Below are 109,358 nucleotides of genomic sequence, written 5' to 3' on the forward strand. Positions count from 1 at the left end.
CGCCAAGGTCGAGCCGCGCACCAACGTGGCCACCCCGGTGTTCGACGGCGCCCACGAGGAGGAGACCGTCGGCCTGCTGAACAACACCCTGGTCAACAGGGATGGTTCGCGCATGGTCGGCGAGAACGGCAAGGCGCGGCTGTTCGACGGCCGTTCCGGTGAGCCGTTCCCGCACCCGATCTCGGTCGGCTACATCTACATCCTGAAGCTGCTCCACCTGGTCGACGACAAGATCCACGCGCGTTCGACCGGTCCGTACTCCATGATCACTCAGCAGCCGCTCGGTGGTAAGGCCCAGTTCGGCGGCCAGCGCTTCGGTGAGATGGAGGTGTGGGCCCTTGAGGCCTACGGCGCCGCGTACGCCCTGCAGGAGCTGCTGACGATCAAGTCGGACGACGTTCTCGGCCGCGTGAAGGTCTACGAGGCCATCGTCAAGGGCGAGAACATCCCCGAGCCGGGCATCCCCGAGTCGTTCAAGGTCCTCATCAAGGAAATGCAGTCGCTCTGCCTCAACGTCGAGGTCCTGTCGAGCGACGGCATGTCGATCGAGATGCGGGACACCGACGAGGACGTCTTCCGTGCCGCTGAAGAACTCGGCATCGACCTGTCCCGGCGCGAGCCGAGCAGTGTCGAAGAGGTCTGATCTAGAAGCTGAGGGGATCAAAAGTGCTAGACGTCAACTTCTTCGACGAACTGCGCATCGGCCTTGCGACGGCTGACGATATCCGTCAGTGGTCGCACGGCGAGGTGAAGAAGCCGGAGACGATCAACTACCGGACTCTCAAGCCGGAAAAGGACGGGCTCTTCTGCGAGAAGATCTTCGGCCCGACCCGGGACTGGGAGTGCTACTGCGGTAAGTACAAGCGCGTCCGGTTCAAGGGCATCATCTGTGAGCGCTGTGGCGTCGAGGTGACCCGCGCCAAGGTGCGTCGTGAGCGGATGGGCCACATCGAGCTGGCCGCTCCGGTCACGCACATCTGGTACTTCAAGGGTGTTCCTTCGCGCCTGGGCTACCTGCTCGACCTGGCGCCGAAGGACCTGGAGAAGGTCATCTACTTCGCGGCGTACATGATCACGCATGTCGACGCGGAGACGCGTGACCGCGACCTGCCCTCGCTCGAGGCGAAGATCTCGGTCGAGCGGCAGCACATCGAGCAGCGCCGTGACGCGGACATCGAGGCCAGGCAGAAGAAGCTCGAGGCCGATCTGGCCGAGCTCGAGGCCGCCGGTGCCAAGGGGGACGCGCGGCGCAAGGTCCGTGAGGGCGCCGACCGCGAGATGCGGCAGCTCCGCGACCGGGCCCAGCGCGAGCTGGACCGCCTCGACGAGGTGTGGAGCCGGTTCAAGAACCTCAAGGTCCAGGACCTGGAGGGCGACGAGCTGCTCTACCGCGAGATGCGCGACCGGTTCGGCCGGTACTTCCGCGGCGGCATGGGCGCCCAGGCGATCCAGGAGCGGCTGAACAGCTTCGACCTGGAGGCCGAGGCCGAGAACCTGCGCGAGACCATCCGCAGCGGCAAGGGCCAGAAGAAGGCCCGCGCCCTCAAGCGGCTCAAGGTCGTGGCGGCGTTCCTCAACACGCGGAACTCGCCCAGCGGCATGGTCCTCGACTGCATCCCGGTCATCCCGCCGGACCTGCGCCCCATGGTGCAGCTCGACGGTGGCCGGTTCGCGACCTCGGACCTGAACGACCTGTACCGCCGGGTCATCAACCGGAACAACCGCCTCAAGCGGCTGCTCGACCTCGGCGCGCCCGAGATCATCGTGAACAACGAGAAGCGGATGCTCCAGGAGGCCGTCGACGCGCTGTTCGACAACGGCCGCCGCGGCCGTCCGGTCACGGGTCCGGGCAACCGTCCGCTGAAGTCCCTCAGCGACATGCTGAAGGGTAAGCAGGGACGCTTCCGCCAGAACCTGCTGGGCAAGCGTGTCGACTACTCCGGCCGTTCGGTCATCGTCGTCGGCCCGCAGCTCAAGCTGCACCAGTGCGGCCTGCCCAAGCAGATGGCGCTGGAGCTGTTCAAGCCGTTCGTGATGAAGCGCCTGGTCGACCTGAACCACGCGCAGAACATCAAGTCGGCCAAGCGCATGGTCGAGCGCGCCCGTCCGGTCGTGTGGGACGTCCTCGAAGAGGTCATCACCGAGCACCCGGTGCTGCTCAACCGTGCGCCCACGCTGCACCGCCTGGGCATCCAGGCCTTCGAGCCGCAGCTCGTCGAGGGCAAGGCCATCCAGATCCACCCGCTCGTCTGCACCGCGTTCAACGCGGACTTCGACGGTGACCAGATGGCCGTGCACCTGCCGCTGTCGGCCGAGGCCCAGGCCGAGGCCCGCATCCTGATGTTGTCGACCAACAACATCCTCAAGCCGGCCGACGGCAAGCCGGTGACGATGCCCACCCAGGACATGGTCATCGGTCTGTACTGGCTGACCACCCAGAAGGACGGCGCGCTGGGCGAGGGCCGGGTGTTCGCCTCCGTGGCGGAGGCGCTCATGGCGTTCGACCGCCGCGAGCTGGACATCCAGGCCAAGATCCAGGTGCGGCTGAAGGACGCCCCGCCGCCGCGCGGCTGGGAGGCTCCGGAGGGCTGGGAGGCCGGTGAGGCGTTCCGGCTGGAGACCACCCTGGGCCGGTGCCTGTTCAACCAGACGCTCCCGGGCAACTACTCCTTCGTGAACTACCAGGTCGGCAAGAAGCAGCTCTCCGCGATCGTGAACGAGCTGGCCGAGCGGTACCCGAAGGTCGAGGTCGCCCAGGCGCTGGACGCGCTGAAGGACGCCGGTTTCCACTGGGCCACCCGCGCGGGTGTCACCATCTCGATCGAGGACGTCGTCGCGCCGCCGAACAAGGCCGCGATCATGGAGTCGTACGAGAGGCGCGCGGACAAGGTCCAGCGCGAGTACGACCGCGGTCTGATCACGGACGAGGAGCGCCGCCAGGAGCTCATCGAGATCTGGACCCACGCCACCGCTGAGGTCGAGACCGACATGGTCAACGCCTTCCCGGCGACGAACCCGGTCTGGATGATGGTCAACTCCGGCGCCCGCGGTAACCGGATGCAGGTCCGGCAGATCGCCGGCATCCGCGGTCTGGTGTCCAACACCAAGGGTGAGACCATCCCGCGGCCGATCAAGTCCTCGTTCCGCGAGGGCCTGTCGGTGCTGGAGTACTTCATCTCCACGCACGGCCAGCGGAAGGGTCTGGCGGACACCGCGCTGCGGACCGCCGACTCGGGTTACCTGACCCGTCGTCTGGTCGACGTCGCCCAGGACGTCATCGTCCGCGAGATCGACTGCGGCACCGACCGCGCGGTCCCGCTGCACGTCGGCGAGCGCGACGCCCAGGGCAACCTGGTCAAGGCCGAGAACGCCGAGAGCAACGTGCACGGCCGCATCCTGGCCGAGGACGTCGAGGTGGACGGCAAGCTCGTCGCGTCGGCGGGCGCGGACATCAACGACGCCGTGGTCGCCGCGCTGGTGGCTGCGGGCGTGGAGACGGTCAGGACCCGCAGCACCCTGGTGTGCGAGGCCAAGATCGGTGTCTGCGCCACCTGCTACGGCCGTTCGCTGGCCACCGGCAAGCTGGTCGACGTCGGCGAGGCCGTCGGCATCATCGCCGCGCAGTCGATCGGTGAGCCGGGCACCCAGCTCACGATGCGGACCTTCCACACCGGTGGTGTGGCGGGCGCCGACATCACCCACGGTCTGCCGCGTGTCCAGGAGCTGTTCGAGGCCCGCATCCCCAAGGGTGTGGCCCCAATCAGCGAGGTCACCGGCCGCGTCAGGATCGACGAGACCGACAAGACCCGCAAGATCGTCATCACTCCGGACGACGGCTCCGACGAGGTGGCGTACCCGGTGTCGATGCGGTCCCGTCTGCTGGTCGCGGAGGGGCAGCGCGTCGAGGTCGGCCAGCTCCTGGTCGCGGGTGCGCGCAACCCCAACGAGGTGCTGCGCATCCTCGGCCCGCGCGCGGTCCAGCTCCACCTGGTGGACGAGGTCCAGCAGGTGTACCGCTCGCAGGGTGTGTCGATCCACGACAAGCACATCGAGGTCATCGTCCGCCAGATGCTCAAGCGCGTGAACGTGCTGGAGTCGGGCGACACCGAGCTGCTGCCCGGTGAGCTCGTCGAGCGGCCGCGCTTCGAGCAGATGAACCGCCAGACCGTGGCCGAGGGCGGCCAGCCGGCCTCCGGACGTCCGGTCCTGATGGGCATCACGAAGGCCTCGCTGGCGACCGAGTCCTGGCTGTCGGCGGCGTCCTTCCAGGAGACGACGCGGGTGCTCACCGACGCGGCGATCCACGCCAAGTCGGACTCGCTGCTCGGCCTCAAGGAGAACGTCATCATCGGTAAGCTCATCCCGGCCGGTACGGGCATGCCCCAGTACCGCAACATCCGGGTCGAGCCGACCGAGGAGGCCAAGGCCGCGATGTACACGGTCGGTGGCTACGACGGCTCCGCCGCGGAGTACACCTTCGGTTCCGGCAGCGGCGAGGCCGTGCCGCTGGAGGAATACGACTTCGGCCAGTACGGCCGCTAGTCAGGCGACGGGAGCGCCCGGTGTCCGGAAGTCCGGATGCCGGGCGCTTTCGCGTTCCGGGCCGTACGAGGGCGCTCGGCGGGCCGCGTCCCGGGAAGGGAACCGGCGGCATTGGTGGAAATGACCGGGAGGGCCCGCCGTCCGGGTATAATCGCTGCGAGCTTTCAGTGACCCGTGGCAGAGCGGGTCACGCGGACCATGACACGGATCACGAACCACCCCCCGCTTCCGTTTTGACGTGTTGCGAGGGGCTGGGTAGTCTTTTCCTTCGTGCCCATGGTTCATGGGCTCGCATGCGCGTGCTTGGAGAGCCGCTTCCGATAACGGAAGTGGGCGCGAGCGCCGCAGGACTCCTCCAGATCGACCGGGTCCGACCTGGTGTGGTGCGACAAGTGCGCGACACGCCCGAGCGCGGGGGTCGAAGGAGTTCCAAAACCAGCAGGTCATGACACCGGCAGCACCTGCGAAAGCACAACCTGGAATGGTTGCCGAGCCGGGCAGTGAGGGGTTCGCGTCAGCGGATCGCGATCGTGCCGGAGCGGTGGTCGGATCCGGGGTTCACGTATCACCGGCTAGGCACGAAACGGAGACGCGGTGCCCACGATTCAGCAGTTGGTCCGCAAGGGCCGGCAGGACAAGGTCAGTAAGACCAAGACTCCTGCCCTCAAGGGGAGCCCGCAGCGGCGCGGCGTTTGCACCCGCGTTTACACCACGACCCCCAAGAAGCCGAACTCGGCGCTGCGTAAGGTCGCGCGTGTGCGACTGACCAACGGCATCGAGGTCACGGCCTACATCCCGGGTGTCGGCCACAACCTTCAGGAGCACTCCATCGTGCTCGTGCGTGGCGGTCGTGTGAAGGACCTGCCGGGTGTTCGCTACAAGATCATCCGCGGCTCGCTGGACACGCAGGGTGTCCGCAACCGCAAGCAGGCCCGCAGCCGCTACGGCGCGAAGAAGGAGAAGAGCTGACATGCCGCGCAAGGGTTCCCCTGGTCGCCGCCAGCTGGTCGCAGACCCGGTGCACAACTCGCCGCTGGTGACCGCCTTGATCAACAAGGTTCTCCTGGACGGCAAGCGCTCCATCGCGCAGTCGATCGTCTACGGCGCTCTCGAGGGCTGCAGGGAGAAGACCGGCAACGACCCGGTCGTCACCCTCAAGCGTGCGCTCGACAACGTCAAGCCCACCCTGGAGGTGCGCAGCCGCCGGGTCGGTGGCGCCACCTACCAGGTCCCGGTCGAGGTGCGCGCCGCGCGCAGCACCACCCTGGCTCTCCGTTGGCTCGTCCAGTACTCCCGGGCGCGTCGCGAGAAGACCATGACCGAGCGGCTCATGAACGAGCTCCTCGACGCCAGCAACGGCCTTGGTGCCAGCGTCAAGCGGCGCGAGGACACGCACAAGATGGCCGAGTCCAACAAGGCCTTCGCCCACTACCGCTGGTAGTCGGCACCTACGACGAGTTAAGGACGCAAAGCAGTGGCCACCACGACCGCTCTTGAACTGGCCAAGGTCCGCAACATCGGGATCATGGCCCACATCGATGCGGGCAAGACCACCACGACTGAGCGCATCCTGTTCTACACCGGCATCAACTACAAGATTGGCGAGACCCACGAGGGTGCCGCCACGATGGACTGGATGGAGCAGGAGCAGGAGCGCGGCATCACGATCACGTCTGCCGCGACGACCTGTAGCTGGCTTGATCACACGATCAACATCATTGACACGCCTGGTCACGTGGACTTCACCGTCGAGGTGGAGCGCTCACTGCGCGTCCTCGACGGTGCCGTCGCGGTCTTCGACGCCGTCGCCGGTGTCGAGCCGCAGTCCGAGACCGTTTGGCGTCAGGCCGACCGGTACGGCGTGCCCCGCATCTGCTTCGTCAACAAGATGGACCGCGTCGGAGCCGAGTTCCACCGCTGCGTCGACATGATCGTGTCGCGCCTCGGTGCGACTCCGCTGGTCGTCCAGCTTCCCTGGGGCGTCGAGGCCGACTTCAAGGGCGTCATCGACCTGGTGAAGATGAAGGGCCTGATCTGGAGCGCCGAGACGGCCAAGGGCGAGATGTACGACGTCGTCGACATCCCGGCCGACCACGCCGACGCGGCCCGTGAGTGGCGTGACAAGCTCATCGAGACCGTCGCCGAGAACGACGACGAGCTGATGGAGAAGTTCCTCGAGGGCATCGAGCCCTCCGAGGAGGAGCTCGTCGCCGCGATCCGCCGCGCCACGCTGACCGGCGCCGTCAACCCGGTGCTGTGCGGCACCGCGTTCAAGAACAAGGGCGTCCAGCCCCTGCTCGACGCGATCGTCGCCTACCTGCCGGCTCCGACCGACATCCCGGCCTTCGAGGGCCACGCGGTCGGCAACGAGGACGAGGCCGTCGCCCGCCACGCGGACCCGGCCGAGCCGTTCGCCGCCCTGGCCTTCAAGATCATGAGCGACCAGCACCTGGGCAAGCTCACCTACGTCCGCATCTACTCGGGCAAGATCGAGGCCGGCACCGGGGTCATCAACTCGACCAAGGGCAAGAAGGAGCGGATCGGCAAGATCTACCAGATGCACGCGAACAAGCGCGAGGAGCGCTCGTCCGCGATCGCTGGTCAGATCGTCGCCGTCATGGGCCTCAAGGACACCACCACCGGTGACACCCTCTGCGACCCGGCCAACCCCGTCGTCCTGGAGTCGATGAACTTCCCGGCTCCGGTCATCAACGTGGCCATCGAGCCCAAGACCAAGGGCGACCAGGAGAAGCTGGGCACCGCGATCCAGCGTCTGGCCGAGGAGGACCCGTCCTTCCAGGTCCGGCGTGACGAGGAGACCGGTCAGACGGTCATCTGGGGCATGGGCGAGCTTCACCTCGAGATCCTCGTCGACCGTATGCGTCGCGAGTTCAAGGTCGAGGCGAACGTCGGCCGTCCGCAGGTGGCCTACCGCGAGACCATTCGCCGCAAGGTCGAGAAGGTCGAGTACACGCACAAGAAGCAGACCGGTGGTTCCGGCCAGTTCGGCCGGGTCATCATCGACCTGGAGCCCCTGGGCGACGGCAACGACGGCTACGAGTTCGTCAACAGCGTCACCGGTGGCCGCATCCCGCGCGAGTACATCCCCTCCGTCGACGCCGGGTGCCAGGAGGCCGCCGAGTTCGGCGTGCTCGCCGGCTACCCGATGGTCGGTGTTAAGGTCACGCTGAGGGACGGTGCGTACCACGAGGTCGACTCGTCCGAAATGGCGTTCAAGATCGCCGGTTCGATGGCCTTCAAGGAGGCCGCTCGTAAGGCTGACGCCGTAATCCTCGAGCCGATGATGGCCGTTGAGGTCACCACGCCCGAGGACTACATGGGTGACGTCATCGGCGACCTCAACGGTCGTCGCGGACAGATCCAGGCGATGGAAGACCGGACCGGGGCCAAGGTCATCAAGGCCCTTGTCCCGCTGTCGGAGATGTTCGGTTACGTGGGTGACCTGCGCAGCAAGACCCAGGGCCGGGCCGTGTACAGCATGCAGTTCGACTCCTACGCGGAGGTGCCCCCGGGCATCGCCAAGGAGATCGTCGCGAAGGCTCGGGGCGAATAGTTCCGGACCGCTCCGGTTGGGCGCCGTAAAGAAGATCGTCGCCCGCCTCCGGAGGGCTCGGGGCGAACAACCCCGGTACGGGGGGCGCACTCGTTGCGCCCCGCCGTACAGAGCCTTAGTTAGAAGACGAAAGTCAAGTCAGAATCTCTAAGGAGACAGACCAGTGGCCAAGGCCAAGTTCGAGCGGAACAAGCCGCACGTGAACATCGGCACCATTGGGCACATCGACCACGGCAAGACCACTCTGACCGCGGCGATCACCAAGGTGCTTCACGACCGTTTCCCGCACCTCAACGAGGCGACCCCGTTCGACAAGATCGACAAGGCGCCCGAGGAGAAGGCCCGCGGCATCACCATCTCCATCGCCCACGTCGAGTACCAGACCGAGAAGCGCCACTACGCTCACGTGGACTGCCCCGGTCACGCCGACTACGTGAAGAACATGATCACCGGTGCGGCGCAGATGGACGGCGCGATCCTCGTGGTCGCCGCCACCGACGGCCCGATGCCGCAGACCAAGGAGCACGTCCTCCTGGCCCGCCAGGTCGGCGTACCCTACATCGTCGTCGCCCTGAACAAGGCTGACATGGTCGACGACGAGGAGATCCTGGAGCTCGTCGAGCTCGAGGTCCGCGAGCTGCTCTCCGCCCAGGAGTTCCCGGGCGACGACCTGCCGGTCGTGCGCGTCTCGGCGCTGAAGGCGCTCGAGGGCGACGAGAAGTGGGGCGACTCCATCGTCGAGCTCATGACCGCCGTGGACGACAACGTTCCCGAGCCGACCCGTGACACCGACAAGCCGTTCCTGATGCCGATCGAGGACGTGTTCTCGATCACCGGTCGCGGCACCGTCGTCACCGGCCGTATCGAGCGCGGCATCATCAAGGTCAACGAGACCGTCGACATCATCGGCATCAAGGAGAAGAGCACCACGACGACCGTCACCGGCGTCGAGATGTTCCGCAAGCTCCTTGACGAGGGCCAGGCCGGTGACAACGTCGGTCTGCTCCTGCGCGGCATCAAGCGCGAGGACGTCGAGCGCGGCCAGTGCATCATCAAGCCGGGCACCACGACCCCGCACACCGAGTTCGAGGGCCAGGTCTACATCCTGTCCAAGGACGAGGGCGGCCGCCACACGCCGTTCTTCAACAACTACCGTCCGCAGTTCTACTTCCGGACCACTGACGTGACCGGTGTCGTGAACCTGCCGGAGGGCACCGAGATGGTCATGCCCGGTGACAACACCGAGATGACCGTCCAGCTCATCCAGCCGATCGCGATGGAGGAGGGCCTCAAGTTCGCGATCCGCGAGGGTGGCCGCACCGTCGGCGCCGGCCGCGTGACGAAGATCATCAAGTAGTACGATCGCGGGGCGGCGGTCGGGCCCGCACCAGGGCCTGACCGCCGATCCACGAGAGGAGCCCTACGGCTCCTCACCCCCACGGAAGACCCACCGTGATCTCGCAGCCGTTTCGGCCGGAATGTGACCGAAACGACTGCCGGATCACGGAAGAACGGACCTGTTCCGGACTGTCTGTTACGTGGGACCACCAGCGGCAATAGGCCGCACGAAGCTTAATAGGACGACAGCGAAGGACACCGAGGCCATTATGGCGGGACAGAAGATCCGCATCCGGCTTAAGGCGTATGACCACGAGGTCATCGACAGCTCGGCCAAGAAGATCGTCGAGACGGTGACGCGGACCGGCGCCAAGGTCGCTGGCCCGGTGCCGCTGCCGACCGAGAAGAACGTGTACTGCGTCATCCGGTCGCCGCACAAGTACAAGGACAGCCGCGAGCACTTTGAGATGCGTACGCACAAGCGGCTGATTGACATCATCGACCCGACGCCGAAGACCGTCGACTCGCTCATGCGTCTCGACCTCCCCGCCGGCGTCGACATCTCGATCAAGCTCTGAGGGAACGCACTGACATGGCTAAGCAGATCAAGGGCGTCCTGGGCAAGAAGCTCGGCATGACCCAGGTCTTCGATGAGGCGAACCGGATCGTCCCGGTCACCGTGGTCGAGGCCGGTCCGTGCGTGGTGACCAGGGTCCGCACGCAGGAGAAGGACGGCTACTCGGCGATCCAGCTCGGTTTCGGGCAGATCGACCCGCGCAAGGTCAACAAGCCGCTCGGCGACTACCTGCGCAAGCACGACATCACGCCGCGCCGTTACTTCGCCGAGGTACGCACGGAGGACGCCACCGAGTACACGGTGGGCCAGGAGCTCCTCGCGGACACGTTCGAGGCCGGGCAGCACGTCGACGTGACGGGCAAGAGCAAGGGCAAGGGCTTCACCGGTGTCATGAAGCGCCACGGCTTCGGTGGTCTGGGCGCCTCGCACGGTACCCAGCGCAAGCACCGCTCGCCGGGTTCCATCGGCGGCTGCGCCACCCCGGGCCGCGTCTTCAAGGGCCTGCGCATGGCCGGTCGTTCGGGTAACGCCCGTACCACCGTCCAGAGCCTGAAGGTCCACGCCGTGGACGCCGAGAAGAACCTCATCCTGATCAAGGGTGCGATTCCCGGCGCCAACGGCAGCCTGGTCCTGATTCGCACCGCTGCCAAGAAGGGGGCTGCGAAGTGACGAGCATTGACGTCCTCGACGCCAGCGGTGCCAAGACGGGCACCGTCGTAGACCTGCCGGAGGAGATCTTCGGCGCGAAGGTCAACATTCCGCTGATCCACCAGGTCGTCGTCGCCCAGCTCGCCGCTCGCCGGCAGGGCACCCACGCGACCAAGAGCCGTGGTGACGTCCGCGGTGGCGGCAAGAAGCCGTACCGCCAGAAGGGCACCGGCCGCGCCCGCCAGGGCTCGACCCGTGCGCCGCAGTTCGCCGGCGGTGGCACCGTCCACGGCCCGCAGCCGCGCTCTTACGACCAGCGGACGCCGAAGAAGATGAAGTCCGCCGCGCTCCGCGGCGCCCTCTCCGACCGGGCCGGCGGTGGCCGCCTGCACGTCGTGAGCGCTCTGGTCACGGGTGAGACGCCCAAGACCAAGGTCGCTCTCGAGGCGCTCCGCAAGATCACGCAGGCCCGCAGCGTCCTCGTCGTGGTCGACGAGAACGACGAGCTGACCTGGCTCAGCCTGCGCAACGCGCCCGAGGTCCACCTGCTGGACGCCGGGCAGCTCAACACCTACGACGTTCTGTGCTACGACGACGTGGTCTTCACGCAGGAGGCCTACGATCAGGTCGTGGCGCGGCTCACGAAGAGCGGGAAGGAAGAGGCCTGATGGAGAAGATCGCGGACCCGCGCGACATCATCCTCAAGCCGATCGTCTCTGAGAAGAGCTACGGCCTGATCGACGAGCACAACAAGTACACGTTCCTGGTGCGCAAGGGTGCCAACAAGACGCAGGTGAAGATCGCTGTCGAGCAGATCTTCGGCGTCAAGGTCACCAGTGTGAACACGATCAACCGCCAGGGCAAGCGCAAGCGGACCCGGACTGGCTTCGGTCAGCGCCCCGACACCAAGCGGGCGATCGTGAGCCTGGCCGAGGGCGACCGGATCGACATCTTCGGCCAGATCGGCTGAGGGTCCGCGGCGTGAGGGAAGGGTGCCCTGCCGTACCGGCGAGGTGCGGCACCGGGCACCCGACCCACGTAGTTAGCACCGGGGGGACCGCCGTGAGGCGGACTCCGACCGGTATGAACCGACGAAGGATGAACGAAAAAGATGGGCATCCGTAAGTACAAGCCGACGACGCCGGGTCGGCGCGGCGCGAGCGTCTCGGACTTCGCCGAGATCACGCGCAGCACGCCCGAGAAGTCGCTGCTTGCTCCCCTGCACAGCAAGGGCGGCCGTAACGTCCACGGCCGGGTCACCGCCCGGCACCAGGGCGGCGGGCACAAGCGCGCCTACCGCATCATCGACTTCCGCCGCCACGACAAGGACGGGATCCCGGCCAAGGTCGCTCACATCGAGTACGACCCGAACCGGACCTCCCGCATCGCGCTGCTCCACTACGCCGACGGCGAGAAGCGCTACATTCTCGCGCCGACCGGCCTCAAGCAGGGTGACCGCATCGAGAACGGCCCTGGCGCCGACATCAAGCCGGGCAACTGCCTGCCCCTGCGCAACATCCCGACCGGTACCTTCATCCACGCGGTGGAGCTCCGTCCGGGCGGTGGCGCGAAGCTCGGCCGCAGCGCCGGCGCGCAGATCCAGCTTCTCGCCAAGGAGGGCACCTACGCCACGCTGCGTATGCCGTCCGGAGAAATGCGCCAGGTCGACGTCCGCTGCCGGGCCAGTGTCGGCCAGGTGGGCAACGCCGAGCAGGCCAACATCAATATCGGTAAGGCCGGCCGTAACCGCTGGAAGGGCAAGCGCCCGACGGTCCGCGGTGTCGCCATGAACCCGGTCGACCACCCGCACGGCGGTGGTGAGGGCAAGACCTCCGGTGGTCGCCACCCGGTGAACCCGAAGGGCAAGCCCGAGGGCCGTACCCGACAGGCGAACAAGGCCAGCGACCGGCTGATCATCCGTCGTCGGAGCAAGAGGAAGAAGCGGTAGGAGCAGCCGAAATGCCACGTAGCCTTAAGAAGGGTCCCTTCGTGGACGACCACCTTCAGAAGAAGGTGGACGCCCAGAACGAGAAGGGCACCAAGAACGTCATCAAGACGTGGTCGCGGCGCTCCATGATCGTGCCCGACATGCTGGGTCACACGATCGCCGTGCACGACGGCCGCAAGCACGTCCCGGTGTTCGTCACCGAGTCGATGATCGGTCACAAGCTCGGTGAGTTCGCTCCCACGCGGACGTTCCGCAGCCACGTCAAGGAAGACCGCCGCAGCCGGCGGTAAGCGCCTTCAAGTAAGCATCAGAGGAGACAGCGATGGAAGCCAGGGCACAGGCGCGGTATGCGCGCCACACGCCCCGGAAGGCCCGCCGTGTGGTGGACCTCATTCGCGGGCTGCCCGCTTCGGAGGCGCAGGCCGTGCTGCAGTTCGCTCCCCAGGCGGCGAGCGAGACCGTTTACAAGGTGCTCTCGAGCGCGATCGCGAACGCTGAGCACAACTTCAAGCTCGACCGTGAGACGCTCTTCGTGAGCCGCGCGTGGGTCGACGAGGGACCGACGCTGAAGCGGTTCCGGCCGCGTGCGCAGGGTCGTGCCTATCGGATCAACAAGCGGACCAGCCACATCACCGTGATTGTGGAGTCCCGCGAGCCGAAGGGAAGGACCCGCTAGTGGGCCAGAAGGTTAACCCGCACGGGTTCCGCCTCGGCATCACGACCGACTTCAAGAGCCGGTGGTACGCCGACAAGCTCTACAAGTCGTACGTCGCCGAGGACGTGGCGATCCGTCGCATGCTGCAGAAGGGCATGGAGCGGGCCGGCATCTCCAAGGTCGAGATCGAGCGCACCACGGACCGCGTCCAGGTCGACATCCACACCGCCCGGCCGGGCATCGTCATCGGCCGCCGCGGCGCCGAGGCCGACCGCATCCGCGGCGACCTGGAGAAGCTGACCAAGAAGCAGGTCCAGCTGAACATCCTCGAGGTGAAGAACCCCGAGATCGACGCGCAGCTCGTCGCGCAGGGCGTGGCCGAGCAGCTTTCCAGCCGCGTCTCGTTCCGCCGGGCCATGCGCAAGGCCATGCAGTCCGCCATGAAGAGCGGGGCCAAGGGCATCCGTGTCCAGTGCTCCGGCCGTCTGGGCGGCGCCGAGATGTCCCGCTCGGAGTTCTACCGCGAGGGCCGCGTGCCCCTGCACACGCTCCGCGCCGACATCGACTACGGCTTCTACGAGGCCCGCACCACCTTCGGCCGCATCGGCGTGAAGGTGTGGATCTACAAGGGCGAGGCCCCGACCAGCCGCGCCGAGCGCGAGGCCGCCGCGGCCGGCGCCCGTGCGGGCCAGCGTCGTGAGGACCGTCGTGGCGGCGCCGGCGAGCGTCCGCGCCGTGGCGGCGACCGTCCGCGTCGTGGTGCCGGTGGCCGTTCGGACCGCGCCCCCAGAACCGAGGCCGCCGCACAGGCTGCCCCCGAGACCGGCCCGGCGGAGCAGCCGGGTGCTGAAGGGAGCTGACCATGCTGATCCCGCGCAGGGTCAAGCACCGTAAGCAGCACCGGCCCGACCGCAGCGGCGCCGCCAAGGGCGGCACCAGGGTCGTGTTCGGCGAGTTCGGCATCCAGGCGCTTGAGCACTCTTACGTGACCAACCGCCAGATCGAGTCGGCTCGTATCGCCATGACCCGGCACATCCGCCGTGGCGGCAAGGTGTGGATCAACATCTACCCGGACCGTCCCCTCACCAAGAAGCCGGCCGAGACCCGCATGGGTTCCGGTAAGGGTTCGCCGGAGTGGTGGATCGCCAATGTCAAGCCCGGTCGAGTCATGTTCGAGCTCTCGGGTGTCGCCGAGCCGGTGGCCCGCGAGGCCATGCGGCGTGCGATGCACAAGCTCCCCATGAAGTGCCGGTTCGTTAAGCGTGAAGTGGGTGAGGCGTGATGGCTAAGGGCCTGACCGCCGGTGAGCTGCGTGTGGAGGACCAGGAGGTTCTGGTCCAGAAGCTGAAGGAAGCCAAGGAGGAGCTGTTCAACCTCCGCTTCCAGGCGGCGACCGGACAGTTGGAGAGCCACGGGCGGCTGCGCGCCGTCCGCCGCGAGATCGCCCGTATCTACACCGTGATGCGCGAGCGGGAGCTCGGCATCGTCACGGTCGAGAAGGAGTCGAGCGATGGCTGAGGCAACCGAGAAGACGGTGCGGAACTACCGCAAGACCCGTGAGGGTCTCGTGGTCAGCGACAAGATGGACAAGACCGTCGTCGTCGCCGTCGAGGACCGCGTCAAGCACCCGCTGTACGGCAAGGTCATCCGCCGTACGACGAAGTACAAGGCTCACGACGAGCAGAACACCTGCGGCGTCGGCGACCGCGTCCTCCTGATGGAGACCCGGCCGCTGTCCGCCAGCAAGCGCTGGCGGGTCGTGGAGATCCTCGAGAAGGCCAAGTAAGCCAGGGAGGGCACGGCGGGCTCGTGCCCGGGCGGTCGGCGAGAGCCGTACCGGCCGGGGAGGCCGCCGGACCACCCGCACAGAACGCGCCTCGTGGGGGGTGGGAGACCGCCCCCCATGACGGTGTCCAAGGGGTCAGGCCCGCAGGGGCCCGGTCCGCCTGCGGCGGCGGCACGCGGGAGAGCTTCGCTCGACCGGCCGGTGCTGTCACCGGGGGAACAAGACCACATCAGGTTCCGCCAGGCTCACTATCCAGGTGAGAACCGGCGCGACAAACAGGAGTTGACGTGATCCAGCAGGAGTCGCGACTCAAGGTCGCCGACAACACGGGTGCCAAGGAGATCCTCTGCATCCGGGTGCTCGGCGGCTCGGGCCGGCGCTACGCGGGCATCGGCGACATCATCGTTGCGACGGTGAAGGACGCCATTCCCGGCGGCGGCGTGAAGAAGGGCGACGTTGTCAAGGCTGTCGTGGTGCGCACCGTCAAGGAGCGCCGCCGCCCCGATGGCTCCTACATCCGCTTCGACGAGAACGCCGCGGTCATCATCAAGGACAGCGGTGACCCCCGGGGCACGCGTATCTTCGGCCCCGTCGGCCGCGAGCTGCGCGACAAGAAGTTCATGCGCATCATCTCGCTCGCGCCGGAGGTGTTGTAGATGCCGAAGCTGCATGTGAAGAAGGGTGACCTCGTCCAGGTCATCGCCGGCAAGGACAAGGGTGCCAAGGGCCGCATCATCGCCGCCTTCCCGCGCGACGAGCGCGTGGTGGTCGAGGGTGTCAACCTGATCAAGAAGCACTCGAAGGTGACCCACCAGGGCCCGCGCGGCGCCAAGGAAGGCGGCGTGCAGACCATGGAGGCTCCCATCCACGTGAGCAACGTCAAGAAGCTCAAGGATGACGAGAAGCCCGAGAAGAAGGCCGACGAGAAGGCCGACAAGACGGGTGAGGACAACTGATGACCGCCACGACTGAAGAGCGCACGATCCCGCGTCTCAAGCAGCGCTACCGCGAGGAGATCATCGCGAAGCTGCGCGAGGAGTTCGGCATCGAGAACATCATGCTGGTGCCCACGATCACCAAGATCAAGGTGAACATGGGCGTCGGCGAGGCCGCTCGCGACTCCAAGCTGATCGAGGGCGCCGTCCGCGACCTCACCGCCATCACCGGTCAGAAGCCCGCTGTGGCCCGCGCCCGCAAGTCCATCGCGCAGTTCAAGCTGCGTGAGGGCATGCCGATCGGCGCCCACGTGACGCTGCGCGGCGACCGCATGTGGGAGTTCCTCGACCGGCTGCTGTCGCTGGCCCTCCCGCGTATCCGGGACTTCCGCGGCCTGTCGCCGAAGCAGTTCGACGGCAACGGCAACTACACCTTCGGGCTCACCGAGCAGGTCATGTTCCACGAGGTCGACCAGGACAAGGTCGACCGGCAGCGGGGCATGGACATCACGGTCGTGACCACCGCTACGAACGACGACCAGGGCCGGGCGCTGCTGAAGCTCCTCGGATTCCCGTTCAAGGAGGCCTGATCTCATGGCGAAGACGTCGCTGAAGGTCAAGGCAGCGCGTAAGGCGAAGTTCGAGGTCCGGGCGTACACTCGGTGCTCGCGCTGCGGCCGTCCCCGCGCTGTGTACCGCAAGTTCGGGCTCTGCCGCGTGTGCTTCCGCGAGATGGCGCACCGGGGCGAGCTGCCCGGCATCACCAAGTCGAGCTGGTAGCCCCGTCGCGGGGCCGATAACGTGGCCCCGCGCGGTGCCGCCGCACCCAAGAAGTCATATCAACCGGACGCCCTCAGGCGTCCACGACCGCACCGTAGGTCCACCGTGTGTCGCAGACACGGACGAGAAGGTGGAAACCACGGTGAGGAAGGCCACCGGCCATGACGATGACCGACCCGATCGCAGACATGTTGACGCGTCTGCGGAACGCGAACTCGGCCTATCACGACACCGTGAGCATGCCGTACTCGAAGATCAAGGCACACATCGCCGAGATCCTCCAGCAGGAGGGTTACATCCAGGCCTGGAGCGTCGAGGACGCCAAGGTCGGCAAGAACCTCGTGGTGGAGCTCAAGTTCGGGCCGAGCCGTGAGCGTGCGCTCGCGGGCCTGCGCCGGGTGTCCAAGCCCGGTCTGCGGGTCTATGCAAAGAAGGACAACCTGCCCCGCGTCCTGGGCGGCCTGGGCGTCGCGATCATTTCGACGTCCGGCGGACTCATGACTGACAAGCAGGCCGGCAAGCGTGGAGTGGGCGGGGAAGTCCTCGCCTACGTCTGGTAACGAGGGGAGGAATCCAGCATGTCGAGAATCGGACGGCTGCCCATCCCCGTACCGACTGGTGTTGACATCACCATCAACGGCCGGGATGTCCAGGTCAAGGGCCCGAAGGGCACGCTTTCTCACACGGTCGCCGAGCCCATCGAGGTGACCCGGGCCGAGGACGGCACCATTGCCGTCAGCCGCCCCAACGACGAGAACCGGGTTCGCGCGCTGCACGGCCTGTCGCGCACGCTGATCGCCAACATGGTGTCCGGCGTGACGCAGGGCTACAGCAAGACGCTCGAGATCGTCGGTGTCGGTTACCGCGTCCAGGCCAAGGGCCCGACGCAGCTTGAGTTCTCGCTCGGCTTCAGCCACCCGGTGATCGTGGACGCCCCCGAGGGCGTCACCTTCCGCGTCGAGAAGCCCACGCTGTTCCACGTGGACGGCATCGACAAGCAGAAGGTCGGCGAGGTCGCCGCCAACATCCGTAAGCTGCGCAAGCCCGACCCCTACAAGGGCAAGGGCGTCCGCTACCAGGGCGAAGTTATCCGCCGCAAGGTCGGAAAGGCTGGTAAGTAGCAATGGCCGCGAAGTACGGCAAGCACACCGCCGCTCGCGCCGTTTCGCGCGCCCGCCGGCACGTCCGTGTGCGCAAGAGCATCTTCGGCACCCAGGAGCGTCCGCGCCTGGTCGTCAACCGGTCCGCGCGGCACCTGTTCGTGCAGATCGTCGACGACACCCAGGGGCACACGCTGGTGAGCGCGTCCACCCTGGACGTCTCGCTCCGCACCGCCGAGGGTGACAAGACCGAAAAGGCGAAGAAGGTCGGCGAGCTTCTCGCTCAGCGGGCCAAGACCGCCGGGATCACCGCCGTCGTGTTCGACCGCGGTGGCAACCGTTACGCGGGACGCATCGCGGCCCTCGCGGACAGCGCTCGCGAAAGCGGGCTGGAGTTCTGATGACTCCGTTCCGAGGGTTCGCAACGCATCGAATGGCCCGTCTGATGAGCAATGAGAAGAGGAACCACTGATGGCTGCAGCTCCGCGTCGCGGCGCCGGCGGCGGTGGCGAGCGGCGGGACCGTCGTGACGATCGCCGCGGTGGCGCCGCCGACAAGGGCGTCTCGTACATCGAGCGCGTGGTAAAGATCAACCGAGTGGCCAAGGTCGTCAAGGGTGGTCGGCGCTTCAGCTTCACCGCGCTGGTCATCGTCGGCGACGGCAACGGCCTGGTCGGTGTCGGATACGGCAAGGCCAAGGAGGTGCCCGCGGCGATCGCCAAGGGCGTCGAGGAGGCCAAGAAGCACTTCTTCAAGGTGCCGCGGATCCTGGGCACCATCCCGCACACCTCGCAGGGCGAGGACGCCGCCGGCGTCGTCCTCCTGCGTCCGGCCTCGCCCGGTACCGGTGTCATCGCGGGTGGTCCGGTCCGCGCGGTCCTGGAGTGCGCCGGCATCCACGACGTTCTGTCCAAGTCGCTCGGCTCGGACAACCCGATCAACATCGTGCACGCCACCGTGGCGGCGCTGAAGGGCCTCAGCCGCCCCGAGGAGATCGCCGCCCGCCGTGGCCTGCCGATCGAGGACGTCGCTCCCAAGGCGATGCTGAAGGCGCGGGCCGAGGGCCTCGCCGAGGCCGCCGCCGCCGCGAAGGCGGTGAGCTAGTCCATGGCGCGTCTGAAGATCACCCAGGTCCGCTCCAAGATCGGTGGCAAGCAGAACCAGCGTGACTCGCTGCGCTCGCTGGGCCTGAAGCGAATCGGCGACGTCGTCGTCAAGGAGGACCGCCCGGAGATCCGGGGCATGGTCGCCGTGGTGACGCACCTCGTCGAGGTGGAAGAGGTCGACTAGTCATGCCTGAGAACGCTCCGCTCAAGCTCCACGACCTGCGTCCGGCTCCCGGCGCCAACAAGGCCAAGACCCGCAAGGGTCGCGGCGAGGCGTCCAAGGGGAAGACCGCCGGTCGCGGTACGAAGGGCACCAAAGCGCGTACGACTGTCCCCCTCGGCTTCGAGGGTGGCCAGATCCCGATCCAGATGCGGCTGCCGAAGCTGAAGGGCTTCAGCAACGCGATGTTCAAGACGACCTACCAGATTGTCAACCTGGACAAGCTCGGCGAGCTGTACCCCGAGGGTGGCGAGGTCACCGTCGAGGGTCTGGTCGCGAAGGGCGCGGTCCGCAAGAACCAGCTCGTCAAGGTGCTGGGAACCGGTGAGATCTCCGTGGCGTTGAACGTGAAGGTGCACGCCTTCTCCGCCTCGGCCAAGGAGAAGATCACCGCGGCCGGCGGTTCGGTTTCCGAGCTTTAGGCACGTAATGCGAGGCGCGGAGGTTCGTTATGAGCCTCCGCGCCCGTAGTGCGTTAGAGTTCGCTGAGCGCGGGCGCCGACCCGCTGATCACTCGCAAGTAGACATGCCGATGCACGCCTTCGCGTCATCGCCGACCTTTACCGCGTCACAGGCGCGCAGGAGGTACCGTGCTATCCGCGATTACCCGGGCATTCCGGACGCCTGACCTGCGCAAGAAGCTGCTCTTCACATTGGGCATCATCGCGCTGTTCCGGCTCGGCTCGGTGCTGCCGACTCCGGGTGTCAACTCCGAGAACGTCGCCAAAGCGCTGGAACAGGCGCAGGCCGGCGACAGCGGCAACATCTACGGGATGGTCCAGCTCTTCAGCGGTGGCGCGCTGCTGAAACTTTCCGTGTTCGCCCTGGGCATCATGCCGTACATCACGGCGAGCATCATCCTGCAGCTGCTGACCGTCGTGATCCCGCGCCTTGAGGCCCTGAAGAAGGAGGGCCAGGCCGGCACGGCGAAGATCACGCAGTACACGCGATATCTGACCATCGGTCTCGCCGTCCTCCAGTCGACGGCTTTCGTGGCTTTGGCGCGTTCGGGGCAGCTTTTCCCGAACAACAACCTGCCGATCCTGCTGAACGACGACATCTTCACCTTGGTCACCATGGTGATCACGATGACCGCCGGCACCTCTGTGATCATGTGGCTGGGCGAGCTCGTGACCGACCGCGGCGTCGGCAACGGCATGTCGATCCTGATCTTCACCCAGGTCGTCGCGGTCTTCCCGTCCGAGCTGATGAACATCTTCCGGCAGAGCGCGTTCAAGTTCGTCGTGGTGATGATCGTCGGCATCGTGATGATCGCGGTCGTCGTCTTCATCGAGCAGGCGCAGCGCCGGATCCCGGTGCAGTATGCGAAGCGCATGGTGGGCCGCCGGATGTACGGCGGGACCTCCACCTACATCCCGCTCAAGGTGAACCAGGCCGGCATCATCCCGGTCATCTTCGCCTCCTCGCTGCTGTACCTGCCGCAGCTCCTGGTCACCATCTTCGGCAACAGCGCGAATCCCGGTCCGGTCATCGAGTGGCTGGCCCAGAACCTGGTGACGGGCGACCACCCCGTCTACATGGTGACGTTCTTCGCGCTGATCCTCTTCTTCACGTACTTCTACGTGTCCATTACCTTCAACCCCGTTGAAGTCGCCGACAACATGAAGAAGTACGGTGGGTTCATCCCGGGCATCCGTCCGGGCCGGCCGACCGCTGAGTACCTCAACTACGTGCTCACGCGGCTCACGGCCGCCGGTGCTCCGTATCTGGGTGTCATCTCGCTGATCCCGATCCTCGCACTGGCGGTGGCCGGGGCGAGCCAGAACTTCCCGTTCGGAGGGACCAGCATTCTCATCATGGTTGGTGTCGGCCTGGACACGGTCAAGCAGATCGAAAGCCAGCTTCAGCAGCGCAACTACGAGGGCTTCCTGAGATAGTGCGCGTCGTCTTGGTCGGGCCCCCCGGAGCGGGCAAGGGGACGCAGGCCCAGTTCATCGCAGCACATCTGTCGATCCCGAAAATCTCGACAGGTGACATCTTCCGTGCCAACGTCTCCGGCGGCACGGAACTCGGCAAGCTTGCCAAGGAGTACATGGACCGCGGCGACCTCGTCCCCGACGAGGTGACGGTCGCCATGGTCCGCGACCGTCTCGGCGAGGAGGACGCGCAGCAGGGCTTCCTGCTGGACGGCTTCCCGCGCAACGTGCCGCAGGCGCAGATCTTGCAGAAGATGCTCGCCGAGTTCGGTACCGGGCTGGACATCGTCCTGGAACTGATCGTCGACGACGAGGAGGTCGTACGGCGGCTCGCCGGGCGGCGCACCTGCCGTTCATGCGGCAAGGTGTGGCACGTCGACTTCGACCCCCCTTCGGTGGCGGGTGTCTGCGACGCGTGCGGCGGCGAGCTGTTCCAGCGCGACGACGACCGCGAGGAGACCATCAGGCGGCGCCTGGAGGTCTACCAGGAGCAGACGTCCCCGCTGATCAACTTCTATTCGGACGAGGGCATCCTCGTACGGGTGGACGCGACCGGACCGGTCGACGAGGTCACCCGGCGGGCGCTGGCGGCCTTGCGCACGCCGGGCGCCTGACGCTCTCCCCTTTTCGGACGCCATCCCATACGTGGGATGGCGTCCGGCGCTTTAGGGCAGAATCGGGGGAATTGGCCTGATAGTCCGCCCGTTAGAACACCCCAGGGGGTGCCAGAGTGTTCAAGAAGAACAAGCACGGAATCCAGGTGAAGACGCCTGAGCAACTGGAGAAGATGCGGGCGGCCGGTCTCGTCGTCGGCAGGACGCTCGAACTGCTGCGCTCGTCGGTCGAACCCGGCCTGACGCCGCTCGACCTGGACGCCATCGCGGAGAAGGCGATCAGGGACGCGGGCGCGGTTCCGTCGTTCAAGGGCTATCAGGGCTTTCCTGCGACCATCTGCGCCTCGGTCAACGACGAGGTCGTGCACGGCATCCCCACCGACCGGCGCAAGCTGCGTGAGGGCGACATCATCTCCATCGACTGCGGGGCGATCCTGGACGGGTGGCACGGCGACTCCGCCATCACCGTGCCCGTCGGCGAGGTCGATCCCGCGCTCACCGAGTTGATGCGGGTCACCGAGGAGGCGATGTGGCGCGGCATCGCCGCGCTGCGGGTCGGTGCTCACCTGTCGGACATCGGGTTCCAGGTGGAGAAGTACGTCCGCTCCCAGGGCCGCTACGGCATCCCCCAGGAGTACGGCGGGCACGGCATCGGGACCGAGATGCACATGGACCCGTGGGTCGCCAACCATGGCCGGCCCGGGAGGGGGCCGCGGTTCGAGCCCGGCATGTGCTTCGCGATCGAGCCCATGGTCAACGTCGGCACCGACCGGACGCGGGTCCTGGCCGACGACTGGACGGTCGTGACGGTGGACGGCAAGGCGTCGGCGCACTTCGAGCACAGTGTGGCGGTCACGGAGAACGGGCCCTGGGTGCTCACGGCGATCGACGGCGGCGCTTCCCGCTTCGGCGATGTGGCCGTCGGATCCGGGGAACAGGCCTGATTCACGCAGCCCCGCGAGCCCTCTGGTAACACATAATGGGGCTAATCATGCGGAGCGGCGGGAGTAGATGGTGATGGCGGCAACTCCGGAGATGCGGGCCTCCGACGGCGATCGGGATCGGGTCGCCGCAGCGTTGCGGGAGCACGTCGCCGAGGGCAGGTTGACCGTCGACGAGTTCAACGAGCGGCTGGCCCAGGTCTACGACAGCAAGACGTACGGCGAGCTCGCCACGCTGACCGCGGACCTGCCGGACATCGACCTGCACCGGCTTCCTGCGACCGTCTCCGCGGGCGTACGGCCGCGGCCGCGAAGCAGTGGTGGGCAGAAGACGCTGAAGGCCGCGTGGGCGGCCTGGGCGACCGCCAGCGCCATCAACTGGGCCATCTGGCTGATCGTCTCGGTCACGTCGATGGAGCTGATCTATCCGTGGCCGTTGTGGGTGATGGGCCCGTGGGGTGCCGTGCTGCTCGTCAGCACCGTTTTCGGACGGGAGAACCGCCGCCCCTGACGGGGCGGGCGCGCACCGGTCGCCGGCTCTGATCGCGACGGGGCGCCGCACGCCGACGGTAACGGACGCACTCTTTACCCGCCATGGATGATCACCGCGCCCGCCGCCGGGTAGGGAACCGCCATCGGCCGGCCGGGTCAGGCCCGCCGCGCCCGTCTCTCGCCCGGCACTTCGGCGGCGCCGGTCGCGCGACGGGGCGGATGACCTGCCCCTCTCAGCACCGTGTACGGCAGTACGTGAGCGGATGATGATCTGGGGTAGCCTGGCTGCCGGTGTGGAGACGCCGCAGCCCGTTTCGCATTTCCGCGCGGGTTGTCGTACACTCCTTTGTCGGCTCACTATGACCTTTTGCGCTGTAGGTGGCCTTGCCGGTCGCCGCTCTCTGGAAGCGCCTTGAAGGTCGCGGCTGCGTAGTGATCCGAAGCCTCAGACGACCGATCAGTGAAACGCGAGGGACATGGCCAAGAAGGACGGCGCCATCGAGATCGAGGGCACTGTGGTTGAGTCGCTCCCGAACGCGATGTTCCGGGTGCAGCTCGACAACGGCCATAAGGTCCTGGCCCATATCAGCGGACGGATGCGGATGCACTACATCCGGATCCTGCCGGACGACCGGGTGGTCGTGGAACTGAGCCCGTACGACCTGAGTCGCGGGCGGATCGTCTACCGATACAAGTAAGCCCCCCTCCACAACAGGGCGGGCCGTCTGAGGAACGAACTAAGGACTATGAAGGTCAAGCCGAGCGTCAAGAAGATCTGCGACAAGTGCAAGGTGATTCGCCGGCACGGTCGCGTCATGGTGATCTGCGACAACCTGCGCCACAAGCAGCGCCAGGGCTAGGAAGAGGAAGCCGAGCCGGGCATGGTGCGGTCCGCGTGAGCGGGCCGGAGGCGTGCAAGGCGAGGCGGACTCGACCGGTCTGAGCGTGAGGAAGCCGAGCCGGGCATGGTGCGGTCCGCGTGAGCGGGCCGGAGGCGTGCGAGGCGAGGCGGAATCCGCCGGCGACAGTCGCAGAGAGGTTCCCATGAGAGTCCGCTCCCGTAGCGGGCTCGCGTCATGTGGGACCAATGATCAGTAATCGCGTGTCACACCCGTGAAGGCGGTTCTCCGGTGCGAGAGCCGTACCACACGGGAGACCCCCGGTCGGAGGCCGGGGCCCTCACCCCGGGCATGGGGAGGGGAAGTGAGGCGCAGGACCTCCGCCACCACGAAGGAGAATGCCCGACCATGGCTCGCCTGGTTGGCGTCGACCTCCCCCGCGACAAGCGGCTGGAGATCGCTCTCACCTACATTTTCGGAATCGGTCGCACTCGTGCCCAGGAGATCCTGGAGGCGACGGGCGTCAGCCCGGACCTGCGCGTCCACCAGCTCACCGACGCCGAGCTCGTGCCGATGCGTGACTACATCGAGGCGAACTTCAAGATCGAGGGTGACCTCCGTCGCGAGGTTCAGGCCGACATCCGCCGCAAGATCGAGATCGGCTGCTACCAGGGCATCCGGCACCGCAAGGGCCTGCCTGTCCACGGTCAGCGGACGCAGACGAACGCGCGTACCCGCAAGGGCAAGAAGAAGACCGTGGCCGGCAAGAAGAAGCCGGGCAAGAAGTAGTCCTAGCAGCCACATTCCAGGAGATAGCGCTTAAATGCCGCCGAAGAGCCGCCAGGGCGCACCGAAGAAGGTGCGCCGCAAGGAGAAGAAGAACGTCGCTCACGGGCACGCCCACATCAAGAGCACGTTCAACAACACGATCGTTTCGATCACCGACCCGAACGGGAACGTGATCTCCTGGGCCAGTGCCGGCCACGTGGGGTTCAAGGGCTCCCGCAAGTCCACCCCGTTCGCCGCGCAGATGGCCGCTGAGAACGCCGCCCGCCGGGCCATGGAGCACGGCATGCGCAAGGTCGACGTCTTCGTCAAGGGCCCCGGCTCCGGCCGTGAGACCGCGATCCGCTCGCTGCAGGCGACCGGCCTCGAGGTCGGGTCCATCCAGGACGTGACTCCGGTCCCGCACAACGGTTGCCGCCCGCCCAAGCGCCGCCGCGTCTGAGCTCCAGGAGATAGAGAGAAATGGCTCGTTACACGGGTGCGGACTGCAAGCTCTGCCGTCGCGAGAAGACGAAGCTCTTCCTCAAGGGCAAGAAGTGCGAGTCCGCGAAGTGCCCCATCGAGATCCGTCCTTACCCGCCGGGTGAGCACGGTCGCGGTCGGCCGAAGGAGTCCGAGTACCAGCTCCAGCTTCGTGAGAAGCAGAAGACCCGCCGCATCTACGGCGTCCTCGAGAAGCAGTTCCGCAACTACTACGAGGAAGCCAACCGCAAGGCCGGGAAGACCGGTGAGAACCTCCTCCAGATCCTGGAGAGCCGTCTCGACAACGTGGTCTACCGTGCCGGTTTCGCCGAGTCGCGCGACGCCGCCCGCCAGCAGGTGCGCCACGGGCACATCCTGGTGAACGGCAAGAAGGTCGACATCCCGTCGTACCGCGTTCGCGAGCACGACATCATCGAGGTCCGCGAGAAGTCGCGGAACCTGATGCCGTACGAGGTGGCCCGCGCCACCGCCGGTGACAAGACCGTCCCGGCGTGGCTGGGTGTCGTCCCGGACAGCATGCGCATCCTCGTGCACCAGCTCCCGGTCCGCCAGCAGATCGACACGCTGGTCCAGGAGCAGCTCATCGTCGAGCTCTACTCCAAGTAAGAGCTCCCGAACGCACGATGGCCGTACGGCTCGCCCGCGCGAGCCGTACGGCATCATGGTTGTAGGCGAGCGGCGTCAAATAGCGGGCGTCGCCGTAAAGGGACGGGAAACCGGGTCCGGCACGGCCGGGTCGCGTACAGCGGCCGGGGCAGGTGCGGGGCGCGGTGGACTCGTCCCGGAAACAGGGGAGATCCCACATGCTCATCGCACAGCGCCCGAGCCTCCTGGAGGAGTCGCTCGAGGAGCACCGGTCCAAGTTCGTCATCGAGCCGCTGGAGCCGGGCTTCGGCTACACCATCGGCAACTCGCTGCGGCGCACGCTGCTGTCCTCGATCCCGGGGGCGGCGGTCACCAGCATCCGCATCGAGGGCGTGCTGCACGAGTTCTCGACCGTGCCCGGGGTGAAGGAAGACGTCACCGACATCATCCTGAACCTCAAGTCGCTGGTCGTCTCGTCCGAGCACGACGAGCCGGTCGTGATGTACCTGCGCAAGCAGGGCCCGGGTGAGGTCACCGCCGCCGACATCGCGCCTCCGGCGGGTGTCGAGGTGCACAACCCCGACCTGCACATCGCCACGCTGAACGGCAAGGCGAAGCTGGAGATGGAGCTGACCGTCGAGCGCGGTCGCGGCTACGTCTCCGCGGCCCAGAACAAGCAGCCGGGCCAGGAGATCGGCCGGATTCCGATCGACTCCATCTACTCCCCGGTCCTCAAGGTCACCTACAAGGTCGAGGCCACCCGTGTCGAGCAGCGCACGGACTTCGACCGGCTGATCCTTGATGTTGAGACCAAGCCGTCGATGAAGCCGCGCGACGCGGTCGCCTCGGCGGGCAAGACCCTGGTCGAGCTGTTCGGCCTGGCGCGCGAGCTGAACGTCGAGGCCGAGGGCATCGACATCGGCCCGTCGCCGACGGACGCAGCCCTGGCTGCGGACCTTGCGCTCCCGATCGAGGAGCTGAACCTCACGGTCCGCTCGTACAACTGCCTCAAGCGCGAGGGCATCCACACCGTGGGTGAGCTCGTCGCCCGCAGCGAGCAGGACCTGCTCGACATCCGCAACTTCGGCGCGAAGTCGATCGAAGAGGTCAAGCAGAAGCTGCACGAGATGGGCCTCGCCCTCAAGGACTCCCCGCCCGGATTCGACCCCAGCGCGGTCGCCGGCGGCGGGTACGACGACGAGGACGGCGGCTTCATCGAGACCGAGCAGTACTAGATCTCGTCTCGGCCGTTCCGGCGCCGAGACGGCGGGCACACCGCCGTCGCGGCGCCGGGAGGCAGCCCGGTCAGCCGGGTGAAGCGGCGGAACCACTGATTTGCCGAAGGCGGGCCCTCGCGGGCCCGCCGCCCCGACTCCGGTACCTGATACGGCCGGAGCGGGTTGTCTCTCAAGGAGAAACGACATGCCCAAGCCCACCAAGGGCGCCCGTCTCGGCGGCAGCCCGGCCCACGAGCGGCTGATCCTGGCGAACCTCGCCACCCAGCTGTTCCAGCACGGCCGGATCCGCACCACCGAGGCCAAGGCCAAGCGTCTTCGCCCGCTCGCGGAGAAGCTGATCACCAAGGCCAAGAAGGGCGACATGCACAACCGTCGCCAGGTGCTGACCATCGTCCGCGACAAGGGCGTCGTGCACCACCTCTTCACCGAGATCGCGCCGACGTTCGCCGAGCGTCCCGGTGGCTACACGCGCATCACCAAGCTCGGCCCGCGCAAGGGCGACGCCGCTCCCATGGCGCTCATCGAGCTGGTCGCCGAGCAGCTGAACCCGGTCACCGTCTCGCGTCCGGCCGCCGCCGCCGAGGCTCCCGCCGCTCCGGCTGAGGAGACCGTCGAGGCTCCGGCCGCCGAGGCTCCCGCCGCCGAGGCGGAGGCTCCGGCCGACGAGGCCAAGAAGGACGAGGCCTGATCAAGGGCCTGTGCTGATCAAAGGCCTGTGAGCGGGTCCAGCGTCCCTTCCGGGATCGCTGGGCCCGCTCTTCGTTTGGGTACGGCTGTCGCTTGCCGTACGGGAGGAGAGGCGTGGACCGCGAAGTTCGGCTGAGGCTCGATCTGGGCTATGACGGCACCGACTTCTCCGGCTGGGCACGGCAGCCGAGCCGGCGGACCGTCCAGGGCGAGCTGGAAGGCGCACTGGGCCGCATCCTGCGGATGGATCCTGCCCCTCAGCTGACCGTGGCCGGCCGTACGGACGCGGGGGTGCACGCGCGCGGCCAGGTGGCGCACGTGGATCTCGCGCTTTCGCGACTGGCGGTGGCGGACACGGCGCGGGCCCGGCAGCGTGATCCGGACGCCGATCCCGAGGACGCCTGGCGCGCCGAGGGCGCTCATTGGCTCGCTGCGCTCACCAGACGGCTGGCGGGTGTTCTGCCCCAGGACGTACGTGTATATACCGTCTCGGTGGCTCCTGAGGGGTTTGACGCCCGGTTCTCCGCCCTCTTCCGGCGATACGTCTATCGCGTGTGCGACGCGCCCGGCGGGACGGATCCGCTGCGGCGGCGGGAGGTGCTGTGGCACAACCGGCCGCTGGACGTCGATCTCCTCAACGCCGCCGCGGGGCGGCTGATCGGCGAGCACGACTTCGCCGCGTTCTGCAGGAAGCGCGAGGGCGCGACGACGATCCGCGAGTTGCAGCGGCTCGACTGGACGCGGGGCGAGGACGGCGTCATCCGCGCGACCGTGATCGCGGACGCGTTCTGTCATTCGATGGTGCGGGCGCTGGTGGGCTCGCTGCTCGCGGTGGGCGAGGGCAGGCAGCCCGTCGAATGGCCCGGGCAGGTGCTGGCCAGGGCCGTGCGGGACTCGGGGGTTCACGTGGCTCCGGCGCACGGGCTGACCCTGGAGGAGGTCCGCTATCCGTCGGGCGAGGAGCTGGCCCGGCGCGCCGAGGCGACGCGCCGGGTGCGCACGCTCAGTCCGTGACGCGTTTGCCGATCACCTCGGCGACGTGGTCGCGGAACGCGCCGCTGACCGGGCCGAGGTCCTGCTCCTTGGTGCTCGGGGTGTGCCCGTCGGCGTAGGTCGCGTAGCTGAACACGATGTATCGGCCCCACACCATGCCCGCGGCGTACCCGCCGGAGATCGCCACCCGGTCGGCTCCGCTGCCGGGATCGCCGTTCAGCCCCCGGAACCAGAGGTTGCCGCTCAGGTTCTTGGTCTTGTCGACCGCGAGCGCGGCCTCCTTGGTCGGCAGGACGGCGATGCCGGTGGTCACGGCGTAGCGTTGCTTCGCGTCCACGTACGTCGCCCTGAGGACACGACGGCACTGATTCCGTTTGAGCGCGTCGGCGAAGGCCCCCGCCGCCGCCTGCTCACAGGCGTCGGTCATGTTGACCTTGACCCGTTTGAAGCTCCGCCCGCCGAGGGTGATGCGGGTGTCCGGGAAGGTCTCGGTCAGGGTGAGCTTGCGCGGGTCGGTCTTCTCCGAGTCGAGGGGCGCCGCGTTCAGGTTCGTCTGCGTGCCGCCGCTCGTGGTCGGCTGGGCTCCCGGCGTCGTGGTCACGGGTGCGGCGTTGGTCGCCGGGGCGCCGCCGGCGGCCGGGGCGTCCTCCGGTTGCCCGGTGTACGCGAGGTAGGCGGCCGCGCCGATGGCGACCACAGCGACGCCCGCGCCCGCACCGAGCAGGATCCGCTTGCCGGCGCCGGCGCGCCTCGCGGGCGCGACCGCCGGGACGGCGATCGGGACCGGGGGGCTGTCGGGCAGCCGGCCATGTCCGGGCGCGAGCAGTACCTGGCCGTGCGGTGCGGGGATGTGAGGCTCGATTCCGGCCGGGAGATGCTCCTGACCGACCGCTCCAGCGTGCTGGCCTGCCGCCCTTCCCGGTCCGCCGTCCGGCGGCTCGGGGGAGCCGAGCGGTTCACCGGCTACGGCCGGGCCGCCGGCGGGCAGTGAACGGCCCGCGGGTTCGCCGGGGGCCCCACCGGCCGTGGCCGGGTGAGTCTCAGGGGAGGGCTCCTGAGCCGGAGGATGCCCCTGCGCCGGTCCGGCCGTCGCAGGCGACGGGAACACGGGGAGGGCCTCGTCGGCGTCCGTCCCGCCGGGGACCGTTCCGGCTTGGTCGTCGGCCACCCCGTTCTCTCCGGGGGCGATGGTCGGCGCGTCGGAAGCGTTGGGCGTGGTCACCTCGGCCGGTGGCCATGCCGTACCGGCACCGGCCGACGATGCGTCGGGCGCGGTGGACTCCCCCGGAAGCCGGGGCGGCCACACGGGGACGTCGCCGGGCTCGGCCGGAATCCTCGGGCGGGAGGGTGCTTCCAGGCCCGCGGGCGGCTTGAGCGGGACGGTCGGCCCCTGCTCACCCGTGACGGCCCGTTCCTGCGCCGCCTGTTCCTGCGCGGCGTGGTCCTGCTCTGTGTGGTCCTGCGCTGCCTGCTCCTGCGCGGTGTGGCCGTGTGGAGTGGGGTCCTGCACTGCGTTGGGATCGTGGTCCGGCGCGGACAGTGGACGATCATGCGACGTCGCTTCCGCATCCGAGGCGTCGGAGGCTTGCCCGGCCCCCTCCATGTCAGCGGGCGAGGAGGTCGGCGTCGCCGCCTCGACGTCGGGGGTCGCGGTCGCCGCACGCGGCGTTCCCGCAGCCGTGCCCGGCTGATCGGCTTCCCAGGTGGCGATCCCGTGAGGACTCGCCCCTGTGTCGACGGACGGCGAGACGTACTCCGCGGTGTCCATGTCGGAGGGCGGGGTGCTCGGGCCGCGCGAGTGATCTGCCGGATCGTCGCCGGGCGTGCCGTCGTGTACCGCCGCCGGCCATGTCGCGGTGGCCGCCGCCGAATCGCGCCGGGTGGCGTCTCCGGCCTCCGTGCCCTCAACGGGCCCGCCGAACGGTCCGGAAGGGCCGGGCTCCCTCGTGTCGACGTCGCCGGGTGCGGCGGATGCCGGGTGGCCGGGCTCGGTCGTGCCCGCCGCGGCGGGGTGGCCTGGCTCGTCGGTTGCGGGAGCCGTGCCGCGCCCGCCCGGCAGGTCCAGGTCGCTGGTGGCGGTGCCCTTCGGATCGGAGCCGTCGGGGCGGGAGTCACCCGCCGGCCGGGGCCGGGACGCGGGCGGGATCACGTGCGGGGTCGTCGGCGGTGCGTACGGCGCGGTGGGGGCGGCGGGGGCGGCAGGGGCGGTGGGCCGCCCACCGTCGGAGTCCTGTGTGCCGGGACGTCCTCGGCCACTCGGCGGCACCCACGGCTTGGTGACGTCGATCGCCGGGAAGTCGATGGTCTCGTACTGGTCGCTCTCGGAGATCTCCCTGAACCCCTTGCGCGGCTTGTCGTCCTCCTGCGGCGAAGGGGCGCCGGGCACGGAGGAGGGGACGTCCGGTGTCGAGGAACCCGGGAAGACGGGGCCGGACGCGGGGGAAGGGGCGCCGGGCGTCGGGGAACCGGGGGAGGCGGGGTCGGCGGGCGCGCCGAACGCGGCCGGGGGCCTCCGCTGCGGATCGTCACCGGGGGCGGATGCCCGCTCGGCGGCCGGTTCGCTCGTGCCCGCGTCGGGGCCCGCCGCGTCGTCGGGCGACGGCGGTTCGCCCGGCGCGCCCTGGGGGCGGGCGAACCAGTCGTAGCCCGGCGACCCCTCGCCGGGAACGCCGGGAATGCCGGAAGCGTCGTGCGATGTCTCGTCTGGGTGGCCGAAGCTCGGCGGTGGCACAGCGGGTGCCGTCGAGCCGTCGGCGCCGTGTTCGTGCTCGGAAACGGGATCCTGGCCACGCATATGCGGAAGCGTATCGGCGTGGACGAGATCGTCGTGCCGCTATGGGCGTTTGCGGACAGGCGCTGAGCGGCGTTTGTCCAGAAAGATCGGCGGATAGATGGTTTCGTGGATCAGCCGTGTCCTCCGGTCAGCGAGCGCGTGTCGAGAGCGGGGAAGACGGTCTTTTCCGTGATGTCCAGTGCCGCCTGGTAGAGCCGCTTGAGTTCGGTCTTGCTCGGGTTGTGGCCGTCCTTGAACTGGAACCACAGCAGCACGGTGTAGTGGCCGTGGATCCAGCCGCCCGCGTAGGCGTCGCCGGTACCGAGGAACTTGGTGATGTCGTCGGTGCCCGGAAGCGGCTTGAGGTAGTCCTGCCGCTCCTTGCCGCCGCCCGCGGACGCCACCTTCTTGGCGGCGGTGGTGGTCTTCAGGTTGGCGACGCCGATGGTGCCGATGATCTTGTCCTTGGAGTCCTTGTAGCTGGCGCGGATGAGCTGGGTGCAGCCTCCGGCCTTCAGAGCCTTGGTGATCTTCGTCCCGGAGACGCCGTCGGCGCACTTCTTCTCTTTGTTCACCTTGGTGCGGATATATGACCGGCTACCGGCGGTGACCTTCTTCTTCCCGAAGAGTTCGGTGGCGGTGAGCGGCGTCTTGTCGGTCGTGCGCGAGCCGGCGTAGCCGTACTTGCCGCCGGGCCCGGGAGAGACGGGGGGCGTCGGGGTCGGCGTCGGGGCCGCCTGGGCGATCGGCTGCTCCCGGCTCGCCGCGACCCACAGGCCGGCGAAGAGCGCGCCGATCAGCGCGAGCCCGGCCAGGCCCAGTACGAGAGGCCGCCGCCAGAAGGGGACCGGCCCGTACGGGTCCCACGGCGGCTCGGACGACTCGGCGGCGGGGCGCCGTTCTCCCCGGGCGGGCTCGCCGGAGGCGGAGGCCCGCGGGCTTCCCGGACCTCCGGAGAGGGGGCCTCCGGACTCCGTGCCTCCCGGCCGCGAACCCCCGGATACGGGGTCGCCGGGTCGCGCCCCGGCGGGGAAGCCGTCGGGGACGTCGCCCGGCCGCGGTGCGCCGGACGGGAAGCCGCCGGTAGATGAGCCGGCGGCGGGGCGGTTTTCGGGTTGTCCGGTTCCGCTCGCGCCGAAGTCGTGTGGGCCTGTCGTGTTCCAGGGGGTGGTGCCGGCCGTTGGTGTACTCGGGCGGTTTTCGGGTTGTCCGGTTCCGCCTGCGCCGAAGTCGTGTGGGCCTGTCGTGTTCCAGGGGGTGGTGCCGGCCGTTGGTGAACTCGGGCGGTTTTCGGGTTGTCCGGTTCCGCCTGCGCCGAAGTCGTGCGGGCCTGCCGCGTTCCACGGGGCTGCGCCGCCCGGCGGTGAGCCCGCGGCAGGGTGGGTGTCCGGCTGTCCGGTTCCGCCCGGGGCCGCGTTCCAAGGGGCCGGGCCGCCCAACGGGGAGCCGGCGCCCGCGGGCCCCCGGCCTCCGGACGGAAGGCCGCCGGACTGTGAGGCGGCCTCCGCCCACGTCCCCGCCTGCCTGTTCACCGTCTGGCCGCCCTGATCGGCGCCCGCCTGCTGCGGCCGCCGCCACGGATCGAACGCCGGAGCCGCCTCGCCCGCCTGCCCGTACGCCCCGGGCCGGGCCTGTGCCCCGGAAGAGGCCGGCCCGTACGGCCGGGCACTCTGGCCGCCGCGGTCGGCGGTCGGCGGCTCGCCCTGCGGCGGGTACGGCTGGCGGTGTGGCTGCTGGTCGCCGGGATAACCCATGCGCTGAGATTAGCCGCGGATCACAGCAGATGAGGAAAGTCAGGAATAACCGAAGTCCTGGGTCCACCACGGGCCGCCCGGTCCCAAATCGACCCCCACACCGGTCGCGACCAGGCTGCAGTTGAGGATGTTGCGCCGGTGGCCGCTGCTGGCCATCCAGCCCTCGATCGCTTCGCCCGCGGTCAGGTAACCGCGGGCGATGTTCTCCGCGCCGCCGTCCCGGTACCCCGCCGCCTCCATGCGCTTCCAGGGCGAGCGTCCGTCGGGGGAGTAGTGATCGAAGGTGTTGCTCACTGCCATCTCCCGCGAGTGCAGACGGGCGGACCGGACCAGCCGCGCGTCGACGCGCATGGGCGCGCAGCCCCGCTTGCGCCGCTCGGCGTTCGCCAGCCGGATGACCTCGGACTCCAGGGCACTGAGGGCCGCACCCTGGCCGTCTCCGCCTCCGCCGCCTCCCGGCCGGTCGTACTGGTCGCCGGTTCCGGGACCGAAGGTGTTCCACTGGGAACCGCCGTCCGACGGATCGATCATGTTGGACGGCTTCCTGACGGGCGGCCGGGCCAGGGGAGTCGATCGGGCGAGCGGCGGCTCCTCGGCCCGCGCCACGTGGTCGAGCGGCGGGCGGTATCGCGGCGACGCCCCGGCGGACTCGGAGGGCGACGGGGACGGCTCGGAGTTGCGCAGATAGACCTGGTCGACGCCGCTTCTGCTGGTGATCCTGCCGATGACGACCCCGGCGAGCACGAGGGTGACCGCGCAGGCGAGCAGACCCACGTGAGTCCCGCGCCGGGGCGTCCGTTGGGGGTGCCGGGTGTGAGGGGTCTGCCACATACCGCAGTCAAATATAGGGATGTGCGGCGATGAGGATGAAGAGGACAGTGAGATTGGATTTCCCTGTGTCGCCTGCGTACCTGGCCGTGCGCCGCGCGCGTCCCGCCCGCGGTGCCGCCCCGGAACGCTCCGAAGACCCGCCGGAACGTGCCTCGCGCGTGCGGGCCCGGTCAAGGTCTCCGGTCGCAGCGTCGCTCCCCGTAGCCTTGCCACGGCGCCCGGCCGGAAGGTGGCGCCCGGACGGAAGTCCGCATGGTGTGCCGCGCCCGGTCTCCCGTCCTCGGGCGGTGTGTTTTGACCAGGAGGGTGAGTGCGGGTAATCTGCTGATTCGTTGTGTGCACTGGTCCTTCCGTGACCCGTGCACGGCGCGTCCGGCGTCTTCTCCCATGTATGTGGAGACGGAAGGTTGCCGTCGTGCCTGCGCAACCTACCGTGAGTTCACATTTCCGACAGAAGGCACTGCCGTGCGCACGTTCTCACCCAAGCCCAACGACGTCGAACGTCAGTGGTACGTCATCGACGCCACCGACGTCGTGCTCGGCCGGCTGGCCAGCCACGTCGCGACCCTGCTCCGCGGCAAGCACAAGCCGATCTTCGCCCCGCACGTCGACACCGGTGACTTCGTCATCATCGTCAACGCCGACAAGGTGGCCCTGACCGGCAACAAGCTCGAGCAGAAGAAGGCCTACCGTCACTCGGGTTACCCCGGTGGTCTGCGTTCCGTGTCCTACGGCGAGCTCATGGAGAAGCGCCCGGACCGCGCCGTGGAGAAGGCGGTCAAGGGGATGCTCCCCAAGAACGCCCTCGGCCGGAAGATGGCGAAGAAGCTCAAGGTCTACGCCGGTTCCGAGCACCCGCACCAGGCTCAGAAGCCGGTGCCCTTCCAGATCACCCAGATCGCCCAGTAATCGCCGAGCCAGGAAAGTAAGAGGAGAACCGTGGCCGAGCCCAACGGTATCGAGACGCTCGTCGAGGGCGAGCAGGACGAGTTCTCGTCCGAGGAATTCCCTTCCGAGTACACCACCGAGTCCGCCCCCGCCGGTGAGGGCGTCGTGCGCCGCCCCATCACCACGGGCAACTCGTACGGCACCGGCCGCCGCAAGGAGGCCGTGGCCCGCGTCCGCATCGTGCCGGGCACCGGCAAGTGGACGATCAACGGCCGCTCGCTGGACGCCTACTTCCCGAACAAGGTCCACCAGCAGATCGTCAACGAGCCCTTCGTGACGCTCGGCGCCGAGGACCAGTTCGACATCATCGCCCGCATCGACGGCGGTGGCGTGACCGGCCAGGCCGGCGCCCTGCGCATGGGCCTGTCCCGCGCGCTCGCCGTCCTGGACGCCGAGACCAACCGGCCTCCGCTGAAGAAGGCCGGCTTCCTGACCCGCGACGCCCGGGCCAAGGAGCGGAAGAAGTACGGCCTCAAGAAGGCCCGCAAGGCTCCGCAGTACAGCAAGCGTTAAGTTGGGGCGCCTTTTCGGCACCGACGGGGTCCGTGGGGTCGCGGGTCGCGACCTCACGGCCGAGCTCGCCATGGATCTGTCCGTGGCGGCGGCTCATGTCCTCGGCGATGCCGGGGCGTTCCACGCGAGCGTCGGGCGGCGCGGCCGCCCGATCGCCGTCGTAGGCCGGGACCCGCGAGCCTCAGGAGAGTTCCTTGAGGCCGCGGTCGTCGCCGGCCTTGCGTCGTCTGGCGTGGATGTGCTCCGGCTCGGCGTGTTGCCCACCCCGGCGGTCGCGTACCTGACTTCGGCTCTGGGGGCCGACCTCGGGGTGATGCTCTCCGCGTCGCACAACCCCGCCCCGGACAACGGGATCAAGTTCTTCGCCCGGGGCGGCTTCAAGCTGCCGGACGCGGTGGAGAACGAGATCGAGGAGCGGCTCGGCGAGAAGTGGGACCGGCCGGTCGGCGCGTCCGTCGGCCGGGTCCGTGAGGCGTTCGGTGAAGCCGACCGGTACGTCTCGCACCTGCTCGACACCCTGCCGCACCCCCTCGACGGCCTGCGGGTCGTCGTGGACTGCGCGCACGGCGCGGCCCACATGGTGGCCCCCGAGGCGCTCCTGCGCGCCGGGGCGGCGGTCGAGACCATCGGGGCGGCTCCCGACGGGCTCAACATCAACGACGGCGTCGGCTCCACCCATCTGGGTGAGCTGAAGCGGGCCGTCGTCGAGCGCGGGGCCGACGTCGGCATCGCCTACGACGGGGACGCGGACCGCTGTCTCGCCGTCACCGCCGGCGGCGACGAGGTCGACGGCGACCAGATCATGGCGGTCCTCGCGACCGCCATGCAGGCCGACGGCCGGCTGTCCGGGGACACCGTCGTCGCGACCGTGATGTCCAACCTGGGCTTCAAGATCGCGATGCGCGAGACCGGGCTGACCGTGGTGGAGACCGCCGTCGGCGACCGGTACGTCCTTGAGGCGATGCAGAGCGGCGGTTTCACCCTCGGCGGCGAGCAGTCCGGGCATGTGATCATGCTCGACCACGCCACCACGGGTGACGGCCTGCTCACCTCGCTCCACCTGCTCGCGACGGTCGCGAAGTCGGGCGCGTCACTGGCCGACCTCGCCTCCGTGATGACGAAGCTGCCGCAGGTGCTCGTCAACGTGCGGGACGTCTCCAAGGCGAAGGTGCGCACCTCGGCCGAGCTGGCCGCCGCCGTCGCCGAGGCGGAGGCGGAGCTGGGCGGGAGCGGCCGGGTCCTGATCCGGCCCAGCGGCACCGAGCCGATGGTGCGGGTCATGGTCGAGGCCGGGTCGCACGACCAGGCCGCGGCCGTCGCCGACCGTCTCGCCGAGGTGGTGCGCGCCTGCTGCGCGTGATCTCACGGGAAAAACCTGTGGCCTCCGCCGAACCGGCGGAGGCCACACGCGTTTCCGGGAGGCGTCACTCGTCTCCCGTGAGGGACAGGCTGCGCAGGCGCTGCCCGGCGATCAGCAGGGCCGCGACCGTCACGATGACGATCGCCGGTACGGCGAAGCCGATCGGGACGTCCGCCTTGAAGAACACGGACGACGACACCTGGTCGGCGATCGACTGGGCCCACTGCTGGATGGAGAACTTCCGCGCCCCGGGCACGTAACCGCCGACGAGGCCCTCCCAGACCAGGGCGTAGATGACGCCGATCGTCACCGCGTGCCTGGTCAGCACGCCGAGGAGCAGGAACACGGCCGCGTACGCGATCCCGGCGAGGAGCGCGCCGAGGGCGAAGCCGTACGCGATGCCGGACTCGGTCTGGATCATCAGGAACGCCGCGAGGAACGTGGGCACGGCGGCGAACAGCGCCAGCAGGGACGCGGCGACGACGAACTTGGTGAAAGCGATCACCGGGCGTGAGATCGGCTTGGACAGCAGATGCATGATCGTGCCGTCCTCGATCTCGGGCGCGATCACGCCGGTGCCGGCGACGAGCCCGAGGAGCGGCAGGATCGTGCCGACGGCGAACGACTTCATCAGCGTGACGGCCGTGCCCTCGCTGGGCCCTCCGATGAGCCGGAGCAGCCCGGCCACGCCGATCAGCGCCAGCGGAAGCAGCACGAGCAGCAGGATCCGCTTGCGGCCGAGCATCGCCCGGTACGTGATGTCAGCTACGACGGTGTTCATTGGTCTCGCTCCGCTCGACTGCTCCGGGTGTGCTGCGCGCGGCGACGCTTTCGGCCCGCGCGCGGAGCCCGGTGAGATACGGTTCCGGCTGGTCGTCCGGGTGACCCGGCGTGCGTGCGGTCACGCACGGGGCTGGATGAGGTAGGAGAAGACGCTTTCCAGGTCCTCGTCCGTGGGGGACACCTGCCAGAGGCGGACCCCGGCGTCGCGGGCGACCTTCGGCAGCAGCCGGGTGAAGCGGCGGAAGTCGATCGCCTGCACCTCCAGCCCGTTCTCGGTCAGGGAGACCGCCCCGGACGACGCGTCGGCGATCAGCGCGGACGCCAGCCGCCGGTCGTCGCTGGAACGGACCCGGAACAGGTGCGGGCGGTCGGTCATCCGCCTGCGGATCTCGCGGTAGTCGCCGGAGGCGGCGTGCCGGCCCGCGACCATGACCTCGATCTGCTCGGCGACCCGCTCGACCTCCTCCAGGATGTGCGAGCTGAACAGGATCGTCCGTCCCGCGGCGCCCATCTGCCGTACGAGGTCCATCAGGTGGAGCCGCTGACGCGGGTCCATGCCGTTGAAGGGCTCGTCGAGCAGCAGCACCTGGGGGTCGTGGACCAGCGCGGCGGCCACCTTGACCCGCTGGCGCATGCCCTTGGAGTACGTCTCGACCCTGCGGTCCTTGGCGGGGGTCATCTCGACCAGGTCGAGGGCGCGGGTCGCCGCCTCCGCCGGGTCCGGCAGCCGGTGCAGGCGGGCGGCGGACAGCACGAACTGCCAACCGGTCAGGAAGCCGTAGACGCCCTCCCGCTCCGGCACCAGGCCGATCTGCCGGTAGATGTCGTGGTTGCGCCAGATCTGCTGCCCGCCCAGGGTGGCGGTGCCGTTCGACGGGGCGAGGAAGCCGGCCATGATGTGCAGCAGCGTCGACTTGCCCGCGCCGTTGGGGCCGAGCAGGCCGGTGACGCCGGGCCCGATCGTCATGGTGACGTCGTTGACCGCGACCACGTTGCCGTACCAGCGGGAGACCCCGGCGAGCTCGACGACGCCGGGCCGGGTGGCGACTGCGGGAACGGTGGTGACCGTCATGAGGAGGCCGCCTTCCGGTAGCGCGCGATGAGCCCCGTCAGCGCGAGAGCGATCACGGCCAGCAGGATCAGCGCCGGCCAGGGGCCCGAGGGGTAGCCCTCGCCGTTGGAGGGTTCTGTGCCGAACAGCGCCACCTGCACCGCGTCGACGAGGAAGAACGGGTTGATCAGCAACGTCCACTTGGCGGCGGCCTCGTGGCCGCTGGCGAGGAGCGCGGCGAAGAACACCCCGGAGACCCCGGAGGTGAACAGGTAGAACCCGATCACCGAGGCGACCCCGAGCCCGCGCCTCGGCGTGAACGACGCGAGGGCCAGCCCGACGGAGGCGAGCAGCGCGGCGGCGATGAGTGCGGCCACCATGGAGGCGATGTACTCGCGCGTGTGCACGGGCTCGGGCAGGTCGACCAGCAGCTCTCCGGCATACAGGAGCGTGAGCGGCACGGCCAGCAGCAGGAACAGCGCGGCCGTCATCGCGACGAGCTTGGCGCCGACGTAGTCGAGCACGGTCACCGGCCGCGACAGGTACAGCGGCAGCACGCGGAAGCGCAGGTCGGGGGCCACCAGGTACGGCGCCTGCGACGCCAGGAAGATGGCGAGCACGGCCTGCATGGCCACGGCGTACGCGGTGTAGCCGATGCCCTGCTGCTTCACCAGGGCCATGACGGCGATCGACACCACGGCCGGCAGCAGCATGATCGCCACGAGCAGGAACGGGATGATCTTCGCCCGGGTGGTGCGGCCGAGGCCGAAGACGCCGCGCAGGCTGTGCACGGCGAGGGCGCGCGCCGCGCTCCCGCGGCCGAGCCTGGGGCCGTCGTAGTGGCGGTAGCCGATGTCGTGGATGATCGCGGTCTGCTCGCTCATGCCATCCCCCCGCTCGGCCCGCGGGACGCGCCGTGTCGATTGTTTCGCCCGCTCATGCCGCCGGCTCCTTGAAGACGTCCTCGATGCGGCCGCGACGCTGTTCCAGCCGGACGAGGTTGAGGTCGAGATCGCAGACGGCGTCGCGTACGGCGTCGAAGGTGGCCTCCGAGCGGACCTGGACGGTCAGGACGCGTCCCTGCACCGCCACCGCCTCGCCCAACTCGGCCAGCCGGGCCGCGAGGGGGTCGAGCCCCTCCTCGACCTCGACCGCGATCGCCTGCGTGGTCTGCGTGAACTCGCCGATCGCGGACGACCGGAGCAGGGCGCCGCCGTCGATCACGATGACGTGGTCGCAGACCCGTTCGAGCTCGCCGAGCAGGTGGGAGGTGACCAGGACGCTGATGCCGAACTCGGCGCCGATGCGCCGGATCAGCGCGAGCATGTCGTCGCGGCCCTGCGGGTCGAGGCCGTTGGTGGGCTCGTCCAGGAAGACCAGCCGGGGATCGTGGACGAGTGCCTGAGCCAGCTTGACCCGCTGCCGCATACCGGTGGAGTAGCCGCCGATCGGGCGGTAACGCTCCTCGTGCAGGCCGACGTGCCGCAGGATGTCGGCCGCCCGTTCGCGGGCGGCGGTGCGCGGCAGGCCGGACATCTGTGCCATGTGCACCACGAACTCGGTGGCGGAGACGTCGGGCGGCAGGCATTCGTGCTCGGGCATGTAGCCGACGACGCGGCGGATCTCCGCCCCTTGGGCGGCGGCGTCCAGGCCGAGCACCTCGGCCCGGCCTGAGGTCGCCGGGAGCAGGCCGAGCAGAATCTTGATCAGCGTGGACTTCCCGGCGCCGTTCGCGCCGACGAGCCCGGTCACGCCGGTCCCGACCGTGATCGTGAGCCGGTCGAGCGCCGTGACTCGGGGAAACCGCTTGGTCAGACCCTCGGTTGCGAGGATTGTCATGATCTGGAGACTACTCCCGGCCTGGCCTCGGCGACCTCCATCAGGAGGAGGAGTCGCGCGTCATACCGTGGCCGGTGCGCATCATCTCCTGGTGCCGGTACGCCTCCCCTTGGCGGGCCGGTGCCGTACGCCGGGGACCGCGGGAGCCGGCGGGGCGGCGGGCGGCGCGGGGGCGACCGGGACCCGCCGGCCGTACCGCTGCCAGAGGAAACGCTGGACGAACAGGGTGGCCGTGCCGGCCGCGACCATGCCCGCGATGTTGACCGCGAGCTGGGCGAGCGAGTGGCCGACCTCGTCCCAGCGGCCGAGGGCCGTCGCGACCGCCATGTAACCGGCCGCGGGGACCGTGGTCACCGAGATGAACACCCCCACCAGGGCGGAGGACTTGCCGGCGGTGATCGAGAGCACACCCGCCGCGCCCGCGAGCAGGGCGACGATGAACGACCACTTGTCCGGCGAGACGATGAACCACACGTCCTGGTTGTGCCGCAGCATGTCGGGCGACACCCAGCCGATGCCCCGCGACACGAACGCGCACAGGAAGGTGACCAGGATGGCCGTGCCGAACCCGACGACCAGCGTCCGGACCGCGACCGCGATCAGCCGCGGCTCCCGGCGCAGGAGGCCGAAGCAGATCGCGGCCACCGCGCCGAACTCGGGGCCGAGCACCATCGCGCCGACGATCAGGATCTGCGACGGGATGAGCACGCCGATGGCGGCGATCTGCGTGGCGATCGCCAGGAAGGCCAGGAACGCCCAGGTGATGCGGGAGTCGGCGGTCACGCGCTGCGCGAGCTGGTCCCAGACGACCGCGTCGTCGCCCTCGCCCGGGGCCTGCTCCTGCGCCTCCTCCGCCGCGCGTGAGATCGTCAGCTCGACGTTGTCGATCGCGATCGAGCCGTCGTCCTCCAGGCCGAGGCGCTTCAGCTCCTCGATCAGGTCGTTCGCCGCCTCGCGGGCGACGTCGAGCAGCAGCAGGTCACCCTGCGGGCGGCGCGCGGCCTTCGGCATCAGGACGACGTTGGCGACCCCGGTCGCCCGCTCGACCGTCTCGAGCACCCGGCGCGTACGGCCGGCCGGGATGATCACGCGCAGATGCAGCACGACGACGATTATGTACGGCGCAGCCGGATGCGGCTGATGGAGTGGTCGGGGCCCTTGCGCAGGATCAGCCCGGCCCGCCCCCGCGTGGGGGCGATGTTGTCGACGAGGTTGCGCTCGTTGATGTCACGCCACACGTTCTTGGCGAACTCCGTCGCCTCCTCGTGGGACAGCTCCGCGATGTGCGCGAAGTACGACTTCGGGTCGGCGAACGCCGTACGGCGCAGCTTGTGGAACCGGTCGACGTACCAGGACCTGATGTCCTCGATCCGGGCGTCCACGTAGATCGAGAAGTCGAAGTAGTCGCACACGGCGAGGGACGTGGGCGGCGCGGGCTGCAGCACGTTGAGGCCCTCGACGATGAGGATGTCCGGCCGCCGCACCTTCTGGGTCGCCCCGGGCACGATGTCGTACTCCAGGTGGCTGTAGACGGGGGCGGTCACCACCGGGCTGCCCGCCTTGACGTCGGCGACGAACTTCACCAGCGCCCGCCGGTCGTAGCTCTCCGGGAAGCCCTTGCGGTGCATGATCCCGCGATCTTCCAGCACCTTGTTCGGGTAGAGGAAGCTGTCCGTGGTGATCAGGTCGACCCGGGGGTGCTCGGGCCACCGGGCCAGCAGGGCGTGCAGCACGCGCGCCGTGGTCGACTTGCCGACCGCCACGCTGCCCGCGATGCCCAGCACGTACGGCACGCGCTCGTCGCGCTCGCCGAGGAAGGCCCCGACGGCCGCGCTGCGCTGCCGCGATCCGGTGAAGTGCAGGTTGAGCAGCCGGGTGAGCGGCAGGTAGATGTCGGTGACCTCCGCGAGGTCGATCGGGTCGTCGACACCGCGCAGGTCCGAAAGCTCTGCCTCGGTGAGGGTCAGCGGCGTGCTCTTGCGGAGGTCCCTCCACTGGGCACGGCTGAGCTCGACGTACGCGTCTCCATCTGCCACGTCGGCCAAGCCTACTCAGCCGGTCGAAAACGTCTTCGGGCGGGAGCGGTGCACAGCCTGTGGACGAAACCGGTGGATTACGGCCGCGGTTTCCCGGGAACCCGCCTTCGCCGTGCCCGGCCGAAGGGAGCCCCGGGACGGCCCGTGCCTCGGCCCGTGCCTCCGGTCAGACGGCCGGGTCCCGCCGGGCGGGTAGCCTCGCCCTGTGATCGTGGGCATCGGAGTGGACGTCGTCGACGTGGCGAGGTTCGCCGCGACGCTGGAGCGCACCCCCGCCCTGCGGGAGCGGCTGTTCACCGAGGCGGAGCGCGGGCTGCGGACCGAGTCGCTGGCCGCCAGGTTCGCCGCGAAGGAGGCGGTGGCCAAGGCGCTCGGCGGCCCGGCCGGCCTCAGCCACGTCGAGGCCGAGGTCGTCACGGACGAGGCGGGCCGTCCGACGGTCCGGGTCACCGGAGCGGCGGCGGAGGCGGCCCGCGCGCTCGGCGTCACGAGGTGGCACATCTCCCTGACCCACGACGGGGGCATCGCCGTCGCCTACGTCATCGCGGAGTCGTGACGCGGCCTGCGCCGGCGCGTGCGGCACTTCCGCGGCTTCCCGCTTCGCCGACCCGCGCCACCGGGCGTCCCACCTGATCTCCACAGGCTGTCTCCGCGGGCTTCCGAGCCCGTGAGGCCTCCGTTCCCGCCCGTCCGGCGGTGGTCCTCCCGGCTCTCCGGCGGACCGGGCGACGGGTCGTCGCGTTCGTGATCGTCTCCGGGATACGGTCGGACCCATGCGGACCGCGTACACCTCTGACCAGATCCGGGCCGCCGAACTGGCGCTGATGGCGCGGCTGCCCGAGGGCGCCCTGATGCAGCGGGCCGCCGCCGGGCTCGCCGCCGCCTGCGTCCGTGCCCTCGCCGCGGGGCGTCGCCGCGTGTACGGCTCCCGCGTCGTCCTCCTGGTCGGGAGCGGCGACAACGGGGGAGACGCCCTGTACGCCGGGGCCCGGCTGGCCGCGAGGGGCGCCCGGGTGGACGCGATCCTCGCCGGGTCGCGCGCCCACCAGGGAGGGCTGGCCGCGTTGCGCGCCGCGGGCGGCCGGGCCGCCGGGTTCGCCCCCGGACCGGCCCGCGAGCTGATCGACGCCGCCGACCTCGTCATGGACGGCCTGGTCGGCATCGGGAGCACGGGCGCGCTGCGCGAGCCGTACGGGACGCTGGCCGGGTTCGCCGCCGACGGCCCCGGCCTGGTCGTCGCGGTGGACGTGCCGAGCGGGGTGGACGCGAGCACCGGACGCGTGGACGGGCAGGCGGTGCGGGCGCACACGACCGTGACGTTCGGCGCGTACAAGATCGGCCTGATCGTCGACCCCGGCGCGTCGCTGTGCGGGCCGGTGGAGCTGGTGGACATCGGGCTGGGGCCGTACCTCCCGGACGCGGACCTGGCCGCGCTGACCGGCGACGACGTCGCCGACCTGCTGCCGAGGCCCGCCCCGGAGTCGGACAAGTACCGCAGGGGCGTGGTCGGGATCGTCGCGGGAAGCGACACCTTCACCGGCGCCGCGGTGCTCGCCACAGGGGGCGCGGTGCGGGCGGGGGCGGGCATGGTGCGCTTCGCGAGCGTCGAGGAACCCGTACGCCAGGTCAGGGCGCGCTGGCCCGAGGCCGTGACGACGGTTCTCACGCCGGGCCGGGGAGGCGTGCTCGACGGCGTCGGGCGGGTGCAGGCGTGGGTGGTCGGGCCGGGCCTCGGCACCGGCCCGCACGCGCGCGAGATCGTCGGGGAGGTCCTGGCGACCGGGCTCCCCGTCCTCGTGGACGCCGACGGGCTGACCGTCGTCGCCGGGGACAGGTCGCTGCTGCGCAGGCCGGCGCCGACGCTGCTCACGCCGCACGCGGGGGAGCTGGCCCGGCTTCTCGGCGTGCCGCGCGACCACGTCGAGGCGCGGCGGATCGAGTACGTCCGCCGCGCGGCGCACGAACTGGGCGCGACCGTCCTGCTGAAGGGGTCCACCACGCTCGTGGCCGAGGAGGACCGGCCGGTGCGGGTCAACTCCACCGGTACGCCGTGGCTCGCCACGGGCGGCACGGGCGATGTGCTCTCCGGTGTCGCGGGCGCGCTGCTCGCGGGCGGACTGAGCTGCTACGACGCCGCGTCGTGCGCCGCTCACCTGCACGGGCTCGCCGGCCGGATCGCGGCGGCCGGGCCGGAGCGGCCCCGGCGCGGGGCGCGGGCCGGCGGCGAGGCGCCGATCGCGGCGCTCGACGTCGCCGAGGCCCTCCCGGAGGCGGTCCGCACGTTGTGACGCGGGCCCGGACGGCCCGAGCAACCGTGATCACCTGACAAACTGGAACGATGAGTTTCCCGATCGCCGTCGACGCGAAAGACCAGGTCCGGACCCCTGCCGAGGCACGGGTGGACCTCGCCGCGATCCGGCACAACGTCGGACTCCTCACCCGGCAGGCGTCCGGAGCCGAGGTCATGGTCGCGGTCAAGGCCGACGCGTACGGCCACGGGCTGGTCCCCTGCGGGCGGGCCGCGCTGGAGGGCGGCGCCACGAGGCTGGGCGTCGCGTTCATCCGCGAGGCGCTGGCCCTGCGCGCCGAGGGGGTCACCGCCCCGATCCTCGCCTGGCTCATCACGCCGGACGAGCCGCTGGACGAGGCGCTGCTGCAGGGGGTGGAGCTGTCGGCGAGCGCGCCCTGGCTGATCGACGCCATCGTGGCCGCCGCCGCGCGCACCGGCCGCACCGCCCGTGTGCACCTGGAGGTCGACACCGGGATGTCGCGGGGCGGCGCGCCGCTCGCGGGCTGGTCCGAGCTGATCGACGCGGCGCTGGCGGCGCGGGCGGAGGGCGCCGTCGAGATCGCCGGAATGTGGTCCCACTTCGCCTGCGCGGACATCCCGGGCCACCCGTCCATCGAGGCGCAGCTCGCCGTGTTCGACGAGGCGCTGCGCGTCGCCGACGCGATGCGCGTGCCGAGCGACGCGATCCGCCACATCGCCAACTCCGCCGCCACCTTCACCCTTCCGCAGGCGCGGTACGACATGGTCCGGCCCGGCATCGCGTCGTACGGGCTGAGCCCGATCCCGGAGATGGGCGACTTCGGGCTGCGCCCGGCCATGACGCTCGCGGCGCGGCTCGCGCAGGCCAAGCGGGTGCCCGCCGGGGCGGGCGTCTCCTACGGCCATCTGTACGTCACGGAGCGCGAGACGACGCTGGCGCTGGTGCCCCTCGGGTACGCGGACGGCATCCTGCGCGGCGCGACCAACCGGGCGGAGGTCCTGCTCGCGGGCCGCCGGCGGCGGATCGCTGGGCGGGTCTGCATGGACCAGTTCGTCGTTGACGCGGGGGACGACGCCGTCGCCGAGGGTGACGAGGTGATCCTCTTCGGCCCCGGCACGCAGGGCGAGGCCACCTGCCAGGAGTGGGCCGATTCCCTCGGGACGATCACTCATGAGATCGTGACCAGGATTGGATCCCGCGTCCCACGCGTTTACGCAGGCGACTGAGGAGATCGGGTGGAGCCGGCCGGCAGCGCGCCGCCGACATGAGGAGAGCAGGTATGAGCACACGCCGCAAGGTCGGGATCGCCGGGGCCGTCGTGGGCGCCGCGTCGGCGGGCGCGGCGGCGGCGGCCATGGCGAAGCGGTACGCCGTCGGCCGGATACGGCTGCGCCCCGATCTGGAGGCGAGCGAACCCTTCGGTGAGGTGCGTGGGCACGAGGTCACGTTGACCACCTCCGACGGCGTGCTGATCCACGCGGAGGTCGACGGGCCGGACGACGCCCCCCTCACGGTGGTGCTGTGTCACGGCTACTGCCTCGCCTCGGACTCCTGGCACTACCAGCGGCGCGAGCTGCGCGGGACGTACCGGGTGGTGACGTGGGATCAGCGCTGCCACGGCGCGTCGGCGCGGGCCGAGCCGAGCGACTGCACGATCGAGCGCCTCGGCGAGGACCTCGCGCTCGTGCTGGAGGAGCTGGTCCCCGGCCCGTGCGTGCTCGTCGGCCACTCCATGGGCGGGATGACGATCATGGCGCTGGCGGAGCGGCGGCCGGAGCTGTTCGGCGACAGGGTGCGCGGCGTGGCGCTCATCTCCACGTCGGCGGGAAAGCTGGCGGAGCTCACCCTCGGCCTGCCCGCGCTGGTGTCGAAGATCGTGCACAAGGCGGTCCCCTCGGCGGTGTCGGTGATGCGCAAGCGCGGCTCGCTGGTCGACCGGGGCCGCGAGGCGGGCAACGACGTCGCGTTCCTCGCGGTGCGCCATCTCGGGTTCGGCGACTCCCAGAACGTCAGCCCCACCGTGGTGGACTTCGTCGAGTCGATGATCAGGGCCACCCCGTCGGAGGTGATCGCCGACTTCTATCCGGCGCTCATGTCCCACGACAAGCTGACCGCGCTCGACGTGCTCAACAAGGTGCCGACCTCGATCATCGTCGGCGAGCGCGACTGGCTCACCCCGCCCGACCACAGCCGCGCGATCGCGGCGGCGGTGCCGACCGCGCAGCTGACCACCGTCCCCACCGCGTCCCATCTCGTGCAGTTGGAGAGCCCGGCGGTCGTCAACAACGCGCTGCGCGAGCTCCTCAAGCGAGCCGAACGCGGCGAAGCCTGAGCCGCCTTCCCCTGCCTGTCACACGCAATACAGTGTTTACCGGTGTGGAGTGTCAGGCGAGCGGCCGGTGAGTCCGGCCGAACGGAGGAGCGACCAGTGAGAACCGTCCGTACGACCGAGGAGATGCGGGCGCTGGGCGCGGAGATCGCGGAGCTGCTGCGCGCGGGCGATCTGATGGTGCTCACCGGGCCGCTGGGCGCGGGGAAGACCACGCTGGTGCAGGGCATCGCCGAGGGGCTGAAGGTGCGCGGCCCGATCACGTCGCCGACGTTCGTGATCGCGCGGGTCCATCCGTCGTTGTCGGGCGGTCCGGCTCTGGTGCACGCCGACGCGTACCGCATCGGCGGCTCGCTGGAGGTCGACGACCTCGACCTGGACGCGTCGCTCGCGGACTCGGTCACCGTGGTCGAGTGGGGTGAGGGGCTGGTCGAGGGCCTCGCCGACGACCGCCTGGAGGTCGTGATCGAGCGCGACGCCGAGGGCGAGGACCGGCGGGTACGGCTTCGCGGGGTCGGCGAGCGCTGGTCGGACGTCCCGGCATCTCTGGGCTAACCGGAATCCCCTCCTCGGAACAACCGAAAAGACCACTCCGGAGACACCCAACTGATTCGTTCTGAATCCTCCATTAAGAAGATCTTTAGCCCTGGGTTGGCATAGATTTTCTGGGTATACAGGGTCCGGAGGGGTGGTCGGATGATCAAGGTCAGGCTTGTCGCCGTCACAGGGATGATCCTGCTCGGCGGGCTCGGCTGCACCGCCGAGGCGCAGACGGCCGGCACCAACCCCACGGCCACCCTCACACCCGGGCAACCGTCGCCGTCCGTCACCCTCCCCCGGCAGGACATCAAGGTCACGGTCGAGCCGGCCAAGGTCGAGGGCGGGTCCACCCGGACCGTCCACATCACGGCGTACTGCCCGCTGCCGCAGGGCGGGACCGACTATCGCGCCACCGCCCGGTCGGACGCGTTCACCGGACTGGTGACGCTGGTCGCCCCGACCGGCACGCCCGCGCCCGACTCCAGCCCCGGCGTTCCGGCGGTGCGCGGCGGCGCGAACGTCCGGGCCGAGGCCAAGCCGGGCGGCTACAAGGTCGAGGTGCGCTGCGAGGCCACCAACGACATCGGCAGCGCCTCCCTCAAGGTCACTCCCGGCGCCGCGCCCGAGCACACGAAGATCCCCACCCGCGCTCCGCACGCGGGCGGCGGCGGCACCGCCGCGGGCGGGCCCGAGGAGGAGTCCGGCGCGCCGATCGGGGCGAGCGCGGTCGCCGTCATCGTGGCCGCCGGCGTCGCCGTGGGCCTGGCCCGCAGGCGCGCGGGGCGTTAGCTTGGCCGGTTCGTCCCGGTGGGTGGTCATCGCCGGGATCGCCACCGGGCTGGCGTTGTTCGCGATGAGCGGCCGGGAGGGCGAGCAGACGACCCCCGCCCCCGCCTCCGCCGTCGTGCCCAAGCGCATCGACATCCCCGCGCTGAAACTCAAGGCCCCGCTGATGAAGCTCGGACTCTCCACGGAGGGCGACGTCGAGCTCCCGCCGTACGACAAGCCGGGTATGGCCGGGTGGTACACGGGCAGCGCGGTCCCCGGCGACCGCGGAGCGTCGGTGATCATCGGGCATGTGGACACGAAGACGGCGCCCGCCGTCTTCTACCGGCTGCGCGAGCTGCGCAAGGGGCAGCTCGTCAGGGTGCTGCGCAGCGACGGGCGGACGGCCGAGTACCGCGTCGACTCAGTCGAGCGCATCCCCAAGAGCGACTTCCCCGCCGAGCGCGTGTACACCGAGGACGGCCTGCGCCTGATCACCTGCGGCGGCAGCTTCGACTGGGCCCGGCACGAGTACCGCGACAACGTCATCGTCTACGCCTCGCCGGCCGGGAGCGACCCCCGCGCGTAGCCCCCACCCGCCCCGCGAGTCCCGCGGCCCGGCCGCCCGGCGGGGCGCAGAGACGCGCGTGACGGGCCCGGGGGGACCCGACAGCGGCTAGGCTTGGCCTTTGTGCTGGTCTTGGCCCTCGATACCGCTACCCCCGCAGTCACGGCCGCGTTGCACGACGGCAGTCGCGTGCTGGCCGAGTCGACCACGGTCGACGCCCGCCGCCACGGGGAGCTGCTCGCTCCCGCGGTCGAGCGCGTGCTGCGTGACTGCGACGCCTCCCTGCGTGACGTGACCGTCATCGTCGCCGGCTCCGGCCCCGGGCCGTACACGGGCCTGCGGGTCGGGTTGATGACCGCGAGCGCGCTGGCCGCGACCGTGGGCGTCCACGCGTACGGCGTGTGCACGCTCGACGCGATCGCCTTCGCCTCCGGCAGGACCGAGCCGTTCCTCGTGGCGACCGACGCCCGGCGCAAGGAGGTCTTCTGGGCGCGGTACGGCGACGCGCGCACCCGCCTGGACGGGCCGCGCGTGGACCGGCCGCACGACCTGCCCGCGGAGCTGCCGGTGATCGGCGCGGGCGCCCGGATGTACGCCGAGACGATCGGCGGCGATCGGGTCGGCGACCCGGAGTACCCGTCGGCGGGGGCGCTCGCGGCGCTCGCCGCGGAGCACCTGGCCGGGCTCGCCCCCGAGCGGGCGGCCGAGCTGGCCAGGGTGCCCGACGGGCGGATCGACTCGGTCGAGCAGGCGAGCGGGCTGGCGGTGCTCGGCCCGGCGCGGCCGATCTACCTGCGCAGGCCCGACGCGCAGATCCCCGGCGCCCCGAAGAAGGTGCTGGAGCAGGCCCGGCGCGGCGAGCCGCGGGACGAGCGAGGAGTGGTGAGCGGCCAGTGACCGCCCTCCTGCGCCAGATGACCATGGAGGACCTTCCGGCCGTGGTCGAGATCGAGCGGATCACGTTCCCGCTCGACGCCTGGAGCGAGGCCATGCTGCGTGGCGAGCTCGACGACCAGCCGCGCACCCGGCACTACGTGGTCGCCGTGGACGGTGACGAGATCGTGGGCTACGCCGGCCTGGCCGCCGCCGCCGACCAGGCCGACGTGCAGACGATCGCCGTCCTCGCCGACCATCGCAGGTCGGGCATCGGCGCCGCGCTGATGTCCGAGCTGCTCGCCGAGGCGGAACGGCGCGGCGCGAGCGAGGTCTTCCTGGAGGTCCGAGCGGACAACTCGCCCGCCCGCGCGATGTACGAGCGGTTCGGCTTCGAGCGGCTCGGCGTCCGGCGGAACTACTACGACGACGGAACCGACGCCATCACGATGGTGCGGGATCTCAGAGGAGGGGCGCATGAGCGGGCGTGACGAGCCGATCGTCCTGGGGATCGAGACGTCCTGCGACGAGACGGGGGTCGGTCTGGTCCGCGGCCACACGCTGCTGGCGAACACGATCGCGTCCAGCATGGAGGAGCACGCCCGCTTCGGCGGCGTGGTGCCCGAGGTGGCCTCGCGCGCGCACCTGGAGGCCATGGCCCCCACGGTGGAGAGCGCGCTGGACAAGGCCGGTCTGCGCTTCTCCGACATCGACGCCGTCGCCGTCACCGCCGGTCCCGGCCTGGCGGGCGCGCTGCTCGTCGGCGTCGCCGCGGCCAAGGCGTACGCGCTGGGGCTGGGCGTCCCGCTGTACGGCGTCAACCACCTCGCCGCGCACGTCGCGGTCGACCAGCTCGAACACGGGCCGCTGCCCAAGCCGTCCATCGCCCTGCTGGTGTCCGGCGGCCACTCGTCGCTGCTGCTGGTCCCCGACGTCGCCCAGGACGTGATCTCGCTCGGCTCGACCGTGGACGACGCCGCCGGCGAGGCGTTCGACAAGGTGGCCAGGGTGCTGGGCCTGCCGTTCCCCGGCGGCCCGCACATCGACCGCTCCGCCACGTCCGGCTCGGGCACGGCCATCGCCTTCCCTCGCGGCAAGTACGACGACGGCACGCTCGACTTCTCGTTCTCCGGCCTGAAGACGGCCGTCGCCCGCTGGGTCGAGGCGCGTACGGCCGCGGGCGAGACGGTCCCGGTGGCCGACGTGGCCGCGTCCTTCCAGGAGGCGGTCGTGGACGTGCTGACCCGCAAGGCGCTTCAGGCGTGCCGCCGCTACGACGTCAAGGACCTGCTCATCGGCGGCGGCGTCGCGGCCAACTCCCGACTGCGCGCGCTGGCCCAGGAACGCTGCGACGCGGCGGGCGTACGGCTGCGCGTGCCCCGGCCCGGGTTGTGCACCGACAACGGCGCCATGGTGGCCGCGCTCGGCTCCGAGCTGGTCGCGGCGGGGATCCGGCCGTCGGCGCTGGACATCCCGGCCGACTCCTCGCTCCCCATCACGGCCGTCCACGTCTGAGACGGGAGGTCACGCCGGGGGCCCCGAGGCCGGCGTCCCGCGCTCGATCTCCGCGACCCGGCGGCCGATGTCGTCCACCCGTTGCCGTACCGCTTCCACGCGGCCGGTCAGGCGGGTCTCGGTCGAGATCAGGTGTTCGTCGAGGGCGGTGAACCGGCCGTCGATTCGTCCCTCCACCACGTCGAAGCGGTCGTCGTGGCGGCTCAGGTGCCCGTCGATCGTGTTGAGCCTGGCGTCGGCGGCGCCGAGGGTCGTGGTCGCGCCGCGCAGGTGTGCCCCGAGGTCCGCCAGATGCTCCTCGGCGGCCGCCAGATGGCCCTCGACGGCCGTGACCCGGCCCTCGACGCCGTCGAGCCTGCCGCCCAGCCGTTCGGCGGCTCGCGCCAGCTCGCCGACGGCGCCGTCGAGCCGGCTGAAACGCCCGGCGGCGGCGTCCATGCTCGCCTGGAGCCGGTCCACGCGCTCGCCGACCTCGTCGATCTGGTCGCGGACCACCTCGACGTGCCGGGCGAGGCTCTCGGCCCAGGTCGGGGGTTTCGCGGAGAGGACGTCGATCTGGTCGCCGAGCGACTCGATCATGCCGGCGAGGCCGCCGAGCCCCCCGAGTCCGCGCTCGCGAAGCTCGCGGAGCAGCCACTCCATGCCTTCGAGGCGCTGTCGGATCTCGTCGAGCGCGGCGCCCTGAGTGCGCTGCTCGTAGACGTGGTCCTGCGCCGCGCGGGCCAGCAGCTCGCGCATCCGCTCGGATACGGCGGTCTGGCTGCCAGATTGGAGGAGGCCGTGGCTGGAGTGGTCCACCGAAAGCTCCTTCGCCCCGCCGGGACATGTACGGCGGGTTGATCCGGTTTCGAGGGATTCATGATCGGGCGGGACAGGCCCGACCGCCCACTGTAGCCGCGTACGGCGCCGGATTCCGGTGGGACGGTGAAACACTGTGGTTATCGCCGTATTGCCGGGATAAGTCGTAGCTCCAGGTCAGACGGCCTGGCAAATGAATGCGTAAGGACGCTCGCCGATCCTGGTAAGAACGATTACCCCTGAATTGTCCCCTGAAAGACGCAAATTTCGTGACAATTGATCGATGTCGACGGCGGATCCGCGCTTCTTGATCGTCACGTTTCCGACGCCGCGCTTCCTCAGGGCCGCGCGCAGCGCCTTCAGCGAGAACGGCATGACCTCGTGTACCTCGTACGCCGCCGCCCACGGCGTGCGGACGAGCACGTCACTCGTGATGTAGGCGATCCGGGGGTCGAGCAGGTGCCCCTCGACCATGCCGGCCACCTCCGCCACCAGATGCGCCCGGACCGCCGCACCGTCGGGCTCGTACAGGTAGTGCGCGACCGGGCCGGCGCCGACCTCCGCCCCGGAGGGGACGAGTGTCTCGCCGGACGGCAGCAGGGTCGCCCGCCGTTCGGGGGGCGCGCTCCCGTGGACGACGGCCCCGGGGACGTGTGCCAGGCCGCCGAGCCAGATCACCGCCTCCTTCACCTCGCCCTTGTACGAGACCCACTCGGCCTCGGCTCCCTCCGGGATGAGCTCGTACGGGATGCCGGGCGCGACCTTGAGGCAGGCCGCCGGGGCTCGGGACGCCAGCTCCAGCGTCACGGGCCACGAGGGCGAGTAGGCCATCGGGTCGAACACCCGCCCGCGCGCGCCCCGTCTCGCCGGGTCGGCGAAGAGCACGTCGTACGCCGACGGATCGGTGTCTGCGGCGTCGGCCGTACGGATCGCGACCAGGTCGGAGAGGCCGAGCGCGGCGGCGTTCGCCCGGGCGACCTCGGAGGTGAGCGGGTCGAGGTCCACGGCGTCCACGGCGCAGCCCGCGCGGGCGAGGGCGACCAGGTCGCCGCCGATCCCGCAGCACACGTCGAGCACGCGCGGGCCGCCCGCCCCGGCCCGTCCGGCATCGCCCGGGGTCCCGGCGGGAACGGCGGCGGCGACGCGGCGGGCGCGGTGCGCGGCCACCTCGGCCCGGGTCGCCTGCTCCAGGCCGTGAGGGGTGAAGTACATCACGGCGGCGTCCGCGCCGAACTTGGCCGCTCCCCGGCGGCGGAGGCCGGCCTGGGTCAGTGCGGCCGACGTCAGCGCCGGGTCGTGGGCGCGCCGCAGCCTGGTCGCCGCCGCCACCGGATCGAGCCCCTCGTCCAGCACACGCACGGCTTCGGCCAGCGCAGTACGCCCCTCCGGTGTCAGCAGCTCACGGAACGCCTCAAGGTCCACGACTCCCGACGCTATCGCCTCCCCGGACCCACCCCCGCCGCCCCGAGCGCCTTCGGTAGCTGACCTGCGACGGGGGTTCGTGTTGACTGTCACGGTCCCCTTGCATACTGTTTCGTGTTGGCACTCGACTAGCGAGAGTGCCAACAGCGACGAGGCAGGTCTGACACCCGCGACGGCAGGCCGCTGGTCGCCTCTTCAGCTCATTCATCGCAATCTGAAGGGGAGGTCCGATCGTGACGACCGCCACTAAGGTTCCCGTTAAGCCGCTTGGTGACCGCATCGTGGTCCAGCCGCTTGAGGCCGAGCAGACCACCGCTTCCGGCCTGGTCATCCCGGACACCGCCAAGGAGAAGCCGCAGGAGGGCAAGGTCCTCGCGGTGGGCCCGGGCAACTGGGACGAGGACGGCGAGAAGCGCATTCCGCTCGACGTCAAGGAGGGCGACGTCGTCCTCTACAGCAAGTACGGCGGCACCGAGGTCAAGTACGGCGGCGAGGAGTACCTGGTGCTCTCGGCCCGTGACGTGCTCGCCATCATCGAGAAGTAGGCCGCGCAAAGCATGAGGAGCCCCGGGACATGTTGTGCCCGGGGCTCCTGTGCGCTCGTATAGGAGACGTGAATGCCCAAGATCCTGGAGTTCGAGGAGGACGCGCGGCGCGCTCTTGAGCGTGGCGTGAACGCCCTCGCGGACGCCGTGAAGGTTACGCTCGGTCCCCGTGGCCGGAACGTGGTCATCGACAAGAAGTTCGGTGCGCCCACGATCACCAACGACGGCGTCACCATCGCTCGCGAGGTCGAGCTGGAGAAGCCGTACGAGAACCTCGGCGCCCAGCTCGCCAAGGAAGTGGCGACCAAGACCAACGACATCGCGGGTGACGGTACGACCACCGCCACCGTGCTGGCCCAGGCGATGGTCCGCGAGGGCCTGCGCAACGTCGCCGCCGGCGCCCAGCCGCTGTCGCTCAAGCGCGGCATCGACGCGGCGGCCAAGGCCGTCAGCGACAGGCTGCTCGACGGCGCCCGGCCGGTCGCCGACAAGCAGGAGATCGCGCACGTCGCGACGATCTCCGCGCAGGACGCGAAGATCGGCGAGCTGATCGCCGAGGCGTTCGACAAGGTGGGCAAGGACGGTGTCATCACCGTCGAGGAGTCCAACTCCATGGGTCTGGAGCTGGACTTCACCGAGGGCCTCCAGTTCGACAAGGGTTACCTGTCGCCGCACATGGCGACCGACCTCGAGCGCATGGAGTCGGTCCTCGAGGACCCCTACATCCTGATCACCCAGGGCAAGATCTCCTCGATCGCCGACTTCCTGCCGATCCTGGAGAAGGTCGTTCAGACGAAGAAGTCGCTGCTCGTGATCGCGGAGGACGTCGAGGGCGAGGCCCTGGCCGTCCTGGTGACGAACAAGATCCGCGGCACCTTCACCTCGGTCGCCGTCAAGGCCCCGGGCTTCGGCGACCGCCGCAAGGCCATGCTGCAGGACATCGCCATCCTCACCGGCGGCCAGGTCGTCAGCGAGGAGGTCGGCCTCAAGCTCGACAACGTCGGCCTGGACGTGCTCGGCACGGCCCGGCGCGTCGTCGTCACCAAGGACGCGACGACGATCGTGGACGGCGCCGGCGACGCGAAGGCGATCGACGACCGCGTCAAGGAAATCAAGATCGCCATCGAGCAGTCCGACTCCGACTGGGACCGCGAGAAGCTCCAGGAGCGTCTCGCCAAGCTCGCGGGCGGCGTCTGCGTGCTCAAGGTCGGCGCGGCCACCGAGGTCGAGCTCAAGGAGAAGAAGCACCGCCTTGAGGACGCGATCTCGGCGACCCGCGCCGCGATCGAGGAGGGCATCGTCTCCGGCGGTGGCTCCGCGCTCGTGCACGTGGCCAAGGAGCTGGACGACCTCGGTCTGTCCGGCGACGAGGCGACCGGTGTCGGGGTCGTCCGCAAGGCTCTCGTCGAGCCGGCCCGCTGGATCGCCGAGAACGCCGGCCTCGAGGGGTACGTCGTGACCTCCAAGGTCGCCGAGATGGCGGTCGGCCACGGCCTCAACGCCGCCTCTGGCGAGTACGGCGACCTGATCGGCCAGGGCGTCATCGACCCGGTCAAGGTCACCCGTTCGGCCGTGCAGAACGCCGCGTCCATCGCCGGCATGCTGCTCACGACCGAGGCCCTCGTGGTGGACAAGCCCGAGGAGGAGGCTCCGGCCGCCAACGGGCACGGTCACGGCCACGGGCACGGTCACGGCCACTGATCCGGTGACGTGACCCGGGCGAAGGCCCGGCGAACGGACCGCGTGGGGCGCGGCGGTGTCTGGACTGAGGAACGAGTGGGCTGAGGTACGAGGCCCCGAGAGACGAGGGAAGGCATCGCCTGAAGGCGCCCCGCGCAGCCGGGCGAAGGCCCGGCGAACGGACAGGGTACGGCTCTCGCTGACGCGGGGGCCGTACTTCTTTTTGCGGTAAACCGAAGTGCGGGGTGGCGCGTCGTCCCTGGTCGTACATCTGACATGTAATTGCCAATTGGGCCATTCATCTGAAATATTCAAACCCTCTTGTGTTCAATCGATTACGTCTGGTTATCGACGCGTCAATGTGACCAATCCGTAGCCGTTAACCATGACGACATGCGCGATCGTGGCGGGCATCATGCCTAACGTGACCGAGGGACGCGTCGCCGACGCCGCAACTGGGGTAAGGCTTGCGACGAGATCGGATGAGTCCGACCTCAGGGAACTGACCAGCCTTGCCGTACAAGGAGATCGCACCGCGATCGAATCGCTTCTGGGGCACCTGCGCCCGATGGTGGTGCGCTATTGCCGTGCGCGACTGGGAAGGGTTTCCGGTCACTATCACATCGCCGACGACGTGGCTCAGGAAGTGTGCATCGCGGTGCTGTCCGCGCTGCCGCGTTATCGGGACATGGGGCGTCCGTTCGCGTCGTTCGTGTTCGGGATCGCGTCGCACAAGGTCGCCGACGCGCTGCGCAGCTCGGTGCGGTCCGCCGTGCCGACCCAGGACCTGCCCGACGGCCCGGACGACGGTCCCGGGCCGGAGGAGACGGTGGTGCGCTACATCGAGGCCGAGCACGCGCGGGCGCTGCTGTCGCGGCTGCCGGACAACCAGCGCGAGCTGCTGATCCTTCGGGTGGTGTCCGGGCTGTCGGCGGAGGAGACCGGGAACGTGCTGGGCATGTCGCCCGGCGCGGTGCGGGTCGCCCAGCATCGGGCGCTGACGAGGCTCAGGCAGATGGCCGATCTGGAGTCGATTGCTTGATCAACGCCGTCCTCGTGCACCGGGCTAGCCGGGGGCGTGCGACGATGCAGCAGTGGATGCGGATGTTGCGCGGACCGACGCCGTTCTGGACGCGCTGGCCCGGCGGGAGGCCGTCTTCGAGCTGGAGGCCGGAGATGTCGCCGTGCGCCTGCTCGGCGCGCTGATCGCCGATGTGGACGGTCACCGGCTCTCTTCTGTGTCGATCACGCCGTCGACGTAGCCTCGGGCGTACTCCCAGCTCACGTAGTCGCTGGGGTCGGGTTGGAAGGCGGGCTCGTGGACCTGGGGGCGGCCGTTGTCGATCATCTGTCGCAGGTTGCCCCGGAGCAGGTCCCAGCTGAAGTAGTGCTGCTCGCCGCACTCGGGGCAGTCGAGGACGAGGCCGAGCACGCCCTGAGGTTCGAGCAGGGAGCGGAACACCTCGACGTCGGCGAGGTCGGTGAGGGCCTCGTCGCGCTCGGCGAGGGTCAGTGGCTCCTGATCGTCGGGCTCGCCCAGCTCGGCCGAGGGGTCGTTCGGGTCGTCCGCGAAGGGGTCGCGGGGGACGTCTTCCAGCACCATCCCACCTTATGACCCACCCCGCCCCCGCGAGCGGAAGTGGGCACACTCGGGACGGTCCACGTGTTTTGACCGGCTCGTACGGAACCGGCCGTGGAAGGGCCCGTGCGGGACCGGGCGGCCGGGCGCCGGGTCAGAGCCAGGACCGGCGGCTGGCCTCCACACCGGCCTGGAAGCGCGAGTTCGCGCCCAGCTCGGCGATCGCCTGCGCGAATCTCGCGCGCACCGTGCGTACGGAGAGGCCGAGGTGCCGGGCGATGGACTCGTCGGAGAGCCCCTGGGCGGCGAGCCGGAGCACCTGGATGGCGCCTCCGGGACGCGCGACGGGCACCGCCCTGCCCCACAACTCGCCGAACAGGGCGCGGAGCGCGCCGACGACGACGGGCGACCGCACCAGGGAGCAGTTGTAGGCGTGTTCGGAAGGCGAGGCGCCCCACTGGACGGGCAGTCCGGCCGCGTCGGCCCCGAGCGCGAAGAACCAGCTCGGCACCTGGTCGAGGGAGCGCACCTCGGCCCCGGCCCTGTTGAGCAGCCCGGCGGTCTCGCGGAAGGAGGGGACGCCGAGCGCGGACACCGGAACGAGCAGGCGCGACGTGAGATCGCCCTCCTTGATCGCGCGGATCCACATGTCCGCGTGCTTCTCGAAGAAGTCGCCGGTCGTGCGCCGGTCGGGGAGCGCGGCGACCAGCTCGGCGCGGGGAGCCTGCCCGGCCAGCCCGATGACCGCCTCGTACAGCTCGTCGGCGCCCGTCAGGGACCGGACGCTCAGCTCGCCCCTGCGGTAGTCGCGCCCGGAGTCGTAGTGCTGGGCCAGGTCGCCGACGGCGGCGAGCATCTCGTCGATCTGGCGGCTCTGCAGGGCCAGCAGGGAGAGCCGCTCGGCGACCAGCCGGCCGACCGGCCCCGCGGGATGGCGGGCCAGGTACTCCCCGGCGGCCTCGTCGACGGCTCCGAGCCGGATGAGCGTCGCCAGGAGGCCGGCGACCCGGTCCGCGGGCTCGTCCACCGCCTGGGCGACCTCGTCGAGCGTGGCACGGTGCAGTCGCAGCACCGTGGTGTACACGGCGGTCTCCGCCTCGCCGAGACCGAGGGCCTGGAGAGGGTCGGCGTTTCGCGTCGTGTTCATGGCTCGCTCCGCGCGCTCGGGTCGCCAGCGCGGCGGGCCACGCGGGAACGTCTCCCGGCCGCGCCGCCTGGCGAGGATATCCCCGCGCCCCCGGCCTGTCCGGAGGTTCCGTCATTCCGCGGAACGCATGTGCAGCTTTGTGCAGTTGCAGGGTGAGACATTGCATATCAACGGAGTGTGACGCAGTCTTAACACAGCGTCGGCAAGTTACCGCGATCCGGCGCCACCGGGCGCGGAGGGGGGCTCGGGTCGCGGGATCGCGATTGTCGCCGATGGTGGGGGGACCGGTCAGCCGGTCCCCCCACTTCTTTGTGCCCGCGTTTCTGTCGGGGGGAGGTGGGCCCCCCTCTTCCGTGAGGCGAGGGGGTGTCAAGCCTTGACAAGCGGGTTTGAGCCGGGCCACTACACTTGCACCCGGGGGCTGGCGAGGGCTCCGCCGAGGCGAAGGAGGGGTCACGGATGGCCAAATTCACCGCACAGGGATACACGTTCGACGACGTGTTGCTGGTCCCGGCGTATTCGGATCTACAGCCCGGCGAGGCCGACACGACGACCCGGCTCTCCCGTAACGTCTCGTTGCGCATCCCGCTGATCTCGGCGGCGATGGACACGGTGACCGAGGCGCGCATGGCGGTGGCGATGGCCCGCCAGGGCGGCATCGGCATCCTGCACCGCAACCTGTCCATCGAGGAGCAGGCGACGCAGGTCGACCTGGTCAAACGGTCCGAGGCGGGCATGGTCACCGACCCCGTCACCTGTTCTCCGGACGACACTCTCGCCGACGTCGAGCGGCTCTGCGCCACCTATCGCATCTCCGGCGTACCGGTCACCGACGCGTCCGGCGTCCTGGTCGGCATCGTGACCAACCGCGACATGCGGTTCGAGGCCGACGAGACGCGCCCGGTCCGCGAGGTGATGACCCACATGCCGCTGGTCACCGCGCCGGTCGGGGTCTCGCGCGACGAGGCGTTCCGGCTGCTCCGCAAGAACAAGGTCGAGAAGCTGCCGCTGGTCGACGAGGCCGGGCGGCTCCAGGGCCTCATGACCGTCAAAGACTTCACCAAGAGCGAGCAGTACCCGCTGGCCACGAAGGACCCGCGCGGCCGGCTGATGGTCGGCGCGGCCGTCGGCGTCGCGGGCGACGCCGAGCAGCGCGCCCAGGCTCTCATCGAGGCCGGGGCGGACGTCGTCATCGTGGACACCGCGCACGGCCACTCCCAGGGCGTGTGCGAGATGGTCTCCAAGATCAAGGCCAACGCCAAGATCGACGTGATCGGCGGCAACGTCGCCACCCGAGCGGGCGCGCAGGCGCTCGTCGACGCGGGCGCCGACGCGGTGAAGGTGGGCGTGGGCCCGGGCTCGATCTGCACCACCCGCGTGGTCGCGGGCGTGGGCGCGCCGCAGCTCACCGCCATCTACGAGGCGTCGCTCGCCTGCGCGCCCGCCGGCATCCCGGTCATCGGCGACGGCGGCCTGCAGTACTCGGGCGACATCGCCAAGGCGCTGGCCGTCGGGGCGGACACGGTCATGCTGGGCTCGCTGCTGGCCGGATGCGAGGAGTCGCCCGGCGAGCTGATCTTCATCAACGGCAAGCAGTTCAAGTCGTACCGCGGGATGGGCTCGCTCGGGGCGGTGCGCAACCGCGAGCGCGGCGGCGCGTCCTTCAGCAAGGACCGGTACGCCCAGGCGGACGTGAGCGGCGAGGACAAGTACATCCCCGAGGGCATCGAGGGGCAGGTCCCCTACCGCGGCCCGGTCGCGGCGGTCGCGCACCAGCTCGTCGGCGGGCTGCGCCAGGGCATGTGGTACACCGGCTCGCGGACGATCGCCGAGATGCACGAGAAGGCGCAGCTCATGCCGATCACCGCGGCGGGTCTGAAGGAGAGCCACCCGCACGACATCCAGATGACCGTCGAGGCGCCCAACTACCACCGCCGATAAGTTCTGTCACGGACGGCGGACCACTGCGACGCCGGTACGGCTGCCGCCGCTCGGCGGGAGCCGTACAGGTATGGATCGGAAAGAGTAGGACGATATGACTCAGGTGGAGATCGGGCGCGGCAAGAGCGGGCGGCGCGCGTACGCGTTGGACGAGATCGGCATCGTGCCGTCCCGGCGCACCCGCGACCCCGAGGAGGTCTCGATCTCCTGGCAGATCGACGCCTACCGGTTCGACCTGCCCATGGTGGTCAGCCCCATGGACAGCGTCGTGTCCCCGCGGACGGCGATCGAGATCGGGCGGCTGGGCGGCCTCGCCGTACTGGACCTCGAAGGGCTGTGGACGCGCTACGAGGACCCGACGCCGCTGCTCGAAGAGGTCGCGACCCTCGACAGCGACGCCGCGACCCGGCGGCTGCAGGAGATCTACACGGCGCCGATCGACGACGAGCTGATCGGCCGGCGGATCGAGGAGATCCGCGCGGCCGGCGTCACCACGGCGGTGCGGCTGTCCCCGCAGAAGACGGCGCGGCACCACAAGGCCGTCATCGACGCCGGTGTGGACATCTTCGTCATCCGGGGCACGACGGTCTCGGCCGAGCACGTCTCGGGCCGGGCGGAGCCGCTGAACCTCAAGCAGTTCATCTACGAGCTGGACGTCCCGGTGATCGTGGGCGGCTGCGCCACCTACACCGCCGCGCTGCACCTCATGCGGACCGGCGCGGCGGGCGTGCTGGTCGGCTTCGGCGGCGGCGCGTCGCACACCACCCGCAACGTCCTCGGCGTGGTCGTGCCGATGGCCACCGCGATCTCGGACGTGGCCGCGGCGCGCCGCGACTACATGGACGAGTCGGGTGGACGTTACGTCCACGTCATCGCCGACGGCGGCATGGGCGGCTCCGGTGACATCGCCAAGGCCATCGCCTGCGGCGCCGACGCGGTCATGGTGGGCTCGCCGCTCGCCCGCGCCGCCGAGGCGCCGGGCCGGGGCTTCCACTGGGGCTCCGAGGCGCACCACCCCGAGCTGCCGCGCGGCAAGCGCGTCGAGTTCGGCACGATCGGGACGCTGCAGCAGATCCTGCACGGGCCCTCGTCGCTCGCCGACGGCTCCATGAACCTCATGGGCGCGCTGCGTCGGACGATGGCGACCGCGGGCTACTCCGACCTGAAGGAGTTCCAGCGGGTCGAGGTCGTCGTCGCCCCGCCCCAGCGCTGACACACCGCCGGGCACTCCGGCATCCGGACGGAACGCGGGCCCCTCGCCTCGGGTGAGGGGCCCGCGTGGTGTCTCCGGCCCGCGCCGGTCTCCGCGGCCCGCGCCGGTCTCCGCGGCCCGCGCCGGTCTCCGCGGCCCGCGCCGGTCTCCGCGGCGCGCGTCGCGGGCGGGCGGGTCAGATCACGCGGCGGCCGGGCGGCGGACCCAGGCGCCGCGGCGCATCACGCCGTCGACCTCCAGGGTGTCGCCGAGCACCACCAGGTCGGCGTACTTCCCGACCGTGATCGAGCCGATCTCGTGGTCGAGGCCGAGCACGCGCGCGGGGGTGAGGGACGCCATCCTCGCCACCTCGACCGGTGGGACGCCCACCTGCTCGACCGTCCGCTTGAACGCGACGTCCATCGTGAGCGTGCTGCCCGCGATGGAGCCGCCGTCGGCGATGCGCGCCACCCCGTCCTTCACTTCCACGGTCATCGGGCCCAGGGGGTAACGCCCGTCGCCCATCCCGGCCGCCGCCATCGCGTCGGTGATCAGCGCCGTACGGCCGGGGCCCGCCACCCGCATCGCCAGCCCGAGCATCGCCGAGTGGACGTGGACGCCGTCGTTGACGAGCTCCACCGTGACCCGGTCGTCCTGGAGCAGGGCGGCGATCGGGCCGGGATTGCGGTGGCCGAGCTGCGGCATCGCGTTGTAGAGGTGGGTCGCCACACCGGCGCCCGCCTCGATGCCCGCGATCGTCTGGTCGTACGTGGCCTCGCTGTGGCCGAGGGCGGCGATCACGCCCTCGGCGACGGCGTCCCTGATCACGTCGAGCGCGCCGGGCAGCTCCGGGGCGATCGTCAACATCCGGACCCGGCCCCGGCCCGCCTTGACGAGCTGCCGGAACTCCTCGCGCGACGGGTCGCGCAGCAGCGCGGGGTCGTGCGCGCCGCACCTGCTCCGTGCGATGTACGGACCTTCGAAGTGGATGCCCGCGAGGAGACCCTGCTCGCAGAGGTCGGCCAGGGCGGACGCCGCGCGGGCGATCCGGTCCGGCGTGGCGGTGACCAGGCTGGCGACCAGCGTGGTGGTCCCCCTGCTCAGGTGGAACGCCGCGACCTCGGCGGCGGTGTCCGGGTCGCCGTCGGGGAACGAGCCGCCGGCCCCGCCGTGGCTGTGGATGTCGACGAAGCCGGGGACGACCAGCCGGCCGCCCAGGCTGTGGCCGTTCCCCGGCGCGGGGCCGTGCCCGATGTGGGTGATGCGTCCGTCCTCGATGGTGAGCCAGCCGTCGTGCTCGCCGTCGAGTGTGACGACGCGGGCGTCGGAAAGGGTGATGCTCACGCCGTCCTCCTCGCCCGCGACGGTCGCGGTGATCGGTTCCCGGAGTCCTCGTTCATGGGTCCATCCTGCCGCGACCGGACGGAGGGTCACGCCTCCAGGATCACCGAACGGGTGAGGTGCAACGGCTCGTCCGGGTCGAGGCCGCGGGCCCTGGCGCGCTCGACCGCGACACGCTGGATCTTCACCAGCTCGGCCATGGCGTCCCTGCCGCCGGCCAGGAAGGAGCCGCCGGTGGCCGCGACCTGCTCCGCCAGGCCCGGGGGGACGTCCTGTCCGAGCATCCACGTGATCCGGCCCGGACCGGCGATGCTGATCGGCCCGTGGCGGTACTCCATCGCCGGGTAGCTCTCGGTCCACGACCGCGCGGCCTCGCGCATCTTCAGCGCGGCCTCGGTGGCCAGGCCGCAGGTCCAGCCGCGGCCGAGGAACGTGAACTGCTCGGCCTCGACCAGCTCGGGGGAGACCGGCTCGGCGACGGCCTCCTCGGCGTCGGTGATGGCCTTGGTGAGGTCCTCGCCGAGGTGGGCGCGCAGCAGGGCGAGCTGCGTGGTGGCGAACCGGGTCTGCACGACCGAGCGCTCATCGGCGAAGTCCAGCACCACCACGTCCCCGGCGAGCGACATGACCGGTGTCGCGGGGTCGGCGGTGATCGCGCTCGTCGCCGTGCCGGTGGCGCGGAGCAGGTCGAGCACCTCGGTGGTGGTGCCGGAGCGGGTCAGGGCGAGGATCCGGTCGTAGCGGCGGCCGGAGGGCATCTCCGAGGCGGCGAACGCGTCGGTCTCGCCGTGGCCGGCCCGCTCCCGCAGGTCGGCGTACGCCTGGGCGACGAACCACGAGGTGCCGCATCCGACGACGGCCACCCGCTCGCCCTCGCGGGGCAGCGCCGTACCGGCCTCGGAGGCGAGCTCCACCGCCCTGCGCCAACAGGCCGGTTGCGATGCGATCTCCACCTCGGTGTGACTGGTCAAAGCAGGCTCCTTCTGTTCATTTCTGCATCATCTATAGCAGAAACGCGCATCTTTGTGCATACCCTGTTTATGGCCTCGCTTCGCTCGGCGGGCTCGGGGCGCCCCGAGCCCGCCGAGCGAAGCGAGCGCCATCAACGCAGCGAGCGCCATAGGCGCAGTTTGACCGGACAAAACGGGGTAGAACACCCATAACGCAAGGCACTGCCGTACCTGACAGGGAGCTCTATGACGGCGCGAACAGGCGCTGCGCGGCTCGGCCCGGCCGAGCGGGCGGGCGCACTGGCCCAGATGGCGGCACAGGAACTCGACGTCGTCGTGGTCGGAGGCGGAGTGGTGGGCGCGGGTGTCGCCCTCGACGCGGCGACCCGCGGGCTCTCGGTGGGGCTGGTGGAGGCGCGGGACTTCGCCTCCGGCACCTCGTCGCGCTCGTCCAAGCTCATCCACGGCGGCCTGCGCTATCTCGAGCAGCTCAACTTCGACCTGGTCAGGGAGGCGCTGCGCGAGCGCGGGCTGCTGCTCCAGCGGATCGCGCCGCACCTGGTCAGGCCCATCCCGTTCCTGTTCCCGCTGACTCACCGGGGCTGGGAGCGTCCGTACATCGGGGCGGGCATGGTGCTGTACGACACGATCGGGTTCTCGCCCGGGATCACCCGCGGCGTGCCGGGCCACCGCCACCTGTCGCGGCGGCGGGCGCTGCGGCTCGTGCCGTCGTTGCGCAAGTCCTCCTTCGTCGGCGCGGTGCAGTACTGGGACGCGCAGGTGGACGACGCGCGCTATGTGATGACCATGCTGCGCACCGCCGCGACGTACGGGGCGTACGTGGCCTCGCGCAGCCAGGTCGTCGGCTTCCTGAGGGAGGGCGAGCGCGTCACGGGGGTGCGGGTCCGCGACCTGGAGGCGGACACCGAGTTCGACGTGCGCGCCCGGCAGGTGGTCAACGCGACCGGCGTGTGGACCGACGACATCCAGCAACTCGTCGGAGGGCGCGGGCAGATCCACGTGCGGGCGTCCAAGGGCATCCACCTCCTGGTGCCCCGCGACCGGATCCAGTCGGCCACCGGGATCATCCTGCGTACGGAGAAGTCGGTGCTGTTCGTGATCCCGTGGGGCAGGCACTGGATCATCGGCACCACCGACACCGAGTGGACGCTGGACAAGGCGCATCCGGCGGCGTCGCGTGCCGACATCGACTATGTGCTCGACCACGTCAACGAGGTGTTGTCGGTCCCGCTGAGCAGGGACGACGTCGAGGGCGTCTACGCGGGACTGCGTCCGCTGCTGGCGGGGGAGTCGGAGGAGACCTCGCGGCTGTCGCGCGAGCACGTCGTCACCCATCCGGTGCCGGGGCTCGTCATGATCGCGGGAGGCAAGCTGACCACGTACCGCGTGATGGCGAGCGACGCGGTGGACGCCGTCGCCCACGGGCTGGACCAGCGGGTGCCGCCGTCCTGCACGGACCAGGTGCCGCTCGTGGGCGCGGAGGGCTACCCGGCGCTGTGGAACTCCCGGCATCGGCTCGCCCAGTCGTCCGGCCTGCACGTGGCGCGGATCGAGCACCTGCTCCATCGGTACGGCTCGCTGATCGATGAGGTGCTGCTGCTCATCGAGCGCGACCCGTCGCTCGCCCGGCCGCTGGCCGGGGCGGACGACTACCTGCGGGCCGAGGTCGTGTACGCGGCCACCCACGAGGGCGCCCGGCACCTCAACGACGTGCTGACCCGGCGTACCCGCATCTCGATCGAGACCTTCCACCGGGGGGTCGCGGTCGCGCAGGAGGTGGCCGAGCTCGTGGCCGGCCCGCTCGGCTGGGACGCCGACCAGGTCAGGCGCGAGGTCGAGTACTACACCAAGCGGGTCGAGGCCGAGCGGGCGTCCCAGGAGCAGGACACCGACCGGGAGGCCGACGCCATCAGGCTCGGCGCGCCGGAGATCGTGCCCGTGGCCGTCCCGGAGGCTCACCCGGCCTGAGCCGCCACGGCCGCCGCCCGGGACCCGGCACGGCGCCGCCCGTAGGAGAGCCGCGCCGGGTCGGGCGCGTCAGGTGAACGGGATCCAGGCCCGGTCGGCGAGGGTGCCGGCGTCGCTGACCTTGACGCCCAGCTCGGAGAAGGTCCAGACGGTGTCGCCGATGACGACGCAGCGGCGGATGCCGGGGTCGGCGGTCGGGGCGCCGTCCTCGTCCTTGACGCCCGGGTGCCGGATCGTGCCGGTCTTCGCGATCGCGCCGTCGGAGACCTTGAGCACGAGGGCCGAGCTGCCGTTCCGCCAGTCTCCGCCGTAGTTCTGCAGGGGGAGCATCGCCAGCCCGCTCTGCGGCCAGTAGAGGAACGCGTGGGGGTCCCACTCGGCGTCGGAGCCGGAGTTCCGCTGGTGGAAGCGCGAGAGCAGCCTCGGGGTCGCCGGATCGGCGACGTCGAACAGCGAGATCTGGGTGCCGAGGACGCGGCCCTGCGCGCTCGCCTCCTGGCCGACGCCGAGCAGCCGCCCGTCGCCCGCCGGGTGCAGGTACGACGAGTAGCCGGAGATCTTCAGCTCGCCGGTGACCCTCGGTGCCGCGGGGTCGCGCAGGTCGAGGGTGTAGAGCGGGTCGACCTGGCGGAACGTGACGACGTAGCCGACGTCCCCGATGAAGCGCACGGAGTAGATGCGCTCGCCCTTCCCGAGCCCGGTCACCGCGCCCACCTGGGCGAGGGTGTCGGCGTTGAGCACGTAGACCCCGCTCGAGCTCTTCTCGGCCGGGCCGCCGAACACCTCGGCGTTCGACGTGGTCGCCACCCGCAGGTGGCCCGCGTGCTCGGACAACGAGTACTGGTTCAGCAGCCGTCCGGGCACGACGCCGGAGCTGACGTAGCGCGGCGTGCCCGTACCGGTGATGTCGAACCGGTGCACCTCGGTCTGCTCGGGAGGCGTCGTCGGCGTGGGCGAGGGGGTGACCTCCTCGGGGACGCCCGTGGCGGTCGCCGACGGCCGGACCTCCTCGGGGATGGGGCCGGCCGTCGGCGACGCGCCGCCCTCCTCCGGCGTCACCTCGGGTGTCGCGGGGACCTTCTCGGGGGCGCTCGCGCTCGGCTCGACCTTCGGAGCGACGCCCGAGGGGTCGACCTCGGAGGGGGCGACGACGGAGGGGGCGACGGCCGTGGGGGTGGGCTCGCCGCCCTGCCCGGGAGTGCTCCCCGCCGTGCTCTCCGCCGTTCCGGGCGTTTCAGGAACCGGCTCCGGCGGGACGTCGACCGGCATCGGACGGAACCACCAGTTGGGGTTGCTGGTCACGTACAGGCTGTCGTCCGTGCCGTACACGGTGTCGCCGTCGGCGGCCACGCTGATCGGCGGGACGGCGTCGAGCGCCCCGGCGAGGTCCACAGTGAAGACGGTGAGCAGGGACGTCCCGGTGAACTTCTCCGGGTGGCTGACCTGGTCGCACCGCACCCGGTCCGTACGGCTCCCGCCCCCGGAGGCGATCTCGAACCGCGGCAGCCACGCCTCGATCGGCGCGGCGCGTACGGCCTCGCGGTTGGCCTCGAGCATCTGCCGCGGGGACGCGTCGGGCTTGTGCTGCGGGAAGGCGATCTCGGGCTGGGACCTGACCACGATCCGCACGGTGGAGCCGACCTGCCGGGCGTCGATGTGCGAGCCGCGGGCGCTGAGCGTGCCGAGCAGCTTCGGCGGGCCGGACAGGTCGACGAGCATGTATCTCGGCCCGTCGGTGCCCGGCCGCATCTTGGCGACCGCCCCGAACGGGATGATCCCGCCGCTCTGGACCAGAACCAGCGCGCGGTCGCCGGAGACCAGCAGGTCGGCGGGGACCCAGCCGTCCTCCTCGGACACGAGCCGGAGCGTACCGGTGACCTCGCGGGTGGCGGTGTCGATCACGCGTAGCACACCCCGGTTGACGGTGATCACGCGCTTGCCGTCGGTCTTGACCAGGTCGGGCTCGTCGACGCCGGCCTCCTGCACGTTGGTGGTGGAGTGCGCCTGCTCCGGGACCGCCGCCTGTTTGCCCGCCGCCGCCGTGTCCCTGGCCAGGAACGCCACGACCTCGCCGAAGCCCCACTCCGTCACGTTCTCGGCGGTCGTCCGGCGCAGCCCGGCCAGCATGTCGTCGCAGTTCGTGTAGGAGACCAGGCGGACCTTCCCGCTCAGGTCCGCCTTCTCGGGGGCGGACGCCGCACGGCTCCCGGAACACGCCGCGGCGAGCAGCCCGGCGAGCGCGACGGCCCCCGCCGTACGAATCGATGTCCTCATGCCCCTAGTACGGATCATCGTCCGGCGGGGTTCAGCCGCCGCCGGTCCGCGTGTAGAAGGGGCCGAGGACGTCGGACTGGGTGGTCTCCAGCAGGGTCCGCACGGTGGTCCCGTCGAGATCGACGACGATCACGCTCGCCTCGCCCGACCGGGGCGTGGTCCAGCAGAACACGTGCGTCGCGTCCCACCAGCCGAGCACCTTGGAGCAGTCGGAGCCGAATCTCGTCGTCTCGGACCCGGAGTCGGAGTCCCACACGCACACCTTGCTCCGCGCGTCCGGGCACTCGGTGACCATCGCGTCGCCCGAGGGGGAGAACAGCCCGGACGACGTGTTGTACGGCGTGCCGACGCCGCCGAGGGTCCTGACGATCTTCCCGTCGAGGTCGTAGACGCGGATCCCCGCGGTCTTCCCGCTGTGGAAGTAGGTGGCGACCGTGGTCTCGTCGCCGGTCCAGTAGAACCGGCCCTCCTTGATCGCGGGGTCGTTGATCTGCCTGACCTTCGCGGTCCCGGCGGCGACGTCGACGACGACGAACCCCTTGGTGGTCCACGTGCTGCCGCCCGGGTTCCTGATGCTGAGCAGCAGCCGGTCGCCGTCCCGGGTCCACTCGGCGTACTCGTAGGTCAGGGGGCGTTTCACCGTCGCCACCGTGCGGACCTCGCCGGTGGCCCTGGTGATGATGTCGACGCCGTGGAAGTCGTCGTCGGTGTAGTTCTTGTTCCGGCCGGCGGAGAGCCTCCCGTCCGGGGAGATCGTCTGCTGCCAGTACTTCGTGCTCTTGGTGAACGACCCGTGCGTCGAGTTCCGCGGATAGTTGATCCACGTGTTCTTGGCGGTGTTCTCGACCTCGTAGTAGGTCAGCGTCATCGGGTCGGTGGGGTGCTCGTACAGCGTGGCCCGCACGCCGGGCAGTTTCACGCTGGTCAGCCCGGAGGTGGGAACGGGGGTCGCGGACGGGCTGGGCGGCGGCGTCGGCGAGGCGGCGAGCACGCTCGCGGACGGCGTCTCCGGTCCCGGGCCGGGGAGGGGCGTGTCGACGGGCCGCAACACGAGCCAGGCCACCACGGAGACGACGGCCAGCGCCGCCACGGCGGCGACCGCGGCCATCGCCACCCGGCCCCCGGACCGGCCGCCCTGCTGCCCGCCGGGGACCGTGGGGTACGCCCCGGCCCGCGCGGGATAGGGGGAAGGCGGCGGCGGAGGGTACGGCGACGACCCGGCGTACGGCTGCGGGGAGTAGGGCCGCGTCGGGTACGCGTACCCGGGGTCCGCCGGGTACCCCGGTGGCGGCCGGTCCATCGGGTACGCGGAGGACCCCGGGGCCGGGACGCCGTGCCCCGGATCGCTGTGACCGGGACCGCTGTGACCGGGAATGTGACCGGGACCGCTGTGACCGGGACCGCTGTGACCGGGGCCGCCGTGAGCCGGGCCTTCGGGCGCCGGGCCGCCCGGAGCGGCGGCCGCGGCGGCCTCGCTCAGGATGGCCGGGCCGGGCGCGGAGTTCTGCAGCAGTCTGAGGAGCACCTGCTCGGCGGTGGGCCGGGCCCGGGGGTCCTTGGCCAGGCACGCGGTCACCACGTCGCGCAGCGGCGCGCCGAGGTTCCCCAGATCGGGCGGGGCGTTCAGGATCCGGTTGATCACCGCGGGCATGGTGTCGTTGCCGAACGGCGCCCGTCCGGTGGCGGCGCTGACGATCGTGCAGCCCCAGGCGAACAGGTCGGCGGGCGGCCCGGCCGGCTCGCCCATGATCTGCTCGGGCGACATGTACGACGGCGTGCCGACCGGCTGGGAGGTGAGGGTGTGCGCGGAGTCCACCGCACGCGCGATGCCGAAGTCGATCACCCGGGGCCCGTCGGGGCCCATGATGACGTTGGCCGGCTTCAGGTCGCGGTGGACGACGCCGGCCTGGTGGATGGCCGCGAGCGCGGTGGCCGTGCCCACGGCGAGGCGGTGCAGCGCCGGGCCGGGGATGGGGCCGGAGGTCTGCACGCGCCGCTGGAGCGACGGGCCCTCGATGTACTCGCTGACGATGTACGGGCGCTCCTGCTCGACGCCGGTGTCCATGACCTGGGCGGTGCAGAACGGCGCGACGCGCTTGGCGGAGGTCGCCTCGCGCAGGAAACGCTCGCGCATGGCGGGGTCACCGGCGAGGTCGGAGCGCAGCCACTTGACGGCGACGCGCTCGCCGGAGGGCCCGACCCCGAGGTAGACGACTCCCTGGCCGCCCTCGCCGAGCCGTCCCGTCAGGTCGTAGGCGCCCAGGCGGACCGGATCCGCCGGCCGCAGCGGGGCGACGTCGGGGCCCGCCATCACCGGGTGGCGCTCGGCGTCGGCGCGATAATCCCGCGTGGCTCGGCATTTCCTCGCATATCTGGATTCTGGCAATTAAGGGGAATCGCCGGAACCCTCGTGTCCCGATGGTTGCCTACCGGCCAGTAGCCGTGAGCGGTGCTCGCGAATATCCTTCCGGGCATGGACCCCCTGATGCTTGAGCGCATTGTCCGGCACGTCACCTCGGAGGGGAAGACCGTCGAGGTGCCCGCGCCCTTCACCGGTCAGCCCCTCGTCGAGCTCCCCGTCTCGACCGCCGAGGACGTCCGCAGGGCGTACGCCACGGCCAGGGCGGCTCAGGAGGAGTGGGCGGCGCGGCCCGTCGCGGAGCGGATCGAACCCTTCTTCCGGCTGCACGACGCCATCCTCAACCGACGCGAGGAGATCCTCGACGTCGTCCAGATGGAGACCGGGAAAGCACGGCGGCACGCCTTCGAGGAGGTCCTCGACGTGGCCGGGTGCGCGCTCCACTACGCCCGGCAGGCGCCGAAGCTGCTCGCCCCGAGGAAGCGCAAGGGCATCTTCCCGATCGCGACCCAGGCGGCCGAGCTGCGCCACCCGAAGGGCACGGTCGCGCTGATCAGCCCGTGGAACTATCCGCTCTCCCTCGGCGTGACCGACGTGATCCCCGCGCTGATCGCGGGCAACACCGTGGTCCACAAACCCGACACCCAGACGGCGCTCTCGACGCTGTGGACGATCGACCTCCTCGCCGAGCTGGGCATGCCGCGCGAGATCTGGCAGATCGTGACCGGCGACCCGGCCGACATCGGCGACCCGCTGATCGACGGCGCCGACTACGTCGCGTTCACCGGGTCGACCCGGGGCGGCCGGAGGATCGCCGAGGAGGCCGCCAAGCGGCTCATCGGCTGCTCTCTGGAACTCGGCGGCAAGAACCCGATGATCGTGCTGGAGGACGCCGACCTCGACCGGGCCGCGCACGGCGCGCTGCGGGCCTGCTTCACCAACGCCGGCCAGCTCTGCATCTCGATCGAGCGGCTGTACGTCCACGACTCGATCTACGACGCGTTCACCGACCGGTTCGTCCGGGCGACCGGGAACATGAAGATCGGCTCCGGCCTGGAGTGGTCGGTCCAGATGGGCTCGCTCACCTTCCGCCGCCAGCTCGACGCGGTGACCGCGCACGTCGCCGACGCGGTCGAGAAGGGCGCGACGGTGCTCACCGGAGGGAAGGCCCGCCCCGACCTCGGGCCGCTGTTTTACGAGCCGACCGTCCTCGCGGGCGTCACCGACGATATGGACGTGTGCGGCAACGAGACCTTCGGCCCGGTCGTGGCGCTGTACCGCTTCCGGCACGAGGACGAGGTCGTCGAGAAGGCCAACGACACCGTCTACGGCCTGAACGCCTCGATCTGGACGCGGGACGTCGCGCGCGGGCGCGCTCTCGCCTCCCGCATCAAGGCGGGCACCGTCAACATCAACGAGGGGTACGGCGCCGCCTACGCCTCCTACGACGCGCCCATGGGGGGCATGAAGTCCTCCGGACTCGGGCGCAGGCACGGGGCCGAGGGCCTGCTGAAGTACACCGAGTCGCAGACCGTCGCCAGCCAGGCGTCGTGGCTCGGGTTCGACCCCGTCCTCGGCATGGCGTACGACAGGTACGCCGACACCCTGGCCGGGCTGTTGAAGGCGATGCGCAAGCTCCACCTGAAGTGACGCCGGAGCGGAGGGGACGGGGAAACGATGGAGTGCAGCGATGGACTATGACGTCGTCGTCATCGGCTCCGGGTTCGGCGGCAGCGTCGCCGCACTCCGGCTGACCGAGAAGGGATACTCCGTCGCCGTCCTGGAGGCGGGCCGCCGCTTCGACGACGGCACGCTGCCGAAGACCTCGTGGCGGGCGCGCGACTTCCTGTGGGCGCCCGCGCTCGGCCTGAAGGGCATCCAGCGCATCCACGTGATCGGCGGCAAGAACGGCGTGATGGTCCTCGCCGGGGCGGGCGTGGGCGGCGGCTCGCTCGTCTACGCGAACACGCTGTACGAGCCGCTCGACCCGTTCTTCCGCGACCCGCAGTGGAGCGGCATCACCGACTGGAAGGCCGAGCTCGCGCCGTACTACGACCAGGCCGGGCGGATGCTCGGCGTGGTGCGCAACCCGACCCTCACCCGGGCGGACGAGGTGATGCGCACGGTGGCCGGGCGCATGGGCGTGGGCGACACCTTCCGCCTCGCCCCCGTCGGGGTGTTCTTCGGCGAGCCCGGCGTCGAGGTGGAGGACCCGTACTTCGGCGGGGCCGGGCCGCGCCGACGCGGCTGCACCGAGTGCGGCGAGTGCATGACCGGCTGCCGCCACGGTGCCAAGAACATGCTGATCAAGAACTACCTCTACCTGGCCGAGCGCGCCGGCGCCCGGGTCCACGCCGAGACCACGGTCACCGGCGTGCGCCCGGTGGAGGGCGGCTACGCCGTCGCGGTCAGGAGGACCGGCTCGCCGCGCGGACGCCGGGTCGTCACCGCCCGGCAGGTCGTCTTCGCCGCCGGGACGTACGGCACGCAGCGGCTGCTGCACCACCTCCGGAGGGGGCCGCTGCCTCGGATCTCCCCCCGGCTGGGCACACTGACCAGGACGAACTCCGAGGCGCTGCTCGGCTTCGAGCGGCCGTCGGCGAAGGGCGGCCGGCTCAACCGCGGCGTGGCGATCACCTCTTCGTTCCACCCCGACCCGCACACCCACATCGAGCCGGTCCGGTACGGCGACGGGTCCAACGCGATGGCGCTGCTGCGCACGCTGCTGATCGACGGCGGCGGCGCGCCCCGCTGGTTGCGGTTCCTCGGCGAGGCGGCACGCCGCCCGCACCTGGTGCCGCGCCTCTTCTACAACCGCAGGTGGTCGGAGCGGGCGATCATCGCCCTGGTCATGCAGGCGAAGGACAATTCGATCACGCTCTCGATGCGGCGGGGCAGGCTGCGCGCCGGGCCCGGCCACGGAGAGCCGAACCCGACCTGGATCCCGGCCGGGCACGAGGCGGTCCGGATCGCGGCCGAGGAGATCGGCGGCATTCCGGGCGGATCGTGGCTGGACCTGTTCGACATCCCCGCGACCGCGCATTTCCTCGGCGGCTGCGCGATCGGGGACTCACCCGAGACGGGCGTGATCGACGCCTACCACCGGCTCTACGGCTACGATGGCCTGCACGTGGTCGACGGGTCGGCGGTCTCCGCCAACCCGGGCGTGAACCCGTCGCTCACGATCACCGCGCAGGCCGAGCGGGCGATGGCGTTCTGGCCCAACAAGGGCGACATCGACCCGCGTCCCCCGCTCGGCTCGGACTACGTGCGGCTCGCGCCGGTCGCCCCGCGCCGCCCGGTGGTCCCCGCCTCCGCACCGGGCGCGCTGCGCCTGCCCATCGTGGACATCACGTAGCCGGTCCGGCTCCGCGTCGGCTCGGAGTCCGGCCCGATGACTCCCGCGGGCCGGCCCGGTGTCATTCGTCACAGTCGTCGGTGAAGCACGCCCCGTCGCCGCACACGTTGTCGCTGACCACGTCGAGCAGCGCGTACAGCGTCGCGACCTCGTCCGGCGTCAGTCCCCGGACCATGCGCCGGTGGACCTCCGTCATGATGCGGAAGACCTCGGGCCGCAGGGCGTCGCCCTTCGGCGTGGTGCTGACCATGCTGATGCGACGGTTGGAGGGACTGGGGGCGCGGCTGACGAACCCGCTCCGCTCAAGGCGTTGCAGGCTCCTGGTCATCGTCGAGACGTCGATGCCGAGCAGGGCGGCCAGCTTGTTCTGAGACTGGGGGCCGTGCTCCCACAGGGCCATCAGCACCCGGTCCTGGCCGGGGTAGAGATCGATCTCGGCCAGCAGCCCGGCGAGCAGCACCCGATGGCCGAGCGACGCCCTCGCCATCCGGCAGCTCAGCCCGTTGAGATCCTCTTCGTGGTGCCCTGACCGCGTGGTCGCGTCGTCGATCACCGGCTCCGCCATGTCGGCCTCCTCTGGCGATCAGCCTACCTCTTGCAAATTGGCTGGCCAAGATGTAGAAGTACTTCTTGCGTGCCCAAGTTGGCCGACCAAGAATGGAGTTCTGTCATGCTTTTCACCCAGTACGAACTCGGTGACCTGCTGCTGTCCAACCGTCTCGTCATGGCTCCCATGACTCGGTCCCGGGCGTACGTGGACGGGATCCCCTCGTCGTTGACCGCTCTCTACTACGCCCAGCGCGCCTCGGCCGGTCTGATCGTCACCGAGGGGGTCCAGCCCAGCGCGGCCGGCCAGGGATACGTGAACACCCCGGGACTGCACACCGACGAGCAGGTGGCCGGCTGGCGGGAGGTGACCGACGCCGTGCACCTGGCGGGCGGCCGGATCTTCGCCCAGCTCATGCACGTCGGCCGGGTCGGCCATCCGGACAACACCGGATCGACGCCCGTCGCCCCCTCCGCCGTACGGGCCTCCGGGCAGATCCACACGCACGCGGGGCCGCAGGACTATCCGGTGCCGGTGGCGCTGACCACCGCGGAGGCGGAGGCGACCGTACGCGACTTCGCGGACGCCGCCCGCCGGGCCGTCGACGCCGGGTTCGACGGGGTGGAGCTGCACGGGGCGAACGGCTATCTCATCCACCAGTTCCTGTCCCAGAACGCCAACCTGCGCGACGACCGGTACGGCGGCTCGGTGGAGGGCCGGATCCGGTTCGCCGTGGAGGCGGCCGAGGCGGCCGTGGACGCGATCGGCGCGTCCCGGGTCGCCATCCGGCTCTCGCCCGGGAACGGCGCCCAGGACCTGGTCGAGGAGGACAGGAGCGAGGTCTACCCGGCCCTGGTCCGCGCCCTCGCCGGGCTCGATCTGGCCTACCTGCACCTGATGGCGACCCGCGACGACGACCTCGACCGCCGGATCCGCGACCTCTGGCCGAACACCCTCATCGTGAACGACGCCGGGGCGGGCGACCCCGACGCCACCGCCTCCCGATGGCTGGGGTGGGGAGCGGACCTCGTCGCGTTCGGCTCGGCGTTCCTGGCCAACCCCGACCTGCCGCTGCGCCTCCGGCTCGGCGCGCCGCTCAACGACCCCGACTTCGCCACCGCCTTCGGCGGCGACCACCGCGGATACACCGACTATCCGGCCCTGGCCGTCCACCCCGTCTAGCCCTCGCGGCACCCGCGGCCATCAGCGGCGATCCCCTTTCCACAGGGGCACTCGCGTGGGTCGTGCGCCGGAAGGCCGCCGATAGACTGGGCGTACCGCTCGCAGCCTTTGGGGGTCCTTCCGGTGTCTGAGTTCGACACTGTCCTTGTCGTCGACTTCGGCGCGCAGTACGCGCAGCTGATCGCGCGACGAGTGCGTGAGTGCCATGTGTACTCCGAGATCGTGCCGTCCACCATGCCGGTCTCGGAGATGATGGCCAGAAAGCCGAAGGCGATCATCCTGTCCGGCGGTCCCTCGTCCGTGTACGCCGAGGGAGCCCCGGCGGTCCCGGAGGGCCTGTTCGAGACCGGTGTGCCGACGTTCGGCATCTGCTACGGCTTCCAGGCGATGGCCCTGGCGCTCGGCGGCGAGGTCGCCAGGACCGGCGCCGCCGAGTTCGGCGGCACCGTGCTCAACGTCGTCCGGGAGGGCGAGCTCTTCGCCGGCCTCCCGCCGGTCCAGCAGGTCTGGATGTCGCACGGCGACTCCGTGGTGGCCGCCCCTGCCGGGTTCGCGGTGACCGCCTCGACCGCCGACACCCCGGTCGCCGGCTTCGAGCACCCCGAGCGCGGCTTCTACGGCGTGCAGTTCCACCCCGAGGTGCTCCACTCCGAGCACGGCCAGGCCGTCATGAAGCACTTCCTGGACGCGGCCGGCTGCCGCCCCTCCTGGACGATGCTCAACATCGTGGACGACGCCGTCGCGGCGGTGCGCGAGCAGGTGGGCGACGGCCGGGCGATCTGCGCGCTGTCCGGCGGGGTGGACTCGGCGGTCGCCGCCGCGATCGTGCAGCGGGCCATCGGCGACCGGCTCACCTGCGTGTTCGTCGACCACGGCCTGCTGCGCAAGGGCGAGGCCGAGCAGGTCGAGCGCGACTTCGTCGAGGCGACCGGCGTCAAGCTGCGGGTGGTGGACGCTGAGGAGCGGTTCCTCAAGGCACTGTCCGGGGTGGTCGACCCCGAGGAGAAGCGCAAGATCATCGGCCGGGAGTTCATCCGGGTCTTCGAGGACGAGCAGCGTGCGATCCTCGCCGACGGGCCGGTCGACTTCCTGGTCCAGGGCACGCTCTACCCGGACGTCGTCGAGTCCGGCGGCGGCACCGGCACGGCCAACATCAAGTCCCACCACAACGTGGGCGGCCTGCCCGAGGACCTGCGGTTCGACCTCGTCGAGCCGCTGCGGACGCTGTTCAAGGACGAGGTCAGGCGGGCCGGCGAGGAGCTCGGCCTGCCCGCCGCGATGGTGTGGCGGCAGCCGTTCCCCGGCCCCGGGCTGGGCATCCGGATCATCGGCGAGGTGACCCGCGAGCGGCTCGACATCCTGCGCGAGGCGGACGCGATCGCCCGCGAGGAGCTGTCGCGGGCCGGGCTCGACCGCGAGATCTGGCAGTGCCCGGTCGTGCTGCTCGCCGACGTCCGCTCGGTCGGCGTCCAGGGCGACGGCCGCACCTACGGCCACCCCGTGGTGCTCAGGCCGGTCACGTCCGAGGACGCGATGACCGCCGACTGGGCCCGCGTGCCGTACGACGTGCTCGCCCGGATCTCCACCCGCATCACGAACGAGGTGCGCGAGGTCAACCGGGTGGTCGTCGACGTCACCAGCAAGCCCCCGGGCACCATCGAGTGGGAGTGACCCCCGCGCCCGCGGGGAACCCCGGCGGTCCATGACGGCCGCCGGGCCCGGGAGTCCGCGGACCCGCAGCCCGGGCTCCCACTCCACAACCGATCATCCGAGCCGCGCCGGGCGCGCGGCACGAGACGGAACCGCCGTCCCGTGCCACGCCCCGGCGCGACGCGTCTCCGGAGAAAGTGTCTCCGCAGGCAGTGTCTCCGCAGGCAGTGTCTCCGGAGGCAGTGTCTCCGGAGGCAGTGTCTCCGGAGGCAGAGGCGGGGTCAGTCGCCGCTCAGGGGGAGCTGCTCGGGATAGCTCTCTCCCGGGACCAGCTCCTGGCCTTCGAGCAGCTTGGAGACCGTCACGAACGAGTAGCCCTCGGCGGCCAGCTCCTCGAGCACCGCGGGCAGGGACTCGATGGTCTGCTTGACGGTCTCGTGCATCAGCACGACCTCGTCCTGGTCGGCGATGTCCAGCGCCCGGCCGGTCAGGAACTCGACATCGCGATAGTCCTTGATGTAGTCCTGCGTGGACACCGTGCCCGGGATCTGGAGCAGGCCGAACTTCGCGATGACCGTGCGGACGCCGTCGTTGATCAGCCCGCCGGGCGCCCGGAAGAGCACCGGCGTCTTGCCGGTGGTCTTCTTGATGATGTCCTGACCCTTCTTCACCTCGGAGTAAATGGCCTTGTACTCGAGGTCCGTCAGGTACTTGTGACTCCAGCTGTGGTTGCCGACCTCGTGGCCGCCCTTGACGATGTTCATCGTCAGCTTCGGGTGCTTCTGCACCCGGTTGCCGATCAGGAAGAACGTCGCCTTCGCCTTGTATTTCTTCAGCACCTTCAACAGGTCGTTCGTGTATTCGGCCGGGCCGTCGTCGAAGGTGAGCGCGATGCATTTGTGCGTCACGCAGTACGGCTCCGCGGCACGCTGCTTGGCGGCCGTGGAGGGCGCCTGAACCTGGGCCTGGGCGGGTGCGGTGAGGGTGGCCGACAGGGTAAGCGCGCATATGGCGGTTAGAGGGACTAAACGCTGCAATGCCATGGTGGTGCTCCTCGGGGGTTTGTAAGGCGGCATCGTAACGTGTCCGCCTGGTAATCCCCTTGAAGGGGACTGAACGCCCAGGCGGCGGCATCCCGGAAGAACCCCGGATGACCTGCGAGAACTCGCCTCTTTCCGGCCCTGGTCGTGAATGCCGTCCGGAACACCCTCCGTCGCGTATCCGCCGTCTCCAGTGGCGGTAAATGTTGCCCCAAGGATGGGGGTGCCGGGGGTGCCCTTCGCGATGCTGGCTCGGCGTCAGAACGACGAAAAGTGACACTCCCGGAGGTGGTGGGCACCATGAGCGCGACCTGGGGAGGCTGCGCCGGGTTCGGTTCCCACCCGGCTTTGCTCGACCGCGTGTGCGACGACTTCGCCGGGCAGTGGACCGTCCTGGACGGCGCCGACCCCGGACAGCCCCTGCCCGGTGAGGCGGTCGAGCGCGCCGTCATCGCGGCCAGGACCCCGGCCGACCTGCGGCGGCTCGTGCCGTTCGGCGCGCTGGTCCCGGACGCGGCGCAGGTGTGCGTCGTCATCGCGGAGGCGCCGCCGTGGGCCGCCCAGCCGCTCCCCGTCGCGGGCCAGAGCGCTGCATGGCACCTCCTGGCGGACATGCGGATCCTGCGGCGCAGGCGGGGCTGGCGGATCGAGGCGACGTTCTCCGCGCCGGTGCCCGGGGGCGAGATCCTCGCCCACATCCTGTACGGCCTGCTCGGGGGGCGCCGGCACCTGGCCCAGCCGGTGGTCGGCCTGGCGGGCGAGGGCGCCTTCGGGTGGCGGCCCGGCGACCCGAACGTGACCCTGACCGGCGTGGACGGGCCGGTCGTGGCGCGGCGGGACGCCCCCGGCTGCGACCTGGTGCTCCGGGTCGTGGACCGTACGGACCGGCCGTGGCCGGACGGGCGCATCCCGGTCGTGGAGCGGGCGCCGCTGACGGCCGTCCCCGACGGTCCGGCGTACCCCGACCTGCTGCCGCCGGTGGACGAGACCGTGGTCAACCCCATCGGCTTCCGCCAGAACGCCAGGGGACCGGTGGCCACGCTGACCCGCAGGGCCGGCGGCTACTCGATCACCAGCGGGCTGGACGAGCTGGTCCGGCTCTCCCCGTCCGGGGAGCTGACGGACGTCGACGTGGCCCGGCTCCGCGACGCCGTCGGCGTCGCGGTCCGGGAACCGGACCCGTCCGGCCTGGTCCGGGCGCGGATCGTCACCGGGCTCGCCGCCGCCGGCATCCCCGTGCTCATGGACGGCGACGGGATCGGGGACCCGGCCCTCGGCGCGGAGTTGTCCGACGCGCTCGCGACCGTGGACGAGGACCAGCTCGCGTCCGAGCTGCGGCGCGAGGAGATCAGCGTACGGCTTCGCCGGGCCGCGCTCCGGACGCACGGCGCGATCCCGCGCTGGCGGAACATCGCCGTCTCGGCCGGGCTGGCGCTGCCCCACGAGCCGCCCGTCTCCGTCCTGCTGTGCACGTGCCGCAAGGACATGGTCCCGTTCGCCCTGGAGCAGATGGAACGGCAGCGCGGTGTACGCGCCGAGGTCATCCTGGGCCTGCACGGGTTCTCCGCCAGGGAGGCGGGAGTCCAGGGGGCGATCGCCGACTCGTCGCTGCGGATCACGGTCGTCGAGGCGGCGGCCGGCGTGCCGTTCGGAGAACTGCTGAACCGCATGGCCGCCGTCGCGTCCGGGTCGTTCCTCGCCAGGGTGGACGACGACGACTGGTACGGCCCCGACCACCTCGCCGACCTCCTGCTCGCCCAGCGGTACTCGGGGGCCGAGCTGGTGGGGGCGGCGGCCGAGTTCGTCTACCTGGAGCCGATCAACACCACCGTCCGCCGCCGGCTCGGCACCGAGCGGTTCACGTCCCTCGTCGCGGGCGCGACCATGCTCGTCACCCGCGAGATGTTCGAGACCGTCGGCGGTTTCCGTCCGATCGGGACGACGGTGGATGGCCAGCTCCTGGAGTCCGTGGAGGCCGCCGGAGGGCGGATCTACCGCACTCACGGCCTCAACTACGTCCTGCGCCGGCGCCACTCCCGGGCGCACACCTGGAGACACCCCGTCCAGGCGTTCCTCAAGTCGTACCAGGAGCAGTGGCGCGGGCTCCATTTCAACCATCTGATGGAAAGCGCTTCGACGCCCCATGTGGGCTACTGGAGGCAGGAACCGTGACATCCCCGACCCGGCAGCCGCGCATCCCGGCCAACGACCACGGCGTCCTCGGCGGCGTTCCCGAACTGGGCGAGTGGACGCCCCACCTCTCCGTGAGCGTGGTGGTCCCGACCGGCGGCGCCGGTGACACCCTTCCCCTGACCCTGGCCGCCCTGGCCGCCCAGACCTACCCCCGCCACCTGCTCGACGTGATCGTCGTGGACGACGGGGAGCGGCCGACGGCCCGGCTCCCCGAGATCCGGCCCGAGCGCACCCGCCTCGTACGGCCCGAGGCCGGGCGGTGGGGCAAGCCGCACGCCTGCAACGTGGGCGCGGCCGCCGCCGAGGGCGACGTCATCCACTGGCTGGACGACGACGTCGTGCCCTTCCCCGAGCACGTCGAGGCGCACATGCGCTGGCACCATCTCGCCCGCTACCTCGTCGTGCTCGGCCATCTGCGGACCGTGGAGTGGGAGCCGGGCGAGCTGTCGGCGAGCGAGGTCCTCGCCGCCGCCGAGGCGGGGGCGGTGGCCAAGCTGTTCCACGAGGAGGACAGCAGCCCGCAGTGGACGGAGAAACGCTGGAACCGTACCGACGATCTGCGGACCGCCGGGGCGGACGCGTTCGCGGTCCACGTGGGCGCCGCCGCGTCGCTGCCCGCGGAGCTGTTCCGTGCGGCCGGCGGCATGGACGAGTCGTTGCCGCTCGGCGAGGACACCGAGCTGGGCTACCGCCTCGCCCAGGCCGGCGCGGTCTTCGTCCCCGATCGGGCCGCCCGCGCGTGGCGCCTCGGCGGCTCCGCGGTCATGCGCCGCGAGCAGGAGGTGAAGCGGCACAACCGGCCGTACCTCGGAGAGCGTGTGCCGAGCTTCCGCTGGTTGCGCGCGACCCCGGGGCGCGGATACCGGGTGCCGTACGTCGAGGCGGTCGTGGACGCCCGGGGCGCGTCGCTCGAAGAAGTCAGGGCCACGGTCGACGGCCTGCTGGCGAGCTGGACCCCGGACGTGTCCGTACGGATCACCGGGCCGTGGAGCGGGCTCGGCGAGGCCCGCCGCGCGCCCCTGGACGACCCGGACCTGGACCTGCGCCTGATCAGGGCGCTGTACGAGGCGGATGCCCGGGTGACGCTCGCCGACGACCTGCCCGAGTCCTGCTTCCCGACGCCGTTCCGGTTCCACTGCCCGGCGGGGTGGGTGCCCGGGCAGGACGCGCTGGGCCGCCTGGTCGCCTTCGCCGACCGGAACACCCTGGGGGTGCTCTCGCTCGCCCTCGACGAAGGGGACGACGTCGTCCGCGCCCGCCTGGAGCGTACGGCGGCGCTGAGCAGGGCGCGCCTGGTGGCCGAGCCGGGAGAGGACCTCGACGACGTGGTCCACGAGGTGTACGGCACGCTCTGGGACGTCGGCGAGAAGTGGGGCGTCGTGCGGGCGGAGGCGGCCACCACGATCAGCCCGCAACGGCTGCAGGCCGAGCTGGAGAAGTGCCGGGCCAGGTCGCTGGTGCTGCAGGACCGGGCCAACCGGTGGCGCAGGCAGGCGACGCGGGGGCAGGCGACGCGGCGGCGGTGGCGGAACGCGAGCCGTCGCGTCACACGGTTCCTCGCACGGCGGGTCGCGCGGCCGGTGATGCGCCGGGTCGCCCGTCCGGTCGCGCTGCCGTGGGCCGCGGCGGGACGGGGCCGCGCATGACCGCGCCGGTCCTGCTGCCGGTCCTGCTGCCGGTCACGACGGGACGGGAGCCGGTCCTGCGGCGGCTCGGCGCCGCCCTGCTCAGGAGGGCACGCCTCCAGTGAGCGACTCCCGACGACCTCGAAGGACCCGTCCGTGCCTCGCGTGAGCGTCATCATCCCCGTCCACGACGTGAAGCGGTACCTGGCGGCCTGCCTGGAGTCGGTCGCCGCGCAGACGTGGCACGACCTGGAGGCGGTCGTGGTGGACGACGGCTCCTCCGACGGCGGCGCCGCCGTCGCCCGCGGCCACGCCGAGCGCGACCCCCGGTTCCGGCTCGTACGGCAGGCCGGCGCCGGGCTCGGCGCGGCGCGCAACACCGGCCTGCGCCACGCCGGCGGCGAGTTCGTCTGCTTCCTGGACGGCGACGACCTGCTGCCGCTCCACGCCGTGGAGTACCTGCTGGCCGAGCTGCGCCGCACCGGATCCGACCTGGCCACCGGCGACGTCCGGCGGTTCAACCCGCGCGGGGCGCGGCCGTCCGCGATGCACCGCGAGATCTTCACCGGCCCGGCGCCCGCAACCCATGTCAGCGCCCGGCCCGCGCTCCTGAAGGACCGCCTGGTCACCAACAAGATGTGGCGTCGTTCGTTCTGGGACGCCCGCGGCCTCCGCTTCCCCGAAGGCGTCCTGTACGAGGACATCTCGGTCGCGCTGACCGGCCACTTCCTGGCGCGCTCGGTGGACGTGCTGCCCGCGCCCGTCCATCTGTGGCGCGAGCGCGACGGAGCGGGGCCGTCGATCACGCAGGACAAGAACCATGTCCGGGGGCTGGAGGACCGCTTCGCCGCGGTGACCTCGGTGCGGCGCTTCCTCGCCGCGCACGGCCTGGAGGAGCACATCCCCGCCTGGGACCAGGTCGTGCTCGACCACGACATGGTGAACTTCCTCGACGTCGTGGACACCGCCTCGGACGCCTTCCGGGCCAGGTTCCTCGACCTCGCCGGGGCGTACCTCGACCGCGTGGCGCCGTCCGTCACGGAGGCGCTGCCCGCCGCGCGCCGGCTCAGGTGGCACCTGGTCGGCGAGCGGCGGCTCGACGACCTGATCGCGCTCATGGAGTGGGAGAGGCGGGCGCGGCCCGGCCGGCAGGTCGTCCGGCGACTGGGCCGCCACTACCTCGACACGCCGCTCCTGGCCAGGCGCGACATCCCCGCCGAGGTCTCGCGGCTGCGCGGCGAGCTGTCCCCGGTGACCCGCGTCGACCGGGTCGCCTGGGAGGAGGACAGGCTGGCCGTCGAGGGACGGGTGACGCTCCGGCACCTGCGCCCGACCAGGCGCTTCCATCAGCAGGTCTTCGCGACCCTCGTCCAGGAGGGGACCGGCCGCCGGGTCCGCGTGCCCGCCGCCGTCACCCGGACGGCGATCTCCGCCAGGCGCGGCAGGCCGCGCGGACGCCGCGACTGGGGAGGGTTCCGGCTCGTCGTCGACCCCCGGCGTCTGGCCGACGCGAGCGAGGGCGGCGCGCTGTGGCGGTTCGAGCTGCACGTGGTCCACCGCGGGCTCATGCGGCGCGGGCCGCTGGCCGACCCGGGCGCCTCCTTCGCCGACCAGGCGGGGGCCCGGAGCCTGGAACCGGCGCTGCCCGGCCACTACGTCACGCCGACGCTGACCGACGCGGGCGCGCTCGCCCTGCGGGTCGAGTGCGAGGCCGTCCGCGTCACCGGCCACGCCGTACGGGACGGGCGGCTGCACCTGCGCGGCGAGGTGGTGGGCGAGCTGGGGCCGCAGCCGGTGCTGCGGTTCACCCGGGAGCCCGGCGGCGTGCCGCTGGCCGTCCCCGTCAGCACCGACGGCCGGACCTTCGAGGTCGAGGTGGACCCGGCCGCGCTCCTGCCCGCGCGCCGGTTCGGCCTCGGCGGTGTCGAGGCCGGGCTGCTCGACCTGCCCGTACGGTGGCGGGTCACCGTCGACCGGGCGGGCGGGGCGGTGACGCCGGTGACCGTGGCCGAGGACCTGTCGCCGCGGCGGTTCGGCCGCGGCGACCGGGAGATCGTCGTGCTGCGCGACCCCTCGGGCGAGCTCGTGCTCAGGGACCAGGCCGCCGCCGCGTACGCCGAGTACGCCGAGTGGCTGGCCGGCGGGGAGCTGCTGGTCGAGGGCGGGTTCGCCGAGCCGCAGGAGGGGCCGCGCGCCCTCGTGGTCGCCTCGCCCGACCGCTCCGTCGAACGGCTCGTCCCCCTGGACGGCACGGGCGCCCGGTTCGGCGGGCTGCTCGCGCCCGAGGCCGTGGACACCCCGGCCGGCCCGCTTCCGCTGCCCAAGGGCCGGTACGGCCTCGCCGTACGGGCCGGGGGGCGGGATCTGCCGCTGGAGTTCGAGCCGGACTTCCCGCCGGTGCTGGAGACCGCGCGGCGGAGGTTCGAGCTGGCCGCCGACGACGCGGGACACGCCGTGCTCACGGTCGGCGGCGACCTGGCCGCGAGCGAGCGCGGCAGGAAGGCGCAGCGCGTGCTGCGGCTGGAGGCGTACCCGGCGATGCGGGAGCGCCCACTGCGCGCCGAGGTGTTCTTCAGCAGCCACGCGGGCAGGCGGTTCTCCGGCAGCCCGCGCGCCGTCTACGAGGAGCTGCGCGACCGGGGCGCCGACCTCGCCTTCCTGTGGAACGTCAGGGACGGGCAGGTCGCGCTGCCGCCCGGAGTCGAGCCGGTCCGCACGGCGGGCCGGGAGTACTACGAGGCGCTGGCCCGCTGCCGGTACGTCGTCGTGGACGACCACCTGCCCCCGTGGTTCGAGCCGCGCGCCGGGCAGACGGTGCTGCAGACCCGGCACGGCTGCGTTCCCACTCGTGTGGAGCGCGAGGCGGGCCGGTGGACCCACCTGCTCTCGCCGGGGCCGCGCTGCACGCCGCTGCTGCGGGAGGCTTTCGGCTTCCAGGGGGAGATCGTGGAGACCGGGCTGCCGCGCAACGACTTCCTGAGCGCCCCCGGCCGGGACGCCGTCGCGGCCGAGACCGCCCGCGCGCTCGGCCTGCCCGAGGGCAGGAAGGTCGTCCTGTACGTCCCGGCCCGGCGCGCCGCCCGGGAGAAGACGCGGCTCGACCTGGAACGGATGCGGGCGGCCCTGGGCGACGACCACGTCGTCCTCGTGCGCAGGCACCCCTCGCTGGCCGCGCAGGCCCCCGTGACGGCCCCGGGGGACTTCGTCCGCGACGTGTCCGTCCATCCCGACGTGCGCGAGCTCTACCCGCTCGCGGACGTCCTGGTCACCGACTACTCGTCGGCGATGTTCGACTTCGCGCCGACCGGCCGCCCCATGCTGTTCTTCGCGTACGACGTGGACGAGTGGGCGGGCCGGTTCCCGTTCGACTACGCGGCCGAGGTGCCGGGGCCGCTGCTGGCCACCGCCGACGAGGTCGCCGAGGCGGTGGCGAACGCCGGCGAGGTCGCCGCCAAGTACACGGACGCGCGCCGCGAGTTCGTGGCGAAGTTCTGCCCGCTCGACGACGGCCAGGCCGCCCGCCGGGTGGTCGACCGCATCTTCGGCGCGGCGGCCGACCGCACATAGCGAGGCGCGGCGCCGGGCGGACACGGCGTGGACATGGCGTGGACATGGCGAGGCGTGCGGCCGGGCGCTGGCGAGGATGGCGAGGCGCGGCGGCCGGGTGCAGCCGGGTGGTTTCCGGACGCGGGCCCCGGGTCAAGGATGGCCCAAGCCACGGTAAGGCGCACGACGTCCGAGCGGCCCGGGACCGCTGATCGCGGGCATCCTGGCCGCGTGCGTACGGTTCCCAGGCTCTCGGTGATCGTTCCGTTCCACGACGTGGAGGAGCACGTCGGGGAGTGCCTCGACTCGCTGCGCGCGCAGACTCTCACGGACGTCGAGTACATCCTCGTGGACGACGGCTCCACCGACGGCGGGCCGTCCGTCGCCGCCGCGTTCGCCGCCGCCGACCCCCGGTTCACGGTCATCCGCGGACCGGGCAGGGGGCCGGGCCCGGCCCGCGACGCCGGGATCGCCCGCGCCACCGGGGCCTATCTCGCGTTCGCGGACGGCGACGACATGGTCCCCCCGGACGCCTACCGGACCATGGTGGAGACGCTCGACGCGACCGGGTCCGACCTGGCCTGCGGCGCGGTGACCCGGGTGCGGCGCGACGGCACGGTCAAGTCGCGTTCCGTGACGCCCGGGTTCGGCCGGACCGTCCTGCGTACGCACGTCCGGGCCAACCGCGACCTGCTCCAGGACCGGCACGTCACCAACAAGGTGTTCCGCCGCTCCTTCTGGGACGCGCACGGCCTCACGTTCCCCGAGGGGCCGTACGAGGACGCGCCGGTCGCGATCCCGGCCCATGTCCTGTCCACCGCGACCGACGTGCTCGGCGACGCCGTCTACCTCTGGCGGGCCAGGCCCGGGTCCGCGCGCGACCGACGCGGCGATCCCGAACGCGTCGCCCGGTCGCTCGCGTCGGCCGCCGCGGTCTCCGCGTTCCTGGCCGCGCACGCACGCAAGCTGCGGCGGCGGCACGACCAGCACATCGCCGAGACCGAGTTCCCGCTCCTCCTCGACATGCTCGCCACGGCGCGGGCCGGGATCGCGCGCCGGCTGTTCGACAGCGCCCGCGCGTCCCTCGACGCGCTCCACCCCGCCGCGGCCGTCGGGTTGCCCGCGCTCCAGCGGCTCCAGATCCATCTCGTCCGCGAGGGCATGCCCAAGGAGCTGGCCGCCGTCCAGCGGTTCGCCCGCACCGAGATCGACGACCACGGCCTGGTACGGCACGGCACACGCTGGTACTTCGACTACCCCTTCCTCGGCGATCCCCGCGTCCCCGAGGAGGTCTACGAGGCCGGGCCCGAACTGCGGGCCCACGCCGTGGTCGACGACGTACGGCCGGGCGGAGGGGGGCTGCGCGTCACCGGACACGCCTACCTCTCCCGGGTGGACAGCAAGCTCTGCGACGTCGAGGTCTGGCTCGCGTCCGGCGACCGGCGGATCCCGCTGAAGGCGCGCCGGGCGGAACGGCCCGACGTGACCGCGGACTCCCGCCAGTCCGCCGTGTCACACGACAGGTCGGGGTTCGTCGCCGACGTCGATCCGGTCCGGCTGCCCGAGGGGACGTGGACGCTGCACGCCCGGGTCTCCGCCCGCGGCGTCGAGCGCGCCGAGCGGGCCAGCGGCCACCGGGACGCGGGAGAGCGTGCCTTCCGGCTGGGCGACCTCCACGTGTCCCTCACCGCGCACGACGGCCTCGTCCTCACCGCGGGCGCCGCGACCGCCGAGGCGCCCGGCGCCCCGGTTTCCGCGCCCGTGGTGACCGGTGTCCGCTGGACGGACGCGCACGAGCTGGTCCTCGGCGGCGAGGGCGGGAGCCGTACGGACCGGGTCGCCCTCCAGCTCGGGGACGCGGGGGAGCGGCACGAGTGGCCCGTCGAATGGTCGGGCTCGCAATTCACCGCGACCGTCGGCGTCACCCCGTGCGGCCTGCCGCCGCGCAGCGGGCGATGGCGCGTGCTCCTCGGTGACCGGCCGCTCACGCTCGCCCCCGAACTGCTCGCCGCCCCGCCGGAGCCGCACACGACCTCCGTGCACCGGATCTCCTTCCTCCCCGGCCCGGGCGGGGAGCTGCGGCTGCTGGTCAGACCGGCGCTGCGCCCGGACGAGCGCGGCAGGTACGCCCTGCGCCGGCTGCGCGGCACGGCGCGCCACCATCGCACCCGGATCAGGGACGCGGCGTTGTTCGACAGCTACGGCGGCGGCCAGTACTCCTGCAACCCCCGCGCGATCTGCGAGGAGTTGCGGCGGCGCGACCTCGGCCTGGACCTCGTCTGGGTCACCAGGGACGGCCAGTTCACCGTCCCCGCCGGGATCCGCACCGTGCTGTACGGCTCCCGCGAACACGAGGAGGCACTCGGGACCAGCCGGTTCGTGGTCGCGAACCGGCGCACCCAGCCGTCCTGGTACGCCAAGCGGCCGGACCAGACGTTCGTGCAGACCTGGCACGGCACGCCGCTCAAGCGCCTGGGCCGCGACGTCAGGGGCAAGCCGCTGGCCAACCGCGACCTCTACGAGGGACTCGACCGCTACGCCCCGATGTGGGATGTGCTCGTGTCGCCGAACCCGTTCTCCACCCCCATCCTGTGCCGGGCGTTCGGCTACGAAGGGGAGGTGCTGGAGTCGGGCTACCCGCGCAACGACGTGCTTCTGCGCCCGGGCCATGCCGAGCGGACGCGCCGGGCGCTCGGCATCCCCGACGGCCTGCGCGTCGTCCTCTACGCCCCCACCTGGCGCGACGACGAACACGCCCGCCGGGGGCGCGCGGCACTGGAACTGGACGCGGCCCGGGTCGCCGGGGCGCTGGGCGACGACGTCGTCCTGCTGGTCCGGACCCACTACCTGATGACCGGGCGGGTGGCGACGCCGATCCCGTGGGCCGGGGGAGACGCGACTCCTGGGGTCCCCGGTCGCGCGCCGGAAGTGCTCGGCGGACGCGCCTTCGATGTCTCCAGCTTTCCCGACATGGCGGACCTGCTGGCCGTCACGGACGTGCTCGTCACCGACTACTCGTCGGCGATGTTCGACTTCGCCTGCACGGCGCGGCCGATGGTCTTCTTCACCTACGACCTGGAGCGGTACCGCGACCAGGTCCGGGGGTTCTACTTCGACTTCGAGAAGGAGGCCCCGGGACCGGTCGTCCGCACGTCCGACGAGGTGGCCGGCGCGGTCGGCGCGGCGCTGGCGAACCTCTCCCGGCCGTCTCCCGCGCGGTACCGGGACTTCGCGGTGCGGTTCTGCCCGTACGACGACGGCCACGCGTCCGAGCGCGTCGTCGACCGGATGCTGACCTGAACCCCCGCCCCGTGCCCGGGGGCTCCGGGTCGGGTCCGCCCGCGGGTCTCGGACCCGGGCCCGCCCGCGGGCGCCGGCCCGCGTACCATCCCCGCCGACCGTGCCCTGCGGAGCCCGGGGCCCTCCCGATATGTGGCCCGCCCGTCCAAGGAACCGAGATGAGCCTTTTCCCGACCGGCGCGCCCACGCGCCCCTTCGTGCTTCCCCGCCCGCGCCGTACCGGGCTCCTGCTTCCCGCGCTGCCCGCGGCGGTCGCGCTGGCCGCCGGGCTGTGGGGACTGGACGCCCCGCCGGTCTGGCGGGACGAGGCGGCCACGGTCAGCGCCGTCACCCGCACCCCCGCCGAGATGCTCGACCTGCTGCGCCAGGTGGACGCCGTCCACGGCGTCTACTACGCGTTCATGCACGTCGTGACCGCCGTCTTCGGCACCGGAGACCTGGCGCTGCGGCTGCCCTCGGTGCTGGGCGGCGTGCTGGCCGCGAGCGGCCTCGCCGTCCTGGGCCGCGACCTGGGCAACCCCCGGGCGGGCCTGTACGGCGGGCTGCTCCTGGCGCTGATGCCGACCTTCTCCCGCTACGCCCAGGAAGGCCGGCCGTACGCCCTGACGATGGCCGCGGCCGTCGGGGCGACCCTGCTGCTGGTGCGTGCGGTCCGCGCGCCTTCCCGGCGGCGCTTCTGCCTGTACGGCGCGGCCCTGGCCGGGCTGGCCCACCTGAACCTGTTCGCCTTCCTGGTCGTCGGCGGCCACGGCCTGTACGTCCTGGCGGAGGCGCGACGACTCCGCCGTCCGGCCGGGGGCGGGCCGCGGGCCCTCCTTATCCCCTGGTGCGCGGCGGCCGGGGCGGCGCTGGTGGCGGTGCTGCCGCTGGCGTGGTTCTCGTCGCGGCAGAGCGCCCAGGTCGGCTGGATCCACTCTCCCGGTCCCGAGGAGCTGCGCCTGCTCGCGGTCCGGATCTTCGGCGATCTGGGCGCGCCCGGATCGCTGTGGCCGGGCGTCGCGCCGCTGGTCCTCGCGCTCGCGCTGTACGGCATGGCCCGGTGCGGAGCGGTGGCCCGGTTGGCGCTGCCCTGGTTGCTGCTGTCCCCGCTCGTCCTGCTGGCGGCGTCCTGGGCGGTCCATCCGTACTACGTGTTCCGTTACGTGCTGTGCTGCGTGCCCGCCGCCGCGCTGCTGGCCGGAGCCGGGCTGGCCGCCCTGTCACGCGCCCTCGCGGTCCCGCTCCTCGTGGCGGGGGTCGGGCTGGCGGTCCCCGGCCACCTCGCGACCCGGGGACCCGACGGGCGGCAGGACAATCCGGAACCGCTCATCGCGGTGCTGCGGGAGGCGGCGCGGCCGGGCGACGCGGTGGCCTTCGCCCCCGGACTGACCCGGAAGTACCTGGCCGTCTATCCGGGCGTCTTCGCCCGCCTGGACGACGTGCTGCTGCGCAGGACGCCCGAGCGGGACGGCAGCTTCTCCGGGCGGGACGTGCGCCCCCGGGTCGCGGCCACGCGGCTGGGCGGCGTGCGGACGCTGTGGGTGCTCGGCTACGCCAGGAAGATGCGCGGCGCCGGGTGGGGGGACGACCTGTACCCCGGCTCGTTCGAGTGCACCGGGCACTGGGTCTCCGGCGGGCTCGCGGTCGCCCGCCTGCGCGCCCTCGCCTGACGGTCAGGACAGCTCGAACGGGCTCGGCGTCGGATAGTACGCCTCAAGGAAGCGCATCAGCAGCGCGTCCTGCTCCTCGGTGGTCGGCGCGGTGTCGTTGAGGCAGAAGGCGTCGTGCTTGCGCTTGGCGAGCATGCGCCGCAGCTTGGCCGGGGTCTCCTCCAGCGCCAGGTCGACGTACGTGTACTCGAGCACGCCGGGCACCGCGCGGCCGGTCAGATAGCCGTAGTAGTGGGCGAGCGACGACACGACCGAGATGTCGCTGGACTTGCGGAAGGCGCCGCGCGCCGTCGCCGCCACGTCCTCGGCGAACCGCTCCTCGATCTCGTACATCAGCGAGCGGCGCAGGGCGTAGGGGACGTGCTTCATCTTCTGGGTGAGCGTCCGGCCGGACAGCGTCTCCAGGATCCGCCGGTTGTTCATCCCGGCCGCGTGGACCGGCGACTCCTCGTCCGCGGGGGAGCCGAACGGCACGTGCACGATGCTCGGGAAGAAGTGCGGCATGCCGTTCCCCTCGAAGAACGTGTGCGCCGGCAGCGGCCGCCCGAGGAAGAAGTCGTCGTTCAGGTAGAGGAACTGCTCCGACAGCCCGTCGATGTGGTGGAGCTGCGTCTCGATCGCGTGCGAGTTGAACACCGGCAGCACGGACGGGTCGGTGAAGATCTCCTTGTGGTCCACGACCGTGACGAGCGGGTCGGAGGCGTCCAGCCAGGAGGGCCGCTGCCCGTCCGTCACCACCCACACCCGGTTCACCCACGGCGCGTACGTCAGGAGCGAGCGCAGCGAGTAGCGCAGCTCGTCCCTGCTGACGAAACGGGCGTCGGTCGTGGCCAGCTCGCTGAACCCGCCGGTCAGCGCGAGATCCCTGCGGGCCCGCCAGGCCGGGTCGGACCCGTCCACCCAGGTGTAGACCGCGTCGATCGGGAAGTCGATGTCGTCGATCAGGCGGCGGGTGAACTCCGGCCGCGTCGGATAGGTTCCGATGCTCCGCGACGGCGAGACGAGGTTGTTGAACAGCTCCTCGCCGCCCTCGACGGTCTGCCCGCGCAGGGGCACGATGTCGCACGACCGGTTGGGGCGCGGAGCCACGAGCGTGTCTCCCTCGGGCGTCCAGAACTCCAGGTCGCAGCCGTAGTCCGCGCCGAGCGTGAGGGTGCGGGACGGGCTGGTGAAGTAGAGCGCGACCCGCAGGACGCGGGCGCCGTCCAGGCCTCCGGCGCGGCGGAGCGGGCGCATCTCGCCCACCTCCGTCGACCGCTCGCCCCGCCTGCCGTACGGCTGCCGCCCGGCGAGCAGCGGCCGGTCGCAGCGGGCGAGGGCCGACAGCGCCTCCGACCGGTGCGTCGTGGCGACGGCCACGGCCGGCGGTCTGCCTCGCGGCGGGCGGACGCAGAAGTACGGCACTCCGGCCTCCGCGAGCACCGAGCACACCAGCCCGAAGGTCTCGCGCTGGGCCTGTAACGGGCTCGCGTCCTCCCTGATCAGTGCCGCGCCCGGTGTGGTCCCCCCGGCGGCCAGGCGCTTTCGCAGCCGTTGATACAACGTTCCGACCTGCATGATCTCCCCCCGGCACAGGACTGTAACGGACTGTAACGGATGACAGTGATGCCTGCGGGACCCTTTGACGAGGTCGGGGGGAGAGTCAAGAAGTGGCAACGAGTTGACCTCCCTAGCACCGATTCGCATGTGACCGGCTACTGACCGTAGTCATGCTTGCCCCCATGGGACGCTTCACGCTGGACGATGTGCTGGCCGTGCGGAAGCGCAGGGACTCGTGGTGGACCGTTTTCCTGGTCGATCCGATCGCCTGCCGGCTCGCGCTGCTGGTGGCCAACCACACCTCGATCACACCGAACGGGCTGACCCGGCTCTCCATGGTCGTCGGCCTCGGTTCAGCCGTGTGCTTCGCCCAGGAGCTGCTGGTCGCGGGGGCGGCCCTGTTCTTCGTGAGCTTCACCGTCGACTGCATGGACGGGAAGATCGCGCGGCTCAAGGGCACCGGCACGCCGTTCGGGCTGTGGCTCGACTACGTCGGCGACCGCGTCCGGGTGCTCTGCTGCGCGTTCGGCATCGCCTCCGCGCTGTACGCGCGCACCGGCGACCTCGTCTACATCGTCGCGGGGGCGGGCGTCGTCATCCTCGACCTGTTCCGCTACATCAACGGCCCGCAGCTCAAACGGGTCAGGGACACCACGCGGGCGGCCGCCAGGGAGAACGCCGGAGCCGAGTGCGTGTTCATGGACGAGCTGCTCGGCGCGGCCCCGGGCAGCAGCACCGAGGACGTGCGGCGCGACTTCGAGCGGGTCGCCGACGAGGACGGCCGCGCGCTGGTCGACCTGCAGCGGGGCTTCCGCGCGCAGTTCCCCTGGTACGACCGCGTCCGGATGTTCCTCGTGGCGCACCGCGTCCGCTCACACCTGATCAGCGGCATCGAGTTCCACGCCGCCGTCTTCGTGATCGCGCCGATCCTCGGCGCCGTGGCCTGGCTCTGGACCTCCGCCGTGATGGGCGCGTTGCTGCTGGCGTTCGAGTCCGTCCTCGTCTACCGCGCCTGGCTGGGGACCAGAGAGGTGGCCCGCGCCGTGTCGGTGAATGAAAGGGAGAAGATTCTTGTCTGACCGGCCGATCTTCGTCGTGGGGTGCCCGAGGTCGGGCACCACCCTCCTCCAGCTCATGTTGCACGCCCACCCCCGGCTGGCCGTGCCGCCGGAGACCCGGATCATCGTCCACGCCTACAACAAGCGCCACAAGTACGGCGACATGCGGCAGGCCGCGAACCGGCGCAGGCTCGCGGAGTGGATCGCCGACGGGAGCCGCACGCAGTTCGGCGACCTCGGCGTCGACCGCGACACGTACGTCACGCGGGCCGTGGAGGGGCCGGGCAGCCTCGGCTCGGTCGTCGGCCTCGTCTACCAGATGTTCGGCGAGCGGTTCGGCAAGCCGCGCTGGGGGGACAAGCGGCCGCCGTACATCCGCCATCTCGACGAGATGCTGGCCATGTTCCCCGACGCCCAGATCATCCACCTGATCAGGGACGGCCGGGACTGCGTGGCCTCGCTCAAGGAGATGCCGTGGTTCGGCGAGGACGTCTACCACGCGGCGCACCGCTGGGCTGAGGCGATCGACCTCGGCCGGCGGGCGATGCGCAAGTTCTCGCCCGACAGCTACCACGAGCTGCGGTACGAGGACCTGACCGCCGACCCGGAGCACGAGCTGACCCGGCTGTGCGCGTTCATCGGCGAGGAGTACCACCCCGCGATGCGGGAGCCGTACCGGGTCGCGGACGTCGTGCCGGAGCGCAAGACCTGGCACGTGAACACCCGCTCGGAGGTGACGACGCAGCGGTCGGGCACCTGGGCCGAGCGGCTGGAGCCGTGGGAGATCGGGCTGTGCGAGGCGGTGCTGGGGGAGCGCCTGGTCGACCAGGGCTACTCGCTCAGCGGGGCGCCGCGGCCGGCCCGCGAGCACCTGGCGGCCTACCGCAAGGTGGAGCAGCGATTCCGCAGGAAGCGCTGGCGCAAGAGCGTCACCGAGCAGATCGACCGGTTCCGCGAGCCCGGCCCGGTGGCCGCGCTGCTGACCGAGGGACAGCGCGCCCTCGCGGGGCTCCCCGCGCGGCCCGACCACCGGCCCGCGCACCGCGTCGCCGCACGCTGAGTCACCGGCCGTCTGAGCCGTCGCACGCTGAGTTTCCAACACAGGGGGATTGATTTCCATGCAGTCGGACAGGCCGATCTTCGTCGTCGGCTGCCCGCGCTCGGGCACGACGATGTTGCAGCTCATGCTGCACTCCCACCCGCGCATCGCGGTTCCGCCGGAGACCCGGTTCCTGGTCCCGGCCTACTTCTCGCGCAAGTCGTACGGGGACATGCGGCAGGCGGAGAACCGCCGCAGGCTCGCCGAGTGGATCGCGAACGGCAGGAACACGAAGTTCCGCGAGCTGGGCCTGGACAAGGCCGAGTTCGTGCAGGCCGCGATGATGGGACCGGGCAGCTTCGGATCCGTCATCGGGATGGTCTTCAAGAGCTACGCCGAGCGGTTCGGCAAGCCGCGCTGGGGCGACAAGCGGCCCAGCTACTTCAAGCACGTGGACATGCTCATGCGCATGTTCCCCGACGCCCAGTTCATCCACCTGATCAGGGACGGCCGCGACTGCGTCGCCTCCCTCAAGGAGATGCCCTGGTACACGCTGGACAGCTTCCACGCGGTGTCCAACTGGGCGGAGGCCATCGACTTCGGCCGCCGCAACTCCCGCAGGCTCCCCGCGGACACCTTCTACCAGCTCCGCTACGAGGACCTGACGTCCGACCCGGAGAACGAGCTCAGGAAGTTGTGCGCGTTCATCGGCGAGGACTACGACCCGGCGATGTGCGAGCCGAGGCACGTCGCCCGCGTGGCGGTGCCCGCGCACAAGGTCTGGCACCGCAACACGCACGGCGACGTCACCACCGCCCGCGCCGGGAGCTGGTCCAGCCGCCTGGAGCCGTGGGAGATCGCGCTCTGCGAGGAGGTGCTCGGCGAGCGGCTCTCGGCCTGCGGGTACGAGCTGACCGGCGCGCCCAAGGCGGAGCGCCAGCACATCTCCGCGTACAAGGCCGCGGCGGGCAAGCGCAGGGCCGCGCGGTGGCGCAAGCGCAACCGCGACCTGCTGGTCCGCCTGCGCGAGCCCGGCCCGCTCCCGGCGCTGCTGACCGACGGCCAGCGCACCCTGGCCGGCGTCCCCGCGCAGCGTCCTCGTGAGCTCGTCAACGGCTGACGTGCGCCAGCAGCGCCGTCCAGCGGTCGAGCACGCGTTCGGGCCGGAACCGCTCCGCGTGCAGGCGGGCGGCGGCGCCCAGCCGCCGCCGCTCGTCCGCGGAGCCCGTCAGCCGTGACAGCGCGGCGGCCAGGCCCGGGACGTCCCCCGGGGGGACGAGCAGGCCGGTACGCTCCGGCAGCACCAGCGTCCGGACCCCTCCGGACACGTCGAACGCCGCGCACGGCACCCCGTACGACGCCGCCTCCCCGATGACCAGCGGCAGCCCCTCGTGCTCGCTCGACAGCGCGACCGCCGACGCCTTGCGGTACTCCGACGGCATCCCCGCCGCCGGTATCCGTCCCCGGAAGACCACCCGGCCGGCCACCCCCTCCGCCGCCGCGTGCAGCCGGAGCCGCCCCTCCTCCGGCCCGTCCCCGATCAGGTGCAGCTCCCAGCCCGCGGCCCCTCCCGTACGGCGGGCCAGGGCGAACGCGGAGATCAGCCGGTCGAAGCGCTTGACCCCGGCCAGCCTCCCCACGCCGAGGATCCGGCGGCCCTCGACCGGCGACACCGCCGAGGGCCAGCCCGGGAGCGGGTTCGGCAGGTGGCAGGCGTTCGGCAGCAGCGCCTCCTCGGAGAACCGCCGCGCGTCGTCGGCGCTGAGGAAGACGGCCTGGTCGAGCGCTCCGTAGTGCGCCCGTACGGAGCGGAAGTGCCACGAGCCGAGGGCGTGGTCGAACGATCCGTGGTACTGGCCGATGCCGAGGTGGCGGCCCGGGACGAGCAGGTCCCGCATCGCGGTCACCACGGCGGGCGAGGTCATCACCACGTAGCAGGGGCCGATCCCGGCGAGCAGCCGGGTGATCGCCCGCCGGCCCGACCGGCCGTGCCACCGCTTCGCCGGCGCCGCGCTCAGGGCGGGGTGGCGGGTGTAGGCGGGGCGCTCGACGTAGCGGACGGGGTCCGCGGACGCGTGCAACCCGGCCACGTGGACCTCGTATCCGCGCTCGGCGAGCCCCTGGGCGACGGTGTGCGTGACGCGCTGGACGCCGCCCAGGGTGTCGGCGTCCAGGCACACGAACAGGACGGTCCGCATCACACCGGCCGCTCGGGGAGCGGCAGCTCGCGGACCCGGCGCCCGCGCCCGGCGAACGCGGGCACGACGACGCCCGCGACGAGGGACGCCAGGGACCGGGCGAGCGAGCGGCGTGGCGACGCGGCCTCGGCGAAGAACGCGTCCACCACCCGGGCCGCCGCCTCTCCGGTCTCCCTGGCGCACCACATCTGGCGGAAGGCCGCGTACCGCTCCTCGTACGGCGTCCAGGCGTGGCCGTCGCGCGGGAGGTCGCGGAGCACGCGGACGAGCTCCTCGGTCGTGGTGACGCACGGGCCGGGTGCGATCTCGGTCAGGTCGTGGTGGAGGCCGCGCTCGACCCGGCGGTACTCCTCCCAGTCGTCCGTGTACAGCACGATCGGCTTGCCGGTGACCGCGAAGTCGCACATGACCGACGAATAGTCGGTGAGCAGCGCGTCCGCGGCGAGGATGAGGTCGTTGACCTCGGGATACCCGCCCGCGGGCCGGACGAAGTGGCGCAGCCGCTCGGGCACCGCGAACCGCTCCACCGGATGGGTGCGCAGGATCAGCGCCCATTCCGGGTGCAGCTCGGCCGCCAGCCGGTCGAGATCCACCCGCACGGACCGGCCGGAGTGCTTCGCGCGGTCCCGGTAGGTCGGCGCGTACAGCAGGACGCGGACGCCCTCGCCGATCTCCAGGAGGTCCCTGGCGCGGGCGGCCGCCGCCGCGTCCCCGTGTACGAGCACGTCGCAGCGCGGGGAGCCGAAGCGCAGCAGCGGCCCGGCGTACTCGTTGGCCGGCACGAAGATCCGCTCGAACTCGGCGCTCGGCGCGACCAGCGCGTCCCACCGGGCGACGTTCGCCCGCCACTGCTCGCGAGGGCCGGGGAAGTCCCCGCGCATGTCCGGCGAGTCGAGCCCGACCGACTTGGACCCCTGGCCGTGCCACGTCTGCAGATAGCGGGTGCCGGGCGGCTTGGGGAAGCCGAGCGGCATGCCGTGGCTGTCCACCCACCATCCGGCCCGCGCCATCGTCCACAGGTAACGCCAGCTCATCCTGCGGACCTTGGCGACGTCGCCGGGGAAGTTCCGCCGGTGCGCGGACACCGACCAGACCGCCCGGAGCGGCAACCCCCTGCGGCGGATCTCCTCGTGGATGTACCGGGGGTGCCCGGTGTAGCCCCTGCCGCAGTCGGCCTCGAACAACACCAGGTCGCGCCGCCGGGGGACCACCCTGACCAGGCCCCGGTAGACCCGGATCTTGAGATCCCGGTACCGCGGATGCCGGATGATCCGCCTGCGCAGGGCGAGCAACGGCCGCACCACGCGCCCGGTCGCGCCGCGCCGCTCCCACACCGTCCGCAGCACGGCGCTGTCGCCCTCGGGGCGTACGGTCACCCGGTGCGCGGGCGTGGACGCGGTGAGCGGCGGCAGCGAGGGTTCGGCGAGGAGGCGGTCGCTCGTGACGTGCCCGTCCGCGCGGGTGAAGGCGATCCGCGGCTCGTGGAACCCCGCCCACCAGAAGGCGCGGGGGTTCGCCCCGGACAGATCCGCCTCCGCCCGCACGGTGTAGCCGCCCTCCGGGTGCCGTTGGGGCGCGAGCCGTACGCGCTGGGCGCCCACGACGAGATGGGCCGCCGTGGGCGGGTGGCGGTCGAGCACCCCGAACGGGTCGTACGTGCGGACCGTGAGGGAGAGGACGGTCCCGGACAGGGACGCCTCGGTGACCTCGTGCCTGATCCGGGACGCCGAGAACGGCAGCTCGGCCAGCCGCATGTCCGTGATGTCGTACGCGTCGCCGGGGACGGCGCCCCAGTAGGTGCGGCCGTCGCGGACGACGGCCTCGCGCGGACCGGCCCTGGCCCCGGTGAGCGACCGGGCCGCCACCCGCAGGTCCGCCACCCGGTCGGCGAGGATGAGCCCCGCGCACACCCGCACCATCGGCTCCGCCCGGTCGAGCACGCCCGGTTCGAGCGCCGCCAGGTACGGCCGGACCACGGCGGCGAACTCCTTGGCCCACACCGCGTCGAAGCGCGGCAGCGCGTTGAGGTAGACCCGCAGGTCCTGGACGACGAACCGGCGCTGCCGCTCGTGTACCAGCTCGGCCAGGCCGCCGCGCCTGAGCACACGGTCGGCCGCCTCGGCGGCGACCACGCGGTGGCGGGCGTTCTCGACCGAGCCGAGGCGGAGCGAGATGGACGGATCGGCGCCCGCCGACCGGTGCCACAGGTAGACCGGCCACGGCACGACCGCGAACCGCCGCGCCGCGCGGTACACGGCGGCGGTGAAGATGTGGTCCTCGTAGAGCAGGTCCTCGCGGAACCGGATGCCGTGCTCGCGCAGGAAGCCGAGGCGGTAGAGCTTGTTCGTGGAGAACCCGTCGAGGAACATCGCGGGGTCGGCGGCGATCCCGGGCACGACACGTCGCGGCCGGAAGAGCGAGGGGTAGTAGGGGGCCGTCCTGCCGCTCCACTCGTACAGGCGCGAGATCTGGCCGGTCACGAAGTCGGCGCCGGTCCGCTCGATCTCCGTCAGCAGGCTCTTGCAGGCGTGGCGCGGCAGCTCGTCGTCGCTGTCCAGGAACATGACGTACGGCGCGCGGGCGGCGTCCATCCCCGCGTTGCGCGGCGCTCCGCAGCCGCCGCTGTTGGACCGGCGGCGGATGTAGCGGACGCGCGGCATGTCGCGTACGACCCGCGCGGTGTCGTCGGTGCTCCCGTCGTCCACCACGACGATCTCCAGGTTGCGCAGGGACTGGCGCAGGAGCGAGCCGACCGCCCTCGGAAGCCGGGCGGCGTCGTTGTAGGTGATCACCACAACGGTCACGTCCGGTCGCACCGCCATGCGAACCCCCCGAGTGCCGGTTTCGACACTCCGTGGTCTTCCCCTGCCTTAGGCGACTCGTCCTGGTTTGGGAGAAGGTGACGGGATTTTTGCCGACGTGCCGGGAAGATCCCGCGTACCAGGAAGGCCCTGCTTCCTCGAAGGGGTCGACTCGCCGGGAAGGCTCGCGTGCCGGGTTATCGGGACGAACGTCGCCGGAACAGGTAGACGACGATCGCGATGCCGGCCAGCGCGCCCGCGACGGGGGCCAGCCGCTTGAGGGTGGGCACCCCGGCGACGCGCAGCAGGTCGAGCGCCTCCTCACCGGTGGATCCGGGGGTCGCGGGCCCGCCGGCCGGGCGGATCTCGACCTTGCCGCCCGCCCGCTCCGTCGGGGACGGCACCGCCGTCAGATGCCGCTGCGGCGCGGGCACCCCGGCCGGCTCCCCGGGGCGTTCCGGTGCCCCGGTGGCGATGGGCCGGATCGTCCCGCCATGGGCCGGCTCCGGTTCGCCCGTCCCGGGGGTGGTCGCGCCGGCCTCACCGGGAGGTCTGTCGCCTGCGGGACCGCTCGGGCCGATGGGGGTGACCGACGCGACGGGCTCCGCCGCCGGCGCCTCCTCTCCCAGGTCTTCCCGGCTTTCCAGCAGGGCCGCCAGGTTGCCCGCGAAGCGGTCGATCAGCTTGGCCCCGACTTCCGCCATGACGCCCCGGCCGAACTGCGCGGGCCTCCCGGTGACGTTGAAGGACGTCTCGACCCGCACCCTGGTGTGACCCCCTTCGGGGACCAGCCGGGCGTGTACGGTGGCTCCGGCCGTGCCCGAGCCGCGTGCCTCCTTGCCGGACGCCGTGAGCGTCAGCGTGTGCGCCTCCTCGTCGACGTCCTCGAACGACGCCCTGCCCCGATAGGTCACGGTTATCGGGCCCACCTTGACCCGCATGCCGCCGGTGAAGGCGCCGCCCTCGACCGACTCCAACGTCGCTCCCGGCAGGCACGGCGCGACCCGCTCGACGTCCAGCAGCACCGACCACGCCCGCTCGACCGGGACCGGCACCGTGAACTCGTGCTCGAACCGCATCGCCATGGGACGACTCCGTTCCGTCGGCCGCGCCGATCTTGCGACAGCGAAAAGGGCTTCCAACCGAGACAGGGCTTCCAACTGCGACAGTACGACCCGGTCGCCCGTCGCCGCCACCGGGCGACGGGCACCGGCTGGAGCCACCACGCGGGGCGGCGCGCGGGGGGAGCCGCCCCGCCGAGGCGTGTGGCCGGCGTCAGCCGGCCGCGGCGAGGAGGGCGCGGTGGGTGAGGACCCGGGCCAGGTGTCTGCGGTAGTCCGGCCGCGCGTGCAGGTCGGCCGGCGGATCGGTGTCCTCGTCCGCCCGCTCGGCCGCGGCGCGCAGTGCCCCGCCCGCCGCTCCGCCGTTCCCGCCCGGCTCCGCGCCGCGTACCGCCTGCTCGACGGCGGTGGCGCGGACCGGCGTCGGCCCCATGTTGGTCAGCGCGACCCGCGCCTCCTCGACGACGCCGCCCGACCGGCGCACCGCCGCCGCCACGCCGACGATCGCCCACGCCTGGGCCGTACGGTGGAACTTCTCGTAGTGGAACCCCCACCCCGGCCCGAGCTTGGGCACCCGGACGCCCGTGAGGATCTCCCCGGGCGCGAGCGCGGTCTCCAGGTAGTCGAGGAAGAAGTCCGCCGCCGGGATCACGCGCTCCCCGGCCGCCGACCTGACCACGAACTCCATGTCCAGCGCGAGCGCCACCGCGGGCAGGTCGCCGGCCGGGTCGGCGTGCGCCAGCGAGCCGCCGAACGTGCCGCGATGCCGTACGGCGGGGTCGGCGACGGTCGCCGTGGCGAGCGCGACCAGGGGGCAGTGCTCCCGCACGACGGGCGAGGCGACGACGTCGTAGTGCGTCGTCATCGCCCCGATCAGGACGTGGTCGCCGCGGTCGGCGACGCCGCGCAGCTCCTCGACGCGCCCCAGGTCCACCAGCGTGCCGGGGTAGGCGAGCCGCAGCCGCAGCAGGGGAAGCAACGACTGGCCTCCGGCGAGGACCTTCGCCTCCTCGCCCTGCTCGCGGAGCGTCTCCAGGGCCTCGTCCAGCGACGACACCCGGACGTAGTCGAACGACGCGGGGATCATGACAGACCTCCGTCCGTGCTCTTGGTCGTACGGGCCGGGCCGAGGGCGCGCCACACGCGCTCGGGGGTGCAGGGCATGGGCACGTCGCGCACGCCGTACGGGCGCAGCGCGTCGACGATCGCGTTGACGACGGCGGGGGTCGAGGCGATCGTGCCCGCCTCGCCGACGCCCTTGACGCCGAGCGGGTTGGTCGTCGCGGGCGTCTCGGTGCGATCGGTCGTGTACGCGGGCAGGTCGGCGGCCGACGGCAGCAGGTAGTCGGCCATGGTGGTCGTCAGCAGGTTGCCGTCCGCGTCGTGGACCGCCTCCTCGAACAGCGCCTGGGCGATGCCCTGCGCGATGCCGCCGTGGACCTGGCCCTCCACGATGAGCGGGTTGACGACGTTGCCCACGTCGTCGACGGCGACGTACGACCTGATCCTGGTCGCGCCCGTCTCGGTGTCCACCTCGACCGCGCACAGGTGCGTGCCGTGCGGGAACGAGAAGTTGTCCGGGTCGAAGGTCGCGTCGGCGTCCAGACGCGGCTCGAAGCCGTCCGGCAGGTCGTGGGCGGCGAAGGTGGCGAGGGCGACCTCCTGGATCGTCCGCGACGTGCCCGTGCCGCGCACCCGGAACTCGCCCCGCGAGAACTCGACGTCGTCCGGCGACGCCTCCATCAGGTGCGCCGCGACCTGCTTCGCCTTCTCCTTCACCTTCTCGCACGCCTGCACGACCGCGACGCCGCCGACGACGAGCGAGCGCGAGCCGTACGTGTCCATGCCCTTGTGCGAGGAGGACGTGTCGCCGTGGATGACGGCGACGTCCTCGAACGGCACGCCCAGGGCGTCGGCGACGATCTGGCTCCACGCCGTCTCGTGGCCCTGGCCGTGCGGGCTGGTGCCGGTGACGACCTCGACCTTGCCGGTCGGCAGCACCCGGACGGAGGCGTGCTCCCAGCCGCCCGCCCCGTAGGAGAGGCTGCCGAGGACGCGGCTCGGCGCGAGACCGCACATCTCGGTGTACGTGGAGACGCCGATGCCGAGCTGGACCGGATCGTCGCGCTCCCTGCGGTCGGCCTGCTCGGCGCGCAGCTTGTCGTAGCCGAACAGCGCGAGCGCCCGGTCGGTGGCCGCCTCGTAGTTGCCGGAGTCGTACGTGAGGCCGCAGATCGTGGTGTACGGGAACTCGGTGTGCCCGATCCAGTTGCGCCGTCTCAGCTCGATCGGGTCCATGCCCAGCTCGGCCGCCAGCTCGTCCATGATCCGTTCGATCGCGAACGTGGCCTCCGGCCGGCCCGCGCCCCGGTAGGCGTCGGTCGGCATCTTGGTGGTGAAGACGCCCGTGCAGGTGAAGTCGTAGGCGTCCATCTTGTAGATGCCGGAGTACATGAACGCGCCGAGCAGCGGCACGCCCGGCGTGACCAGCATGAGGTACGCGCCCATGTCGGCCAGCAGGTCCACCTTGACGCCCCGGACCCGGCCGTCGGCGTCGGCGGCGACGCTGATCCGCTGGAGCTGGTCGCGGCCGTGGTGGACGGTCAGGTTGCCCTCGGAGCGCGACTCCGTCCACTTGACCGGCTTGCCGAGGCGGCGCGTGATCAGCAGGCAGAGCACCTCCTCGGCGGTCACCTGGAGCTTCGAGCCGAAGCCGCCGCCCACGTCGGGGGCGATGACGCGCAGCTTGTGCTCGGGGATCCCCGTGGTCAGCGCCAGCATCACCCGCAGGATGTGCGGGATCTGCGTCGCGGAGTGGAGCGTGAAGGAGTCGCCGTCGGTCTGCGCCACCACCGCGCGCGGCTCCATCGCCGACGGGATCAGCCGCTGCTGGACGTACGTGCGGTCCACGCGCACGGGCGCGTCGCGGAAGGCGGCGTCGATGTCGCCCTGGGCGAACGTCCAGGTGAACGCCTTGTTGCCGGACTCGTGGACCTTCGGGCTGTCGTCTTCGAGTGCGGCCGTCATGTCCGTCACGGCGTCGAGGGGCTCGTAGTCGATCTCGATGGCGTCCAGGGCGTCGGCGGCCTTGTAGCGGTCGGTGGCGACCACGCAGGCGACCGCCTCGCCCGCGTACCGGACCTCCGTCACCGCCATCGGTGGATGGTCGGGGATGACGATGTCCTCGCTGACCGGCCACGCGCACGGCAGGCTGCCCTGTTCGGCGGCGAAGTCGGCGCCGCTGAAGACGGCGACCACGCCCGGCTGGGTGCGCGCCACCGACGTGTCCACCCGGGTGATCCGGGCGTGCGCCATCGGGCTGCGCAGGAACGCCACGTGCAGCAGCCCGGGGAGCTGGATGTTGTCGGTCCACTGGGTGCGGCCCGTGACCAGGCGCGCGTCCTCCTTGCGCCGCCGGGCCCGGCCGACCTCGTTCCCGCCGCCGGGGCCGCCGAGCAGGTCGCTCTCCTTGATCTGCCGGGCCACCACGCCCGCGTCGAGCTGCTCGGTCATGACGCCGCCGCCCCTTCCTGCTCCTGTGACATCTCCCGGGCGGCCCGCCGTACGGCGCGGACGATGGTGCAGTAGCCGGTGCAGCGGCAGAGGTTGCCCTCCAGTCCCTCGCGGATGTCCTCCTCCGAGGGGTCCGGGTCGTCGTGGAGCAGGTCGATCGCCGCCATGATCATGCCCGGGGTGCAGTAGCCGCACTGGAGCGCGTGCTCCTCGTGGAACGCCTTCTGCATGGGGTGCCAGCTCTCGCCGGCGGCCAGGCCCTCGATCGTGACGATGTCGCAGCCGTCCGCCTGTACGGCCAGCACCGAGCAGCTCTTGGCGCTCCTGCCGTCGAGGAGCACCGTGCAGGCGCCGCAGTTGCTCGTGTCGCAGCCGATCGGCGTGCCCGTCTTCCCCAGTCGATCTCTCAGGAAGTGGACGAGGAGAAGGCGCGGTTCCACCTCCTCGTCGTATCGGATGCCGTCGACGGTGACGGAGATTCGGGGCATTCATCCTCCCGGACAAGAGGTGAGACCGGATATCTGCGAACGTACGCCGCCGTTTGGCCCGGTCAACCCCCCAAATGTCAGGCGAGAGGGAAAGTCTGGCCCCGCTCCTCGACGGGCCTGGGACCGAATATCCGCCGCTCGTGCTCGTCGATGCGCAGGTCGTTGATGCTCGCCTCCCTCCGGCGCATCAGCCCGTCGCCGTCGAACTCCCACAGCTCGTTGCCGTAACTGCGCCACCACTGGCCGCTCGCGTCGCGGCACTCGTACTGGAAGCGCACCGCGATCCGGTCGCCGGTGAAGGACCAGAGGTCCTTGCGGAGCGCGTAGTCGAGCTCCCGCGCCCACTTGCGGGCCAGGAACCGCTCGATCTCCTCGCGGCCCGTGACGAACTCGTCCCGGTTGCGCCAGACCGAGTCGGGTGTGTACGCGAGGGCGACGGTCGCGGGATCGCGGGTGTTCCAGGCGTCCTCGGCCGCCTGCACCTTCACGCGCGCGGTCTCCTCGGTGAACGGAGGAACCGGTGGCTTCATGGCGGTCGTCCTTTCTGCGTGGCTCTGTAGGGGCGCCGCTCTCGGCCCGGTCCCGGCCCCGGAGTGCGGCTTCCCGGTCCCGATCAGTCGTGGAAGGAGATCGCCTGCACCGGGCAGAGCAGGGCGGCCTCCTCGACGGCCGGGAGCAGCGATCCGTCCGGATCGATGACGTAGTGCAGTTCGTCGTTCTCGTCGAGCTCGAACACCTCGGGTGCCGCGAAGACGCACTGGGCGTGTATCCGGCAGAGTTCCCTGTCCACCTGGACGCGCATCATCGGTTCCTCACCTGAGGGTTGAAACGGGAGTAATTTCCGAAGGTCCAGCGCAGCGGGCTCGCGCCGCCGACCTGGACCACCTCGTCGACGTCGAACTCGACCAGGCGCTGCGCGCCGGGGACGTCGCCCGGGTCCCAGTCGACCCGGGCCCGGCCCGTCAGGTGCAGCGCGTCGCCGGTGGTCCAGTCGAGGAAGAGCAGCCCGGCGGCGGGGTTCAGCTCCAGGTTGCCGAGCGTCATGTACATCGAGTTGCCGACGTAGTCGGGCCAGACCAGCCGGCGCTCGTCCACGACCCGGACGAAACCGGGGTTGCCGCCCCGGTGGGACACGTCCGAGCCGAACCCCTCCGCGTGCGTGGCGACGAAGAACGTGTCCGCCTCCTCGATCCACTCCCGGTGCCCGGGGCCGAGTGCGGCCCTCCTGTGAGTGATGGCCGTCGAGATGGCGGGCTCTTCCGCGATTTCGCGGGTCTGTAGGTACTTGGGGCAGTTTGCGTAGACCTGCTCGGTGGTGACGAGGAGGCCGTTCCCCTCTCGCCGGGCACGGCCGTTGATCCGCATCCGCCTCCGGGTCCTCGGCTCGATGGCGAGCATGCCGATGTCGTGCCCGCCGCCCTGCCCGTCGTTCCGCCCGCCGACCTGTCGGTCGTTCCGTACGGGGACCTGCCCGGCGTCGTGTCCGTCGTTCCGTACGGGGACCCGCCCGGTGGTCCGCTCGGCGTCGAAGACGCCGGACAGCGGGTCGTGCGGGCCGGGCAGCGCGTCGATCACCACCGTGCGCGGCCCCGACGCCGCGGCGAAACCGGCGGGCCCGGTCAGCGGGCCGGCCCAGACGCGCCCGTCCGGGCCGGCCGTACCGATGACGAGCATGCGCTGGGCGGCCAGGAAGCCCGCCGCCACCTCGGGGATGTCCGGCCGCGTGTTCGCCGACCCCCAGTTTTCGGCCCGGACGCCCGCGCGGCGCTGTACCGCGACCTCTCCGGTGTGCCGCATCCTCGTCTCCTTCCCCGACGACCGTTCGATGCCAGTTGCCCTGATGCCGGTTTCTAGAAGAAACCGCAGGTCGGAGCGCCCGGTGTGGGGGCGGGCCGCTCGTCGGCGCCGGTGGCGGCATAGATCTCCAGGCGGATGCCGTCGGGATCCTCGAAGAACACGCCGCCGGAGGACGCGCCCTCGCCGTGCGGTACGACGCCGTCGTGGAACACGGTGACGCCGGTCTCCCGGACGGCGGCCTCGGCCCTGCGTACCGCCTCGATGTCCGGGACCTCGAAGGCCAGGTGGTGCAGGCCGGGGATCCCCGTGCCGAACCTGCCCTCGCTCTGCTCCCAGAGGGTCAGCATCAGCGTGCCGTCGAGTGCGAGGAAGGCGAAACGCCGCCCCTCCTCGCGGGACTCGCCGACGACGTCGAAGCCGAACACCTTGACGTAGAACGCCGTGGACGCGTCGAGGTCCGACACGTTGAGACCGACGTGGCCCGTCTTGAAGGTCATGGGACTGCTCCTCACCATTCCTAACGGATTGATCCGTTAGGAATATAACGGATTCTGCGGATTGGCTCCGTTATATGTGAGTGTCATACGTCACACAACATGCGATTTGTGTCATCTGTGCGCCCCACTACGGCAGCGGAGGGCCTGACGCATGACATGGGGCACCGGCCGGGCCACGAGACCGGTCGGCGCCGGCCTCTCCGGAGTCATGGCCGGTCGTCGCCCGCGGTGATGAGGTGTCCGGAGGTGATGCGGCAAACCCGCGGCTGTGCAGCGCCGCCGCGCGCGGCCCGGTCAGCGGGTCGGTGCGGGGTGCCGGTGCGGGGGCCTCAGTGTGCTTTGTGCTGCCGGTAGTGCCGTGCGGCACGGGCGCGGTTGCCGCAGGCGACGGAGCACCATTCCTGCCGTGCGTGGTCCTTGACGAAATAGAGCACGCAGCGCGGGGCGGGGCAGGTCCGCAGCCGCTCGCGGGAGGGACCGGCGAGCAGCTCGATGGCGGAGCCGGCGAGGGCGGCGCGGACCCGCGCGGACTCGCTCGCCGGATCCGCCGGGACGATCGCGAGGTTCGGCGCGCCGTCGGCCGGCCAGTCGAGCCGGGGCACGAGCGGCACCGCCGCCGCCGTGGCGTTCACCAGGTGGAGCGCCTCCGCGAACGGCGGCAGCAGATGCGCGTCGGCGCTGCTGGGCGGCTCCGGGGAGACGGCGCGGGCGAACAGGGCGCGCACCGCCTGGCGCAACTCGACCACCTCGGCCCGCAGCGTCTCGTCGGCGACGAAGGAGGTCGCGTCGAGCCCGAACACGTCGGCGTGCGCTCGTCCCCAGGCCGTCATGCCCGCGACGTCGGCCAGGGTGTCCGTCAGGCCCGTACGGCTCGCGCGGATGGTGCTGACGAGGTCCAGGGCCAACATCGTTCCAGTCTAACGGGGGGTGGCGGGTCGTTCCGTGAGACGGCCGGCCGGTCTCAGCGCCTGCGCACGGCCGACGCGATGATCGCGACGAAGGCGGAGAAACCGAGGCCGACGATGAGGACCAGCAGCATCATGAGCGCGTCGGGCGTGGGCCCGATCATGTAGCGGACGCCGATCCCGATGAACAGCAGGCCCCCCAGGAGGGCCAGCCAGTCGGTCGGATGGGTCAGACGGGTACGCCGCTCGGGGTCACGCGCCACTGGGCACCTCCACGTTGATCCGGTTCGGCACACGCGGCTCGGCCGGCGGGGTGTCGCCGCTCCCGCGCGTCTTCCCGTCGAGGAGCCTGTCCAGCGGGTCCGGGACGCGCTCGGGCTCGTCGCCGCTCCGGCGCACGTCCACGTCGCCGATCCCGGCCTTGACGTACAGCTCGATCGTCGGGGCGTCGCCGGAGGACTTCTCCGGCTCCAGGATCCGGCTGAACTGGACGTCCATGCCGTCCTCCACCCTGTGATCGATCTTGACCTCGCCGATCCGGGCGTGTCCGTGGACCTCGACCCGTGCGTCGGGCGGCACGATCACCACAAGCTGCCCGATCGAGACGGACGCGTCGAAGCGGGTGCGCGAGCCGGGCGCCAGCTTGAGGTCGCTCAGGTCGAGCCTGCCCTCGCCGATCCCCACGGCGTACTCCCTGCCCGGCTGTGAGATCTCGCTCGGGTGCCAGGTGAAGGAGCCGACGCTCTTGGGGAAGCCCCCCAGCGTCGACCCCGCGACGAGGGCCAGCGACACGATGACCCCGGCGGCGACCAGTCCTGCCCCTCGTCCGAACCACGTCGCGATGAGCAGGCCCGTGCCGATGGTGGCGAGGACCGCCCCGCCGATCACCGGCATGCTCGGAGAACCGGTGCTCTGCTGCACCGCGACCATGATCCCTCCAACGATCAGGGCGAGGCAGATGGTCAATCCGCCGATGAAGGACTTCGACTTGGGCTGCCGGGCCGGCTTGCGGGGGGCGGGCTCCTCCACGCCCCGCAGGTACGGCGAGTCGACGGGCGGGTAGGGCGTGCGGCCGTATCCCGCGTAGGGGCCGTGCGGCGCGAACGGCTCGCCGGACGCGTAGTCGTACGGGCCGCGCCCGGCCTCCCTGGCCAGGTCCGAGAGCCGGCGGAAACCGGGCCCGGCGTTCCCGCCGGGGGCCGGAGGCGTGACGGGGGGACGCGGCGGCGCCTCGGCCGCGAAGGGAAGCGGCGCCTCCCGCGTCGGCGTCGCCGGGGCCCCCTCGGCCGGAGGCGTACCCGGGTTCTTCTCGGTCGTGGACGTGACCGGAGCGGCCGTGACGCCGTCGCCCGGGGACGGAGCCGCCGTGGCGGCGGCCTCCTCGGCCGTGGTGTCGTCCGCTGTGGTGTTGCCGGCCGGGGCCGGGGGAGCGGGCGGCGTCAGCGGCATCGTGACGCCCTCCCGGGCGGCCGCGGGCGCCTCGGCCGCGAGGGCGCGCCCGCTCGCCTCGCCCGCCGTGTCCTCCGGGGCGTCGGCCGTGGCGCGGACCGTGGTGCCGGCCTCGTCGCGGGTCGCACCGCCCGCGCTCGGCTCGCTCTCGATC

At 71.2% G+C, this 109,358-nt stretch carries 104 protein-coding genes; 71 read left to right on the top strand and 33 right to left on the bottom strand.

The genetic code is table 11. The features are described from left to right. The 39 genes from AWQ70_RS41135 to truA form a co-directional block, all read left to right on the top strand. A partial coding sequence (locus tag AWQ70_RS41135; protein ID WP_444543112.1) for a DNA-directed RNA polymerase subunit beta occupies positions 1-643 on the top strand: 643 nt, incomplete at its 5' end. Positions 644-666: 23 nt separating this feature from the next. Beyond that, the gene (locus tag AWQ70_RS12770; RefSeq protein WP_067174790.1) at positions 667-4,542 is read left to right on the top strand and encodes a DNA-directed RNA polymerase subunit beta'; all 3,876 of its coding nucleotides are present in this window, start codon (positions 667-669) and stop codon (positions 4,540-4,542) included. 594 nt (positions 4,543-5,136) lie between these two features. Next, on the top strand, positions 5,137-5,511 hold the full coding sequence (gene rpsL / locus AWQ70_RS12775) for a 30S ribosomal protein S12 (RefSeq protein WP_061253213.1): 375 nt from the start codon (positions 5,137-5,139) through the stop codon (positions 5,509-5,511). 1 nt (position 5,512) lies between these two features. Further along, on the top strand, positions 5,513-5,983 hold the full coding sequence (gene rpsG, locus AWQ70_RS12780; RefSeq protein ID WP_067174793.1) for a 30S ribosomal protein S7: 471 nt from the start codon (positions 5,513-5,515) through the stop codon (positions 5,981-5,983). Positions 5,984-6,067: 84 nt separating this feature from the next. Beyond that, positions 6,068-8,116 carry an elongation factor G gene (fusA, locus tag AWQ70_RS12785; RefSeq protein WP_067175023.1) on the top strand — a complete coding sequence of 683 codons (2,049 nt, stop codon included), beginning with the start codon at positions 6,068-6,070 and terminating at the stop codon, positions 8,114-8,116. A gap of 163 nt (positions 8,117-8,279) precedes the next feature. Next, complete coding sequence (gene tuf / locus AWQ70_RS12790; protein ID WP_067174795.1) at positions 8,280-9,473, top strand: elongation factor Tu; 1,194 nt, start codon at positions 8,280-8,282, stop codon at positions 9,471-9,473. Positions 9,474-9,723: 250 nt separating this feature from the next. Next, the gene (gene rpsJ / locus AWQ70_RS12795) at positions 9,724-10,032 is read left to right on the top strand and encodes a 30S ribosomal protein S10 (RefSeq protein WP_012887830.1); all 309 of its coding nucleotides are present in this window, start codon (positions 9,724-9,726) and stop codon (positions 10,030-10,032) included. A gap of 14 nt (positions 10,033-10,046) precedes the next feature. Then, positions 10,047-10,700 carry a 50S ribosomal protein L3 gene (gene rplC / locus AWQ70_RS12800; RefSeq protein WP_067174797.1) on the top strand — a complete coding sequence of 218 codons (654 nt, stop codon included), beginning with the start codon at positions 10,047-10,049 and terminating at the stop codon, positions 10,698-10,700. Then, the gene (gene rplD, locus AWQ70_RS12805) at positions 10,697-11,347 is read left to right on the top strand and encodes a 50S ribosomal protein L4 (RefSeq protein WP_067174799.1); all 651 of its coding nucleotides are present in this window, start codon (positions 10,697-10,699) and stop codon (positions 11,345-11,347) included. The genes rplC and rplD overlap by 4 nt, the downstream gene beginning before the upstream one ends. Further along, the gene (rplW, locus tag AWQ70_RS12810; RefSeq protein ID WP_061253218.1) at positions 11,347-11,649 is read left to right on the top strand and encodes a 50S ribosomal protein L23; all 303 of its coding nucleotides are present in this window, start codon (positions 11,347-11,349) and stop codon (positions 11,647-11,649) included. The genes rplD and rplW overlap by 1 nt, the downstream gene beginning before the upstream one ends. Positions 11,650-11,790: 141 nt before the next feature. Next, positions 11,791-12,627 (top strand): 50S ribosomal protein L2, encoded by an 837-nt coding sequence (rplB, locus tag AWQ70_RS12815; RefSeq protein WP_067174801.1) that lies wholly within the window; start codon positions 11,791-11,793, stop codon positions 12,625-12,627. A gap of 11 nt (positions 12,628-12,638) precedes the next feature. Continuing rightward, positions 12,639-12,917: a 30S ribosomal protein S19 gene (gene rpsS / locus AWQ70_RS12820; protein ID WP_030451498.1), complete on the top strand. Its 279-nt coding sequence runs from the start codon at positions 12,639-12,641 to the stop codon at positions 12,915-12,917. A gap of 32 nt (positions 12,918-12,949) precedes the next feature. After that, the gene (gene rplV / locus AWQ70_RS12825; RefSeq protein ID WP_061253220.1) at positions 12,950-13,303 is read left to right on the top strand and encodes a 50S ribosomal protein L22; all 354 of its coding nucleotides are present in this window, start codon (positions 12,950-12,952) and stop codon (positions 13,301-13,303) included. Then, positions 13,303-14,142: a 30S ribosomal protein S3 gene (rpsC, locus tag AWQ70_RS12830; RefSeq protein WP_067174803.1), complete on the top strand. Its 840-nt coding sequence runs from the start codon at positions 13,303-13,305 to the stop codon at positions 14,140-14,142. The genes rplV and rpsC overlap by 1 nt, the downstream gene beginning before the upstream one ends. A 2-nt stretch (positions 14,143-14,144) precedes the next feature. Beyond that, on the top strand, positions 14,145-14,564 hold the full coding sequence (gene rplP / locus AWQ70_RS12835; protein ID WP_067130055.1) for a 50S ribosomal protein L16: 420 nt from the start codon (positions 14,145-14,147) through the stop codon (positions 14,562-14,564). Continuing rightward, positions 14,564-14,800, top strand: coding sequence for a 50S ribosomal protein L29 (rpmC, locus tag AWQ70_RS12840; protein WP_067175028.1), 237 nt, complete (start codon positions 14,564-14,566; stop codon positions 14,798-14,800). Before rplP ends, rpmC begins: the two co-directional genes overlap by 1 nt. Beyond that, a complete protein-coding gene (gene rpsQ, locus AWQ70_RS12845; RefSeq protein ID WP_067174805.1) occupies positions 14,793-15,068 on the top strand; it encodes a 30S ribosomal protein S17 in 276 nt (91 codons plus the stop codon). The genes rpmC and rpsQ overlap by 8 nt, the downstream gene beginning before the upstream one ends. Before the next feature lie 287 nt (positions 15,069-15,355). Next, on the top strand, positions 15,356-15,724 hold the full coding sequence (gene rplN, locus AWQ70_RS12850; protein WP_055482781.1) for a 50S ribosomal protein L14: 369 nt from the start codon (positions 15,356-15,358) through the stop codon (positions 15,722-15,724). A gap of 9 nt (positions 15,725-15,733) precedes the next feature. Continuing rightward, positions 15,734-16,024 carry a 50S ribosomal protein L24 gene (gene rplX / locus AWQ70_RS12855; RefSeq protein WP_067175031.1) on the top strand — a complete coding sequence of 97 codons (291 nt, stop codon included), beginning with the start codon at positions 15,734-15,736 and terminating at the stop codon, positions 16,022-16,024. Continuing rightward, entirely contained in the window at positions 16,024-16,593 is a 570-nt protein-coding gene (gene rplE, locus AWQ70_RS12860) for a 50S ribosomal protein L5 (protein ID WP_067174807.1), read from the top strand. The genes rplX and rplE overlap by 1 nt, the downstream gene beginning before the upstream one ends. 4 nt (positions 16,594-16,597) lie before the next feature. Then, positions 16,598-16,783: a type Z 30S ribosomal protein S14 gene (locus AWQ70_RS12865; RefSeq protein WP_061253226.1), complete on the top strand. Its 186-nt coding sequence runs from the start codon at positions 16,598-16,600 to the stop codon at positions 16,781-16,783. A gap of 161 nt (positions 16,784-16,944) precedes the next feature. Further along, positions 16,945-17,343: a 30S ribosomal protein S8 gene (gene rpsH, locus AWQ70_RS12870; protein ID WP_067174810.1), complete on the top strand. Its 399-nt coding sequence runs from the start codon at positions 16,945-16,947 to the stop codon at positions 17,341-17,343. A gap of 18 nt (positions 17,344-17,361) precedes the next feature. After that, positions 17,362-17,904, top strand: a complete 543-nt coding sequence (rplF, locus tag AWQ70_RS12875) for a 50S ribosomal protein L6 (protein ID WP_067174813.1) — start codon at positions 17,362-17,364, stop codon at positions 17,902-17,904. A gap of 2 nt (positions 17,905-17,906) precedes the next feature. Then, positions 17,907-18,284: a 50S ribosomal protein L18 gene (gene rplR, locus AWQ70_RS12880; protein ID WP_067174814.1), complete on the top strand. Its 378-nt coding sequence runs from the start codon at positions 17,907-17,909 to the stop codon at positions 18,282-18,284. Between the two features lie 70 nt (positions 18,285-18,354). Continuing rightward, positions 18,355-18,987: a 30S ribosomal protein S5 gene (rpsE, locus tag AWQ70_RS12885; protein ID WP_067174816.1), complete on the top strand. Its 633-nt coding sequence runs from the start codon at positions 18,355-18,357 to the stop codon at positions 18,985-18,987. Between the two features lie 3 nt (positions 18,988-18,990). Then, positions 18,991-19,173: a 50S ribosomal protein L30 gene (rpmD, locus tag AWQ70_RS12890; RefSeq protein ID WP_020542293.1), complete on the top strand. Its 183-nt coding sequence runs from the start codon at positions 18,991-18,993 to the stop codon at positions 19,171-19,173. 2 nt (positions 19,174-19,175) lie between these two features. After that, the gene (gene rplO, locus AWQ70_RS12895) at positions 19,176-19,631 is read left to right on the top strand and encodes a 50S ribosomal protein L15 (protein ID WP_067174818.1); all 456 of its coding nucleotides are present in this window, start codon (positions 19,176-19,178) and stop codon (positions 19,629-19,631) included. Between the two features lie 168 nt (positions 19,632-19,799). Then, positions 19,800-21,107, top strand: coding sequence for a preprotein translocase subunit SecY (secY, locus tag AWQ70_RS12900; protein ID WP_067174820.1), 1,308 nt, complete (start codon positions 19,800-19,802; stop codon positions 21,105-21,107). Beyond that, positions 21,107-21,760 carry an adenylate kinase gene (locus tag AWQ70_RS12905; protein WP_067174823.1) on the top strand — a complete coding sequence of 218 codons (654 nt, stop codon included), beginning with the start codon at positions 21,107-21,109 and terminating at the stop codon, positions 21,758-21,760. The genes secY and AWQ70_RS12905 overlap by 1 nt, the downstream gene beginning before the upstream one ends. Before the next feature lie 116 nt (positions 21,761-21,876). Then, positions 21,877-22,704 carry a type I methionyl aminopeptidase gene (gene map / locus AWQ70_RS12910; RefSeq protein ID WP_067174825.1) on the top strand — a complete coding sequence of 276 codons (828 nt, stop codon included), beginning with the start codon at positions 21,877-21,879 and terminating at the stop codon, positions 22,702-22,704. A gap of 73 nt (positions 22,705-22,777) precedes the next feature. Continuing rightward, positions 22,778-23,212 carry a DUF1707 SHOCT-like domain-containing protein gene (locus tag AWQ70_RS12915; protein WP_067175033.1) on the top strand — a complete coding sequence of 145 codons (435 nt, stop codon included), beginning with the start codon at positions 22,778-22,780 and terminating at the stop codon, positions 23,210-23,212. A gap of 457 nt (positions 23,213-23,669) precedes the next feature. After that, complete coding sequence (gene infA, locus AWQ70_RS12920) at positions 23,670-23,891, top strand: translation initiation factor IF-1 (RefSeq protein WP_012887858.1); 222 nt, start codon at positions 23,670-23,672, stop codon at positions 23,889-23,891. Positions 23,892-23,939: 48 nt separating this feature from the next. Further along, positions 23,940-24,053 (top strand): 50S ribosomal protein L36, encoded by a 114-nt coding sequence (rpmJ, locus tag AWQ70_RS12925; RefSeq protein ID WP_003956441.1) that lies wholly within the window; start codon positions 23,940-23,942, stop codon positions 24,051-24,053. Positions 24,054-24,440: 387 nt separating this feature from the next. Further along, complete coding sequence (gene rpsM / locus AWQ70_RS12930; protein WP_067174827.1) at positions 24,441-24,821, top strand: 30S ribosomal protein S13; 381 nt, start codon at positions 24,441-24,443, stop codon at positions 24,819-24,821. 34 nt (positions 24,822-24,855) lie between these two features. Further along, positions 24,856-25,260, top strand: a complete 405-nt coding sequence (gene rpsK, locus AWQ70_RS12935) for a 30S ribosomal protein S11 (RefSeq protein WP_020542285.1) — start codon at positions 24,856-24,858, stop codon at positions 25,258-25,260. Positions 25,261-25,280: 20 nt separating this feature from the next. Further along, positions 25,281-25,907 carry a 30S ribosomal protein S4 gene (gene rpsD / locus AWQ70_RS12940; RefSeq protein WP_067174829.1) on the top strand — a complete coding sequence of 209 codons (627 nt, stop codon included), beginning with the start codon at positions 25,281-25,283 and terminating at the stop codon, positions 25,905-25,907. A 197-nt stretch (positions 25,908-26,104) separates the two neighbouring features. Further along, positions 26,105-27,121 (top strand): DNA-directed RNA polymerase subunit alpha, encoded by a 1,017-nt coding sequence (locus AWQ70_RS12945; RefSeq protein ID WP_061253237.1) that lies wholly within the window; start codon positions 26,105-26,107, stop codon positions 27,119-27,121. A gap of 187 nt (positions 27,122-27,308) precedes the next feature. Continuing rightward, the gene (gene rplQ, locus AWQ70_RS12950) at positions 27,309-27,812 is read left to right on the top strand and encodes a 50S ribosomal protein L17 (RefSeq protein WP_067174830.1); all 504 of its coding nucleotides are present in this window, start codon (positions 27,309-27,311) and stop codon (positions 27,810-27,812) included. A 113-nt stretch (positions 27,813-27,925) separates the two neighbouring features. Then, entirely contained in the window at positions 27,926-28,825 is a 900-nt protein-coding gene (gene truA, locus AWQ70_RS12955) for a tRNA pseudouridine(38-40) synthase TruA (RefSeq protein ID WP_067174831.1), read from the top strand. Here truA and AWQ70_RS12960 read toward each other — a convergent pair. From AWQ70_RS12960 to AWQ70_RS12970, 3 genes are all read right to left on the bottom strand, one after another. Next, on the bottom strand, positions 28,815-31,598 hold the full coding sequence (locus AWQ70_RS12960) for a hypothetical protein (RefSeq protein ID WP_157530036.1): 2,784 nt from the start codon (positions 31,596-31,598) through the stop codon (positions 28,815-28,817). The two genes, truA and AWQ70_RS12960, sit on opposite strands and share 11 nt — an antisense overlap. 110 nt (positions 31,599-31,708) lie before the next feature. Beyond that, on the bottom strand, positions 31,709-32,152 hold the full coding sequence (locus AWQ70_RS38815; protein WP_157530037.1) for a hypothetical protein: 444 nt from the start codon (positions 32,150-32,152) through the stop codon (positions 31,709-31,711). 1,218 nt (positions 32,153-33,370) lie between these two features. After that, positions 33,371-34,105, bottom strand: coding sequence for a CAP domain-containing protein (locus AWQ70_RS12970; RefSeq protein ID WP_067174842.1), 735 nt, complete (start codon positions 34,103-34,105; stop codon positions 33,371-33,373). Between the two features lie 522 nt (positions 34,106-34,627). Here AWQ70_RS12970 and rplM point away from each other — a divergent pair. From rplM to glmM, 3 genes are read left to right on the top strand one after another with little or no spacing between them, the layout of a single operon-like run. Beyond that, entirely contained in the window at positions 34,628-35,071 is a 444-nt protein-coding gene (gene rplM / locus AWQ70_RS12975) for a 50S ribosomal protein L13 (RefSeq protein ID WP_067174844.1), read from the top strand. Positions 35,072-35,101: 30 nt separating this feature from the next. Continuing rightward, entirely contained in the window at positions 35,102-35,623 is a 522-nt protein-coding gene (gene rpsI / locus AWQ70_RS12980; protein ID WP_067174846.1) for a 30S ribosomal protein S9, read from the top strand. Position 35,624: 1 nt separating this feature from the next. Next, positions 35,625-36,983, top strand: coding sequence for a phosphoglucosamine mutase (gene glmM, locus AWQ70_RS12985; RefSeq protein ID WP_067174848.1), 1,359 nt, complete (start codon positions 35,625-35,627; stop codon positions 36,981-36,983). A gap of 64 nt (positions 36,984-37,047) precedes the next feature. On the opposite strand, the gene AWQ70_RS12990 is transcribed toward glmM, so the two are convergent. The 6 genes from AWQ70_RS12990 to coaA all read right to left on the bottom strand — a co-directional run bounded on the left by AWQ70_RS12990 (position 37,048) and on the right by coaA (position 42,692). Next, positions 37,048-37,764, bottom strand: coding sequence for an ABC transporter permease subunit (locus tag AWQ70_RS12990; protein WP_067174850.1), 717 nt, complete (start codon positions 37,762-37,764; stop codon positions 37,048-37,050). A gap of 120 nt (positions 37,765-37,884) precedes the next feature. Beyond that, positions 37,885-38,838, bottom strand: coding sequence for an ABC transporter ATP-binding protein (locus AWQ70_RS12995; RefSeq protein WP_067174853.1), 954 nt, complete (start codon positions 38,836-38,838; stop codon positions 37,885-37,887). Continuing rightward, positions 38,835-39,701, bottom strand: a complete 867-nt coding sequence (locus AWQ70_RS13000; RefSeq protein ID WP_067174855.1) for an ABC transporter permease — start codon at positions 39,699-39,701, stop codon at positions 38,835-38,837. The genes AWQ70_RS12995 and AWQ70_RS13000 overlap by 4 nt, the downstream gene beginning before the upstream one ends. 52 nt (positions 39,702-39,753) lie before the next feature. Then, the gene (locus AWQ70_RS13005; RefSeq protein ID WP_067174856.1) at positions 39,754-40,656 is read right to left on the bottom strand and encodes an ABC transporter ATP-binding protein; all 903 of its coding nucleotides are present in this window, start codon (positions 40,654-40,656) and stop codon (positions 39,754-39,756) included. 81 nt (positions 40,657-40,737) lie between these two features. Continuing rightward, positions 40,738-41,760, bottom strand: coding sequence for a DUF389 domain-containing protein (locus tag AWQ70_RS13010; protein WP_067174860.1), 1,023 nt, complete (start codon positions 41,758-41,760; stop codon positions 40,738-40,740). An 8-nt stretch (positions 41,761-41,768) separates the two neighbouring features. Further along, the gene (gene coaA / locus AWQ70_RS13015) at positions 41,769-42,692 is read right to left on the bottom strand and encodes a type I pantothenate kinase (protein ID WP_067175036.1); all 924 of its coding nucleotides are present in this window, start codon (positions 42,690-42,692) and stop codon (positions 41,769-41,771) included. A 205-nt stretch (positions 42,693-42,897) separates the two neighbouring features. Between coaA and AWQ70_RS13020 the strand changes: the two genes are divergently transcribed. The 10 genes from AWQ70_RS13020 (at position 42,898) to tsaD (ending at position 51,552) form a co-directional block, all read left to right on the top strand. Beyond that, entirely contained in the window at positions 42,898-43,248 is a 351-nt protein-coding gene (locus AWQ70_RS13020) for a holo-ACP synthase (RefSeq protein WP_067174863.1), read from the top strand. Positions 43,249-43,465: 217 nt separating this feature from the next. After that, positions 43,466-44,980 carry an NAD(P)H-hydrate dehydratase gene (locus AWQ70_RS13025; protein WP_067174865.1) on the top strand — a complete coding sequence of 505 codons (1,515 nt, stop codon included), beginning with the start codon at positions 43,466-43,468 and terminating at the stop codon, positions 44,978-44,980. Between the two features lie 50 nt (positions 44,981-45,030). Further along, entirely contained in the window at positions 45,031-46,188 is a 1,158-nt protein-coding gene (gene alr, locus AWQ70_RS13030; protein ID WP_067174869.1) for an alanine racemase, read from the top strand. 53 nt (positions 46,189-46,241) lie between these two features. Then, positions 46,242-47,294, top strand: coding sequence for an alpha/beta fold hydrolase (locus AWQ70_RS13035; RefSeq protein ID WP_067174871.1), 1,053 nt, complete (start codon positions 46,242-46,244; stop codon positions 47,292-47,294). 96 nt (positions 47,295-47,390) lie between these two features. After that, positions 47,391-47,846 carry a tRNA (adenosine(37)-N6)-threonylcarbamoyltransferase complex ATPase subunit type 1 TsaE gene (tsaE, locus tag AWQ70_RS13040; RefSeq protein WP_067174873.1) on the top strand — a complete coding sequence of 152 codons (456 nt, stop codon included), beginning with the start codon at positions 47,391-47,393 and terminating at the stop codon, positions 47,844-47,846. Positions 47,847-47,987: 141 nt separating this feature from the next. Continuing rightward, positions 47,988-48,620: a hypothetical protein gene (locus AWQ70_RS13045; RefSeq protein ID WP_067174876.1), complete on the top strand. Its 633-nt coding sequence runs from the start codon at positions 47,988-47,990 to the stop codon at positions 48,618-48,620. Position 48,621: 1 nt separating this feature from the next. Beyond that, complete coding sequence (locus tag AWQ70_RS13050; RefSeq protein WP_067174878.1) at positions 48,622-49,185, top strand: class F sortase; 564 nt, start codon at positions 48,622-48,624, stop codon at positions 49,183-49,185. Between the two features lie 102 nt (positions 49,186-49,287). Beyond that, a complete protein-coding gene (gene tsaB / locus AWQ70_RS13055) occupies positions 49,288-50,061 on the top strand; it encodes a tRNA (adenosine(37)-N6)-threonylcarbamoyltransferase complex dimerization subunit type 1 TsaB (RefSeq protein ID WP_067174884.1) in 774 nt (257 codons plus the stop codon). Next, positions 50,058-50,528 carry a ribosomal protein S18-alanine N-acetyltransferase gene (gene rimI, locus AWQ70_RS13060; RefSeq protein ID WP_373282318.1) on the top strand — a complete coding sequence of 157 codons (471 nt, stop codon included), beginning with the start codon at positions 50,058-50,060 and terminating at the stop codon, positions 50,526-50,528. Before tsaB ends, rimI begins: the two co-directional genes overlap by 4 nt. Then, on the top strand, positions 50,515-51,552 hold the full coding sequence (gene tsaD, locus AWQ70_RS13065; RefSeq protein WP_067174885.1) for a tRNA (adenosine(37)-N6)-threonylcarbamoyltransferase complex transferase subunit TsaD: 1,038 nt from the start codon (positions 50,515-50,517) through the stop codon (positions 51,550-51,552). Before rimI ends, tsaD begins: the two co-directional genes overlap by 14 nt. Positions 51,553-51,561: 9 nt before the next feature. Here tsaD and AWQ70_RS13070 read toward each other — a convergent pair whose 3' ends face one another. Next, the gene (locus AWQ70_RS13070; protein WP_067174895.1) at positions 51,562-52,350 is read right to left on the bottom strand and encodes a hypothetical protein; all 789 of its coding nucleotides are present in this window, start codon (positions 52,348-52,350) and stop codon (positions 51,562-51,564) included. 177 nt (positions 52,351-52,527) lie between these two features. Next, a complete protein-coding gene (locus AWQ70_RS13075; protein WP_084516940.1) occupies positions 52,528-53,772 on the bottom strand; it encodes a class I SAM-dependent methyltransferase in 1,245 nt (414 codons plus the stop codon). A 233-nt stretch (positions 53,773-54,005) separates the two neighbouring features. On the opposite strand from AWQ70_RS13075, the gene groES reads away from it, so the two are divergent. The 4 genes from groES (at position 54,006) to AWQ70_RS38820 (ending at position 57,259) form a co-directional block, all read left to right on the top strand. Next, complete coding sequence (gene groES, locus AWQ70_RS13080; protein WP_055482820.1) at positions 54,006-54,317, top strand: co-chaperone GroES; 312 nt, start codon at positions 54,006-54,008, stop codon at positions 54,315-54,317. Between the two features lie 72 nt (positions 54,318-54,389). Further along, the gene (gene groL / locus AWQ70_RS13085) at positions 54,390-56,018 is read left to right on the top strand and encodes a chaperonin GroEL (protein ID WP_067174901.1); all 1,629 of its coding nucleotides are present in this window, start codon (positions 54,390-54,392) and stop codon (positions 56,016-56,018) included. Between the two features lie 394 nt (positions 56,019-56,412). After that, positions 56,413-57,039, top strand: a complete 627-nt coding sequence (locus tag AWQ70_RS13090) for a sigma-70 family RNA polymerase sigma factor (RefSeq protein WP_157530045.1) — start codon at positions 56,413-56,415, stop codon at positions 57,037-57,039. A 52-nt stretch (positions 57,040-57,091) separates the two neighbouring features. Then, positions 57,092-57,259, top strand: coding sequence for a hypothetical protein (locus AWQ70_RS38820; protein WP_157530038.1), 168 nt, complete (start codon positions 57,092-57,094; stop codon positions 57,257-57,259). On the opposite strand, the gene AWQ70_RS13095 is transcribed toward AWQ70_RS38820, so the two are convergent. Further along, positions 57,220-57,597, bottom strand: a complete 378-nt coding sequence (locus AWQ70_RS13095) for a DUF5319 domain-containing protein (protein WP_067175042.1) — start codon at positions 57,595-57,597, stop codon at positions 57,220-57,222. The genes AWQ70_RS38820 and AWQ70_RS13095 overlap by 40 nt on opposite strands. Positions 57,598-57,730: 133 nt before the next feature. Beyond that, positions 57,731-58,723 carry a helix-turn-helix transcriptional regulator gene (locus AWQ70_RS13100; RefSeq protein WP_067174905.1) on the bottom strand — a complete coding sequence of 331 codons (993 nt, stop codon included), beginning with the start codon at positions 58,721-58,723 and terminating at the stop codon, positions 57,731-57,733. 459 nt (positions 58,724-59,182) lie between these two features. On the opposite strand from AWQ70_RS13100, the gene guaB reads away from it, so the two are divergent. Both guaB and AWQ70_RS13110 read left to right on the top strand, forming a co-directional pair. Further along, entirely contained in the window at positions 59,183-60,664 is a 1,482-nt protein-coding gene (guaB, locus tag AWQ70_RS13105; RefSeq protein WP_067174908.1) for an IMP dehydrogenase, read from the top strand. Between the two features lie 94 nt (positions 60,665-60,758). Continuing rightward, positions 60,759-61,877: a GuaB3 family IMP dehydrogenase-related protein gene (locus AWQ70_RS13110; RefSeq protein WP_174552386.1), complete on the top strand. Its 1,119-nt coding sequence runs from the start codon at positions 60,759-60,761 to the stop codon at positions 61,875-61,877. Positions 61,878-62,057: 180 nt separating this feature from the next. On the opposite strand, the gene nagA is transcribed toward AWQ70_RS13110, so the two are convergent. Together nagA and AWQ70_RS13120 are read right to left on the bottom strand one after the other, a co-directional pair. Then, positions 62,058-63,200 carry an N-acetylglucosamine-6-phosphate deacetylase gene (gene nagA / locus AWQ70_RS13115; protein WP_067175045.1) on the bottom strand — a complete coding sequence of 381 codons (1,143 nt, stop codon included), beginning with the start codon at positions 63,198-63,200 and terminating at the stop codon, positions 62,058-62,060. 86 nt (positions 63,201-63,286) lie between these two features. After that, positions 63,287-64,168 (bottom strand): SIS domain-containing protein, encoded by an 882-nt coding sequence (locus AWQ70_RS13120; protein WP_067174914.1) that lies wholly within the window; start codon positions 64,166-64,168, stop codon positions 63,287-63,289. 225 nt (positions 64,169-64,393) lie between these two features. On the opposite strand from AWQ70_RS13120, the gene AWQ70_RS13125 reads away from it, so the two are divergent. After that, complete coding sequence (locus tag AWQ70_RS13125) at positions 64,394-66,136, top strand: glycerol-3-phosphate dehydrogenase/oxidase (RefSeq protein WP_067174917.1); 1,743 nt, start codon at positions 64,394-64,396, stop codon at positions 66,134-66,136. 69 nt (positions 66,137-66,205) lie between these two features. On the opposite strand, the gene AWQ70_RS13130 is transcribed toward AWQ70_RS13125, so the two are convergent. Continuing rightward, positions 66,206-68,410, bottom strand: a complete 2,205-nt coding sequence (locus AWQ70_RS13130) for a beta-propeller domain-containing protein (protein WP_067174919.1) — start codon at positions 68,408-68,410, stop codon at positions 66,206-66,208. Between the two features lie 31 nt (positions 68,411-68,441). After that, the gene (locus AWQ70_RS40490; RefSeq protein ID WP_067174921.1) at positions 68,442-70,721 is read right to left on the bottom strand and encodes a serine/threonine protein kinase; all 2,280 of its coding nucleotides are present in this window, start codon (positions 70,719-70,721) and stop codon (positions 68,442-68,444) included. Between the two features lie 174 nt (positions 70,722-70,895). Here AWQ70_RS40490 and AWQ70_RS13140 point away from each other — a divergent pair, with 174 nt between their 5' ends. Both AWQ70_RS13140 and AWQ70_RS13145 read left to right on the top strand, forming a co-directional pair. Continuing rightward, positions 70,896-72,419 carry a succinic semialdehyde dehydrogenase gene (locus tag AWQ70_RS13140; protein ID WP_245646931.1) on the top strand — a complete coding sequence of 508 codons (1,524 nt, stop codon included), beginning with the start codon at positions 70,896-70,898 and terminating at the stop codon, positions 72,417-72,419. Between the two features lie 40 nt (positions 72,420-72,459). Further along, positions 72,460-74,127, top strand: a complete 1,668-nt coding sequence (locus AWQ70_RS13145) for an FAD-dependent oxidoreductase (RefSeq protein ID WP_067174927.1) — start codon at positions 72,460-72,462, stop codon at positions 74,125-74,127. Positions 74,128-74,188: 61 nt separating this feature from the next. Here the strand turns inward: AWQ70_RS13145 and AWQ70_RS13150 are convergent, their stop codons facing one another. Further along, a complete protein-coding gene (locus tag AWQ70_RS13150) occupies positions 74,189-74,692 on the bottom strand; it encodes a MarR family winged helix-turn-helix transcriptional regulator (RefSeq protein WP_067174929.1) in 504 nt (167 codons plus the stop codon). A gap of 105 nt (positions 74,693-74,797) precedes the next feature. On the opposite strand from AWQ70_RS13150, the gene AWQ70_RS13155 reads away from it, so the two are divergent. Both AWQ70_RS13155 and guaA read left to right on the top strand, forming a co-directional pair. Then, positions 74,798-75,856: an alkene reductase gene (locus AWQ70_RS13155; protein WP_067174931.1), complete on the top strand. Its 1,059-nt coding sequence runs from the start codon at positions 74,798-74,800 to the stop codon at positions 75,854-75,856. A gap of 108 nt (positions 75,857-75,964) precedes the next feature. Beyond that, entirely contained in the window at positions 75,965-77,527 is a 1,563-nt protein-coding gene (gene guaA, locus AWQ70_RS13160) for a glutamine-hydrolyzing GMP synthase (protein WP_067174935.1), read from the top strand. A gap of 260 nt (positions 77,528-77,787) precedes the next feature. Here guaA and AWQ70_RS13165 read toward each other — a convergent pair whose 3' ends face one another. After that, entirely contained in the window at positions 77,788-78,549 is a 762-nt protein-coding gene (locus AWQ70_RS13165) for a polysaccharide deacetylase family protein (RefSeq protein WP_067174939.1), read from the bottom strand. A 297-nt stretch (positions 78,550-78,846) separates the two neighbouring features. On the opposite strand from AWQ70_RS13165, the gene AWQ70_RS41140 reads away from it, so the two are divergent. The 5 genes from AWQ70_RS41140 (at position 78,847) to AWQ70_RS13190 (ending at position 90,859) form a co-directional block, all read left to right on the top strand. Continuing rightward, complete coding sequence (locus AWQ70_RS41140) at positions 78,847-80,718, top strand: glycosyltransferase family 2 protein (RefSeq protein ID WP_157530039.1); 1,872 nt, start codon at positions 78,847-78,849, stop codon at positions 80,716-80,718. Continuing rightward, positions 80,715-82,385 (top strand): glycosyltransferase, encoded by a 1,671-nt coding sequence (locus AWQ70_RS41145; RefSeq protein WP_067174950.1) that lies wholly within the window; start codon positions 80,715-80,717, stop codon positions 82,383-82,385. The genes AWQ70_RS41140 and AWQ70_RS41145 overlap by 4 nt, the downstream gene beginning before the upstream one ends. 135 nt (positions 82,386-82,520) lie before the next feature. Further along, entirely contained in the window at positions 82,521-85,931 is a 3,411-nt protein-coding gene (locus AWQ70_RS13180) for a bifunctional glycosyltransferase/CDP-glycerol:glycerophosphate glycerophosphotransferase (protein WP_067174952.1), read from the top strand. A 210-nt stretch (positions 85,932-86,141) separates the two neighbouring features. Next, positions 86,142-89,210 carry a bifunctional glycosyltransferase/CDP-glycerol:glycerophosphate glycerophosphotransferase gene (locus tag AWQ70_RS13185; protein WP_067174955.1) on the top strand — a complete coding sequence of 1,023 codons (3,069 nt, stop codon included), beginning with the start codon at positions 86,142-86,144 and terminating at the stop codon, positions 89,208-89,210. A 158-nt stretch (positions 89,211-89,368) separates the two neighbouring features. Beyond that, a complete protein-coding gene (locus AWQ70_RS13190; protein ID WP_067174958.1) occupies positions 89,369-90,859 on the top strand; it encodes a glycosyltransferase family 39 protein in 1,491 nt (496 codons plus the stop codon). Between the two features lie 3 nt (positions 90,860-90,862). Here the strand turns inward: AWQ70_RS13190 and AWQ70_RS13195 are convergent, their stop codons facing one another. Then, positions 90,863-92,416, bottom strand: coding sequence for a stealth family protein (locus tag AWQ70_RS13195; protein WP_169808655.1), 1,554 nt, complete (start codon positions 92,414-92,416; stop codon positions 90,863-90,865). A 164-nt stretch (positions 92,417-92,580) separates the two neighbouring features. Between AWQ70_RS13195 and AWQ70_RS13200 the strand changes: the two genes are divergently transcribed. Genes AWQ70_RS13200 through AWQ70_RS13210 form a run of 3 tightly spaced genes read left to right on the top strand, consistent with a single transcriptional unit; the run spans position 92,581 to position 95,615 of the window. Beyond that, on the top strand, positions 92,581-93,477 hold the full coding sequence (locus AWQ70_RS13200) for a CDP-alcohol phosphatidyltransferase family protein (RefSeq protein WP_157530041.1): 897 nt from the start codon (positions 92,581-92,583) through the stop codon (positions 93,475-93,477). Next, a complete protein-coding gene (locus AWQ70_RS13205; protein WP_245646932.1) occupies positions 93,470-94,516 on the top strand; it encodes a sulfotransferase family protein in 1,047 nt (348 codons plus the stop codon). Before AWQ70_RS13200 ends, AWQ70_RS13205 begins: the two co-directional genes overlap by 8 nt. Before the next feature lie 58 nt (positions 94,517-94,574). Beyond that, positions 94,575-95,615, top strand: a complete 1,041-nt coding sequence (locus AWQ70_RS13210; protein ID WP_067174965.1) for a sulfotransferase family protein — start codon at positions 94,575-94,577, stop codon at positions 95,613-95,615. Here the strand turns inward: AWQ70_RS13210 and AWQ70_RS13215 are convergent. The 13 genes from AWQ70_RS13215 to AWQ70_RS13275 all read right to left on the bottom strand — a co-directional run. Then, positions 95,605-96,693: a glycosyltransferase gene (locus AWQ70_RS13215; RefSeq protein WP_067174968.1), complete on the bottom strand. Its 1,089-nt coding sequence runs from the start codon at positions 96,691-96,693 to the stop codon at positions 95,605-95,607. The two genes, AWQ70_RS13210 and AWQ70_RS13215, sit on opposite strands and share 11 nt — an antisense overlap. Continuing rightward, a complete protein-coding gene (locus AWQ70_RS13220; protein ID WP_067174971.1) occupies positions 96,693-99,515 on the bottom strand; it encodes a bifunctional glycosyltransferase/CDP-glycerol:glycerophosphate glycerophosphotransferase in 2,823 nt (940 codons plus the stop codon). Before AWQ70_RS13220 ends, AWQ70_RS13215 begins: the two co-directional genes overlap by 1 nt. A gap of 176 nt (positions 99,516-99,691) precedes the next feature. Further along, complete coding sequence (locus tag AWQ70_RS13225) at positions 99,692-100,579, bottom strand: SRPBCC family protein (protein ID WP_174552388.1); 888 nt, start codon at positions 100,577-100,579, stop codon at positions 99,692-99,694. Positions 100,580-100,769: 190 nt separating this feature from the next. Continuing rightward, positions 100,770-101,642 carry an FAD binding domain-containing protein gene (locus tag AWQ70_RS13230; protein ID WP_067174973.1) on the bottom strand — a complete coding sequence of 291 codons (873 nt, stop codon included), beginning with the start codon at positions 101,640-101,642 and terminating at the stop codon, positions 100,770-100,772. Then, positions 101,639-104,068, bottom strand: coding sequence for a xanthine dehydrogenase family protein molybdopterin-binding subunit (locus AWQ70_RS13235; protein WP_084516948.1), 2,430 nt, complete (start codon positions 104,066-104,068; stop codon positions 101,639-101,641). Before AWQ70_RS13235 ends, AWQ70_RS13230 begins: the two co-directional genes overlap by 4 nt. After that, positions 104,065-104,556: a (2Fe-2S)-binding protein gene (locus tag AWQ70_RS13240; protein WP_067174974.1), complete on the bottom strand. Its 492-nt coding sequence runs from the start codon at positions 104,554-104,556 to the stop codon at positions 104,065-104,067. The genes AWQ70_RS13235 and AWQ70_RS13240 overlap by 4 nt, the downstream gene beginning before the upstream one ends. A gap of 77 nt (positions 104,557-104,633) precedes the next feature. Further along, the gene (locus AWQ70_RS13245) at positions 104,634-105,086 is read right to left on the bottom strand and encodes a nuclear transport factor 2 family protein (RefSeq protein ID WP_067174976.1); all 453 of its coding nucleotides are present in this window, start codon (positions 105,084-105,086) and stop codon (positions 104,634-104,636) included. A gap of 83 nt (positions 105,087-105,169) precedes the next feature. After that, positions 105,170-105,361, bottom strand: coding sequence for a ferredoxin (locus AWQ70_RS13250; protein ID WP_245646933.1), 192 nt, complete (start codon positions 105,359-105,361; stop codon positions 105,170-105,172). Next, positions 105,358-106,353, bottom strand: a complete 996-nt coding sequence (locus AWQ70_RS41150; protein WP_067174981.1) for a pyridoxamine 5'-phosphate oxidase family protein — start codon at positions 106,351-106,353, stop codon at positions 105,358-105,360. Before AWQ70_RS41150 ends, AWQ70_RS13250 begins: the two co-directional genes overlap by 4 nt. Before the next feature lie 53 nt (positions 106,354-106,406). Further along, on the bottom strand, positions 106,407-106,850 hold the full coding sequence (locus tag AWQ70_RS13260; RefSeq protein WP_157530042.1) for a VOC family protein: 444 nt from the start codon (positions 106,848-106,850) through the stop codon (positions 106,407-106,409). Between the two features lie 329 nt (positions 106,851-107,179). After that, entirely contained in the window at positions 107,180-107,758 is a 579-nt protein-coding gene (locus AWQ70_RS13265) for a CGNR zinc finger domain-containing protein (RefSeq protein ID WP_067174985.1), read from the bottom strand. 53 nt (positions 107,759-107,811) lie between these two features. Continuing rightward, complete coding sequence (locus tag AWQ70_RS13270) at positions 107,812-108,018, bottom strand: hypothetical protein (protein ID WP_067174986.1); 207 nt, start codon at positions 108,016-108,018, stop codon at positions 107,812-107,814. Continuing rightward, positions 108,008-109,358: LiaF domain-containing protein (locus tag AWQ70_RS13275; RefSeq protein ID WP_218004512.1), on the bottom strand; the 1,351-nt coding region annotated here is incomplete at its 5' end. The genes AWQ70_RS13270 and AWQ70_RS13275, both read right to left, overlap by 11 nt.

The sequence above is a fragment of the Microtetraspora niveoalba genome (assembly GCF_001570405.1).
In the GTDB taxonomy this organism is placed as follows: domain Bacteria; phylum Actinomycetota; class Actinomycetes; order Streptosporangiales; family Streptosporangiaceae; genus Microtetraspora; species Microtetraspora niveoalba.

Coding starts and splice junctions, on each gene's coding strand:
- rpsG (WP_067174793.1), top strand. CDS start 5,513: ATGCCGCGCAAGGGTTCCCCTGGTCGCCGCCAGCTGGTCGCAGACCCG.
- fusA (WP_067175023.1), top strand. CDS start 6,068: ATGGCCCACATCGATGCGGGCAAGACCACCACGACTGAGCGCATCCTG.
- rpsJ (WP_012887830.1), top strand. CDS start 9,724: ATGGCGGGACAGAAGATCCGCATCCGGCTTAAGGCGTATGACCACGAG.
- rplC (WP_067174797.1), top strand. CDS start 10,047: ATGGCTAAGCAGATCAAGGGCGTCCTGGGCAAGAAGCTCGGCATGACC.
- rplW (WP_061253218.1), top strand. CDS start 11,347: ATGGAGAAGATCGCGGACCCGCGCGACATCATCCTCAAGCCGATCGTC.
- rplB (WP_067174801.1), top strand. CDS start 11,791: ATGGGCATCCGTAAGTACAAGCCGACGACGCCGGGTCGGCGCGGCGCG.
- rpsS (WP_030451498.1), top strand. CDS start 12,639: ATGCCACGTAGCCTTAAGAAGGGTCCCTTCGTGGACGACCACCTTCAG.
- rplV (WP_061253220.1), top strand. CDS start 12,950: ATGGAAGCCAGGGCACAGGCGCGGTATGCGCGCCACACGCCCCGGAAG.
- rplP (WP_067130055.1), top strand. CDS start 14,145: ATGCTGATCCCGCGCAGGGTCAAGCACCGTAAGCAGCACCGGCCCGAC.
- rpmC (WP_067175028.1), top strand. CDS start 14,564: ATGGCTAAGGGCCTGACCGCCGGTGAGCTGCGTGTGGAGGACCAGGAG.
- rpsQ (WP_067174805.1), top strand. CDS start 14,793: ATGGCTGAGGCAACCGAGAAGACGGTGCGGAACTACCGCAAGACCCGT.
- rplE (WP_067174807.1), top strand. CDS start 16,024: ATGACCGCCACGACTGAAGAGCGCACGATCCCGCGTCTCAAGCAGCGC.
- AWQ70_RS12865 (WP_061253226.1), top strand. CDS start 16,598: ATGGCGAAGACGTCGCTGAAGGTCAAGGCAGCGCGTAAGGCGAAGTTC.
- rpsH (WP_067174810.1), top strand. CDS start 16,945: ATGACGATGACCGACCCGATCGCAGACATGTTGACGCGTCTGCGGAAC.
- rplF (WP_067174813.1), top strand. CDS start 17,362: ATGTCGAGAATCGGACGGCTGCCCATCCCCGTACCGACTGGTGTTGAC.
- rplR (WP_067174814.1), top strand. CDS start 17,907: ATGGCCGCGAAGTACGGCAAGCACACCGCCGCTCGCGCCGTTTCGCGC.
- rpsE (WP_067174816.1), top strand. CDS start 18,355: ATGGCTGCAGCTCCGCGTCGCGGCGCCGGCGGCGGTGGCGAGCGGCGG.
- rpmD (WP_020542293.1), top strand. CDS start 18,991: ATGGCGCGTCTGAAGATCACCCAGGTCCGCTCCAAGATCGGTGGCAAG.
- rplO (WP_067174818.1), top strand. CDS start 19,176: ATGCCTGAGAACGCTCCGCTCAAGCTCCACGACCTGCGTCCGGCTCCC.
- AWQ70_RS12915 (WP_067175033.1), top strand. CDS start 22,778: ATGGCGGCAACTCCGGAGATGCGGGCCTCCGACGGCGATCGGGATCGG.
- infA (WP_012887858.1), top strand. CDS start 23,670: ATGGCCAAGAAGGACGGCGCCATCGAGATCGAGGGCACTGTGGTTGAG.
- rpmJ (WP_003956441.1), top strand. CDS start 23,940: ATGAAGGTCAAGCCGAGCGTCAAGAAGATCTGCGACAAGTGCAAGGTG.
- rpsM (WP_067174827.1), top strand. CDS start 24,441: ATGGCTCGCCTGGTTGGCGTCGACCTCCCCCGCGACAAGCGGCTGGAG.
- rpsK (WP_020542285.1), top strand. CDS start 24,856: ATGCCGCCGAAGAGCCGCCAGGGCGCACCGAAGAAGGTGCGCCGCAAG.
- rpsD (WP_067174829.1), top strand. CDS start 25,281: ATGGCTCGTTACACGGGTGCGGACTGCAAGCTCTGCCGTCGCGAGAAG.
- AWQ70_RS12945 (WP_061253237.1), top strand. CDS start 26,105: ATGCTCATCGCACAGCGCCCGAGCCTCCTGGAGGAGTCGCTCGAGGAG.
- rplQ (WP_067174830.1), top strand. CDS start 27,309: ATGCCCAAGCCCACCAAGGGCGCCCGTCTCGGCGGCAGCCCGGCCCAC.
- AWQ70_RS12960 (WP_157530036.1), bottom strand. CDS start 31,598: ATGCGTGGCCAGGATCCCGTTTCCGAGCACGAACACGGCGCCGACGGC.
- AWQ70_RS12990 (WP_067174850.1), bottom strand. CDS start 37,764: ATGAACACCGTCGTAGCTGACATCACGTACCGGGCGATGCTCGGCCGC.
- AWQ70_RS12995 (WP_067174853.1), bottom strand. CDS start 38,838: ATGACGGTCACCACCGTTCCCGCAGTCGCCACCCGGCCCGGCGTCGTC.
- AWQ70_RS13000 (WP_067174855.1), bottom strand. CDS start 39,701: ATGAGCGAGCAGACCGCGATCATCCACGACATCGGCTACCGCCACTAC.
- AWQ70_RS13005 (WP_067174856.1), bottom strand. CDS start 40,656: ATGACAATCCTCGCAACCGAGGGTCTGACCAAGCGGTTTCCCCGAGTC.
- AWQ70_RS13025 (WP_067174865.1), top strand. CDS start 43,466: ATGCGGACCGCGTACACCTCTGACCAGATCCGGGCCGCCGAACTGGCG.
- alr (WP_067174869.1), top strand. CDS start 45,031: ATGAGTTTCCCGATCGCCGTCGACGCGAAAGACCAGGTCCGGACCCCT.
- AWQ70_RS13035 (WP_067174871.1), top strand. CDS start 46,242: ATGAGCACACGCCGCAAGGTCGGGATCGCCGGGGCCGTCGTGGGCGCC.
- AWQ70_RS13045 (WP_067174876.1), top strand. CDS start 47,988: ATGATCAAGGTCAGGCTTGTCGCCGTCACAGGGATGATCCTGCTCGGC.
- tsaD (WP_067174885.1), top strand. CDS start 50,515: ATGAGCGGGCGTGACGAGCCGATCGTCCTGGGGATCGAGACGTCCTGC.
- groL (WP_067174901.1), top strand. CDS start 54,390: ATGCCCAAGATCCTGGAGTTCGAGGAGGACGCGCGGCGCGCTCTTGAG.
- AWQ70_RS13090 (WP_157530045.1), top strand. CDS start 56,413: ATGCCTAACGTGACCGAGGGACGCGTCGCCGACGCCGCAACTGGGGTA.
- AWQ70_RS13100 (WP_067174905.1), bottom strand. CDS start 58,723: ATGAACACGACGCGAAACGCCGACCCTCTCCAGGCCCTCGGTCTCGGC.
- guaB (WP_067174908.1), top strand. CDS start 59,183: ATGGCCAAATTCACCGCACAGGGATACACGTTCGACGACGTGTTGCTG.
- AWQ70_RS13110 (WP_174552386.1), top strand. CDS start 60,759: ATGACTCAGGTGGAGATCGGGCGCGGCAAGAGCGGGCGGCGCGCGTAC.
- AWQ70_RS13125 (WP_067174917.1), top strand. CDS start 64,394: ATGACGGCGCGAACAGGCGCTGCGCGGCTCGGCCCGGCCGAGCGGGCG.
- AWQ70_RS13130 (WP_067174919.1), bottom strand. CDS start 68,410: ATGAGGACATCGATTCGTACGGCGGGGGCCGTCGCGCTCGCCGGGCTG.
- AWQ70_RS40490 (WP_067174921.1), bottom strand. CDS start 70,721: ATGGCGGGCCCCGACGTCGCCCCGCTGCGGCCGGCGGATCCGGTCCGC.
- AWQ70_RS13140 (WP_245646931.1), top strand. CDS start 70,896: ATGCTTGAGCGCATTGTCCGGCACGTCACCTCGGAGGGGAAGACCGTC.
- AWQ70_RS13145 (WP_067174927.1), top strand. CDS start 72,460: ATGGACTATGACGTCGTCGTCATCGGCTCCGGGTTCGGCGGCAGCGTC.
- AWQ70_RS13150 (WP_067174929.1), bottom strand. CDS start 74,692: ATGGCGGAGCCGGTGATCGACGACGCGACCACGCGGTCAGGGCACCAC.
- AWQ70_RS13155 (WP_067174931.1), top strand. CDS start 74,798: ATGCTTTTCACCCAGTACGAACTCGGTGACCTGCTGCTGTCCAACCGT.
- AWQ70_RS13165 (WP_067174939.1), bottom strand. CDS start 78,549: ATGGCATTGCAGCGTTTAGTCCCTCTAACCGCCATATGCGCGCTTACC.
- AWQ70_RS41140 (WP_157530039.1), top strand. CDS start 78,847: ATGAGCGCGACCTGGGGAGGCTGCGCCGGGTTCGGTTCCCACCCGGCT.
- AWQ70_RS13190 (WP_067174958.1), top strand. CDS start 89,369: ATGAGCCTTTTCCCGACCGGCGCGCCCACGCGCCCCTTCGTGCTTCCC.
- AWQ70_RS13195 (WP_169808655.1), bottom strand. CDS start 92,416: ATGCAGGTCGGAACGTTGTATCAACGGCTGCGAAAGCGCCTGGCCGCC.
- AWQ70_RS13200 (WP_157530041.1), top strand. CDS start 92,581: ATGGGACGCTTCACGCTGGACGATGTGCTGGCCGTGCGGAAGCGCAGG.
- AWQ70_RS13210 (WP_067174965.1), top strand. CDS start 94,575: ATGCAGTCGGACAGGCCGATCTTCGTCGTCGGCTGCCCGCGCTCGGGC.
- AWQ70_RS13215 (WP_067174968.1), bottom strand. CDS start 96,693: ATGCGGACCGTCCTGTTCGTGTGCCTGGACGCCGACACCCTGGGCGGC.
- AWQ70_RS13220 (WP_067174971.1), bottom strand. CDS start 99,515: ATGGCGGTGCGACCGGACGTGACCGTTGTGGTGATCACCTACAACGAC.
- AWQ70_RS13225 (WP_174552388.1), bottom strand. CDS start 100,579: ATGGCGATGCGGTTCGAGCACGAGTTCACGGTGCCGGTCCCGGTCGAG.
- AWQ70_RS13230 (WP_067174973.1), bottom strand. CDS start 101,642: ATGATCCCCGCGTCGTTCGACTACGTCCGGGTGTCGTCGCTGGACGAG.
- AWQ70_RS13235 (WP_084516948.1), bottom strand. CDS start 104,068: ATGACCGAGCAGCTCGACGCGGGCGTGGTGGCCCGGCAGATCAAGGAG.
- AWQ70_RS13240 (WP_067174974.1), bottom strand. CDS start 104,556: ATGCCCCGAATCTCCGTCACCGTCGACGGCATCCGATACGACGAGGAG.
- AWQ70_RS13245 (WP_067174976.1), bottom strand. CDS start 105,086: ATGAAGCCACCGGTTCCTCCGTTCACCGAGGAGACCGCGCGCGTGAAG.
- AWQ70_RS13250 (WP_245646933.1), bottom strand. CDS start 105,361: ATGATGCGCGTCCAGGTGGACAGGGAACTCTGCCGGATACACGCCCAG.
- AWQ70_RS41150 (WP_067174981.1), bottom strand. CDS start 106,353: ATGCGGCACACCGGAGAGGTCGCGGTACAGCGCCGCGCGGGCGTCCGG.
- AWQ70_RS13260 (WP_157530042.1), bottom strand. CDS start 106,850: ATGACCTTCAAGACGGGCCACGTCGGTCTCAACGTGTCGGACCTCGAC.
- AWQ70_RS13265 (WP_067174985.1), bottom strand. CDS start 107,758: ATGTTGGCCCTGGACCTCGTCAGCACCATCCGCGCGAGCCGTACGGGC.